The 115,343-nt window shown below is 65.9% G+C and carries 107 protein-coding genes and 2 pseudogenes (1 of these 109 only partly in view); 75 read left to right on the plus strand and 34 right to left on the minus strand.

Annotated features, from left to right (window positions below; genetic code table 11):
• Positions 1–226: 226 nt before the first annotated feature.
• On the plus strand, positions 227–775 hold the full coding sequence (locus E3T29_RS16555) for a DUF1003 domain-containing protein (RefSeq protein WP_370449190.1): 549 nt from the start codon (positions 227–229) through the stop codon (positions 773–775).
• 11 nt (positions 776–786) lie between these two features.
• Here the strand turns inward: E3T29_RS16555 and E3T29_RS16560 are convergent, their stop codons facing one another.
• Complete coding sequence (locus E3T29_RS16560; RefSeq protein WP_134346649.1) at positions 787–1,287, minus strand: GNAT family N-acetyltransferase; 501 nt, start codon at positions 1,285–1,287, stop codon at positions 787–789.
• Between the two features lie 26 nt (positions 1,288–1,313).
• Positions 1,314–2,258, minus strand: coding sequence for an ornithine cyclodeaminase family protein (locus E3T29_RS16565; RefSeq protein ID WP_198417782.1), 945 nt, complete (start codon positions 2,256–2,258; stop codon positions 1,314–1,316).
• Between the two features lie 100 nt (positions 2,259–2,358).
• Here E3T29_RS16565 and E3T29_RS16570 point away from each other — a divergent pair, with 100 nt between their 5' ends.
• The 3 genes from E3T29_RS16570 to pflA all read left to right on the plus strand — a co-directional run bounded on the left by E3T29_RS16570 (position 2,359) and on the right by pflA (position 7,382).
• The gene (locus E3T29_RS16570) at positions 2,359–4,080 is read left to right on the plus strand and encodes an AMP-binding protein (protein WP_134346650.1); all 1,722 of its coding nucleotides are present in this window, start codon (positions 2,359–2,361) and stop codon (positions 4,078–4,080) included.
• A gap of 70 nt (positions 4,081–4,150) precedes the next feature.
• Positions 4,151–6,418 (plus strand): formate C-acetyltransferase, encoded by a 2,268-nt coding sequence (gene pflB / locus E3T29_RS16575; RefSeq protein ID WP_134346651.1) that lies wholly within the window; start codon positions 4,151–4,153, stop codon positions 6,416–6,418.
• 151 nt (positions 6,419–6,569) lie between these two features.
• Positions 6,570–7,382: a pyruvate formate-lyase-activating protein gene (pflA, locus tag E3T29_RS16580; RefSeq protein WP_241987897.1), complete on the plus strand. Its 813-nt coding sequence runs from the start codon at positions 6,570–6,572 to the stop codon at positions 7,380–7,382.
• A gap of 9 nt (positions 7,383–7,391) precedes the next feature.
• On the opposite strand, the gene E3T29_RS16585 is transcribed toward pflA, so the two are convergent.
• The gene (locus E3T29_RS16585; RefSeq protein WP_134346652.1) at positions 7,392–8,243 is read right to left on the minus strand and encodes a TIGR00645 family protein; all 852 of its coding nucleotides are present in this window, start codon (positions 8,241–8,243) and stop codon (positions 7,392–7,394) included.
• Positions 8,244–8,286: 43 nt separating this feature from the next.
• Positions 8,287–9,036 carry a bacterial transcriptional activator domain-containing protein gene (locus E3T29_RS16590; RefSeq protein ID WP_134346653.1) on the minus strand — a complete coding sequence of 250 codons (750 nt, stop codon included), beginning with the start codon at positions 9,034–9,036 and terminating at the stop codon, positions 8,287–8,289.
• A gap of 250 nt (positions 9,037–9,286) precedes the next feature.
• Between E3T29_RS16590 and E3T29_RS16595 the strand changes: the two genes are divergently transcribed.
• Positions 9,287–10,138, plus strand: coding sequence for a caspase family protein (locus E3T29_RS16595; RefSeq protein WP_134346654.1), 852 nt, complete (start codon positions 9,287–9,289; stop codon positions 10,136–10,138).
• A gap of 3 nt (positions 10,139–10,141) precedes the next feature.
• Here the strand turns inward: E3T29_RS16595 and E3T29_RS16600 are convergent, their stop codons facing one another.
• Entirely contained in the window at positions 10,142–11,881 is a 1,740-nt protein-coding gene (locus tag E3T29_RS16600) for a hypothetical protein (protein WP_134346655.1), read from the minus strand.
• Between the two features lie 143 nt (positions 11,882–12,024).
• Between E3T29_RS16600 and E3T29_RS16605 the strand changes: the two genes are divergently transcribed.
• Both E3T29_RS16605 and E3T29_RS16610 read left to right on the plus strand, forming a co-directional pair.
• Positions 12,025–14,355, plus strand: coding sequence for a caspase family protein (locus tag E3T29_RS16605; protein WP_134346656.1), 2,331 nt, complete (start codon positions 12,025–12,027; stop codon positions 14,353–14,355).
• 245 nt (positions 14,356–14,600) lie between these two features.
• The gene (locus tag E3T29_RS16610) at positions 14,601–16,274 is read left to right on the plus strand and encodes a flotillin family protein (protein WP_166789841.1); all 1,674 of its coding nucleotides are present in this window, start codon (positions 14,601–14,603) and stop codon (positions 16,272–16,274) included.
• A gap of 55 nt (positions 16,275–16,329) precedes the next feature.
• Here the strand turns inward: E3T29_RS16610 and E3T29_RS16615 are convergent, their stop codons facing one another.
• From E3T29_RS16615 to E3T29_RS19805, 3 genes are all read right to left on the minus strand, one after another.
• Entirely contained in the window at positions 16,330–16,971 is a 642-nt protein-coding gene (locus tag E3T29_RS16615; RefSeq protein ID WP_134346658.1) for a PKD domain-containing protein, read from the minus strand.
• Between the two features lie 218 nt (positions 16,972–17,189).
• The gene (locus E3T29_RS16620) at positions 17,190–17,807 is read right to left on the minus strand and encodes a hypothetical protein (RefSeq protein WP_134346659.1); all 618 of its coding nucleotides are present in this window, start codon (positions 17,805–17,807) and stop codon (positions 17,190–17,192) included.
• 80 nt (positions 17,808–17,887) lie between these two features.
• Positions 17,888–18,541 carry a TetR/AcrR family transcriptional regulator gene (locus tag E3T29_RS19805; protein ID WP_166789842.1) on the minus strand — a complete coding sequence of 218 codons (654 nt, stop codon included), beginning with the start codon at positions 18,539–18,541 and terminating at the stop codon, positions 17,888–17,890.
• Between the two features lie 90 nt (positions 18,542–18,631).
• Between E3T29_RS19805 and E3T29_RS19810 the strand changes: the two genes are divergently transcribed.
• Complete coding sequence (locus E3T29_RS19810) at positions 18,632–19,486, plus strand: hypothetical protein (RefSeq protein ID WP_166792446.1); 855 nt, start codon at positions 18,632–18,634, stop codon at positions 19,484–19,486.
• Positions 19,487–19,498: 12 nt separating this feature from the next.
• Complete coding sequence (locus E3T29_RS16635; protein ID WP_241987898.1) at positions 19,499–21,592, plus strand: YhgE/Pip domain-containing protein; 2,094 nt, start codon at positions 19,499–19,501, stop codon at positions 21,590–21,592.
• On the opposite strand, the gene E3T29_RS16640 is transcribed toward E3T29_RS16635, so the two are convergent.
• Positions 21,589–22,056 carry a glutamate-cysteine ligase family protein gene (locus E3T29_RS16640; protein WP_241987870.1) on the minus strand — a complete coding sequence of 156 codons (468 nt, stop codon included), beginning with the start codon at positions 22,054–22,056 and terminating at the stop codon, positions 21,589–21,591. The two genes, E3T29_RS16635 and E3T29_RS16640, sit on opposite strands and share 4 nt — an antisense overlap.
• 184 nt (positions 22,057–22,240) lie before the next feature.
• On the opposite strand from E3T29_RS16640, the gene E3T29_RS16645 reads away from it, so the two are divergent.
• Positions 22,241–24,502 carry a transglycosylase domain-containing protein gene (locus tag E3T29_RS16645; protein WP_134346664.1) on the plus strand — a complete coding sequence of 754 codons (2,262 nt, stop codon included), beginning with the start codon at positions 22,241–22,243 and terminating at the stop codon, positions 24,500–24,502.
• 31 nt (positions 24,503–24,533) lie between these two features.
• Here E3T29_RS16645 and dnaE read toward each other — a convergent pair whose 3' ends face one another.
• Both dnaE and E3T29_RS16655 read right to left on the minus strand, forming a co-directional pair.
• Entirely contained in the window at positions 24,534–28,028 is a 3,495-nt protein-coding gene (dnaE, locus tag E3T29_RS16650) for a DNA polymerase III subunit alpha (protein WP_134346665.1), read from the minus strand.
• The gene (locus E3T29_RS16655; RefSeq protein WP_134346666.1) at positions 28,025–28,297 is read right to left on the minus strand and encodes a hypothetical protein; all 273 of its coding nucleotides are present in this window, start codon (positions 28,295–28,297) and stop codon (positions 28,025–28,027) included. Before E3T29_RS16655 ends, dnaE begins: the two co-directional genes overlap by 4 nt.
• A gap of 223 nt (positions 28,298–28,520) precedes the next feature.
• On the opposite strand from E3T29_RS16655, the gene E3T29_RS16660 reads away from it, so the two are divergent.
• The 7 genes from E3T29_RS16660 (at position 28,521) to fdhD (ending at position 38,173) form a co-directional block, all read left to right on the plus strand.
• Positions 28,521–29,660, plus strand: coding sequence for a sugar diacid recognition domain-containing protein (locus E3T29_RS16660; RefSeq protein ID WP_166789844.1), 1,140 nt, complete (start codon positions 28,521–28,523; stop codon positions 29,658–29,660).
• 75 nt (positions 29,661–29,735) lie between these two features.
• The gene (locus E3T29_RS16665; RefSeq protein WP_134346668.1) at positions 29,736–30,908 is read left to right on the plus strand and encodes a glycerate kinase; all 1,173 of its coding nucleotides are present in this window, start codon (positions 29,736–29,738) and stop codon (positions 30,906–30,908) included.
• 29 nt (positions 30,909–30,937) lie between these two features.
• Positions 30,938–32,296, plus strand: a complete 1,359-nt coding sequence (locus E3T29_RS16670) for a GntP family permease (RefSeq protein WP_134346669.1) — start codon at positions 30,938–30,940, stop codon at positions 32,294–32,296.
• 184 nt (positions 32,297–32,480) lie between these two features.
• Positions 32,481–34,502, plus strand: coding sequence for a PhoX family phosphatase (locus E3T29_RS16675; protein WP_241987899.1), 2,022 nt, complete (start codon positions 32,481–32,483; stop codon positions 34,500–34,502).
• Positions 34,503–34,683: 181 nt separating this feature from the next.
• Entirely contained in the window at positions 34,684–35,901 is a 1,218-nt protein-coding gene (gene fdhA, locus E3T29_RS16680; RefSeq protein WP_092339684.1) for a formaldehyde dehydrogenase, glutathione-independent, read from the plus strand.
• Between the two features lie 251 nt (positions 35,902–36,152).
• On the plus strand, positions 36,153–37,271 hold the full coding sequence (gene moaA, locus E3T29_RS16685; RefSeq protein ID WP_134346671.1) for a GTP 3',8-cyclase MoaA: 1,119 nt from the start codon (positions 36,153–36,155) through the stop codon (positions 37,269–37,271).
• A gap of 50 nt (positions 37,272–37,321) precedes the next feature.
• Entirely contained in the window at positions 37,322–38,173 is an 852-nt protein-coding gene (gene fdhD, locus E3T29_RS16690) for a formate dehydrogenase accessory sulfurtransferase FdhD (RefSeq protein WP_092450710.1), read from the plus strand.
• A 6-nt stretch (positions 38,174–38,179) separates the two neighbouring features.
• Here the strand turns inward: fdhD and E3T29_RS16695 are convergent, their stop codons facing one another.
• A complete protein-coding gene (locus tag E3T29_RS16695; RefSeq protein ID WP_134346672.1) occupies positions 38,180–40,480 on the minus strand; it encodes an FdhF/YdeP family oxidoreductase in 2,301 nt (766 codons plus the stop codon).
• 207 nt (positions 40,481–40,687) lie between these two features.
• Between E3T29_RS16695 and E3T29_RS16700 the strand changes: the two genes are divergently transcribed.
• From E3T29_RS16700 to E3T29_RS16710, 3 genes are all read left to right on the plus strand, one after another.
• Positions 40,688–42,082 carry an OFA family MFS transporter gene (locus tag E3T29_RS16700; protein ID WP_134346673.1) on the plus strand — a complete coding sequence of 465 codons (1,395 nt, stop codon included), beginning with the start codon at positions 40,688–40,690 and terminating at the stop codon, positions 42,080–42,082.
• Positions 42,083–42,514: 432 nt separating this feature from the next.
• A complete protein-coding gene (locus E3T29_RS16705) occupies positions 42,515–44,833 on the plus strand; it encodes a glycosyltransferase (protein WP_134346674.1) in 2,319 nt (772 codons plus the stop codon).
• A complete protein-coding gene (locus E3T29_RS16710) occupies positions 44,830–46,143 on the plus strand; it encodes a glycosyltransferase (RefSeq protein WP_134346675.1) in 1,314 nt (437 codons plus the stop codon). Before E3T29_RS16705 ends, E3T29_RS16710 begins: the two co-directional genes overlap by 4 nt.
• Positions 46,144–46,235: 92 nt before the next feature.
• Here E3T29_RS16710 and E3T29_RS16715 read toward each other — a convergent pair whose 3' ends face one another.
• A complete protein-coding gene (locus E3T29_RS16715) occupies positions 46,236–46,820 on the minus strand; it encodes an NTP transferase domain-containing protein (protein ID WP_134346676.1) in 585 nt (194 codons plus the stop codon).
• 221 nt (positions 46,821–47,041) lie between these two features.
• Here E3T29_RS16715 and E3T29_RS16720 point away from each other — a divergent pair, with 221 nt between their 5' ends.
• Positions 47,042–48,124 (plus strand): acetamidase/formamidase family protein, encoded by a 1,083-nt coding sequence (locus E3T29_RS16720; RefSeq protein WP_134346677.1) that lies wholly within the window; start codon positions 47,042–47,044, stop codon positions 48,122–48,124.
• 13 nt (positions 48,125–48,137) lie between these two features.
• Here the strand turns inward: E3T29_RS16720 and E3T29_RS16725 are convergent, their stop codons facing one another.
• Positions 48,138–48,410 (minus strand): hypothetical protein, encoded by a 273-nt coding sequence (locus E3T29_RS16725; RefSeq protein WP_134346678.1) that lies wholly within the window; start codon positions 48,408–48,410, stop codon positions 48,138–48,140.
• A gap of 159 nt (positions 48,411–48,569) precedes the next feature.
• Here E3T29_RS16725 and E3T29_RS16730 point away from each other — a divergent pair, with 159 nt between their 5' ends.
• The 5 genes and pseudogenes from E3T29_RS16730 to uraH all read left to right on the plus strand — a co-directional run.
• The gene (locus tag E3T29_RS16730) at positions 48,570–49,208 is read left to right on the plus strand and encodes an alanine--glyoxylate aminotransferase family protein (RefSeq protein WP_134346937.1); all 639 of its coding nucleotides are present in this window, start codon (positions 48,570–48,572) and stop codon (positions 49,206–49,208) included.
• Positions 49,205–50,479 (plus strand): allantoate amidohydrolase, encoded by a 1,275-nt coding sequence (locus E3T29_RS16735; RefSeq protein ID WP_134346679.1) that lies wholly within the window; start codon positions 49,205–49,207, stop codon positions 50,477–50,479. The genes E3T29_RS16730 and E3T29_RS16735 overlap by 4 nt, the downstream gene beginning before the upstream one ends.
• Positions 50,476–51,327: a MurR/RpiR family transcriptional regulator gene (locus E3T29_RS16740; RefSeq protein WP_241987871.1), complete on the plus strand. Its 852-nt coding sequence runs from the start codon at positions 50,476–50,478 to the stop codon at positions 51,325–51,327. Before E3T29_RS16735 ends, E3T29_RS16740 begins: the two co-directional genes overlap by 4 nt.
• A gap of 14 nt (positions 51,328–51,341) precedes the next feature.
• Positions 51,342–51,680, plus strand: a pseudogene (locus E3T29_RS20775) (2-oxo-4-hydroxy-4-carboxy-5-ureidoimidazoline decarboxylase); the annotation flags it as partial.
• A gap of 62 nt (positions 51,681–51,742) precedes the next feature.
• Positions 51,743–52,075: pseudogene (gene uraH / locus E3T29_RS16750) on the plus strand (hydroxyisourate hydrolase); the annotation flags it as partial.
• Between the two features lie 64 nt (positions 52,076–52,139).
• Here uraH and E3T29_RS16755 read toward each other — a convergent pair.
• The 4 genes from E3T29_RS16755 to E3T29_RS16770 all read right to left on the minus strand — a co-directional run bounded on the left by E3T29_RS16755 (position 52,140) and on the right by E3T29_RS16770 (position 57,846).
• Positions 52,140–53,552 (minus strand): amidohydrolase family protein, encoded by a 1,413-nt coding sequence (locus tag E3T29_RS16755; protein ID WP_134346682.1) that lies wholly within the window; start codon positions 53,550–53,552, stop codon positions 52,140–52,142.
• 176 nt (positions 53,553–53,728) lie between these two features.
• The gene (locus E3T29_RS16760; protein WP_370449198.1) at positions 53,729–54,094 is read right to left on the minus strand and encodes a hypothetical protein; all 366 of its coding nucleotides are present in this window, start codon (positions 54,092–54,094) and stop codon (positions 53,729–53,731) included.
• A gap of 75 nt (positions 54,095–54,169) precedes the next feature.
• Complete coding sequence (locus E3T29_RS16765; RefSeq protein ID WP_241987872.1) at positions 54,170–57,019, minus strand: molybdopterin-dependent oxidoreductase; 2,850 nt, start codon at positions 57,017–57,019, stop codon at positions 54,170–54,172.
• A complete protein-coding gene (locus tag E3T29_RS16770) occupies positions 57,016–57,846 on the minus strand; it encodes an FAD binding domain-containing protein (RefSeq protein ID WP_166789846.1) in 831 nt (276 codons plus the stop codon). Before E3T29_RS16770 ends, E3T29_RS16765 begins: the two co-directional genes overlap by 4 nt.
• A gap of 237 nt (positions 57,847–58,083) precedes the next feature.
• Between E3T29_RS16770 and E3T29_RS16775 the strand changes: the two genes are divergently transcribed.
• Entirely contained in the window at positions 58,084–59,577 is a 1,494-nt protein-coding gene (locus E3T29_RS16775; RefSeq protein ID WP_241987873.1) for an NAD(P)/FAD-dependent oxidoreductase, read from the plus strand.
• Here E3T29_RS16775 and E3T29_RS16780 read toward each other — a convergent pair.
• Positions 59,559–60,104 carry a DUF2017 family protein gene (locus E3T29_RS16780; protein WP_134346685.1) on the minus strand — a complete coding sequence of 182 codons (546 nt, stop codon included), beginning with the start codon at positions 60,102–60,104 and terminating at the stop codon, positions 59,559–59,561. The genes E3T29_RS16775 and E3T29_RS16780 overlap by 19 nt on opposite strands.
• Positions 60,101–60,385, minus strand: coding sequence for an ATP-dependent Clp protease adapter ClpS (clpS, locus tag E3T29_RS16785; RefSeq protein ID WP_241987874.1), 285 nt, complete (start codon positions 60,383–60,385; stop codon positions 60,101–60,103). The genes E3T29_RS16780 and clpS overlap by 4 nt, the downstream gene beginning before the upstream one ends.
• 95 nt (positions 60,386–60,480) lie before the next feature.
• On the opposite strand from clpS, the gene E3T29_RS16790 reads away from it, so the two are divergent.
• Together E3T29_RS16790 and sufU are read left to right on the plus strand one after the other, a co-directional pair.
• A complete protein-coding gene (locus E3T29_RS16790) occupies positions 60,481–61,821 on the plus strand; it encodes an aminotransferase class V-fold PLP-dependent enzyme (RefSeq protein WP_134346686.1) in 1,341 nt (446 codons plus the stop codon).
• A complete protein-coding gene (gene sufU / locus E3T29_RS16795) occupies positions 61,818–62,312 on the plus strand; it encodes a Fe-S cluster assembly sulfur transfer protein SufU (protein ID WP_134346687.1) in 495 nt (164 codons plus the stop codon). The genes E3T29_RS16790 and sufU overlap by 4 nt, the downstream gene beginning before the upstream one ends.
• A gap of 62 nt (positions 62,313–62,374) precedes the next feature.
• Here sufU and E3T29_RS16800 read toward each other — a convergent pair whose 3' ends face one another.
• Genes E3T29_RS16800 through E3T29_RS16815 form a run of 4 tightly spaced genes read right to left on the minus strand, consistent with a single transcriptional unit; the run spans position 62,375 to position 65,686 of the window.
• Entirely contained in the window at positions 62,375–62,773 is a 399-nt protein-coding gene (locus tag E3T29_RS16800; RefSeq protein ID WP_104090682.1) for a flagellar assembly protein FliW, read from the minus strand.
• The gene (gene flgL / locus E3T29_RS16805; protein WP_134346688.1) at positions 62,770–63,711 is read right to left on the minus strand and encodes a flagellar hook-associated protein FlgL; all 942 of its coding nucleotides are present in this window, start codon (positions 63,709–63,711) and stop codon (positions 62,770–62,772) included. Before flgL ends, E3T29_RS16800 begins: the two co-directional genes overlap by 4 nt.
• A gap of 3 nt (positions 63,712–63,714) precedes the next feature.
• Entirely contained in the window at positions 63,715–65,166 is a 1,452-nt protein-coding gene (gene flgK, locus E3T29_RS16810; RefSeq protein ID WP_134346689.1) for a flagellar hook-associated protein FlgK, read from the minus strand.
• A gap of 34 nt (positions 65,167–65,200) precedes the next feature.
• Positions 65,201–65,686: a flagellar protein FlgN gene (locus E3T29_RS16815; protein WP_104090687.1), complete on the minus strand. Its 486-nt coding sequence runs from the start codon at positions 65,684–65,686 to the stop codon at positions 65,201–65,203.
• 309 nt (positions 65,687–65,995) lie between these two features.
• Between E3T29_RS16815 and E3T29_RS16820 the strand changes: the two genes are divergently transcribed.
• The 35 genes from E3T29_RS16820 to csrA all read left to right on the plus strand — a co-directional run bounded on the left by E3T29_RS16820 (position 65,996) and on the right by csrA (position 95,067).
• Positions 65,996–66,829 (plus strand): sigma-70 family RNA polymerase sigma factor, encoded by an 834-nt coding sequence (locus E3T29_RS16820; protein ID WP_092339705.1) that lies wholly within the window; start codon positions 65,996–65,998, stop codon positions 66,827–66,829.
• Between the two features lie 74 nt (positions 66,830–66,903).
• Entirely contained in the window at positions 66,904–67,239 is a 336-nt protein-coding gene (locus E3T29_RS16825) for a flagellin (protein WP_166792448.1), read from the plus strand.
• A 181-nt stretch (positions 67,240–67,420) separates the two neighbouring features.
• Entirely contained in the window at positions 67,421–68,545 is a 1,125-nt protein-coding gene (locus tag E3T29_RS16830; protein ID WP_134346691.1) for a flagellin, read from the plus strand.
• A 204-nt stretch (positions 68,546–68,749) separates the two neighbouring features.
• Positions 68,750–70,018: a flagellin gene (locus tag E3T29_RS16835; RefSeq protein ID WP_134346692.1), complete on the plus strand. Its 1,269-nt coding sequence runs from the start codon at positions 68,750–68,752 to the stop codon at positions 70,016–70,018.
• A 190-nt stretch (positions 70,019–70,208) separates the two neighbouring features.
• Positions 70,209–71,327 (plus strand): flagellin, encoded by a 1,119-nt coding sequence (locus E3T29_RS16840; protein WP_134346693.1) that lies wholly within the window; start codon positions 70,209–70,211, stop codon positions 71,325–71,327.
• Between the two features lie 125 nt (positions 71,328–71,452).
• Positions 71,453–72,832: a flagellar filament capping protein FliD gene (gene fliD / locus E3T29_RS16845; RefSeq protein WP_134346694.1), complete on the plus strand. Its 1,380-nt coding sequence runs from the start codon at positions 71,453–71,455 to the stop codon at positions 72,830–72,832.
• 5 nt (positions 72,833–72,837) lie between these two features.
• The gene (gene fliS / locus E3T29_RS16850) at positions 72,838–73,266 is read left to right on the plus strand and encodes a flagellar export chaperone FliS (RefSeq protein ID WP_134346695.1); all 429 of its coding nucleotides are present in this window, start codon (positions 72,838–72,840) and stop codon (positions 73,264–73,266) included.
• On the plus strand, positions 73,259–73,579 hold the full coding sequence (locus tag E3T29_RS16855; protein ID WP_134346696.1) for a hypothetical protein: 321 nt from the start codon (positions 73,259–73,261) through the stop codon (positions 73,577–73,579). Before fliS ends, E3T29_RS16855 begins: the two co-directional genes overlap by 8 nt.
• Positions 73,580–73,758: 179 nt before the next feature.
• Positions 73,759–74,100, plus strand: coding sequence for a flagellar basal body protein (locus E3T29_RS16860; RefSeq protein ID WP_092110173.1), 342 nt, complete (start codon positions 73,759–73,761; stop codon positions 74,098–74,100).
• The gene (locus E3T29_RS16865) at positions 74,097–74,486 is read left to right on the plus strand and encodes a flagellar basal body rod protein FlgC (protein WP_092339712.1); all 390 of its coding nucleotides are present in this window, start codon (positions 74,097–74,099) and stop codon (positions 74,484–74,486) included. The genes E3T29_RS16860 and E3T29_RS16865 overlap by 4 nt, the downstream gene beginning before the upstream one ends.
• Positions 74,486–74,791, plus strand: coding sequence for a flagellar hook-basal body complex protein FliE (gene fliE / locus E3T29_RS16870; protein WP_092339713.1), 306 nt, complete (start codon positions 74,486–74,488; stop codon positions 74,789–74,791). Before E3T29_RS16865 ends, fliE begins: the two co-directional genes overlap by 1 nt.
• Positions 74,791–76,407 carry a flagellar basal-body MS-ring/collar protein FliF gene (gene fliF, locus E3T29_RS16875; RefSeq protein WP_134346697.1) on the plus strand — a complete coding sequence of 539 codons (1,617 nt, stop codon included), beginning with the start codon at positions 74,791–74,793 and terminating at the stop codon, positions 76,405–76,407. Before fliE ends, fliF begins: the two co-directional genes overlap by 1 nt.
• On the plus strand, positions 76,404–77,420 hold the full coding sequence (gene fliG, locus E3T29_RS16880) for a flagellar motor switch protein FliG (RefSeq protein ID WP_092339715.1): 1,017 nt from the start codon (positions 76,404–76,406) through the stop codon (positions 77,418–77,420). The genes fliF and fliG overlap by 4 nt, the downstream gene beginning before the upstream one ends.
• Positions 77,410–78,027, plus strand: a complete 618-nt coding sequence (locus E3T29_RS16885; protein ID WP_134346698.1) for a FliH/SctL family protein — start codon at positions 77,410–77,412, stop codon at positions 78,025–78,027. The genes fliG and E3T29_RS16885 overlap by 11 nt, the downstream gene beginning before the upstream one ends.
• Positions 78,024–79,361, plus strand: coding sequence for a FliI/YscN family ATPase (locus E3T29_RS16890; RefSeq protein ID WP_134346699.1), 1,338 nt, complete (start codon positions 78,024–78,026; stop codon positions 79,359–79,361). Before E3T29_RS16885 ends, E3T29_RS16890 begins: the two co-directional genes overlap by 4 nt.
• Positions 79,358–79,807 carry a flagellar export protein FliJ gene (locus E3T29_RS16895; protein WP_134346700.1) on the plus strand — a complete coding sequence of 150 codons (450 nt, stop codon included), beginning with the start codon at positions 79,358–79,360 and terminating at the stop codon, positions 79,805–79,807. Before E3T29_RS16890 ends, E3T29_RS16895 begins: the two co-directional genes overlap by 4 nt.
• The gene (locus E3T29_RS16900) at positions 79,804–80,472 is read left to right on the plus strand and encodes a C40 family peptidase (protein ID WP_134346701.1); all 669 of its coding nucleotides are present in this window, start codon (positions 79,804–79,806) and stop codon (positions 80,470–80,472) included. Before E3T29_RS16895 ends, E3T29_RS16900 begins: the two co-directional genes overlap by 4 nt.
• Complete coding sequence (locus E3T29_RS16905; RefSeq protein ID WP_134346702.1) at positions 80,469–81,893, plus strand: flagellar hook-length control protein FliK; 1,425 nt, start codon at positions 80,469–80,471, stop codon at positions 81,891–81,893. The genes E3T29_RS16900 and E3T29_RS16905 overlap by 4 nt, the downstream gene beginning before the upstream one ends.
• Positions 81,894–81,903: 10 nt before the next feature.
• Positions 81,904–82,386, plus strand: coding sequence for a flagellar hook capping FlgD N-terminal domain-containing protein (locus E3T29_RS16910; protein ID WP_370449191.1), 483 nt, complete (start codon positions 81,904–81,906; stop codon positions 82,384–82,386).
• A gap of 63 nt (positions 82,387–82,449) precedes the next feature.
• Positions 82,450–83,652, plus strand: coding sequence for a flagellar hook protein FlgE (locus tag E3T29_RS16915; RefSeq protein WP_134346703.1), 1,203 nt, complete (start codon positions 82,450–82,452; stop codon positions 83,650–83,652).
• A 115-nt stretch (positions 83,653–83,767) separates the two neighbouring features.
• A complete protein-coding gene (locus E3T29_RS16920; protein ID WP_134346704.1) occupies positions 83,768–84,064 on the plus strand; it encodes a hypothetical protein in 297 nt (98 codons plus the stop codon).
• A 2-nt stretch (positions 84,065–84,066) separates the two neighbouring features.
• Positions 84,067–84,378 carry a hypothetical protein gene (locus tag E3T29_RS16925; RefSeq protein ID WP_134346705.1) on the plus strand — a complete coding sequence of 104 codons (312 nt, stop codon included), beginning with the start codon at positions 84,067–84,069 and terminating at the stop codon, positions 84,376–84,378.
• A 134-nt stretch (positions 84,379–84,512) separates the two neighbouring features.
• Positions 84,513–84,746: a flagellar FlbD family protein gene (locus tag E3T29_RS16930; protein WP_092339723.1), complete on the plus strand. Its 234-nt coding sequence runs from the start codon at positions 84,513–84,515 to the stop codon at positions 84,744–84,746.
• Positions 84,746–85,612 (plus strand): motility protein A, encoded by an 867-nt coding sequence (locus E3T29_RS16935; protein WP_134346706.1) that lies wholly within the window; start codon positions 84,746–84,748, stop codon positions 85,610–85,612. Before E3T29_RS16930 ends, E3T29_RS16935 begins: the two co-directional genes overlap by 1 nt.
• Positions 85,609–86,466, plus strand: coding sequence for a flagellar motor protein MotB (locus E3T29_RS16940; protein WP_174776439.1), 858 nt, complete (start codon positions 85,609–85,611; stop codon positions 86,464–86,466). The genes E3T29_RS16935 and E3T29_RS16940 overlap by 4 nt, the downstream gene beginning before the upstream one ends.
• A 72-nt stretch (positions 86,467–86,538) precedes the next feature.
• Positions 86,539–87,450 (plus strand): flagellar motor switch protein FliM, encoded by a 912-nt coding sequence (locus E3T29_RS16945; protein WP_174775005.1) that lies wholly within the window; start codon positions 86,539–86,541, stop codon positions 87,448–87,450.
• Positions 87,447–88,154 (plus strand): flagellar motor switch protein FliN, encoded by a 708-nt coding sequence (fliN, locus tag E3T29_RS16950; RefSeq protein ID WP_134346707.1) that lies wholly within the window; start codon positions 87,447–87,449, stop codon positions 88,152–88,154. Before E3T29_RS16945 ends, fliN begins: the two co-directional genes overlap by 4 nt.
• Positions 88,155–88,610 (plus strand): flagellar biosynthetic protein FliO, encoded by a 456-nt coding sequence (fliO, locus tag E3T29_RS16955; RefSeq protein ID WP_092339726.1) that lies wholly within the window; start codon positions 88,155–88,157, stop codon positions 88,608–88,610.
• Positions 88,607–89,485 (plus strand): flagellar type III secretion system pore protein FliP, encoded by an 879-nt coding sequence (gene fliP, locus E3T29_RS16960; protein ID WP_369827362.1) that lies wholly within the window; start codon positions 88,607–88,609, stop codon positions 89,483–89,485. Before fliO ends, fliP begins: the two co-directional genes overlap by 4 nt.
• On the plus strand, positions 89,482–89,757 hold the full coding sequence (gene fliQ, locus E3T29_RS16965; protein WP_092339727.1) for a flagellar biosynthesis protein FliQ: 276 nt from the start codon (positions 89,482–89,484) through the stop codon (positions 89,755–89,757). Before fliP ends, fliQ begins: the two co-directional genes overlap by 4 nt.
• A 1-nt stretch (position 89,758) precedes the next feature.
• A complete protein-coding gene (locus E3T29_RS16970; protein ID WP_092339728.1) occupies positions 89,759–90,517 on the plus strand; it encodes a flagellar biosynthetic protein FliR in 759 nt (252 codons plus the stop codon).
• Complete coding sequence (locus E3T29_RS16975) at positions 90,517–91,659, plus strand: flagellar biosynthesis protein FlhB (RefSeq protein ID WP_134346708.1); 1,143 nt, start codon at positions 90,517–90,519, stop codon at positions 91,657–91,659. Before E3T29_RS16970 ends, E3T29_RS16975 begins: the two co-directional genes overlap by 1 nt.
• Complete coding sequence (locus E3T29_RS16980) at positions 91,656–93,707, plus strand: flagellar biosynthesis protein FlhA (protein ID WP_092339730.1); 2,052 nt, start codon at positions 91,656–91,658, stop codon at positions 93,705–93,707. Before E3T29_RS16975 ends, E3T29_RS16980 begins: the two co-directional genes overlap by 4 nt.
• Positions 93,682–94,680, plus strand: a complete 999-nt coding sequence (locus E3T29_RS16985) for a hypothetical protein (RefSeq protein ID WP_134346709.1) — start codon at positions 93,682–93,684, stop codon at positions 94,678–94,680. Before E3T29_RS16980 ends, E3T29_RS16985 begins: the two co-directional genes overlap by 26 nt.
• A 9-nt stretch (positions 94,681–94,689) precedes the next feature.
• Positions 94,690–95,067 (plus strand): carbon storage regulator CsrA, encoded by a 378-nt coding sequence (gene csrA, locus E3T29_RS20780; protein WP_134346710.1) that lies wholly within the window; start codon positions 94,690–94,692, stop codon positions 95,065–95,067.
• A 50-nt stretch (positions 95,068–95,117) separates the two neighbouring features.
• On the opposite strand, the gene E3T29_RS16995 is transcribed toward csrA, so the two are convergent.
• Genes E3T29_RS16995 through idi form a run of 8 tightly spaced genes read right to left on the minus strand, consistent with a single transcriptional unit; the run spans position 95,118 to position 101,199 of the window.
• Positions 95,118–95,495 carry an RNA-binding S4 domain-containing protein gene (locus E3T29_RS16995; RefSeq protein WP_134346711.1) on the minus strand — a complete coding sequence of 126 codons (378 nt, stop codon included), beginning with the start codon at positions 95,493–95,495 and terminating at the stop codon, positions 95,118–95,120.
• A gap of 33 nt (positions 95,496–95,528) precedes the next feature.
• Positions 95,529–96,428 carry a prenyltransferase gene (locus E3T29_RS17000; protein ID WP_134346712.1) on the minus strand — a complete coding sequence of 300 codons (900 nt, stop codon included), beginning with the start codon at positions 96,426–96,428 and terminating at the stop codon, positions 95,529–95,531.
• On the minus strand, positions 96,421–96,741 hold the full coding sequence (locus tag E3T29_RS17005; RefSeq protein WP_134346713.1) for a lycopene cyclase domain-containing protein: 321 nt from the start codon (positions 96,739–96,741) through the stop codon (positions 96,421–96,423). The genes E3T29_RS17000 and E3T29_RS17005 overlap by 8 nt, the downstream gene beginning before the upstream one ends.
• Positions 96,738–97,061, minus strand: coding sequence for a lycopene cyclase domain-containing protein (locus E3T29_RS17010; protein ID WP_092339736.1), 324 nt, complete (start codon positions 97,059–97,061; stop codon positions 96,738–96,740). The genes E3T29_RS17005 and E3T29_RS17010 overlap by 4 nt, the downstream gene beginning before the upstream one ends.
• Positions 97,058–98,716: a phytoene desaturase family protein gene (gene crtI / locus E3T29_RS17015; RefSeq protein ID WP_134346714.1), complete on the minus strand. Its 1,659-nt coding sequence runs from the start codon at positions 98,714–98,716 to the stop codon at positions 97,058–97,060. Before crtI ends, E3T29_RS17010 begins: the two co-directional genes overlap by 4 nt.
• Positions 98,713–99,621, minus strand: coding sequence for a squalene/phytoene synthase family protein (locus E3T29_RS17020; protein ID WP_134346715.1), 909 nt, complete (start codon positions 99,619–99,621; stop codon positions 98,713–98,715). The genes crtI and E3T29_RS17020 overlap by 4 nt, the downstream gene beginning before the upstream one ends.
• Complete coding sequence (locus E3T29_RS17025) at positions 99,621–100,667, minus strand: polyprenyl synthetase family protein (protein WP_166789847.1); 1,047 nt, start codon at positions 100,665–100,667, stop codon at positions 99,621–99,623. The genes E3T29_RS17020 and E3T29_RS17025 overlap by 1 nt, the downstream gene beginning before the upstream one ends.
• The gene (gene idi / locus E3T29_RS17030; protein ID WP_134346717.1) at positions 100,660–101,199 is read right to left on the minus strand and encodes an isopentenyl-diphosphate Delta-isomerase; all 540 of its coding nucleotides are present in this window, start codon (positions 101,197–101,199) and stop codon (positions 100,660–100,662) included. Before idi ends, E3T29_RS17025 begins: the two co-directional genes overlap by 8 nt.
• 82 nt (positions 101,200–101,281) lie before the next feature.
• Between idi and E3T29_RS17035 the strand changes: the two genes are divergently transcribed.
• From E3T29_RS17035 to E3T29_RS17065, 7 genes are all read left to right on the plus strand, one after another.
• Positions 101,282–101,851 carry a MarR family winged helix-turn-helix transcriptional regulator gene (locus E3T29_RS17035; RefSeq protein WP_134346718.1) on the plus strand — a complete coding sequence of 190 codons (570 nt, stop codon included), beginning with the start codon at positions 101,282–101,284 and terminating at the stop codon, positions 101,849–101,851.
• Between the two features lie 9 nt (positions 101,852–101,860).
• Positions 101,861–102,409, plus strand: a complete 549-nt coding sequence (locus tag E3T29_RS17040) for an adenine phosphoribosyltransferase (RefSeq protein ID WP_092339742.1) — start codon at positions 101,861–101,863, stop codon at positions 102,407–102,409.
• A 56-nt stretch (positions 102,410–102,465) separates the two neighbouring features.
• Positions 102,466–102,981, plus strand: a complete 516-nt coding sequence (locus E3T29_RS17045; RefSeq protein ID WP_092339743.1) for an NUDIX domain-containing protein — start codon at positions 102,466–102,468, stop codon at positions 102,979–102,981.
• A gap of 30 nt (positions 102,982–103,011) precedes the next feature.
• Entirely contained in the window at positions 103,012–103,629 is a 618-nt protein-coding gene (locus tag E3T29_RS17050) for a CDP-alcohol phosphatidyltransferase family protein (RefSeq protein WP_233197507.1), read from the plus strand.
• A gap of 190 nt (positions 103,630–103,819) precedes the next feature.
• Entirely contained in the window at positions 103,820–104,254 is a 435-nt protein-coding gene (locus E3T29_RS17055) for an FHA domain-containing protein (protein WP_092339870.1), read from the plus strand.
• A gap of 29 nt (positions 104,255–104,283) precedes the next feature.
• Positions 104,284–104,982: a MerR family transcriptional regulator gene (locus E3T29_RS17060; RefSeq protein WP_369827364.1), complete on the plus strand. Its 699-nt coding sequence runs from the start codon at positions 104,284–104,286 to the stop codon at positions 104,980–104,982.
• Between the two features lie 288 nt (positions 104,983–105,270).
• The gene (locus E3T29_RS17065) at positions 105,271–105,822 is read left to right on the plus strand and encodes a MerR family transcriptional regulator (protein ID WP_092339744.1); all 552 of its coding nucleotides are present in this window, start codon (positions 105,271–105,273) and stop codon (positions 105,820–105,822) included.
• Between the two features lie 186 nt (positions 105,823–106,008).
• Here E3T29_RS17065 and E3T29_RS17070 read toward each other — a convergent pair whose 3' ends face one another.
• Positions 106,009–106,821 carry a ParA family protein gene (locus E3T29_RS17070; protein ID WP_134346942.1) on the minus strand — a complete coding sequence of 271 codons (813 nt, stop codon included), beginning with the start codon at positions 106,819–106,821 and terminating at the stop codon, positions 106,009–106,011.
• A gap of 78 nt (positions 106,822–106,899) precedes the next feature.
• Here E3T29_RS17070 and E3T29_RS17075 point away from each other — a divergent pair, with 78 nt between their 5' ends.
• Genes E3T29_RS17075 through E3T29_RS17085 form a run of 3 tightly spaced genes read left to right on the plus strand, consistent with a single transcriptional unit; the run spans position 106,900 to position 112,221 of the window.
• Complete coding sequence (locus tag E3T29_RS17075; protein WP_134346719.1) at positions 106,900–110,304, plus strand: pyruvate carboxylase; 3,405 nt, start codon at positions 106,900–106,902, stop codon at positions 110,302–110,304.
• Between the two features lie 36 nt (positions 110,305–110,340).
• Entirely contained in the window at positions 110,341–111,675 is a 1,335-nt protein-coding gene (locus E3T29_RS17080; protein WP_241987875.1) for a MinD/ParA family protein, read from the plus strand.
• 54 nt (positions 111,676–111,729) lie between these two features.
• Positions 111,730–112,221: a peptide deformylase gene (locus tag E3T29_RS17085; RefSeq protein ID WP_092339748.1), complete on the plus strand. Its 492-nt coding sequence runs from the start codon at positions 111,730–111,732 to the stop codon at positions 112,219–112,221.
• Between the two features lie 197 nt (positions 112,222–112,418).
• Here the strand turns inward: E3T29_RS17085 and E3T29_RS17090 are convergent, their stop codons facing one another.
• On the minus strand, positions 112,419–114,251 hold the full coding sequence (locus E3T29_RS17090) for a long-chain fatty acid--CoA ligase (protein ID WP_134346720.1): 1,833 nt from the start codon (positions 114,249–114,251) through the stop codon (positions 112,419–112,421).
• Positions 114,252–114,425: 174 nt separating this feature from the next.
• On the opposite strand from E3T29_RS17090, the gene E3T29_RS17095 reads away from it, so the two are divergent.
• Positions 114,426–115,343: the 5' portion of an ROK family glucokinase gene (locus tag E3T29_RS17095; RefSeq protein WP_134346721.1), read on the plus strand. Its footprint extends 27 nt past the window's final position; 918 of the gene's 945 nt are visible here — the first part of the coding sequence; its start codon is at positions 114,426–114,428; the stop codon falls past the right edge of the window.

A 115,343-nucleotide genomic window follows, 5' to 3' on the forward strand; every position in this document is an offset into this window, starting at 1 on the left:
GATAGCATTTTTCCGCTCCCCCTTGAACTTCTAGACAAAGTATGTATACAGAGCAGTTCGTCTGTCCCCGTTTCGACGGACTCTATCGCAGAAGACTCAAGGCGAGCCCGAATGGTGTTCTCAACGAGGAGGATTTGTGTATACAGAGATTTGTTGCGGGCTGTGCATTCGCTGCCGTGTCAGCCCCCACGAGAGCGCTTGAAGCCCGCAGACATACACTGTGCCCATGAATACTGTGTCAACAAATGCCGCGCCCGGCACCCCCGGGCCAGCCGCGGCCGAGCCGAGTCCTGCCTCGGCGCCGCCCCTTGCACCGAAGACCGCGAGTGCCCGCCGCGGACTCACCATCACCTGGCACCAGCAGCACAAGAAATCCCTGACCACGGGGGAGCGGGCCGCCGACACCATGCGCAACTCCATGGGCAGCTGGCGGTTCGTCGGCGGCTTCGTGCTGTTCATGATCCTCTGGGCCGTGGCGAATTCGTTCGCGTCCGGCTGGGATCCGTACCCGTTCATTCTGCTCAATCTGTTCCTGAGCATGCTCGCCGGTCTGCAGGGCGCGATTCTGCTCATCTCGGCCAAGCGGCAGGATGCGATCGCCGCGGCGCTGGCCCAGCACGACTTCGATACGAACATCGCGGCCAAGACCGACATCGAAGCGCTGCTGGAGATCAACAATCGTCAGCTCGCCATGATCGGCGATCTGCAGGCTATTCTCGAACGCCTCGACCTGCCGACCCGATCGGACGGGCCGACGCCCGCGACGAACGACTAGCCGTCTTCAGCCTAAACGGATGCCGCCAGCAGGCTCACGACAACGGTGTCGCCCTTTGTCGACAGCTGGCCGACCTCCACAAAGCCGAGCCGGTCGTGGAAGGCGAGGGAGCCCGGGTTCCGCGGCTCCAGGTTGACCTCGCAGAGCACTTCGGCGAGCTCCAAACGGCGGGCAGCGCGGAAGATGGCGTCGTAAAGCACCTGGCCGAGGCCCTGCCCGCGATACCCGTCGGCCACGACGATGCGGTCGACGTAGAGAAAATCACTGGACCGGGCCGAGAACCACCGGTAGTTCTCGCTCTGGTACTCCGTTCCGGCGACGAACAGAATGGCGAAGCCGAGCACCGTGCCGACATTATCGTCGTCGACAACGGCGACCGCGAGGTGGCTGTGCAGCGCCAGCGAAGCCAGCGCCTCGGCATCCAGCTCGTTGACCGCGGGAACGGCCTCATTGTTGAGCGCGAGCAGGCGCGGCAGATCGGCGGGCACGAAGGAACGAATGGAGAAGGTCACCCCTAACGATAAGCCGTGTCTCCACTTCACAGCTCGCCGGCCCGATGCACCGCCGTCGCGATGACCAGGTCTTCCCAAGACATTCCCGTGCTCTTGAAGATGCGTGGCCGACCCAGATCTACGCCGATCGCACCGATCACCAGTTCACGCAACGGCACGAGGTCTCCCGGCCGGACCACACCCTCGGCCAGGGCCATGATCACGTCACCGGCCTCGCGCAGCGCCGTCGCCGGGTCTTCGACCACAACCTGGGCGCGGGAGAGGAGCGCGGAGTCGAGCTCGCGGGCATCCGCTTCGTGCGAACCGACCGCGACCACGCAGCAGTCGTCGGGCACCAGCGACCCATCGAACAGGGGAGTGCGGGCGGTCGTGGCGCACACGATGAGCTGCGCCGTCGCGACGTCGGCCGCGATGCCGACCCGGGCCGGCAGCCCGGTCGCGCTCACCCGAGCTGCGAACAGCTCGGCACGGGCCTGGTCGCGGGCCACGATAGTGACTCGATTGATCGAGCGGATGGCCCACATCGCCTCGATGTGGCCCCAGGCCTGCGGCCCCGATCCGAACACGACCAGGTGTTCCACGGTAGCCGGAGCCAGGTAATCGCCGGCGGCGGCCGACACGGCCGGGGTGCGCAGGGTCGTGATCGCGGCGCCATCGAGCAGGCAGACCGGGGTCAGCGTCGCGGCATCGAGCAGCAGGTAGACGCCCTGGATGCGCTCGACGCCGAGCGCCGGGTTACCCGGAGCGACCGAGGCCACCTTGATACCGACGAAATCCGGCGCCTCGGTGGGCATGAGCAGCAGCTGGCCGCTTGCGACCGGCAGCACCTGCCGGGCGAAATCCTGTGCCGGGTCGAGCCCGCCGAGGAGCGCGTTCTGCACCGCCCGAACAGCGGCGCGGTAGTCGACCCGCGCGAATATCTCGTTGGCCGTTATCATGGCGGGCAGAACGGGCGCGTTTTCAGATGTCATCCCTCGCAGACTATCGGCCCGGTGCGGTCCGACCTCGAGCACTGTCAGAATGGACTGTCGCCGTTTCACTCTGGCGACTCGTTCGAGGAGACAACGGCGTATGACTCACCAGGTGAGCACGAACACCAACACGAGCACCGGCAACTACCGCGCGGCCCGCGACCAGCTTCTGGCCCTGCGCGACGATCACGCCCGCGCCGCGCAGGAATTTGAATGGCCCGACGTGGGAGACCACTTCAACTGGGCCACCGACTGGTTCGATGTGCTCGCCCGTGGCAACGACAAGATAGCGCTGTGGATCGTCGAAGAAGACGGTAGCGAGAAGAAGTTCACCTTCGACGAGATGGCTCACCGGTCAGACCAGGTTGCCACGTGGCTCAGCCATCAGGGCGTGCGGCGCGGCGACCACGTCATGCTCATGCTAGGCAACCAGCGCGAAATCTGGGAGGCCATGCTCGCCATCATGAAGGTCGGCGCCGTCATCATGCCCACTAGCGCCGTGCTCGCCTCGCACGACCTGAGCGACCGGGTGCAGCGCGGCGGCGTCACCCACGTCATCGCCAACTCGTCCGACGCGGCCAAATTCGACGACGTCCCCGGCGACTACGGGCGCATTGGCGTCGGTGCCCCGAAACCCGGCTGGGCCGATTTCGCCGATGCCTACAGTGTCACGCCCGAGCCCATCGAGACGGTCGTGGCATCCGCTGACCCCTCGCTGATCTACTTCACCTCCGGCACGACCAGCAAACCCAAGATGGTGCTGCACTCGCAGACCTCCTACCCGGTGGGCCACCTGTCCACCATGTACTGGCTGGGCCTCCGCCCCGGCGACGTGCACCTCGCCATCAGCTCGCCCGGCTGGGGCAAACACGCCTGGAGCTGCTTCTTCGCCCCATGGATCGCCGAGGCTACCGTGTTTGTCTACAACTACTCCAAGTTCGATCCCAACGCCCTCATTGCGCAGCTGCATCGCGCCAGGGTCAGCACCTTTTGTGCGCCGCCCACGGTCTGGCGCATGCTCATCCAAACGGATGTTGGCGCCCGCCCCGCCGCCCTCCGGGAACTGCTCTCGGCCGGTGAACCATTGAACCCCGAGGTCATCCGGCAGATCGACAACGGCTGGAAACTGACGATCCGCGACGGATTCGGCCAGACCGAGACCACCGCCATCGTCGGAAACGGGCCCGGATCCGTGCTGAAAGCCGGGTCGATGGGGCTGCCCCTGCCCGGCGTCTCGATCAAACTGCTCGACCCCATCACCGAGCTGCCCGCCGACGAGGGCGAGATCTGCCTCGATCTCTCGCAGAGCCCGGTCAACCTCATGAGCGCCTACCACGGCGAACCCGACCTCACCGCGCACGCCATTCGCGGCGGCTTCTTTCACACCGGCGATGTCGCCAACGTGGATGCCGACGGCTACCTCACCTTCATCGGCCGCACCGACGACGTGTTCAAATCGAGCGACTACAAGGTGTCACCGTTCGAGGTGGAGAGCGTGCTGCTCGAACACCCCGCAGTTGCCGAAGCCGCCGTCGTTCCCGCGCCCGACTCCACCCGGTTGAACATTCCCAAGGCCTACATCCACCTCGCCCCGGGCTGGGAACCGAACGCCGAGACCGCCGAAGCCGTACTTCGACACGCCCGCACCGGCCTGCCCGCCTACATGCGGGTGCGCCGGGTGGAATTCTTCGAGCTGCCCAAGACCATCTCCGGCAAGATTCGCCGGGTCGAGCTCCGCGAGCGCGAAGACGATGCGGCCGCCGCCGGCACCCGGCTGCCCGACGAGTGGCGCGACGACCAGTTTCCGGGGCTGAAACGGTAAGCATCCGCTGACGGAAAAGTCGGGACTTACGGCCCGAGACAGCCGCCGGCCCCGTCGCTAGCGTGGAGGTATGACCCTCCTTGACAGCCCGCGTTCCGCCGCTCCCAGCATCGACGATGGCTGGGCCGGTTTCACCGCCGGACCCTGGCAGCACGGAATCGACGTGCGCGATTTCATTCAGCGCAACTACACGCCGTTCACCGAAGACGCGAGCTTTCTGACCGGGGCGACCGAGCGCACCCTGGGCCTGTGGGCTCGCCTGTCGACGATGTTTCCCCGGGAGCGGGCGCTCGGCGCCTACGACGTCGACCCGACGACCCCGGCATCGATCACCGCGCACGCCCCCGGCTACATCGACCGACCGAACGAGATCATTGTCGGATTACAAACGGATGCCCCGCTCAAGCGCGCCATCATGCCGTTTGGCGGCTGGCGCATGGTCGCGACGAGCCTCGAGACCTACGGCTACCCGGTCTCGCCCGAGCTGGAAACGATCTTCACCAAGTACCGCAAGACCCACAACGACGGCGTGTTCGACGTGTATCCGCCGGCAGTCAAGCGGGCCAGACACAGTCACCTCATCACGGGGCTGCCGGATGCCTACGGTCGCGGCCGCATCATCGGCGACTACCGCCGCGTCGCGCTCTACGGCGTGACCGCGCTGATCGCGGCGAAGAAGATGGAACGCGCGACGCTGGACGAGCAGCCGAGCACGGAAGAGATCATCCGCTCGAGGGAGGAGAACGCCGAGCAGGTGCGGGCCCTGAAAGAACTCGTTCAGATGGCCGCCAGTTACGGGTCCGACATTGCCCGGCCGGCACGAACGGCGACCGAAGCGGTGCAGCGGCTGTACTTCGCCTACCTCGGCGCGGTCAAGGAGCAGAACGGTGCCGCCATGTCGTTCGGCCGCAACAGCGCCTTCCTCGACGCCTACCTCGAGCGTGACCTTCAGGCCGGAGTGTTGACCGAGAGCCAGGCGCAGGAACTCATTGACGACCTCGTGATCAAGCTGCGTATCGTGCGATTTCTGCGCACCCCGGAATACGACCAGCTGTTCTCCGGCGACCCCACCTGGGTCACCGAGTCGCTCGGTGGCATCGGCCTCGACGGGCGCACCCTCGTGGTGAAGACTGCGTTCCGGTTTCTGCAGACCCTGTACAACCTGGGACCAGCGCCGGAGCCGAACCTCACGGTGCTGTGGAGCGACGCTCTGCCCGAGGGATTCAAGCGCTTCTGCGCGCAGGTCTCCATCGACACCTCGGCCATTCAGTACGAGTCGGACGACATCATTCGTGAGGCCTGGGGCGACGACGCCGCCATCGCCTGCTGTGTCTCGCCGATGGGGGTCGGCAAGCAAATGCAATTCTTCGGCGCCAGGGTCAACGTCGTCAAGGCGCTGCTCTACGCCATCAACGGCGGTCGCGACGAACTGACCGGCGAGCAGATCGCGCCGGTCACCGCCCCGCTGGCCGGGGACGTGCTCGACTATGACACCGTCTGGGCCGCTTACCTCGCGAGCCTCGAATGGCTCGCCGAGACCTACGTCGACGCGCTCAACTGCATCCACTACATGCACGACAAGTACGCCTATGAACGGCTCGAGATGGCCCTGCACGACGGCACCATTCTGCGCACGATGGCCTGCGGCATCGCCGGCCTCAGCGTCGCCGCCGACTCCCTCGCCGCGATCAAGTACGCCACCGTGCGTCCGGTGCGCGACGACACCGGCCTCGTCGTGGACTACACGATCGACGGCGAGTACCCCTCGTTCGGCAACGATGACGACCGGGTCGACGAGATCGCGGTCGCCATCGTCGAGACTTTTATGGCCATGATTCGCAAGCACCCCACCTACCGGAACGCCGTACATACCCAGTCGGTGCTCACCATCACCTCGAACGTGGTCTACGGCAAGAAGACCGGAAACACGCCCGACGGACGCCGCGGCGGAGCGCCCTTCGCTCCCGGAGCCAACCCGATGAACGGCCGCGACACACACGGCATGCTCGCCTCGGCCCTGAGCGTGGCAAAACTGCCCTATTCCGAAGCGCAAGACGGCATCTCCTTGACCAACACGGTCGTGCCGACCGGTCTCGGCCACACGCCCGAGGAGCAGATCACCAACCTCGTCGGCCTGATCGACGCCTACACGCTCGCGAGCGGGTATCACCTCAACATCAATGTGCTCAACCGCGAAACCCTTGAAGACGCCATGCTGCATCCCGAAAACTACCCGCAGCTGACCATCAGGGTGTCGGGCTACGCCGTGAACTTCGTGCGCCTCACCCGCGAGCAGCAGCTCGACGTGATCAGCCGCACCTTCCACACGAGCGTCTGACGTCGTGGGTGCCGCGGTCAATGTCGGTCCACACCGCCTGGGTGTGCCGGTGAAGAGAACCTCAGACGGGCCGTCGCGAGCGGATGCCGTGGGCCGGGCCGTGCGCGCAGCATCCGTGGCCCGCGCCTCCACCACTGCTGACCTGCACCAGTTGGACCTCGCCCGCACCGCCACCCGCGCTACGGGCGCTCCGGCGACCAAGAAGCACCACGAGAATCTGGCCGCGATCCGCGACGGTCGGGTGGCGAGCGTGCACTCCTGGGAACTCGTCACTGCCGTCGACGGGCCGGGCACCCGGCTGACCTATTTTCTCTCCGGCTGCCTGCTGCGCTGCCAGTACTGCCACAACCCGGACACCTGGAAGAAGCACGACGGCCTGATCACGCCGATTGAGGATGTGCTCGCCCGCATCCGTCGCTACCTCGGTGTGTTCACGGCGACCGGCGGCGGTCTGACACTGTCCGGCGGGGAGCCGCTCATGCAACCGGCATTCGTCGCACGGGTGTTCGCCGAGTGCCATGAGCTCGGCGTGCACACGACCCTCGACACCTCGGGGTATCTCGGCACGAGCGCGTCGGACGAGTTGCTCGATCACACCGACCTCGTACTGCTCGACGTGAAGTCCGGCCTGCCCGACACCTACCGCGAGGTGACCGGGCGAGAGCTGGCACCGACCATCGCGTTCGGCGACCGGCTGAGCGCGCGCGGAACCAACGTCTGGGTTCGGTTCGTGCTCGTTCCCGGGCTGACCGACGCGATCGACAACGTGGACGCCGTCGCCGAGATCGTGGCCCGCTGGCCCAACGTCTCCAGGGTCGAGGTGCTGCCCTTTCACCAGATGGGAGAGGACAAGTGGAACCGCCTGGCCATCCCGTATCCGCTGCACGGCGTGCAACCGCCGGACGCTGCCCTGCAGGAGCGGGTGCGCGGCCAGTTTCGCGCCCACGGCCTCATGACTTTCTGAATCAACCTCCTAATAGCGGGCGAGCAACTCCGTCTTTTTGGCGAGGAATTCGGCATCCGTTACAACGCCGGCGTCGCGGAGCTGACCCAGCTGGGTCAGGTGCACGGCGATGCCAGTGGAAGCAGCGGGCGCGAGTTCGCGCCGGATGGGTGCGGCAGTCAGAGCCGCGATCGGCCCGGGGGCGACGGCGGGCCCGTGCACCGGTGACGGCGCAAGCGCCGGAGCAGCATGCCCGGCCTGCGACATTCGGTCGATCCAAGCCAGGGCGATGGCGGAGAGAATGAACACCATGTGGATGATGACCTGCCAGAGCACGCCGTCCCAGGTGTAGACGTTGCCGGTGATGGTCTCGGTGGGGTTCGAATCCACTGGCGTGCCGCGCGCGGCCAGGTCGCCGACCTCGATGAACGTCTTGAGCAGATGAATCGACGAGATCCCCACGATGGCCATAGCGAGTTTCACCTTGAGCACGTTCGCGTTGACGTGCGACAGCCATTCCGGCTGGTCGGGGTGACCCTCTAAGCGGATGCGCGAGACGAACGTTTCGTAGCCGCCGATGATGACCATGATCAGCAGGTTCGCGATCATCACGACGTCGATCAGGCCGAGCACGGAGAGCATGATCGCGGCTTCTTCAACGTGGATGCCGCCGTCGTTACTCGGAACGGTCAGTGACGTCCAGACGTCACCGCCGAGGTTGATGAGCTCAACCATGAACACGATCACGTAAATGATCTGCGCGATGATCAGGCCGATATAGAGGGGCGCCTGCAGCCAGCGGCTGAAGAAGATCATGAGCCCGACGCTGCGTACCCAGCGGGACTGGGGGCGGAAGGGGCGGGGGAGGGCTGTTTCAGTCACCGGTCGATCATAAGTTGGCCCCGAGTGAGAACCTCCTGTGAGCTCAGCTGGTTTTCATCGCCCGCACCAGCAGGCGGGAGTCGGCGATCGCGGGTTCCAGCCCGAGCAGCTCGGCGAAATGGGCCGACGGTTCGACCCCGAGTTCCCGCCCCAGGTGGGCCCGAAAACTGCGGTACACCCGCACCGCCGAGGCGTAGTTGTCTTCGGCGAGGTGGCAGCGTACGAGCAGGTGCTGGGCGCTTTCCCGCAGCGGGTCGACAAGCGCCGCTGCCCGTGCTGCTCCCAGGGCGCGGTTGAAACTGCCGGCGACCAAGTAACAGCGGGCCAGGGCTTCCAGCGCATCGACCCGCTGGTTCAGCAGGTGATCCTGCTGGTCGATCACCCATTCCTCGTACCAGCCCGGCAGCAGGTTGGCTTCCTGCAGCAAATCGATCGATTCGGGCGTCACCGATCGTGCGCCGTTCAGGGTGACCTCGGTGATCAATTCCCGTATCTCGCGCAGGTCAACGCGCACCGCGGCGTCGAGTTGCGGAGGATCAGTCGCGCTCAAAAGTCGGGGCAGTTCATGCGAGATGCGAAAGACGCTCGCCCGCAGGTTTCCGGCCGACTGACGCTCGGGGCTGTCGGGCCAGAGCAAGGCGGCCAGCACGGGTCGCGGTTGGGGGTGAAGCAGGGCGAGGGCGGCGAGCAGCCGCTTCTGACGTGCACCGACCTCGACCGGAATGCCGTTGTAACGCAACTGCCAGTAGCCCAGCACGCGAAGATCCCAGCCGGGTGTCGCTGAAAATCCCATGAGTGCTCGATCCGCGAAAGAATACACAGCGGACCCGCAACGAGACAGCGGGTGCTGCTACCGCCCAGAATGGCCAGCACCGGCTCGGTTGTCAATGCCGATACCCCCAAAACGGATGCTTTCGCACCCGCGACCGCGGCGCCCGAGTAACTCGCCGGTAACGCCCCTGCGGCTACCCTCGGCTCGCGCGGAGTGTGCAGCCGGCACCCGCGGCATCCGCTTGTGTCGGCTCTGTCAGATTTGGATCATCATGACTCAATTCGCTCTCTGCGTGGGAATCAACAAGTTCGAGAATCTGCCGATGGCGAGCTGGCTGAACGGCTGCGTGAACGACGCCAACGATGTCAGGGAGCTACTCGTCTCGGGTTTCGGATTCGCCGACGCGAGTATCACCGTGCTGACCGACCAGGCAGCGACCAAGGACGCTGTGTTCGGCGCGATGACCGAGGCGCTGGACCGGGCGAACGCGCCGGGGGAGCACCTCGATCACATCGTTTTCACCATGTCGAGCCACGGCACGCAGCTGCCCGACACGAGCGGCGACGAAGCCGACCAGGTCGACGAAGCTTTCGCCACCTACGACCTGCGGCAGAACGGTGCCGCGTGGGACCCAGGCTCGCTCATCGTCGACGATGAACTGCACGACCTGTTCGCCCGGCTGCCGAAGGGGGTGCTGCTCGATGTGATCCTCGACACCTGTCACAGCGGCAGCGGGCTGCGCGCCATGGACCTCGTGCCCACGGTCGACGACCGGCGCCCGCGCTTCGTGCCGCCGCCGACACCGCTCGGTCGGGACGGTGCCGAAGCCGAGGGCGCCGACACCCGCACCCTGCGGGACCTGGTTCGCACCTCCAGGGCCGCGGCCAAACCGGTGTTGTTCGCCGCCTGCCGCGCCGACCAGACCGCCGCCGACGCCAACTTCGACGGCCGGTACAACGGCGCGTTCACGCACTTTCTGCTGGACGCGCTGCAGTCCGGTTCGAGCCGTGGTGAGGTGATCAAGCAGGTCAACGCGAAGCTGCGGGCGCGCAAGTTCGCGCAGCGTGCGCAGCTGGAGGCATCCGCTTTGGGAAAGTCGACGGCGTGGGGCACGGCGTTCTGAACCTCAGGGATGAAAGGTCGGCCGACGGTCGGCCGAGACCTCGGGGGGCGGCGCGGCGATTTTTCGCGGGCTGGGCTGCGGCGGTACAGGCGGGGCGGCGGCCGGCCGGGTGACGGGAGCGGCGGCATTCGCTGGGCGAGTGGCGAGCTGCGCGGCGGCGAGCTTGGCGCGCTGGCGGTCGGGATCGAGAATCGGTTTGAGGGCGGCGAAGCTGAGGCGCCCGCCCTCGTCGAACCGCAGTTGCCCACCGCCGCGAATGAACACCGGTGCCCGGGTGGCGAGCCCCAGGCTGCGGGCTTCAGCGACGCTCAGCCGAAACTCCTGGGTGAAGGTGGCGCCGATCTCCGACACGACGAAACCGTCGGGGCCGACGCGCAGGGTGGGGCGCACCCGTTCGACCGCGATCGGCCGGGTCGGATCGATTCTCGCCGCCGCGAGCAGGGTGGGGTTCTCCCAGAGAAACCGCACGATCTCCTCCGGATCGGAAGCCAGCGCGGCCAGCCGAACCGGGTACCGCAGATCCGTGAACTGTGCGACGCCCGAGAGGTCTGTGGCCCGGGGCAGTACGATTCCCGCCTCGGCGAAGGCCGTCAGGACGGTGCCGCGATAGTCGAGGTCGTCGTCGGGCACGACCGCCAGGTCGGCGGCGAGAATGCCGCGCAGCAGGTCTTCCCAGGTCACATCGACCGGTGCCATGTAGCCGAGGCTGCGAATGAGCATGCTCAAGACCTGGCGCCCGACGGATGCCCCGGCGCGCGCCACCTGATACAGGCTCGAGCGGCCGCCGGGCAGGTCGAGACGCTGCAGCCAGAGCCGGGCCACCACGCGCAGCAGCACCTGCACGATTGCGCCGCCTCGCAGGTGCGGGTCGGGCACGGTGCGCCAGTCGGCCACGATGTCATCGGCCAGCGACGGCCTGGCCGTGCCGCGTCTAAACAATCCGTCGCCGAGGCGAAACAGGTCATTGCGCAGGGTGACTTCGTCGAGCGTAGCGAGGTCGAGGTTCTCGGCCTGGGTCAGCAGCTGCTCGACCAGGGTTTGGGTGGAGAACACCGAGAGCAGCGCCACGAGGTCGGCGATGGCTTCGTGCAGGGCGAGCTGGTCGAGTTCGGCGTGGCTGTCGGCCCATTTGGGTCGGTAGCCGTCGACGATCGCGTGGGTCACTTCGTGCGCCACGAGATCACGAAACAGGGCGAGCGGCACCGCTTTGCTGGTGCGGCCGTCGCGCTTGTGCCCGAACCGAATTAGGCCGTCGTCGCGATAATAACCGGACTCCCGGTAGGAGACCCGATCGTAGGCGCTGATGGTCAGTCGCCCGCCATTGACCCAGCCCATGCGTCGCCCGAGGGTCGATTCGAACAGCGCCAGAGTGGATGCCGCCACTGCGTACACCTGCTGCGCCAAGAATCGGCTGTCCTGCAGCAGCTCGGGGAGCGTGTCGGGAGGTTTCTCGTCGACGATCATCCACGGCGGAGTGGGGGAGCCGAGCTCGAGACTGAACGGCTTCTCGCCCGGGCGCCGCACGATCACATCGAAGCGGGCGCTGCGCGGCCCCGGCCCGATGCGCTCGACCGGCACTCGCAGGGTCGTCGTGAGCAGCGTGTCCTGCCCGGCCGCCCTGGACTTCGTGAATGGCCCTTCGGCCAGCACAGTCAGGCTCACCTGCAGGCCGCTGTGGGCCGGGTTGCTCGACACGAGGTCTCCGGTCGTCTCCGCACCAGTCGCCTCCGCACCAGTCGTCATCGCGACCCCCGCAGCATCCGTTTGTGTCTGCAATATGCAACCGAACGTCGGGTCTGTCAAGGTGTGCGCCGCAGTAACACCGCAGTAACGCGCACGGGCCATAATCGCAGCGCCCGCCCGTCACCCGTGAGAGGACCTGCGCCATGCCCGAACCGACGACCCCCACGAAGACGGCACCGGCCACCAAACGGCAGCCGCCGTTGCCGCAGAGCGAACTCGACAAACTACGGCCGCACGTCGTCAACCTCAGCGGCGGCACATTTTCGTCGACCGGGGCGTTCACAACGACCAAGAAAGACGTCGACGCCATCTTCGCCACCCACCTGCCGGCCTTTGTAGCCGAGCATGGCGGCGTCGTTCCCGTGGTGTTCTACGCGCACGGCGGGCTCGTCGATGAGCAATCCGGGCTGCGCATCGCGGCCACCCAAGTGGACTGGTGGAAATCGAACGGCGTTTACCCCATTCACTTCGTCTGGGAGACCAGCCTCGCCGGGGCCATCACGAGCGCGGTCGGAGACTGGGCGCAGGGTCGCCGCGGCTGGCTCGACGATGCAAAGGACCGGGTACTCGAACTGGCGGCCCGATTCGGGCAGGGCCAGGCGATCTGGGGGCAGATGAAGCGTTCGGCCGAGGCGGCCTCGGCCGGTGACGGCGGCGCCCGCTACGTGGCCGAAGCGCTTGGCGCCTACTGCGCAGCGCATCCCGACACGATCACCGTGCACGCCGTCGGGCACAGCGCCGGGTCGATCTTTCACTCCTTCTTTCTGCCGACGGCGTTGAAAGCCGGGGTGCCGGCCATCGAAACGCTCAGCCTGCTCGCGCCGGCCGTGCGCACCGACGTCTTCGAGAAGCAGATCGTGCCCCTGGTCGGCCACGGCGTGGAATCCCTCGCCATGTTCACCATGACCGAGAAACTCGAACGCGACGACACCTGCCTCGGCGCCTACGGAAAATCCCTGCTCTACCTCGTGCGGGCGTCGTTCGAACCCGAGGAGTTTTCGCCCATCCTCGGACTCGAGGAATGCCTGCGCGCCGACCCCGTGCTGGCTGGGCTGTTCGGGCTGTCCGGCGCGAGCGGGTCGCCCGGGGTCGGTGGAGCGGCCGATATTATCTGGTCGAAGACGCCAAGCGGCCCGCTCACCAGCCGCAGCACCTCGACCAGTCACGGCGGTTTCGACAACGACATTCCCACCATGGACAGCGTCGCCCGCCGGGTCACCGGCAGCTCGCGCATCCAGTCGTTCCCAGCCACTCGGGATCTCGGCGACGAACTTTGGCCTATGCCAGGCCCGGCAGCGCCCCGACCGGTCGGCACTCACCAGGCGCTCTGTGTGGGCATCAACGCCTATCCGGGCGGCGATGCCCTCTACGGCTGCGTAGCCGATGCCGAGGCCTGGGCTGCGCAATTCAGCATCGCCGGGTTCGCGGTGCGCACCCTGCTCGACGCGGAGGCGACCCGGCAGAACATTCTGCTCGGGCTGCTCGACCTGGTCGCCAGCAGTGTCGCCGGCGATGTGCTGGTCTTTCAGTACGCCGGCCATGGCACCTACGTCGACGACCTCGACGGCGACGAATCCGAGGCCGGCAACGAGGAGACGAAGTACGACGAAGCGCTCTGCCCGATCGACTTTCGCGACGGCAACCTGATCATCGATGACGACCTGGGCGAGATCTTTGACCAGCTGCCCGACGGCGTCAGCCTCACGGCCTTCTTCGATTCCTGCCACTCCGGCGACGGTCAACGACGGTTGCAGCTGCAGCCGGCCGATGTGGCCGACCTGAGTGCGGCATCCGCTCCCCACGGTCGAAGGGCGCGGTTCATCATTCCCGATGAGCAGACGAGCAGGAACTACCGTTTGAAGCGCGGCACGCCCGCTCGGGCCGGCAAGCGCGCGTTGGCTCGGGAGGTGTTGTTCAGCGGGTGCAAGCCCACCGAGGTCGCCTATGAGACCGGCGGGCACGGGGACTTCACCGTTGCGGCCAGCCTGCTCGTGGTTCCGAGCGCGAATCGCCTGACCAACAGCGAATTCCTGGTCAAGGTGCGGGAGGCATTCTCCAGCCAGCCGAGACAGAACCCGGACTTCAACGGTCCGCGGGCGGCGAAGTCGCGGGTGTTTTTGGGGGCTCTGGTTGGCGGTGCTGGTTCGGTATCTGCTGCCGGTGCTAACAGTGCTGGTTCGGCCGCGGGCGGGGTCGCCGCCGGTGCGGGCTCGGGTTCGGGCTTTGGGTCCGGCTCCGCAACGATTCCGGGCGCTATTTCGGCTCTGCTTGACGCGGCCGCCGGCGTGGGAGCCGGGGTGGGAGCCGGGGTCGGCGCGGGCGGGATTGGCGCGGGCGGGATCGACCCGTTCGCGGCATCCGCTGGCCCGGCAGGAATGGCGGGCAGCGCCGGCTCGCGCGAAACGGATGCCGCCGCTCGCGCCCTCGCGGCTGCCGCGTTCCTGCGCGCTGCTGCGGACTTCATCGACGGGTAGGCCTGGGGGATTCGGGGACGTCGCCGGGGGTCGTGGCGCAGCTCCCGCGGCGCCGTGAACTGGGCGCGCGCGGGCGCCGTGAAACGGCGATTGGCAGGCCGAAATGGGCACAACGGCAGACTCGGATTGTCGACATCTTTCGCATCCGGTGCCGTGGCCTGCGAGACTGGATGCACAGCTCGGCGCCGAGGTCGCTCGACCGGATCGCCGAAACGATGTATGCGCTTGCGCCTCGGAAGGACTCCATGCTCGATTTTCTGTTCAGCCCGATCCCCGGGATCATTTTCACGATCATTGTGGTTCTGCTCATCGGCCTGATCTACGCCAAGACCATCTACAAGAATGCCGGGCCCGACGAAGCCCTCATTATCACCGGCAAGAAGAGCCGCAAGACCATCGTCGATGGTGCCACGCTCGAGGAATCCGGCCAGCGCGTCGTGCACGGACAGGGTGTGTTCATCACCCCGTTCTTCCAGAAGGCGTTCAAGATCAGCCTGCGCAGCCGGGCGATTGAGATCACTGCCGTGGCGCAGGATCGCAACGGCATCACGCTCTCGGTTGAAGCCGTCGCCATCGTCAAGGTCGGCGACGACCCGGCAGCGATCCGCGCCGCCGCCCAGCGGTTCCTCGGGCAGGACAAGAACATCGACGGCTTCGCGCAGGAGGTACTGAGCGGTTCGCTGCGATCCTCGATCGGCGCGACCGACGTGATGACCGTCATTCAGAAGCGCGACGAGCTCGGCACGTCCGTGCTTGCCACCGCGCGTGAGTCGCTCGCCAACCAGGGCCTCGACGTTGACTCCTTCGAGATCAAGGGTATTACCGACGAGAACGACTACATTCGCGACATCGGTCGTGCAGAGCAGGCCAAGGTTCGCCGCCAGGCCGAGGTTGCCGAGCACGTCGCCAACCGAGAGTCACAGGAAGCCCTGATCACCGCCGAGCAGGCCATCGCAGAAGCGCAGAACACGCTCGCCCTGCGCAAGGCCGCCCTGCAGCTCGACACCGATAAGGCCTCCGCTGAGGCCGCCGCATCCAAGCCTCTCGCCGAGGCCAAGGCACAGCAGGCCATCGTGCAGGAGCAGGAGCTCACCGCTCAGCGCCGCGCCAGCCTGCGCAAGGCCGAGCTGGAGTCCGAGGTCAACGCCATTGCCGACGCTGACGCCTACCGAATTCGGGTGACCGCGATCGCGGCCGCCGAGGCATCCGTCGCCAAGGCCACCGCCGATCGCGACAGCCGTGTCGCGAACGCCGACGCCACCCGCGCGGAGGGCCAGGCCGAGGCCGACGCCATCCTCGCCAGGGGTACCGCAGAGGCAACGGCCACCCGGCTCTCCGCCGAGGCCGTCGCCCAGCAGTCCGAGGCGCTCATCCAGCTGCGTCTGGTCGAAATGCTCCCGCAGATCGCACACGAGCTCGCCGCTCCGATGGGGAACATCGACCAGCTCACCGTCATTTCAACGGATGGTGCCAGCCAGCTCTCCAAGAACGTCGCGTCGGGCTTCAGCGAGGTCGACGCCGTGCTCGGCTCCACCATGGGAATCGGCATCAAGGACCTCCTCGGTGGGCTGCTCGGCGGAACGGCCGGAGCCGCCCTGCGGAACGCTGCGCCCGCGCACAGTGGCGCATCCGCTTCGCCTGCTGCTGCTACGTCAGTGCGTTCCCCAGGGGCCGGCGCCGCGTCGCCCTCGGGGGCAACCTCGCCTTCAGTGGCAGCGCCTTCAGCAGCGTCGTCACCGTCGGTTGGAGCCTCGGCGGCGACCGTTGCCGCAGCTGCACGGTCGGCAGCGGAAGCATCCGTTTCTGATTCGATCAACAGCGTCGACTTCGACGCAGTCGCCGACGAAGCCGCGGCAGCAATCGCCCGCGCTGCGGCAGCCCGGCTTCCGAAAAAGGCCGGGGACCGCCTGCTGCCGTAGGCAACGTGGCCCCGGCCGATAACCGTGATCGCGGGAAGTGCGTTTTGTAGGGGCGTCAGCAGCCGGGGCCGTGGGGGTTGGCGTTGCAGTCTTCAGCCACGAGCACGGTGGATTCCTTCGCCGCGACGACGGTGAACGGAGCTGACGGCACGGAGACGATTCCCTCGACGGGGCGCCAGCCCTGGTCGCCGAAGCTGTAGTCGGCTCGGTAGCTAACGGTGAGAGTGACCGTGTAGGTGCCTTTGGCGGTGTATTTGTGGCTGGTGGGCGTGGTGGAGAATTCGGCCAGGCCAAGGTCTTCCCAGCTGGCTCCGCCGGTGGGGCTCGATGCGGCGCTGCCGTCGCCGTAATTCCAGCGGTACCCGATCGGTGTGAACATGACCTGCGCTGGTTCGCCGAGTAGTAGTCCTTCGCCGATTTGAGCGGATGCTCCGGCCCAGAAATTCGCGGCCAGCCCGACGATGGCCCAGCCATTGGGTTCCATACCGGTGGGGGCGGCGTAGGCGGGGAAGTTTTGCAGATCGGTGACCGTGACGATGGTGGCGGCGGAGCACATGGCGCAGGGCGTTGTCGGGGCGGCGATAGTGGGTTGCCACTCGGGGTGCCGCGAGAGTAGTGGCAAGTCGCCCGTGCCGCACAGCGACCACTCCTGCTCCGAGGTCAGTTTGCCCTGTGGGTGGGCGCAAATCTCGGCCACGGTTGGGCCGGTACCAGCCCGACCGCTGGCGGACCCACCCGTTCCGCCGCCAGAACTTCCACCGTACCCGGCCGATAAGTCCACGCCTGGACCGACTACAACCGCCCTCGCAGGTGGTGTATCTCTTGGACAGTTTTCGTCAAACAGCCTCACGACGCTGCAGGCATAGGCGCTCGAAATTCCGATTGAACTCATCACAAGCGACATGAGAATAATCGCTATCCACAGAAATTTTGGCCGGTCCACGTGTCTTCCCTATCGACTAAGAGTTTCGATGCATCAGTCTCACTAGAAATAAATGCAACCTGGGTCGGAGTACGTTCATTGCGGCTCGATGTCGTCACGTCGGCTCCGGCATCATCAAATAAGCGCATGCCTGATATGTCGGAGCACAGATAGACGCCGACCTCGGCTATTCGCGGTCTTGGTTCGGAGTAACTGATGAGCGAGGCCGTGTCAAAAGTTATCGTTCCCCGACCGGATTGGCCCGAGTGCGAGAAGCTGTCCATGGAGTCCAATACCTCGGGAAGATACCGTTGACTGACGAGATTGCCGAAAGTGGCGGAATCAACATCCCCGTGGGTGACTACAAGGAAGCGGTTTGAGGCGGCGAGGTACGCGGCGAAGGCAGCCGTGGCAGCAGCGAGCGCCTCTTCATTCGAGGCGAAGACCGGGGGAGTCTCGGTGGGCTCGGGACTAGCCACGGCGACCGGCGTTGCCGGGACGGGCGGGACGGGAGCGGCCATGCATCCGCTTAGGAAAACAACGGAGACAGACAGCAGGAGAGCGCTGAGCACGGCAGTGTGCAGCGGGCGGCGGCGCGACGGGATTCGCATGGGGCCACAGTAGACCGGATTGCTACAATCCCGTTTAAGTTCTCCACAGGCTGGTGGCGGGGCTCAAATTGCGCTAAAAACTATCGCAGAGTCCCCACCAGAAGCGCCTCGATCATGCGCGACTGCACCTCGTTCGTGAAGTAGTCCGGGTCGAGAATGCGCTCGAGCGCCAGGATATTGGTGGCCGACATAACGAGGGGAGCGAGCACGTCCACCCGGTGGGCAGCCGGGTCGATGCCGAATTGGTCGGCGCGTTCCAGGATCACCGCGCCGAGGGCGAGGCGCACGCTCTGCCGACTCTGGCGATAGAGATCCGCGGCCTGGGGGTTGCGGGCCGCATGAACGGCCAGTTCCATGAGCAGCAGGTGCCAGGGGCCGTCTTCGACCAGGGTCTCGGCCAGACGGCGGGCGATGCGGGCGAGCGCCGCGTCGTCGAGCCGTATCTCGTCGCCGAGAATGGTTGCGAGCCGACCGCTGAGCAGGGTGGCCAGGCGCTCATTCAGGATCGATCCGAAGAGGGCTTGTTTGGAGCCGAAATTGGAGTACACGGCGCCCTTGGTGTAGCCGGCCCGCGTCGCCACGTCGTCGAGTTTGGTTCCGAGGTAGCCGGATTCGAAGAATTGCTCGGTCGCCGCCCGCAGAATATCCGCACGTACGTCGGTGCGCAGGGGTCGCCTCCGGGGAGTGGGCGTGGGCGTCTCGTCCATGAGTGCCTTTCGGATTGCTGTTGACAAGCGGATACTTTGGGTATTGGATACTCTCGGTATTGAAAATACTACGGCGGCATTGCGCCCCGCACAACCCAACGTTGGATGGAACTCTGCATGACCCTCGACTCCGCTTCGACCCCCGCCATCGACTCGACTGAAATCGCCCTCGCCATCCGAGCGAGCAACTTCACGATTCGAAACGGTCGCCAGACCGTGATCGGCGCCACTAACCTCGCTATTCCGGTCGGTGCACTCTTCGTCGTGTCGGGCCGGTTCGCCTCGGGCAAGACAGCGCTGCTGCTCGCTCTGGCCGGCCGCCTGCGTGGGTTCGCCGGAACGGCGACCGTGTTCGGACATCCGCTGCGCCAGAGCGGCGGGCAGGTGCGGCACCTGTCGGCCCTCGCCGAGACGCCGATCGTAAACCGCCTCGACGACGATCTCACGGTTGAGCGCCAGATCGCGGCTGCCCTCGTGCTCCGTCAACCGTGGTGGAAACCGCTGGTCAGCCAGAAAACGGTGGCACTCTGCTTGGTTCGGGTGAACGCGCTGCTGCGTCAGGTCGATGCGCGGGCCGGCGAAATCCTTGAGCAACGTCATGCCGGCCTGCCGCGACTGACCGGCACCGACCGCATCGTCGACCTGCAACCGCTCGATCGTGCGGTGCTCGGCGTCGTCCTGGCCCTGATCGGCCGGCCACGCCTGCTGATCGTCGATGACGTCGACACCCTGCGCGACACGGATGACCGCACCCGCGCCTGGGCCGCACTGCTCGTTCTGCGCATGGCGGGCTGGCACGATCTCACGATCGCGGCGAGCGGGCAGGACCCCAAGGAGCTCGTCGAGATCCTCGAACGCGTCGGCGCCGACGTCCACCCCGCGCCAGCCCGCCCGGTGTACCTGCTCGACCTGGATTCCGCCGACCGCACCCTCACAGCCCGCACCCTGACCGCGTCCACCCGGAAGGCCTGAACCGTGGCCAAGATGTTTTCACTGCCCAGCATCGAGCTGTCCCGGTTTCGGTCTTCCCGCTTGGCCATCGTGGCGCTGCTCATGATCGCCGCCGTTCCCGCCATCTATGGCGGCGTCTACCTCTCGGCCAACTGGAACACGAGCGGCAACATCGGCGAACTACACGCCGTCATCGTCAACAACGACGTGGCCGCGAACGTCACCGGCACGGACGGCCGCGAGCAGACCATTGACGCCGGCGCCGGCCTGGTCGACTCCCTCGTGGGCAGCGACAGTGCTGGCTTCACCTGGAGCAGTGCCACCAGCGAAGCGGATGCCCGCAGCTCGCTCGCCGATAACCAGAATTTCGCCGTGCTCGTCGTTCCCGCCGATTTCTCGAGCACCCTGGCCTCGACCGCTGCAAACCCCGGCGCGGTGAACCCCGCCGCCACGACGACCGGCACCGCAGCATCCGTTTTCGCCCCCGAGCAGGCACGCCTGCGCGTGTACACCGACGACGCTTCGAACTTCATCGTGGGGCAGGTCACGAAATCGGTCACCGCCGCGATACGCACCGAGCTGTCGACGTCCATCTCGGCGACCTACCTGGACAACGTCTACCTGGGGTTCACGAGCGTGCACGACAGCCTCGCTCAGGCCGCCAACGGCGCACTCACCCTCAGCGACGGCGCCACGAGCGCGAGCGACGGGTCGGCGCAACTCGTGATCGGCCTCGGCACCCTCTCCGACGGCGCCGCCACGCTCGCGAGCGGGGTGTCCCAAGTGGATGCCGGCACCCACACCCTCGCCACCGGCGCGAGCACCCTGGCCACCGGGTCGTCGAGTGTGGCGAACGGTGCGGCGGAGGTCGCGAGCGGTTCGGCAGCTCTCGCGACGGGCGCGGCCACCCTCGACGCGAGCGTGAGCACACTGCCGACCGCCACGGCCCGGCTGGCGGCGGGTACCCAAACCGTTTCCACGACTCTCGGCACGATCGCCGCGCTCACGGCTGCGCACCCTGACTGGACCCTGACCCAGCTGAACGCGGCCCTCGCCACCGGCGGCGGATCGATCGCGGATCTCGCGGCGGGCGCCGCGACCGTCGCAGCCGGGGCCAACATCCTGAACCAGAGCGCGACACCACTCGTCGCCGGCATCGGCACGCTCGCCGACGGCGCCGCGACCCTCGCCACGGGAGCGTCGAGCGTCTCGGCCGGAGCCCAATCCGTCTCAACCGGCGCGGCATCGCTCTCCGCGGGTGCTGCCTCGCTCGCCACCGGTGCCGACAGCGCTGCGGCCGGCGCCAGCACGCTGGCCACCGGCGCGACGACCGCCAGCACCGGCGCGAGCACACTCGCCGACGGCCTCGGCCAGCTCGCGACCGGTGCCGACAGTCTGAGCACCTCGCTGCAGTCGGGCGTGACGCAGGTGCCGAGCTACACGTCCGCGCAGGCCAGCGAACTCGCCGCGGTGACTTCCGAACCAGTTGCCGCGGAGCATGTGCGCGAGAATGCCGTCGGATTCTATGGCGAGGGCATCGCGGCGTACTTCATTCCGCTCGCGCTCTGGGTCGGCGGAATCGGCATGTACTTTCTGTTCCGTCCGCTGTCGCCGCAGGCCGTCGCATCCACTGCCCGGCCGGTGCGGGTGGCGCTGACCGGCCTCGCCCCTGGGCTGCTGTTTGGATTGCTGCAGGCCGGACTTCTGCTCGCCGTGCTGCACTTTCTGGTGGGGCTGGAAGCCGCCAATTTCGCGGCCCTCGCCGCCTTCACGGTGATTGTCGCGCTCGTGTTCACGGCCATTCACCACAGCCTGATCGCCCTGCTCGGCGGGCGCGGTCGGCTGGTGGCCTTGTTACTGCTGATTCTGCAGTTGGCCTCGGCCGGAGGCACCTACCCTGTTCAGACGTCGCCCGGCTTCTTCCAGTGGATCAGCCCGGCCTTGCCGATGACCTACGCGGTCGACGGCGTGCGGCGACTCATCGCCGAGGGCTTCACGAGCGCGATTCTGGTTGACCTTCTCGCCCTGATCACTTTCGGAATCGGAGCGTTCGCCGTTTCGGTCTTCGCCAGTCGTTCGATGAAGATCTGGTCGATCGCCAAGCTGCACCCGTCGCTGAAGATCTAGTCGTGCGCGGTCAGCGCCTGCGTGAGCAGGGCGGCCAGCGCCGGCTGCCCGCCGCTTCTCATGGCGGCCCGCTGGCGTTCGGCTCCGGTCCCGAGTCGCCGCGCCCGCGCCAGCAGCCCCACAATTCGCTCGCGATTGCCCACCTCGTCAATCGCATCGCCGGCATAGCGCAGCAGCTCGTCCGTCACGATCAGCGCACTCTCCAGGGTTCCGATCGTGGACCACCGGCGCATGTGCACGCTCCGCCAGCTGGAGAAGCCGGTATCGGCTCCGTGCCAGAACGGCGAATTCACGGCCAGCGCGAGCAGCGTCGGCAGCCACACGCGCACCCGGTTGAGCGCCTGCACCCCGGCATCACGGCTGGGAATGCCCACGTGCACGTGCACCTCGTCGCCGACGTTCGCCGGCTGCAGGGTTGCCGGCTTCAGAAAGATGAATTCCTCTTCAATGCCGAACGTTCGCATTCCTTTACCTCCCGAACCTTCACCGGATACTACTGACAAACCGGTATCAAGCCGATACATTCTCAAATCGGCCAGCCGGTCACATTCGAGCCCACAGGTGACTAACATGACAATTAATTGGCAACCGATGTGCAGGCGTTGGCGCTCGCACTGATCGACTCAGTTGGGGGTAAACGTGGTGCAAGTGACCGAGGTTCCAGCCGGCGCGGCCCAATCGTGGCGGCGTTCTCTGCACGGCGTTCTCGGCGGGATGCTCGGATTCGTCGCGATGAGCGCGGTGGCCGGCATTCTGGTCACCGTGTCGGTAACCCCTGTCGTTGCGCTCTCGGGTATGGCTGCCAGCAATACCATTTCGGTGTTCGAGAATCTGCCCGGCTACATCAACATCGAGCCCCTCTCGCAGAAGAGCGACATTTTTGCGACCCGCAGTGACGGAACCTTCGAACTGCTCGCCTCGTTCTACGATCAGAATCGCATCGAGGTGGGGTGGGATGCGATCAGCCAGTTTGCGAAGGATGCCGCGGTGTCGGGAGAAGATCCACGGTTCTACGAGCACGGCGGGGTCGATTTGCAGGGCACCCTGCGGGCCACGGCAACGACGGTGGCCGGGGGAGACACCCAGGGCGGGTCATCCATTACCCAGCAGTACGTGAAGAACGTGCTGGTGCAGAAGTGCGAGGTGATCACCGACAAGCGCGCACACGATGCCTGCTACACCGCGGCGACCGAGACCACGCCCGACCGCAAGCTCAAAGAGATGCGGCTCGCCATCGGGGTCGAGAAGAAGTACAGCAAGCACGACATCCTGCAGCAGTATTTCAACATCACCGGCTTCGGTGGCACCGTCTATGGCATCGAAGCCGCCGCCAACTATTACTTCAACAGCACCGCGGCCAACCTCACCCTGCCGCAGGCGGCCAGCCTGGTGGCGATCGTGAACAACCCGGTCAAGTTCCAGCTCGACAAGCCGGCCAGCGAGACCAATGGGGCCGCCAACGGTTACGCCGCGAACAAGCAGCGCCGCGACTACATTCTGCGTGAGATGCTGCGCCACAAAAAGATCGCCAAGGCCGACTACGAAGCGGCCCTGGCGGCACCGGTCGAACCCGTGATCACCGAACCCAGCACCGGCTGCCAGACCGCCGCAGCCAACGCGTTCTTCTGCGACTATGTGACCAAGATTCTGCAGACCGATCCCACCTTCGGCGCCGACGCTGCCACCCGCATGCTCAACTTTCGCCGAGGCGGCTATGACGTCTACACGACCCTCGACCTCGACGTGCAGGGCGCGGCCGTGACCACCATGAATCAGCAGGTTCCCAAGGTCTACGCCGGCGGGGACGTGGGTGCGGTGATCACGAGCGTGCAGGTCGGCACCGGCCGGGTGCTGGCCATGACCCAGAACAAGGACTACAGCCAGGACCCCACGGTGCAGGCGACCGGTGCCAACTACACCGGAATCAACTACGCCACGGACTTCGCCGAGGGCGGTTCGAGCGGTTTCCAGCCGGGGTCGACCTATAAGGTCTTCACCCTGGCCGAATGGCTCAAAGAAGGGCACTCGCTCAACGAACGCGTGGACTCCCGGCGCAAGTCCAACTGGGGCACCTTTCAAGACAGCTGCCTCGGGCCCCAGAATTACGACAAGGAGAAGCCACCCTTCAACCCGCGCAACGACGCCAACGAATCCGGTGCCAACTACAGTGCGCTGCAAGCCACCGTTGGCTCAATCAACACCGGCTTCATCGGCATGGCGAAGCGGCTCGACCTCTGCGGTATCCGCAAAACTGCGGAGGCGTTCGGTGTGCACCGGGCCGACGGTAACCCGCTGTCGCAGTCCGCAGCAACCGTGATCGGAACCAATGAGGTTGCGCCGCTGACCATGGCCGTCGCCTTCGCCGGCATCGCCAATAAGGGCGTTACCTGTTCGCCGATCGCCATCGACCGTATCGTCGACCGCGGCGGCGTGGAGGTCGCGGTGCCGCCGTCGGTCTGCACGCAATCGGTGGATTCGACGGTCGCCGCCGGCATGGCCTACGCCATGCACCGGGTGATGACGAGCGGCACCGGACAACAATCCAACTCGAATACGAAACCGAATGTACCGATGATCGGCAAGACCGGAACAACGGATGGCGCCAAAGACACCTGGATGAGCGGCGCAAGCACCAAGGTGGCCACGGTAGTCGCCGTGGTGAGTGTGACGGGATCACTCAGTCAGCGGCGGCAGTTCTTTGGGCGTGACCAGATCGCGACGGCGCGGCACCGCATGTGGCCGGTCGTGATGTCGGTCGTCAACGCCAAGTACGGCGGTGATGCCTTCGACGAACTCGCCCCCAAGTACATTCCACCGCCCGTGGTCGTGGCGCCACCGGTCGTGGCGCCGGTGGCTCCGCCGGCCGCACCCGCCCCGCCGGAGACGGCTCCGGCGCCGCCGGGCCAGTAGCGCCCGGCCAGCGGTGCCGGCCGCTTGTTGGCTAGGCACTCTGCGCCGCAGTGAGCTGATGCAGGGTACCGCCGCCCGAAGACTGCTGCGCCGGGGTGCGCAGCAACGGATGCGCCGCAAGTTCGGCGGCGTAGGCGGCAGCACTGGCCGCTTCCTCTGCGGCGGCGCGTTCAACGGCGTGGCGTTCCTTCACCTGGCGGGCCACATCGAACAGGTTCCACAGATTCTCCCCGGTCACCGACACTCCCTTGGCGCCGGAGCGCCGTGTTCGACCGCGCACGAGCATGTAATTGGTCTGGAACACCTGCCCGCCCACCCGTTCCTGTGCGTCGTGAAAGAACACGACGTTCGCGACCGGGCCGGTGCCGTCGTCGAGGCTGATGAACACCACGCGGCGGCCGCCGCGCATCGGCGGCGTGTTCGTAGCCCGCCGCACCCCGGCGAGCAGAACCTCGGTGCCGCCGGGCAGGTTGCCGAGCTCGCTCGCCGGGGTCACCCCCAACTCCTTGAACAGCGAGTGAAAGCGTTTCATCTGGTGTGATCCGACGGCCAGGTTCAGATCGAGCAGCTCCAGGTCGGTCTGGGTTCGACCGCGCAGCTCGAGCGAGGTGATGGCACCCGCACGGTCGCCGGAGTAGCGCGGCACCGGCAGCTCCACCTCGAACGCGAGCTGGTCGGCACGAATGACCACGGCCGTGCCGCGCAACGACTGAATGTGCGCGAGTAGCTCGTGCCGCCGGGCCCGGTCGTAGCCGATGAACGTGTCGAGGGCGCCGACCCGGGCCAGCGCTTCGAACGTGCGCCTGCGGGGGTGCACCCGGTCACGAAAGTCCTGCAGCGACCCAAACGGCTGGTGCTGGGCAATGCGCGCCCGCTCGGCTTCGGTGCTGCCGACCAACTCAGGCAGCGCCAAACGGATGCCCTGGCTCCCGTCGGCGAGATCTTCCACGCGGTAATCCAGGGCGCTCGACTGTACGTCGAGCGGGAGCACCGGCACCCCGAGTACCCGGGCTTCGGCCACGATGAGGTCTTTCGGCCACATGCCGGGGTCGTGGGTGAGCAGCCCGGCCAGGAAGGCGGCCGGATGGTGGGTTTTCAGCCAGGCCGACTGGTAGGTGGGCAGGGCGAAGGCGGCGCCGTGCGCCTTGGCGAAGCCGAAGCTACCGAACCCCGCAAGCACCGTCCAGATCTGGTCGATCACCTTCACGCTGAAGCCGCGGGCGAGCGCTTTCTCGCGCAGATACTCCTCAATCTGGGGGAGTTGCTCCGGCTTTCCCAGGTGGCGGCGAAAGACATCCGCTTTGCCGAGGCCGCAGCCGGTGAGTTCGTCGAACAACCGCATGACCTGTTCGTGAAAGATCACGACGCCCTTGGTTTCGCGCAAAATAGGCTCGAACCGGGGGTGAATGTAATCGGGCGCGACCTCGCCGTGCCTGGCCTGCAAATATTTGAGCGGCATGTTGTTTTTCATCGGGCCGGGTCGAAACAGCGAGATCTCCACGGTGAGGTCGTTGAACACCTCGGGTTGCAGCTTGCCGACCAGCTCCATCTGGCCGGGGGATTCGATTTGAAAGATGCCGAGGGTGCGGGTGGAACGAATCAGCTCGAACGTTTTCGCATCGTCGAGCGGCACCCGGTCGAGGTCGATGCTCTCGCCGGTGAGCCGGTGGTGCTCTTCAACAGCGTGCGCCATGGCCGACTGCATGCGCACGCCGAGAATGTCGAGCTTGATCAGGCCCATCGGGTCCATGTCGTGCTTGTCGTACTGCGACATGGGCAGGCCCATGCCGCTCGCCTGCACCGGGGTGCGGTCGAGCAGGCTCGCGTCGGAGAGGATCACGCCGCAGGGGTGCACCGAGATATGCCGGGGGAGCCGGTCGAGTTTCGCGGTGAGGTCCACCAGCAGATCGAGTTGCTGCGATTCGCGCACCTCGGTGGCGAGGGCCTCGAGTTCGGGTTTCTCCTCGAGGGCGCGGCGAAAGTCGCGGGCGTTGAACCGCCACATCTGCTTGGCGATCACGTTGATCTGGGCGTCGGGCAGGCCGAGCGCGAGGCCGGCGTCACGCACGGCGCCGCGGCCCCGGTAGGCGTTGGTCATCGACATGAGCGAGACCCGGTCGCTGCCGAAAGCGCGAAAGACCTCGCGGTAGATATCGTGCCGCCTCGCTGACTCGACGTCGATGTCGATATCGGGCAGGGTCTGGCGCTCGGGGGAGAGAAAACGCTCCCAGAGCAGGCCGTTCGCGATCGGCTCGACCGAGGAGGTGTGCAGCGCATAGTTGAGCACCGACCCGACCCCCGAACCGCGGGCCTGAATGCGGATGCCCATTCCGCGAATAATGTCGGCCACTCGCGACACGGTGAGAAAGTAGCTGGCAAAGCCTAAGTGTTCGACCGTTTTCATCTCGTGGGCGAGCTGATGGTGGGCCGCTTCGACCGCGCGTGAGCCGCTCGCCGAGTACAGCTCGGCGATGCCGCTTCGGGCGCGGCGCCACAGCTCGGTGACCGGGTCGCCGGTGACGCCGATGATGCGCGCCTCCGGCATGCGCGGGCGGCCGAGGCCGATGTCGCTCACGGGGTCGAGGCTGCAACGGTCGCCGAGCTGCTCGGTGTCGCCCAGCAGTCGTTCGAGTGCCCCGTTGTCGTGCAGGCCGGCGTCGACGACCATGCGGGCCACCTGGCGCATCGCGCCGGCCGGTTTGAGCCAGGCCTGACCATTGGTTTGGGGGGTTTCGAGCTCGGCGAGCGGCAGCAGAAAGCGGGCGGCATCGGCAAGGTCGGCGGTGACCGCCTCGTCGGGGGTGCCGTAGCGCACGGCATTGCTGAGAACCGCCGGCAGTCCGGCGTTCTCGGCCAGGGCGAGCATGCGCGTGGCCGGAGTGACACTGCCGACGGTGCCGCTTTCGGCGAGGTGGCAGACGATTTCGAGCACGACGGTGCCTGCGGGCAGGGCGCGCTGCCAGTGGGCCAGCCGCGCCGCGGCATCTGAATTGTCGCGGCGGCCGATGGCCAGGCCTACGTCGGAATCGGGGCCGAGCAGCACGGTGAGGGAGGCTAGGCCGGCCAGGTCGGCCAGGCGGGCGCGCGAAATGCTCGGGCCGGCAGCTGCGCCGTGGGCGGTGCTGTGCTGGGCTGGGCTGTTCTGGGGTGCGCCGTGGCCGGCGGCGCCGTGCTGAAGTGCGTCTCGATCGGTGCTGTGGGCGGCACTGACCGCGCGGCAAAGTGCGGCGTAGCCTCTACCCGCCGTCTGGCCGTGGGCGAGTACGACCACTCGACCGAGCGGGCGATACTGGTCGTCGTGCACGGCGAGTTCGGCGCCGAGCCCGGGGCGGATACCGGCGGCCACGCAGGCGCGCACGTGTTTGACTGCGCCGTAGAGTCCGTCACGGTCGGTGACAGCCAGAAAATTCGCGCCCTGCGCGGCCGCCTGCTCGGCCAGGGCTTCGGGAAGCGTCACCCCGTAGTGGGTCGAGTAGGCGCTCGCGACGTGCAGGTGACTGAAAGTCGTCCCCGGTGCGGTGCTCATCCCCAGTCCAATGCTAAAGTCCAGGACCCGTCGGTGCCGCGGCGCAGGTCGTAGCGGTGCTGCTCTTCGCCGCCACGGCAGGCATCGAGCCGCCACAGTTCGGTGTCGATGCGGGTGGGGGTTCCCTCGTTTTCCCACCACCGGGTGCGTTTGAATACGGCCTGCGGCTGACCGATGACGGTGTGTTCGAACCGATTCCAGATGAACGCGCGCGGGTCGCCGTCGGGGGACAGCTCAACGTCGACCGGTGCGTCAATAATGTGGGGCAAGGTGGGCTCCCTAGGCTCGTGACGGGTGGCTCGGGGTGGGCGATAATGGTAAAAACCTGATGAGCGATGGTTAAAAAACTCCAACAATGAGTTCGAGCAAAATCTCGTCGAAATCAACTGCTATCGAATATGTTTTCTAAGTAAAAGTGTATGTCACTCCACTGACATGCGCCATGGGCGGATGCTCGTGAGACCGCCGGAGCCTGCGATCTACGATGGTCAAATGACCGACGCAATACCGAACGGCACCGCACCGACCGGCAGTGCACCCGGCACCGCACAGATCACCCGTGAGCTCGCCCAGCGCCTGGTGGAGCAGGTCGCGCCGAGCCTCGTGCACAACGTCAACATCATGGATGCGGGCGGGATGATCATCGGCTCACTGGATGCTGCCCGCATCGGCACCCTGCATGACGGGGCCCGGGATGCCGCTGTTCGCGGGGAAGCGGTGCACATCGCTCCCGGCGACGAGCATCAGGGAACCCGGCCGGGAGTGAATATTCCGTTGATCGTCGACGGACAGGTCGTGGCCGTCGTCGGGGTTACCGGAATCCCCGCCGAGGTGCTGCCGGTCGCGCAGGTGCTCGTGCTGACCGTTCAGATGCTGCTCAGCCAGGAGCGGCAGCGCGATAACGCGTCGTGGCGAGAATCCGCGATTCGGGACATCCTCGGGACCCTTGCGCGGGGTAATCTCACCGAGAGTCGCCTGATGGCGGGCTTGCGGGGCATCGACGCGCCACTGCAGCCACCGTGGAACCTCATTGGAATCGTGGCCGAGAACCAGTCGGTGGCGCTGCTTCGTGGGTTGCGCGAGTTCACGGGAGTGGTGGCCGCCGACATCAACGGTGCCGTCTGGGTGCTCAGCGGATCGTCGTCTGCGCTGGGCCACGAGCTGCTTCGACAGCGTCTGCAGCGCTCCGGCGAGCCGCCCCTGCGTTTTCTGATCGGACGCGTCGGAGCCACCATGCACCAACTCGCGAGCGACGCTGAACGGCTGGGCGCGCTGCTGGCCCGGCCCGGGCTGCTCGAGCTGGTAGACGTCGGGTCCGAGACTCGCCTCGACGCCCTGGGGCTGGAGCTGGCGATCGCCGGCCTGCCCACCGCTATGATGGAGGATCTCGCTGAATCGGTGCTCGCGCCGCTCAGCGCGGCCCTGAACGAGACGGCGCGGGTGTTCCTGCAGGCCGAACTGTCGATCGCCGGTGCGGCGCGGGAACTCGGCGTGCACCGCAATACCCTCGTGCAGCGACTCGACCGCATCGAGCTGCTGACCGGCCTCAACCTCCGACAGTTTCACGCCGCCGTGCGGATGCGGGTCGCACTGGCGGCCGATGCCGCTCGTTATGTGCATGATGCACAGTAAATGGCTCATGATTTGCCGAGAAATGTGGTGTGATTCCACCTGAATATGTGTCTGGTTGTGTTCTAGCCTGAATCAATGCACGATCGCACGGCGCTGAAGCCGCTCACCATAGTCATCGCGCCGGACTCGTTCAAAGGAAGCCTCAGCGCGGCCGAAGCCGCCGCCGCCATGGCCGAGGGTGCCCGCGACGCCGGCCTCGCGCTCGGCAGGCCCGACCCGCAGCTGATCCTCTGCCCAATGGCCGACGGCGGCGAGGGAACGCTCGATGCCATCGCCGCAGTCTGGGGCGTCCTGCCCCGCACCATGCTCACCGTCGACGCGCTCGGGCGCAGCCGCTGGGCTCGCTACGCCACCTCGTCCGACGGCCGCACGGGCCTCATCGAAGCGGCCGAATCCAACGGTCTGCCCCTGACAGCGGATGCCCAGCCCCAGCCCCAGCGCGCTGACAGCTTCGGCGTCGGGCTGCTCGCCCGCGAACTGCTCGATGAGCAGGTCGACGAGATTCTGCTCTGCGTCGGCGGCTCCGCCAGCACCGACGGCGGAACCGGTCTGCTCGCCGGGCTCGGCGCGCGCTTTCTCGACGCCGCCGGCAAACCGGTCGCGCCCGGCGGCGCCGGCCTGGCCGAGATTGCGTCCATCGATCTGACCGGCCTGCACCCGCGCTCCCGCGAGGTCAGCTGGCGCGTCGCGGTCGATGTGAACAACCCGCTCTGCGGCACGAACGGCGCAGCCGCTGTGTTCGGCCCGCAAAAGGGCGCGCAGCCCAACGATGTCGTGGAGCTCGACGCGGGCCTGGCCCACCTCGCCGCCATCGTGCTCGCTGAAACCGGCGAGAACATGAAGGGCCGGCCAGGCGCCGGAGCGGCCGGCGGTATGCCGGCCACCCTCGTGCCGCTGCTCCACGCCGAGCTGGTACCCGGTTCCACCCTGGTAGCGGATGCCGTGGGCCTGGCCGACAAGATGGCCCGCGCCGACCTCGTACTCACCGGTGAAGGCAGCTTCGATTCCCAATCGCTCGGCGGCAAGGTGGCCGTGGCAGTCGCACGCCTGGCGCCGACCGGATGCCCGGTCGTTGTCATCGCCGGGCGGGTGGCGCTGTCGCCAGCCGACACCGCGGCATCCGGTGTCAGCGCCGCATTCTCGATCGCCGGCGGACCGGCGACCCTCGACGACCTGCAGGAGCACGCGGCCCAACGCCTACGCGAGACCACGGCGCAGGTCGTTTCCTTCTTTCTCCAGACCCACTAGTTCCACCCTGAAATAGAAAGGCCGTCTCAATGCTGAGCATCGCCATCCTGGTGGCTCTCGTCGCCGCCATCGTCTTCGCCACCGCGAAGCTGAAAATCAATCCCTTCCTGGCGCTGCTCGCTGCGGCGCTGGTCGGTGGTTTCGCGTTCGGTCTGCCGGTTGACACGATCGCCCCGACCATGACGACGGCCTTTGGGGCCACGCTCGGCAATATCGGCCTGATCATCCTGTTCGGCACCATCATCGGCGTGATCCTGGAGCGCACCGGCGCCGCGATCGCCATGGCCGAAGCGTTGATTCGCGTGTTAGGCACCCGGTTTCCGACGCTGACCATGAGCGTCATCGGCTTCATCGTGTCGATCCCGGTGTTCTGCGACTCCGGCTTCGTCATTCTGAACTCCCTCAAGAAGTCGCTCGCCGCCCGGGCCAAGGTATCGCTCGTAGCCATGACCATCGCCCTGATGACCGGCCTGTACGCCACCCACGTTTTCGTACCGCCGACTCCCGGCCCACTCGCCGCCGCCGGCAACCTGAACATCATCGACCAGCTGGCCCTCATCATCGGCTTCGGCCTGATCGCCGCCGTGGTCTCGGCACTGGCCGGACTGCTCTGGGCGAACCGGTTCCTGAAGAAAAACATCGAGCTCATGCCCGAGCCGAGCGGCGAGGAGAGCGAGCAGGACTACGAGAAGATTCGCGCCGCCTACGGCAAGCTGCCCAACGCCTTTCTGGCCTTCCTGCCGATTCTCGCCCCGATCCTGCTGATCTGCCTCGCATCGATCGCCAAACTGCCGGCCGCGCCCTTCGGCGACTCCGGCCTGTATATCGCCATCGTCTTCGTCGGCACCCCGGTCATCGCCCTGGCCGTCGGCCTGATCGCCTCGCTGTTCCTGCTGCGCGGTAAGGGCAAGCTCGACGCGTTCGGCGATCGGGTGACCGAGGGCATCCGCATCTCGGCGCCCATCCTGCTGATCACCGCCTCGGGCGCCGCCTTCGGAGCCGTGCTTGCGGCCTCCGACCTCACCGACTTTCTCGGCAGCACCCTCTCGACGCTCGGGCTCGGACTGGCCGTACCGTTCCTCATCTCGGCCGCGCTCAAGACCGCGCAGGGTTCATCCACGGTCGCCATGGTGACCACGTCGGTGCTGCTCCTGCCGCTGCTGCCGGCCCTCGGCCTCGACTCCGACCTCGGCAAAGTGCTCTCGGTGCTCGCGATCGGCGCCGGAGCCATGGTCGTCTCGCACGCCAACGACAGCTTCTTCTGGGTGGTGTCGCAGCTCAGCCGTATCCCGGTCGCGACGGCCTACCGCACGCTCACCCCGGCGACCGCCATCCAGGGCGTCGCCGGTTTCGCCGCCGTCTGGGTGATCGGTCTCATCGTTCTGTAACACTGATCGGCACCGAACGTTCATATTCGGTTCACCGTGGAGTCACCGGGTGGCGGGAGGGTGGTTCTGCCCCCAGTTCGGGGTTCACCAAACCATCAGGAGTGCCCGCATGTTGAATCGTGAAGCCAAAGATCTCCGTCAGAGCGTCACCGATCGTGACCGGCCGCTGATCCCTCTGCTACCGATGGATGGCCATACGCTCGGTAAGCGCAGTGCGGTCACCTGTCACCTCAAGTGTGCAGACGCCTGCTTTCACCCGGTGCCCAATGAGAGCACGAATGACTACTTTCGCGACATCGTCGGAGCGGCCCTGAGCCGCCGTTCCCTGCTCGTGGGCGTTGGCGTCGGCGCTGCGGCGATCGTACTGGGGGCTGGCCAGACGACTCCCGCGTTGGCGGCACCGGGCGGTCCGGCCGGCGGCGGCCTCGCGTTCACGCCGATCGCGCCGGTTCCGGCGGCCGTCGATGCCTTCTCGGTACCGGCGGGGTATTCCTGGAACCCGATCATCCGCTGGGGCGACCCGCTGTTCGCCGCCACCGACGTGTTCGACCCTGATCACCAGACCGCCGCGTCGCAGGCCTTGCAGTTCGGCTACAACAACGACTACCTCGCCATTCTCGAGACCAAGGGCCGTTCCGGCACCCTCGTCACCAACCACGAGTACACCAACGAAGGCATCATGTTCGCCCCGGCCACGACACCGGCCGAAGCGGATGAGCAGCGTCGCGTCGCGATGATGGCCCACGGCATGTCCGTGGTCGCCCTCGAACGAAAGCGTGCCGGTCAGCCCTGGACCTACCGGGTCGGTGACCGCCTCAACCGTCGCATTACCGCGAGCACCCCGTTCACCGTCACCGGTCCGTCCGCCGGCAGCGACCTGCTGAAGACCAGGGCAGACCCGGCCGGCCGCACCGTGCTCGGCACCCTCGGCAACTGCGCTGGCGGCACCACACCCTGGGGCACGGTGCTCTCCGGCGAGGAGAACTTCAACGGGTACTTCCGCACGCCGGGCACCAGCGCAGCGGATGCCCGCTACGGTCTCGCCAACCGCCCCACCGGCCGGCTGTGGGAGCAGGTCGACAACCGGTTCGACGCCACCATCGCCGGCAACGAGAACGAGCCGAACCGGTTCGGCTGGATAGTGGAGATCGACCCGGAGGCGCCGAACGAGCCGCCGGTCAAGCACACGGCCCTCGGCCGGTTCAAGCACGAGGGCGCCAACGTCATCGTCGGAAAGACCGGCCACGTCGCCGCCTACATGGGCGACGATGAACGCTTCGACTACCTCTACAAGTTCGTCTCCTTCGATCGGTTCGATAAGAAGAAGGGCCCGAAAGCCCGCACCCACAACAAGACCCTGCTCACCCGTGGCTCCCTCTATGTGGCCCGCTTCACCGGCAACTCGCCGGCCGGCGAGATCACCGGCACCGGTCAGCTGCCCGCCGACGAAAAGTTCGACGGCACCGGCCAGTGGGTCGCGCTCGTCATCGACGGCGTTTGCCAGGTGCCCGGCTTCAGCACCGACGACGCCCTCGTGAACACCCGGCTGGTAGCGGATGCCGTCGGCGCCACCAAAATGGACCGCTGCGAAGACGTCGAGCCGAGCCCGGTGACCGGCAAGATCTACGTCGCCTGCACCAACAACACCGACCGTGGCCTGCCGGGCAAGGAGGGCGCCACCGAGCCCAACCCCCGCGCGATCAACCGGGATGGCCACATCGTGGAGATCACCGAAACCGGCTCCGACGCCACCGCGGTGACCTTCGACTGGAACCTGCTGCTCGTCTGCGGCGATCCGAAGACGAACACGAGCACCTACTTCGCCGGTTTCCCGAGCGAGAAGGTCTCGCCCATCTCCTGCCCGGACAACGTCGCCTTCGACGCCGAGGGCAACCTGTGGATCTCCACCGACGGTGCCCCGAGCACGATCGGATTCTGCGACGGCCTGTTCAAGGTGCCGCTCACCGGCCCCGAGCGCGGGCGGGTGCAGCAGTTCCTTTCGGTGCCGCGGCAGGCGGAGACGTGCGGGCCGGTCATCCGCTCTGAGCAATCGATGGTGTACGTGGCCGTGCAGCATCCGGGGGAGAACGGCAGCTGGGCCGCCCAGTCCAGTCGATTCCCGGACTACGTTGCGCTGGGTGCTGCGGCGCCGGCCGGTGCGTGGGCGGGGCCCCGGCCATCCGTTGTGCAGGTCTGGAAGTCCTGAGTCGTTCCCCGATCTGGTCGTCCCGTAGGCCAGAACGGGGGGCACGAACTGGGAGTTGGCTGATTGTAATTTCTGAAAACCGTGGTGAAGTAAAAGGGCTGCAGTCACAATCGGCAGCGCTCACCCAATGTGGAGAAGGTCGTCTGACTTGCTCCGCGAAGAAAAACGAGGAAGGTAGTTCATGACGGGGAACAGAGCAGTTGCCTACAAGAGCGCGGGAGTCGTCGAGGTCATCGACATCGATTACCCCACGTTTGAACTCAAAGACGGACCGGGCGTCAACCCGGCCAACGTCGGCCGCAAGGTGCCGCACGGTGTGATTCTCAAGACCGTGACCACCAATATCTGCGGCTCGGACCAGCACATGGTGCGTGGGCGTACCACCGCACCGAGCAATCTGGTGCTGGGGCACGAAATCACTGGCGAAGTGGTCGAAGCCGGCCCCGACGTGGAATTCATCAAGGTCGGCGACATCGTGTCGGTACCGTTCAACATCAGTTGCGGTCGCTGCCGCAACTGTAAGGAACGTAAGACCGGCATCTGCCTCAACGTCAACCCGGACCGTCCGGGTAGTGCCTACGGCTACGTCGACATGGGCGGTTGGGTGGGAGGCCAGGCCGAGTACGTGCTGGTTCCCTATGCCGACTGGAACCTGCTGAAGTTTCCCGACCGGGACCAGGCGCTCGAGAAGATCATGGATCTCACCATGCTGTCCGACATCTTCCCGACCGGCTTCCACGGGGCCTATACGGCCGGTGCCGGCGTCGGAACCACCGTGTACGTGGCCGGAGCCGGCCCGGTGGGCCTTGCGGCCGCCGTCTCGGCGCAGCTGCTCGGTGCGGCCGTCGTCATTGTCGGTGACATGAACGCGGATCGTCTCGCGCAGGCCCGCAGCTTCGGCTGCGAGACCATCGACCTCACCAAGGGTGAGCCGGGGGAGCAGATCGAGCAGATCCTCGGCGTGCCAGAGGTCGACGCCGGTGTTGACGCCGTGGGCTTCGAGGCGCGCGGCCACGGCAAGGACGCCGATCACGAGGCTCCGGCCACCGTGCTCAACTCGCTCATGACGGTCACGGCAGCCGGCGGTGCCCTCGGCATTCCGGGCCTCTATGTCACGGGCGACCCGGGCGCCAAGGAGAAGGCCGCGCAGGTGGGCTCGCTGTCGATTCGGCTCGGCCTCGGCTGGGCCAAGTCGCTGTCCTTCACGACCGGCCAGTGCCCGGTGATGAAGTACAACCGCCAGTTGATGATGGCGATCCTGCACGACAAGGTGCAGATTGCCAAGGCCGTCAACGCCAAAGCCATCAGCCTCGAAGACGCCCCGCGTGGCTACGCCGAATTCGACGCCGGCGCGGCGACGAAGTACGTGCTGAACCCCAACGGTTACGTCAAGGGCTAACAGCAGATAGGTGAACGGCCCGCTCGGGAATTCTCCCGGGCGGGCCATTCCTGTATCGGCGTCATCAGCATCCGCGCGCCGTGTGGCTTATTCAGGAAATCCGACCCGAATCTGCGCGAATAACGTCGGATCCGCTCAGAAATTGAAATAAATTCCTGAATTAGCCACGGATTCAAGCCGCGAGCCGCGGCATCCGCTTATTACTGGTGTTCTGGGTATCTCCGGGCGGAGCGCGGGGTTAGGGTGGAAACATGACCGGCGCCGACCTTGCAGAACCAGCTCCGCGCTTCTATCGAGAGCGCTCGGACATTCCGGTGCACCTTGAAACGCCCACCGGCACCGTGACCGACCGGCTGAACCGGCCGTTGCACGACCTGCGCCTCAGCGTCACCGACCGCTGCAACTTTCGCTGCGTCTACTGCATGCCGAAGGAAATCTTCGGCCGGGACTTCGCGTTCATGGAACACGACGAACTGCTCAGCTTCGAGGAACTCACCCGGCTCGCGCGCGTGGCCGTCGCCCATGGCGTTGAGAAGATTCGGCTGACCGGCGGTGAACCACTGCTGCGTAGGGGGCTTGAAGACCTCATTGCCCTGCTGGCCGAGCTGCGCACCCCCGACGGCCGTGAGATCGACATTGCCCTGACCACGAACGGGTCGGCGCTGGCCCTGAAGGCGCAGGCGCTCAAGGATGCCGGCCTGAAGCGCGTAACGGTGTCGCTCGACTCGCTCGACGACACCACGTTTCGCACCATGAACGACGTGAAGTTTCCGGTCGCCAAGGTGCTGCACGGCATCGATGTGGCCCAAGCGGTCGGCCTCGGCCCGATCAAGGTCAACATGGTCGTGCAGCGCGGCAAGAACGACCAGGACATCGTGGCCATGGCCCGTCATTTCAAGGACACCCCGTACATTCTGCGGTTCATCGAGTTCATGGACGTGGGCACCAGCAACGGCTGGGAGATGGGCGCCGTCGTTCCGTCGAAAGATGTCATCGCGCGCATCCACGCCGAGCTGCCGCTTGAAGAGATCGCCCCGAACTACAGCGGCGAGACCTCCCGCCGCTGGCGCTACCAGGACGGCGGCGGGGAGATCGGCGTCATCTCGAGCGTCACCCAGAACTTCTGCCAGACCTGCTCGCGCGCCCGCGTGTCGACCGATGGCAAGCTGTTCACCTGCCTGTTCGCCACCGAGGGCCACGACCTGCGGGCGCTCATGCGCGGCGGATGCTCCGACGCGGAACTCTCCACCGTTATGGCGCACCTGTGGCGGGAGCGCACCGACCGCTATTCGCAGCTGCGGAGCGCGAAGACCAGTGAGCTGCGGGCGTCTGGTGCCAAGAAAATCGAAATGTCCTACATCGGCGGCTAATCGGCAAGGCTGGAGTGCGGTAACGGCACCAGCGTTTTGGAGACTTTAGAATGAACAGAATTACCGCGCGACGCAAAATTACCCGAATTACCGTCGGTGCCCAGCCTCTGGCTGGCGAGGACCTGCTTGCCGTCGAAGAACCGCTGGAAATTCGAGTGAACGGCCGCCGCCTTGCCGTCACGATGCGTACCCCGGGTAACGACATCGACCTTGCGGCGGGGTTTTTGGTCTCGGAGGGCGTCATCACGCAGGGCGACGATTTTAATTCGGCCCGCTACTGCGCTGGGGCGATCGACGGGGTCAACACCTATAACGTGCTGGACGTCACCCTCGGTGCCGGCGTCGCGCCACCGGAACGGAGCTTGGAGCGCTCCCTCATCACCAACAGCTCCTGTGGCCTGTGCGGCAAGGAGAGCATCGATGCCGTGCGCACCAAATCAGTCTTTGAGATAGCGGATGACGCGGTGCGAGTGACTGCCGAATTGCTCACGACTTTTCCCGACAAGCTGCGCGCGGGGCAGAACGTGTTCGAGAAGACTGGCGGCATTCACGCGGCCGGCCTGTTCGATGCCGCTTCCGGCGAAATGCTCGTGCTGCGCGAAGACGTCGGCCGGCACAACGCCGTCGACAAGGTCATCGGCTGGGCGGTCAAGGAGAACAGGCTGCCGCTGACCGGCACGGTGCTCATGGTATCGAGCAGGGCGAGTTTCGAACTCACCCAGAAGGCCCTGATGGCGGGCATTCCCGTGCTCGCGGCGGTCTCGGCGCCCTCGTCACTCGCCGCGGAGTTCGCCGTCGAGGTTGGCATGACCCTGGTCGGCTTTCTCCGCGGCAACTCCATGGTCGTCTATGCCGGCGGCGACCGGATCATCGACGCACACAGTGACGAGCAGGCCGCCTGACTCAGGCTAGGCAGCAGCGCCGGCCGGAACGAAGCGCACGGTCATGGCCTTGTAACCGGGGGTGTTCGATTCGCGGGCCACGAGCTCGCGGTGCATGAGTGCGTTCGCCTCCGGAAAGTACGCAGCCGCGCAGCCGCGCGGTGTCGGATAGACCACGAGGCGGAACGTGTCGGCTCGGCGCTCGACGCCCTGGTACGTGCTGATCACGTCGACCATATCGCGGTCGGCGAAGCCCAGCTCGGTGACATCGTCTTCGTGGATGAGGATGACGCGACGACCGTTCTTGATACCGCGGTAGCGGTCGTCAAGACCGTAGAACGTTGTGTTGTACTGGTCATGGCTGCGGATGGTCTGCAGAATCAAGTGACCCTCTGGCGCCGACAGGTACTCGATCGGGCTCACCGTGAACCGGGCCAGACCAATATCGGTGGCAAAGCTGCGCGTATCGCGCGGCGGGTTGGGCAGCACGAACCCATTCTTGGTCTTGAGCCGAACGTTGAAGTCGACGAAGCCGGGTACGACGCGGGAGATGTGGTCACGAACGACGTCGTAGTCTTCCGCCATCGCCTTCCAATCTACCGGGTGGTCTTCTCCGAGCGTGGCGTTGGCCATGCGGGCAATGATCACCGGTTCGGCGAGGAGGTGCTCAGACACCGGCTCGAGGCGTCCCTGCGTGGTGCGAACGACCGACATCGAGTCTTCCACTGAGAGCACCTGGCGGCCCGACGGATGCTTGTCATCGGTATCCGTTCGGCCGAGCGTCGGCAGGATGAGCGAGGTCAAACCGTGCATAACGTGCGAGCGATTGGGTTTGGTCGACACATGCACGGTGAGACCGACGCGCTGCATGGCTTTCTCCAGCAGGTCGGTATCGGAGCAAGCCAGGGCGAAGTTGCCGCCCATGGAGACGAATACGTCGACGCGGTCGTGCACGAAGGCATCCACCGTGTCGACGGAGTCGAGGCCATGCTCCCGCGGGGATACGATGCCGAACTCGGCGTCGAGGGCGGCGAGCATGGGCTCCTTCGGCTTTTCCCACACGCCCATGGTGCGGTCGCCCTGCACGTTGGAGTGGCCGCGCACCGGGCAGGCGCCTGCGCCGGGCTTGCCGAAGTTGCCCTGCAGGAGCAATAGGTTGATGATCTCCTTGAGGGTGTTCACCGAGTGCGGCTGCTGGGTCAGTCCGAGCGCCCAGCAGATGATGGTGGCCTTGCTCGCGATGAGCAGTTGCGCCACCGTCTCGATCGCGGCACGGTCCAGGCCGGTGGCCTTTTTCGTTTCGGCCCAGTCGATCACCGATCGGGCGGCCCGATAGGCCTCGATTCCGTCGGTGTTCGCGGCGACGAACTCGTGGTCGATGACCGACCCCGGTACGCGGGCCTCCTCCTCGAGCAACAGATGACCGAGCGCCTGGAACAGGGCCAGGTCACCGCCGACCTTGATCTGCAGAAACTCATCAGCCAGGTTGGTGCCCTTGCCGACGACGCCCTTCGGAGTCTGCGGGTCCATGAAGTTGAACAGTCCCGCTTCGGGCAGAGGGTTGACGGCCACAATCTTGCCGCCGTTGTCCTTGCATTCGGCCAAGGCCGACAGCATGCGCGGGTGGTTGGTGCCCGGGTTCTGGCCGACCACCATAATGAGTTCGGCCTGGTGGATGTCTTCGAGCGAGACCGTACCCTTGCCGATGCCGATCGTGGGGTTCAGTGCTGAGCCGGAGGACTCGTGGCACATATTGGAGCAGTCGGGCAGGTTATTGGTGCCGATCGACCTGGCGAACAGCTGGTACATGAACGCCGACTCGTTGGCGGTGCGGCCAGACGTGTAGAAGACGGTGCGGTCGGGCACCGTGGCGCGAATCTGCTCACCGATGAGTTCGAAAGCATCATCCCAAGAGATCTGCGAGTAGTGCGTGTCGCCCGGGCGAATGACGACGGGGTGCGTAATGCGGCCCTGGTTTCCGAGCCAATACTCGGTCTTGGTGGCGAGCTCGGCGATGGAATGCTCTGCCCAGAACGCGGGCGTCACCGTGCGTAGCGTGCTCTCTTCAGCGACGGCCTTCGCGCCGTTTTCGCAGAATTCTGCGGTCTTGCGATGTCCCTGGGATTCCGGCCACGCGCATCCGGGGCAGTCGGTGCCGTCGCGCTGGTTGAGGCGCAGCAGCGACCGTGCGGTGCGAACGATACCAGCCTGGGCAATACCCCGATCGAGCGCCACCGCAACGGCTTGGATGCCCGCTGCGTGGGTCTTGGGCGCGGTGACGACAAGATTATTTTCGTTGATGTCGTCGATAGGTGCTGAACGTGTCATATATCTATCCTGCCTTGCCGCCAAGGGGAATTCCCCCGAATTACCAAATGGGCGAGATTTTGGAACGAAATGTGCTCGATGAATCCTCTAGGATTGCCTCCGCAGACTATTAAGTCAATCCGTTTGCGGAGTACGTCCACGGCCATCGTGGACAGCCGAAACGCACAGCAGAGTCGCTATCGCCATACCGGCAGCAAGGATATCTCCATGAGCTGGCTCGACCGAGACCGCACCATCGCTCCACCCGGATTCAACCGCTGGCTGATTCCGCCGGCCGCACTCGCCGTGCACCTCTGCATTGGCCAGGCCTACGCCACGAGTGTTTACAAGACCGCGCTTGTGGCGCACTTCGACGCCAGCCTGGTTCAGATCGGGGTGATCTTCTCGATCGCCATCGTGATGCTCGGCCTTTCGGCGGCCATCATGGGCACCTGGGTCGACACGAACGGGCCGCGCAAGGCGATGTTCGTCGCTGCACTGTTCTGGTCGGGCGGATTCCTCATCGGTTCGCTCGGAATCTTTACGAACCAGCTGTGGCTGGTCTACGTCGGCTACGGCTTCATCGGCGGTATCGGCCTCGGCATCGGCTACATCTCCCCGGTTTCCACACTCATCAAGTGGTTTCCGGACCGCCCGGGCCTCGCAACCGGCATGGCCATCATGGGCTTTGGCGGCGGCGCCCTCATCGCCAGCCCAGTGTCGACGGCGGTCCTCAGCTTCTATGACCCCAACTCCGGGGCAGCGAACTGGGTGGCAAGCGGCGACTCCGTGGGCAAGCTTTTTCTCACCCTCGCCGTGATCTATCTCGCGTACATGATGTTCGGGGCTTTCACGATCAAGGTTCCGGCTGCTGATTGGGTGCCGGCCGGTTTCGATCCGTCGAAGGTGCGGGTCAAGGCCCTCGTCACGAGCAACCACGTTTCAGCCAGGAACGCCATTCGCACGCGTCAGTTCTGGCTGCTCTGGGTCGTCCTGTTCTGCAACGTCACGGCCGGTATCGGTATTCTCGAGCAGGCCGCACCGATGATTCAGGACTTCTTCCGGCAGAGCGACGGCAACTCGCTGGTCTCGGCGGCCGTTGCCGGAGGCTTTGTGGGCTTGTTGTCGCTCGCTAACATGGGCGGACGATTCGCCTGGTCGGCCACGTCGGACAAGACCGGACGCAAGAACATCTACATGGTGTACCTCGGCGTTGGCACGGTGTTGTACGTGCTGCTGGCGCTCTTCGGATCGAGTACGACGGCGCTCTACGTTGTACTGGCCTTCGTTATCATTTCTTTTTACGGTGGCGGTTTCGCTACAGCTCCGGCCTACCTGCGGGATTTGTTCGGAACCTTTCAGGTGGGGGCCATCCATGGTCGCCTGCTGACGGCCTGGTCGGCGGCCGGCATTGCCGGTCCGCTCATTGTCAACTCGTTCCTCGATGCTCAGGGCGCTCCGGGTGAGTTGACGGCCGCGGCCTATCAGCCGGCCCTGCTCACCATGGTTGGGCTGCTCGTTGTTGGTTTTGTGGCGAACCTTTTCGTGCGACCGGTTCACACCGACTTTCACGAACCCGAAAAGCCGCTCGTCGGTGCAACAGCTAGGAAGGCGCACGCATGAAGGTTCTAAAAGTCATCGTGGCTTGGGCGCTGGTAGGGATCCCGCTGGCCTTTGGCATTTCTCAGACACTCGCGAAGGTGACGGCCCTGTTCGGCTAAACCCGGGTCGGGCAACGCGCGTCACCAGCATAGAGTCACGCTCCATTCATTGGGGCGTGACTCTATTCGTATTCCGGCAACGGATCGAGAATTTCGCTGCAAATCCGGCGCTTTCAGGCGATGTGAGAAGTCTCCCAGCTTTGAGGCCCTAATTCATGCCATGATGGCGAGTGGGGAATTAGCTAACTCAGCTAGCTAAATCTGGTCCGGCCACATCAGTGCTCGGATTCCTGAGTTTCTCGGCGTGGACTGGCCGAGGGAAGCCCCGTTCACTCGCGGCGTGCCCGAATCGCCGCGATCGATCCGCGGAGAAGTCCGCGGGGAGGAGAAGCTCGTGGCCACCCACACTGCCCTAGACGAGCAGCGCTCTGCCGCCACCATTCTCGACGGCATCCGTCGGGCTGACGATCTCACGGTGGCGGCTGCACGCGACGGCGGTGTTCGCGCCGTGCGGCTGCTGGCTCAGGCGGCGACCGACCCCGCCGATCAGCTCACCGCCATTGCAGCGGTGCACGCCCTCGCCCAGGTCTTCGACGACTCGGCCGACGAGGTTCTCGTGGCCCTGTTGCACCACGACTCGGCGTTCCTGCGCGAGCACGCTGCCTGGGCGCTCGGCACCCGGCTGCCCCGCTACGACGCCATTGCTGGGCTGGTCACACTCGTGCGGCAGGGCGGTTTCACCGGCATGCTCGCCCAGCGCACCCTCGAGCAGTGGGGCTCCTCCGCTGCAGATCAGGTAGGCCTGTTCCTCGAGGGCATCCTGCTCGGCACGAGCGAAGCGGATGCCCGCGCCCGCTTGGTCGAGACCATCGGCCTTATCCCCGGGCGCGTACCGGAGCGCCTGCTGCGCCGCGTCGTCGTCGATCGCACCGAGAAACTGCACGCTCGCGTCGCCGCCATCGCGGCACTCGGCGACCGGGCCCCGACACCGACCGTCATGTCGTTGCTCTCCACGCTATCCCAAGCTGATGCCCTCACGCCCGGTGCCGAGGCTCCCGACGAGGCCCACGATGACAAAGCCCACGACGACAACGCCCCGGACGACAGCCTCGAACTCGCCGCGGTCGCCCGCCTGGCCCTGTTCGACCTCACGGCCACGGCGGCCCCGCGCGGATCGTGGCAGCACGGCAGCCAGAGCGCCACGATCGCCCAGTTGTTCTTGCACGCCGACATCGACGGTGAGCTTTCTCAGGTAGGCGTCGGCGACAATGGCGGCATCGCCACACTGCTGGTGCGCCTCGGCGACGCCCTCGTCGCCGGTCCGGCCGGGGGGCCGGACTCTGCGGCAGCCGGGGTCGACCGGGTCATCACCATCTCCCGCGGCACCCACGAGTACGCGCTCGACGCTCTCTCCGACGTCGGATCGACCCAGCCCGGGCACTCGTTTGCGGCCGTTCCGTTCGTCGGTAGTCCGGTGCCGTCGATCGACGCGTGGCCGCGCCGGGTAGCCGCGCAGCGCGGCATCCGTCGTATTCTGCGCTCGGCCGGCACGGTCGACGCCATTCACCTGCGCATGGCCGACGTCGGCAGCCTCGCCGCGGCCACGGTCGCCCGCGACCTCGACATTCCGGTGGTGTTCACCGTGGCACCCGACCCGCACGGCGTGATCGACTCTCTCGAATCGAGCGGCGCGCTCACCCGGGCCAATTTCGGCGCCGTCGACGCGGTCGAACACTTCTGGTTTCGCGCCCGCCTGGTGCAGCGCCTCGCCGCGGATGCCGCCCACACAGTGCTGTTTCCGCGCCCGCAACTGCAGCAGGACATCGAACGACTGATCGGCATCGACATCGATGCGCACCCCGAACGTCACTCCGTCATTCCCGAAGGAATCGACCTGGCAGTGATCGACCGTTCGCGAACGGATGCCCTCGGCTCGCTCGGCCTCACCGGCGGCAGCCTGCTGGTCTCCCGCGCCGCCCACGCGCGGGCCGCCGTCGAACCGGCCGCCGTGGCCTTCGACCAGCTCGACGCCCTGCTCGGTACGCTCCCGTCCGAGCGGCGCGGACTGCCGCTGCTGATCAGCGTCGGCCGACTGCACCGGGTCAAGGGTATGGCCGCCCTGGTCGAGGCGTGGAGCAACGATCCGAAACTGCAGGCTCGCTGCAACCTGCTGATTGTGGGTGGCGACCTGGAGCATCCGTCGCGGGATGAAGGCATCGAGCTGCAACGCATGCAGGCAGCAGTGGCGGGCGCCGAAGCATCAACTCGAGGCCTGCTGCTGGCTGGACACCGCGCCAACGACACCGTCGCGCGCTGGCTTGCCGCCGCCCGTTATGGACGCCCCGGCCTCGCGGCTCCGTTCGGCGTCTATGTCTGCGCGAGCATGAAAGAGGAGTTCGGCATTGCACTGCTCGAGGCGATGGCCACCGGGCTCACAGTGGTTGCCCCCAACGGCGGCGGACCGGCGACCTACGTTGAGCACGGCGTGACCGGGTTGCTCGTCGACACCGGTGACTGCGACGCCTTGGCCCACTCCATCACTGACGCGCTGACCCTGGCGGCGGGAGCGCATGGTGGCGCCAACGCGGCACGGGCTCGCAGCATGGTCGCGAACAGGTTTACCATCGAGGCCATGGCGTCGACCCTGACGGAAGTCTACAGTGACGTTGCTCTGGCCAGCGAGCCGATCGCCTGGGAACTGAGCGTGTCGTGACCCTTCTGATCATCAGCCCGGACTACGCCTCGCACCTGTACCCGCTCGCCACGCTCGGTACCGCCTGGGCGCAGGCCGGCGAACGCGTCGTGGTGGCGACCGGTCCGGCGACGGCCGACATCGTGACCGCGTTCGGGTTCGAACGGGAGAATCTGCAGCTGGGCCGCGGCTCCAACCCCGGCACGATCCGGGCCGAACAGCAGCCCGTCGGTGAAGACGATGCCCTGCGCGGCTTCTTCGACGCCACCCGCCGCGGCATGGTTGATACCCTGCGTTTTCAAGCCAAGGCGCGCAGCAGCGACCTGCTCTACAATCCGGTAGAGATCGCCCGCGAGGTGCAGCGCATCGTCGCCAAGGTGCGGCCAGACCAGATCATCGTCGACCACCTCGCCTTCAGTGCCCGGCTCGGCCTGCTCAGCGCCGGAGTGCCGCACGCCGACGTCGTGCTCGGGCATCCGTCGGCCTTGCCCGTTGAAACCGAGGTCTATGGCTACCCGCCTTCTTGGCCTGCCGTGTTCGCGCCCGATGCGACTGAACTCACCCTGCTCGAATTGCAGTGTGAGGCCGTGCGGGATTCGTTCACCCTCCAGTGGAATGACGCCCTGCATAAGCTTGACCCTCAGGCGACGCCGAGCCGCGACGCCTTCCAGGAGTGCGGCGATGTGCTGCTTCTCAATTACCCGGCCGAACTGCACGCCCCCGAGCGCACCAAGGCGCTGCCGCCGCACGTCTTTCTCGGCTCCGCCGTGCGCACCGAAGCCGTCGATCCCGAGGTCGAGGCGTGGCTGGCCGCAGATTCGCTGCCCGTGGTCTACGTCAGTTTTGGAAGTTTTCTCTCGGTACGTGGTGATGTGCTCACGCGCGTTGCCGCCGCCCTGAGAGGCCTGCCGGTGCGGGTCGCTCTCGCTGTCGGGGCGACTGATCCCACAGTGCTCGGGCCCATCCCCGACTCCTGGCTGGTGCGCGGGTTCCTGCCGCAGGTGCGCCTGCTGCAGGATGCCGCCCTCGCCGTGACGCACGGCGGCAATAATTCGGTTACCGAGGCGATGCGCGAGGGGGTGCCGCTCGTCGTGCTCCCGTTCTCAACCGACCAGTTCGCCGGGGCGGCCGCCCTCGACGACGTCGGCTTCGGCACGTCTCTGCCACCCAACACCGCGACCGTTCTCGACCTGCGGGAGGCCTGTGAGCGGATGCTGCGCCTCACCGGCTCCGCGCGCGCCCGCCTCGACTTACTCGCGGTGTCATTGACCCTGCAGTCCGGAGCCTCGCGCGCCTACGCGGCAGTCACCCGGGTGCCCGCCCGAGGTTAGCCCCTTCTCTCCGGGACCGGGCACGGACACTGGGCCCAGGATAGATCATGGTCCCGGTTTCCTAAGCTGGGCCCGGCCCTCTACACAACCGGTCAGTTCGGCTGGTCGACATCAACTCCGGTGCCTAGATCGCCGCACTCGACGGCCTCGGCCGCGTGCGAGCGCAGATAGGGACCGGCGCCGGAGTCACCGGTCGCACCAGCCATGAGGGGCTCCCAGTGTGCGCGGCCGATCACGACCGGGTGACCGGGTTGCCCGGCGAACCGGGCCTGGCGCAGGGTGGTCTCGGTGCTGGTGCCGATCATCCGCTCGATCGTCGCCTGATTCAGGTCGGGCACATCCACCGGAACCACGGCGACGCTGGTCAGACCGGGCTGCTCGAGAGCGCAGAGCAGCCCGGCACGCAGCGAGGCAGAGAGCCCGTCGGCCCAATCGGTGGCCTGCACGACTAGAACGGATGCCGCAGGCGTAAGCAGCGCCGCGGCCTCGGCCCCGCGCGCCCCCAGTACCACGATCACGGGGGAGCAGCCGGACGCTGTCAGGACATCGATGGCGTGCCGAAGCCAGGAGTGCCCGGCGGCGTCGTGCACGAGCGCCTTCGGCTGACCGTAGCGTGAACCGGCCCCGGCGGCGAGCACCAGCCCCGCGGCGTGGCTGGCGGGCTGCGGCGTCTGCATGCCTGCCATCGTACGGGCCAATCCTGCGACGGTCACGATCCCCCCCACCACGGGGGTGACTGGGCGTTTCGCTGGCCGCGGCGTTATACGCTCGCAGGAAGAGCCCGATATTTTCCGCCCTGCCGCGTGAAATTCACTCCGATCCGGCCTGGCCCTCGGCGGATCAACAACGATGCGTCGCTCGGCGCATTGTTTGGTACCTGCTTGTCTGGAAGGCCACGATGAACGCTTTGATCCTTCAGCCGCAGCGCGGCTGCATCCGCTCGGGGCAATATCTTCCGGCCACTATCAATACTGTGCTCTGGGGGCGTCTGCCGTGCGCGCGGGACGTGGGCGTGATCACTGTCGACTCGAGCGAGGAACTGACCATCGACACGATCAGCCACGAGGGGGTGCTCGAAGATCAGGGCCGCGACCCGGCCGCGTTCTTCGGCCGAAACGGTGTGCCGCGCGAATTCGTACTCGACGACGCCGTCGCGCTGGCCGCCTCGGACATCGACCGCGACCCGGGCAGCGACGGCCCGCACGTTGTCACCGGCCCCATCCACGTGCGCGGGGCGATGCCCGGCGACCTGCTCAAAATGACCGTCCTCGAGGCGACACCGCGTGTGCCCTACGGAATCATCTCCAACCGGCACGGTCGCGGCGTCCTGCCGGGCGAGTATCCGCTCGGTACCGAAAATGTGAGCGTGTTCGCGGCCGTCGAGGAGTACGAGGGCCGTCAAGTGGGCACACTGCCGCTCCAGCCCGGCGGCGACCGGGTGGTGCGGTTTCCCCTGAACCCGTTCCTCGGCATCATGGGCGTCGCCGTCGCGGGCGACGTTCGGGCGCATTCCATGCCGCCGGGCGCGCACGGCGGCAACCTTGATATCAACCTGCTCACCGTTGGATCGTCGTTGTACCTGCCGGTGCAGGTCCCGGGCGCGCTCGCCTACGTCGGCGACCCGCACTTGGCTCAGGGCGACGGCGAGGTCGCCCTCACGGCCATGGAGGCGTCGCTGCGCGTCAGGGTACGCTTCGACGTGATCAGCCAAGCGGATGCCCTCACACAGTTTGGCGCGCTCGTCGGCCCACTCGCCGAGACGAGCGATTTTCTCGTGCCGACCGGCCTGAACGTCGACCTCGACGAGGCCGTGCGCGAGTGCGTGCGGGCGGCAATCAACCTGCTCGCCGCCCGCTACGGCATGGATCGCACCCTCGCCTACGCCTATCTCAGCGCCGCAACCGACTTCAACCTCTCGCAGGTGGTCAACCGTGTCACCGGCGTGCACGCCCGCATTCGAGTGGCCGACTTTCGTGGTTGATTCGATGCGTTCGTCAGCAGTGCCGGCCTTTGACACCAGCATTTGGCGGGTCCTGGGCAACCCCCTCGTGGGCAGCGAATCCGGCAGCGAATCCGACAGTGAATCCGACAGTGAAACCGGCGCTCCGCTGCACGGTTTGACCGTCGCCGTCAAAGACGTCTACGACGTGGCCGGTTTCGCTGGCGGCGGCGCTGCTTTCGGTGGGCGGTGGCCCGCTCGGGCTGTGCCTGGTCGGGCCGAGGTTCAGCGACCTGACGCTCGTGGATGCTGCAGTGGAACTGGCCACCGCGCTCGGGTGAGCCACCGGGTTTGAACACTACGACATCCCCGTAACGCGCAGGAAACGTCTGCTGCCTAAACTGGGCACCTGAAACACCTGTTTCACCATGCCGAGGGAGTGAAACACATTTCCAGTCTTCCGATCAATCCGCCCGCGCGACTTCTCATGGGTCCCGGCCCGATCAACGCCGATCCCCGGGTGCTGCGCGCCATGGCGGCACAACTGGTGGGCCAGTACGACCCCGCCATGACCGGCTACATGACCGAGACGCAAGCGTTCTACCGCACCGTCTTCGGCACCACGAACGAGCACACGCTGCTCGTGGACGGTACCGCCCGGGCCGGCATCGAGGCCGCCCTGGTTTCGCTGATCGACGGTGCCCGCGAATGCGCCCGGCTGCTCGTGGACGAAGGGCTGCCGGAGGCCGTTGAGCGGCACCGTCGGCACGGCGCCGCGATGCTGGCCGGGGTACAGGCTCTCGGCCTCGATACGTTTGGTGACCTCGGGCACAAGATGAATAACGTCGTCGCGGTCGTGATCCCCGACGGGGTGAACGGCGACAGCGTGCGCGGGGCCCTGCTGAACGACTTCGGTATCGAGATCGGAACCTCGTTCGGCCCACTGCACGGCAAAGTTTGGCGCATCGGAACCATGGGCTACAACGCCCGCCAGTACACCGTGCTGACCACCCTCGCCGCGCTCGAGCAGGTGCTGCGCCGCGCCGGGGCATCCGTTGTGGGTGGCAGCGGTGTGGGCGCCGCCTACGATGTGTACGCCGATAACGCGCGACAGGATGCCCTGTGACGACCGCGGCCGACATCCTCGACCGGTGCGACGAGCTCGCCTGGCACAGCTCGTTGCCGAACGGCCTGATCGAGCGGGTCTACCTCTCGCCCGAACACGCCGCCGTGAACGCCCTCGCCGCCGAGTGGATGACCGCGGCCGGCCTGGCCACCTGGCAGGATGCCGCGGGAAACCAGTGCGGTCGGCTCGAAGGAGCCACCCCCGGGCTACCCGCACTGCTGCTCGGTTCGCACCTCGACACGGTTCCTGCGGCGGGGCGGTACGACGGAATCCTCGGGGTGCTGCTCGCCATCGCGGTGGCCGAACGCCTCGCGCAGTCGGGTCGCCCCCTACCGTTCGCCCTTGAGGTGGCCGCCTTCGGCGATGAAGAGGGCACCCGATTCGGCACCACCCTGCTCGGCAGCCGCGCCCTGGCCGGAACCTGGCAGAACGAGTGGTGGGGCCTGCTCGATGCGAACGGTGTGAGCCTCGACGCGGCCTATCGTGCGTTCGGCCTCGACCCGGCGTTGATCGGCGAGGCCGCGCGCACCCCGGTCGAACTGATCGGCTACCTCGAAGCGCACATTGAACAGGGCCCGGTGCTCGATGACGCCGGCCTCGCGCTCGGCGTCGTGTCGTCGATCGCCGGAGCCCGACGGTTCCAGGTCGTGATCGAGGGGGCTGCAAGACACTCTGGAACTCCGTGGGCGCTGCGTCGAGACGCCCTGGCCGGGGCGAGCGAGGTCATTCTTGCGATCGAACGCATCGCCCGCGAGGCGGACCTGATCGGCACGGTCGGTCATCTCGCCCTCTTTCCCGACGCGGTGAATGTCATTCCGAGGCGGGTCGAGTTCAGTCTCGACCTGCGCGGCGAGTTTGATCCGCAACGAGACCGGGCGTGGGCCCTGATCGAGCAGACGGCGGAGCAAATTTGCGAACGCCGAGGGCTGACGCTGACGAGCGTTCAAACTCACGGCGCACCGGCCGCGCACTGCAGCCCGCACCTGCGGGCGGCCGTGGCGACCGGCATCCGCTTGGCTGGTGGTGAGTCGTCGCCGACGCTGTTCTCTATGGCTGGCCACGACGCCATGGCGATCGCGGCGCTCACCGACATCGGCATGTTGTTCGTGCGCTGCCTCGGCGGCGTCAGTCACCACCCCGACGAATCGGTCACCGAGGCCGACGTGGCCGTCGCGCTCGATGCGTTCGAAGCAGCGGTGCTGGCCCTGGCCGACCAGTACGACGCCGACGAGATGGACTCCGAGTACGATGCACGTGCGGCTCTGAGGTGACCGACACGATGAACATCGGGCAGCGCATCGACGGTCGCTACGGCGAGCTGTCGCCGCAGGAGCAGCGGGTAGCCGATTTCATCCTCGATCACCTGAGCGACCTCGCGGTGTACAACGCGTCGGAGCTGGCCCGACTCAGCGGTGTTTCCAAGGCCACGGTGTCGCGACTGTTTCGCCGGCTGGGCTTTCAGGATTCCGCCGAGGTACGCGAGCACGCGCGCACCCTCCGCAGTCACGGCGCCCCGGTGGGTGGGCCGGGAGCCTCCGCCGGTACGCCGTCGCGCCTGGCCGCGCACCTTGAGGGTGAGCAGGAGAACCTGCGGCGACTGCTGCAAAACCTCGAAGACGGCCGACTGGATGCCGCGGCGCGGCTGATCGCGCACGCCGGCAACGTCGTCGTGATCGGGCTGCGCAACAGCTACCCGCTGGCCCTGCACCTGCGCCAGCAACTCGCCCAGGCCTGCCAGAGCGTACGGCTTGCGCCGCTGCCCGGGCAGTCGATCGGCGAGGATCTGGCCGGACTCGGCCCGCACGACGTGGTCGTTCTGCTCGGTTTTCGGCGCCGCACCGCGGGCTTCGGGCAGCTGGTCGCGGCGATCCAGCGGCGGGGGATCCCGCTCGTGCTGATCGCCGACCCGTCGGCCCGCAAGCATGCCGACGGCGCGGCGGTCTGGCTGGAATGCCCGATCGACAGCGCTTCGGCCTTCGACAGCTATGCCACGGCGATGAGCCTGATCAACCTGCTCGCGACCGGCGCGATGGGGGCGCACGTGCGCGAAACCCGCACCCGCATCGCCGCCATCACGCAGGTGTACGAAGACCTCGACGAACTCGAGGCGCCCTGGTGAGTAGATTGGGCACCATGTTGACTCTCTCGGTCTCTGCGCTGCGCGACCGCCGGCACACCTGCCTGGCCGTCGACCGCTGGGCCGAGGAGGTCGCGGCGGGCGCCCCCTACGTCGAGGCCGGTGCGCTGGTCGACGCCGCTCGGCGGGCCGCGACCCCGCTGTCTGGCGCGGAGGTGGATGAAGCCCTCGCGGGGCATCCGCACATCGGTCAGGCGCCGACCGGAGCCGGGGCTGCGCAGCAATTCTCCCGCCGGGAACAGGCCTCCGCCGACGCGGACGATACCGAGCTGGCTGCCCTGCTCGCGGCTGGCAATCGCGACTATGAGGCCCGTTTCGGCCGGGTGTTTCTGATTCGGGCGGCGCCGAGCGGGCGGCGCGCAGGCCGGGACCGGAGCTTGCGGATGTCGCGGCACGCAGCCACGTCACGACGCACGTGCTCGACTCCGTCACCGGCCGGCCCGCGGCGGGAGTTGCGGTCACGCTGGAGCAGCGCGTCGGCACCGCGTGGGTGTTGGTCGCGACCGGCGAAACGGATGCCGACGGGCGCCTCACCGCGCTCGGCCCGGCGGCGCTGCCGGCCGGCCGGTACCGCATCAGCTTCGATACCGGAGCCTGGTTCGCGCAGGCCGGGCGAGACACCTTCTACCCGGAGGTGACGATCACGTTCGACCTCGCCGACGTTGCGGAGCACTATCACGTACCCCTGCTGCTCGCCCCGTTCGCCTATTCAACCTATCGAGGCAGCTGACCGCGCCGAGCCGTGAGTTTCGAACGCCGAGGCGTGAGTCTTGGGCGGATGCACCACCCCGCGACTACTCCACGCTCACCCGGCGACCGCGCACATACACCCCGGTGATCGCGGGCTCCCGTAAAGCGAGCAGCAGCGCGAACAGGGTCTGCTCAGCGGCCAGCGCGGCGTCGTCGGCCCGCACGGCGTTTGCGAGCACGAGCGCGAGCGATTCCCAGCGATCGGGGTCGATGAGCAGAAAGTCCGCGTCCTTGCCGAGATCGAAGTTGCCGAACCGGTCCTCCATGTCGAGGGCTCGCGCGCCGGCAAGGGTTCCGGTGAACAGCAGCGCGGCCGGGTCGATCGCCACGCTGGCCTCGCCGGGTTCCGACAAATGTGCTTTGTAGCAGTCGTTGAGCACCCGCGCGACGAGCCATTCGTCGCCGCCGCCAACATCCGTTCCGATCGCTACGTTCACGCCGAAACCCGTTGTGCGACGCCACGGCATGGTGCCGGAGCCGAGGAACCCCTGCGAGGTCGGGCAGTGTGCGATCGACGTGCCGGTGTCGGCCAGGCGGGCGAGCTCCGAGTCCTGGCAGTGCACGGCGTGCGCCAGGATGCTGCGCCGCCCGAGCAGCGACGTGCCGCCGCGGGCTGAGCCCGGCAGGAAGCATCCGTCGTAGGTGTCGAGGTACGTTTTCGTGCCGTACACCGATCGCACGGCGGCGATCTCGCCGGTTCCGGGCCGGTCGTTCTCGTTGAGGTGGCTGTGAAAGTACACGCCGCGCCCGCGCACCGAGTCGTAGAGTTCGCCGAGCCCGGCCAGGGTTGTCGGCGTCACCGAGAGGCTGAATCGCGGCACGATCGCGACCTGCAGCAGCGCGGTCTGGGCCGTACCGGTGTCGACGGCGTGCCAGCGGTCGATCTCGGCGGCCGCGAGCTCAAGAGCCTGCTCCTCGCTAGTCAGGAGCGTGGCGGCCGAGTCGGTGCCCACGGTCTGGATGCCGCGCCCGCTCACCAGCCGCAGGCCGGCCGCCTGGGTTTCTTCAAACAGCGCGTCCTGCGCCGGCGCAAACGCCGACCCGAACACGAGGGCGCTGGTCGTGCCGACGGATGCCCGCCTTCTCGTGAAATTCCGCGCCACCTGTCGCGCAAACCCCGGGTCTTCCAGCCGGGACTCCGCCGGAAACACACACTCGTCGAGCCATTCCAGTAGCTGGCCGCCGCCGTAGGCATCCGTCGTGTAGGTCTGCGGAAAATGAATGTGGGTGTCGACGAACCCCGGCAGGATGAACCCGGTCCTGGTCACCGGCAGCGCGGCGAACGCCGTCGGCAGCTCGGCGAAGGGACCGACCCAGGCGATCGTGCCGCCCGCCGTCGTGACCAGGGCGCCGTCGGGCACCGAAACGAGGTGCGAACGGGCCTGATCCACGGTCGGCGCGTCGGCAATGTGAAAGATGTGGCCGCGGAAGACCGCGCTACCCGATGCTTCGTACATATCTACGGAGATTATCGCCTCGAACCTGGGAGATCGGCGATTTCGGCACCATTTCGTGAAACTCTCCGCAGATTTGCACGGTGCCCACCGGAACCGGGCCGGACGTCGCCGAGCCGCCCGGCAAAACCGAGCCCCACTCGTGCGGTCGGCCCGTCACGCCGCGCCACCCACAGCACCTAAACCAGCCCGGCATACGAATCCCAAGCGGGACCGGCGTCGGACGCATCATCGTGCGTGATGGTCGCCTGAATGAGTCCGTAGGGCCGGTCGGCGGCGTGGTGCACCTCGTCGTTGTTCGCCACGTTGAACGGCGACAGGTCGTATAGAAAGTGATGCTTGTTCGGCGCCGACAGCCGAATCTCGGCGATGAACGGATACGCCTCCAGTACGGCCTCGCCCATGCGGTACAGCGTCTGCTGCAGCGCGAGAGAGTGTACGAGCGCGAACTGGGGCATCAGAATCTGCTTGATGCCGGCATCAGGCCGCTTTTGCTCCTGAGACCGCCATCGCCCGACGCAGCCTGCCCACGCGACCTGCCACACCCGTTCGTCGAGCCTGTCGAGGCCACCATCGCCCAACGCGAGCCGGCCTACGCGACCCGGGCCCGCAGCATCCGCTCAACCGTGCAGCAACCGCCAGATGCGGTCTCGCGACATCGGCAACTCGGTGGGACGGATGCCGATCGCGTCACGCACCGCATTGGCCAGCGCCGGCGCGACCGGGTTGTAGGTCGATTCGCTCATGGACTTGGCGCCGTAAGGCCCGAGCACGTCGTGACTCTGCGCAAAGTAGACCTCGGTGACCGGCAGGTCGACCAGCTGGGGAACGTGGTAGTTGCGCAGCACCCGGGTCGTCACCGCGCCAGCGCCGTCGAGCAGCACCTCCTCGAACAGGGCGGTACCGAGCGCCTGCGCGACGCCGCCCTCGATCTGGCCGCGGCACTGCTCGGGATTCATGATGAAGCCGGCGTCGGCGGTCTGGATCGACTGCAGAATGCGCACTTCACCGGTGTCGGTGTTCACGGCCACGCGAAAGGCGTGCACGTTGAAGGCCAGGGAGCGCAGCGCTCCGTCTTCGCGCCGCGTGGCGGTCAGATCGATGTCGTTGGCGGTGGCCCAGGCGGCAAGCTGGTCGAGCGAGACGACCGTGCCCGCCGCGCGCAGCCCATCCCGTTCGAGCTGCCACGTCACGTCGGCCGACCCACTGCGCGACGCCGCGGCTGAACCGAGCGTCTCGGCCAGCGCGGTCGCCGCGGCGAGCACGGCTTTGCCGGCTACCACCACCCCGGCCGAGCCGAACGCGCCGGAATCGTAGCCGGCGGCATCCGTGTCGGAGTGCACCAAATCGATGCGGTCCACCGTTGTGTGCAGGGCCGTCGCGGCGATCTGGGCGTGCACGGTCGTGGTGCCGTTGCCGAATTCGGTCGTGCCGACCCGCACCAGATAGCGTCCGCCCGCGAGCAGCTGAACGGATGCCTGCGACCGGTGGCCGCGCGGCGGCGTCGTCGCGATCATCGACGACGCCATGCCGGTACCGACCCGCCACGGGGGCCCGGCCGGAACGACGGCCCCATTGCCGCGCTTCAGCGCCGCTTCGGCCAGGTCGAGGCACTGGTCGAGGCCGTAGCTTCCGAAGATCAGGTCGGGTCCTTCCTCGTGCGTGACCACGAGCGGGTCGCCGGGCCGCACCGAGTTCAGTCGGCGCAGTTCGAACGGGTCCACGTGGAGTTTGCGGGCCAGTTCGTCGAGCGCGCACTCGATCGCGAAGATGATCTGGCCGAGGCCGTAGCCGCGGAAGGCGCCCGACGGGGGGTTGTTTGTGTAGACGCTCTGGGCATCCACTTGTTTGTTGGGCACGTTGTACAGCGCGACGGACTCGCTCGTGCCGTGGAACATCACACCGGGCGCGTGGTTGCCGTAGGCGCCGGTGTCGGCGAGCACGCCGAGTTTTAGGGCGGTCAGGCGGCCGTTGGCCGTGGCTCCGAGGGTGACGTCCAGCGTCATGGGATGCCGCACCGGGGCGATGGTGAGCTCGTCGGTGCGGGTGAATTCGTACTGCACCGGCCGCCCGGTTTTCAGCACGGCGAGGGTGACGAGGTCTTCGGTGAGCAGCTCCTGCTTGCCCCCGAAGCCGCCGCCGACCCGGGCGGTGAAGACGCGCACGTCGGCCGGTTCGAGGTCGAACAGACGGCAGATCTCTTTCTGCACCAGGAACGGCACCTGCGAGCTCGTGCGCAAGTTCAGCCGGCCCTGCTCGAGCCAGCCGATTGTGGCGTGGGTTTCGAGATGGGTGTGCGAGATGCGCTGGGTTTGCCAGCTGCCGGAGACGATGGTGGTGGCCTCGGCGAGGCCGGCCTCGACGTTGCCGTATTCGCCGTGCAGTGCGGCGACCAGATTGCGCCGAGGGTCGGCCAGGCGCGACACGACCGGGTCCTTGTCGCCGTGCACGAGCGGCGCACCGGGAGCGCCGGCCAGCTGCGGGTCGAACACGGCATCGAGTAGCTCGTATTCAACCTCGAGCAGCCGGCAGGCGGCCTCGGCGATGGCGACCGAGTCGGCCACGACCGCCGCAACCCGCTGTCCGCGAAAGCGCAGCGTCGCATCGAAGACCAGGGTGTCGTCGGGGTCGTCGAATCGGCTTTCATGCCGGGCCGTGGAGAACAGCGTCGTGGGGGAGTCGGCGTGGGTGAGGACGCGGTGCACGCCGGGCAGTGCAGCCGCCCTGGTGGCATCTAGAGAGCGGATGCGTGCATGCGCGTGCGGACTCCCCAACACTGCGAGGTGCAGTAGCCCGGGAATAGCCACATCGAGGGTGTACGGCTCGAGCCCGCTGACCACGCGTTCTCCGGCGATCGCCCCGGAGGAGGTGCCGACCGGGCCGACGGCCTGGCCAGCTCGGCCGGTCGCACGCACCCGGCCGAGCGTTGATGCGTCCGACTGTTCGCGCCCGGGCACCACGTGGCAAGAGCCTTCCGGCGGGGTGTGCTGGCTGGTAATTGCGTCGGTGATCGAGCGGTAGCCTGTGCACCGGCAGAGGTTGCCCTTGAGCAGTCGGGGCAGGTCGTGCAGTCGCGGCAACTCGCCCGGTTCGGTGTCGGCATCGGCTTCGATGGCGGCGGCGGTCACGACCATGCCGGGCGTGCAGAAGCCGCATTGAAAGCCCGCGGAATCGACGAAACGCTGCTGCACGGGCGCGAGATTGCCGGGCTGGCCGAGGCCGGCCGCGGTCGTGATCTGCTTTCCGGCCGCCCGGTACGCCGGGTAGATGCAGGAGTGCACTGGTGTGCCGTCGACCTGCACCGTGCAGGCGCCGCAGTCGCCGGTGTCGCAGCCCTTCTTCACCTCGAAGTGTTCCTGCTCCCGTAACAGCGTGCGCAGGCACTGGCCGGCAGCGGGCGTCGCCTCGACCCGGGTGCCGTTGACCTCGAAGGTGACGGTGGCGACCATCGCGGCCTGTTCCAGCGTCATGACTGACTTGCGACGTCGGTCGAGGCGGCGAGTTCGGCGCGAATCTCTTCGCCGAGCAGCAGTCCCATCGCGCGTCGCCAGTCGGCGGGGCCGTGGGCATCCGTGAACCAGCAGTCGATCGCGGCAATATCGCCGGCGAGAACGTCGGCGGCGGGCAGTTCCGAATACCGCAGTTGCACGGGGCGCAGCGTCGCCGCCGTGACCGTGAGCACGAAGACACCGTCGGCGTCGACCCGCCCGGCCAACACCGCGCCCGAGCGTCCGAGCGGTGACAGGGCAATCTTGCGATACGCCGTCGTGGCCTGCAGCGAGGTCAGCGGCACTCGAATGGAACGCAACACATCATTGGCCTCAAGCGCATTGGTCATATTGCCGGTGACGAACTGTCGGGCTGGTACGACCTCGTCACTGCCGTCGCCGCGCCAGACCAGCAGCTCGGCATCGAGCGCGACGGCGAGGGTGATCATGGGCCCGGCTGGAAGCGAGGTGGCCAGGTTGCCGCCGACCGTCGCTACATTCCACACCTTGAATGAGCCGAACAGGGCCGTGCAGCACTGATAAAAAAGCGGATGCGCCGCCCACCCGGCCTGCATCGGCAGCCGGGAGAGCTCGGCCAGAGTGCATGTTGCCGCGATCTCGAGACCATCCTCGGTAATCGTGAGCGCCGGCCACCCCAGGGTCTGCAAATCGACGAGTGCCCTGAGGTGGGCGCGCGGGTCGGCAAACAGCTCGGATCCCCCGGCCAACGGTACGACGGTCGGCCCGAGCGCGATGAGGTCGCTGCGCGTTCGAGCCGGGATGATACGGGTCACGGTACTGAGGTCCATTGTTGTCTCCGTTGGATGCTGTGAATCCCACTCACTATGCGGTGGCGCATCCGTGCGTGCGGCGCTGGCACACGGTTTGAGTTCACGAGGGCGAAGCGAGCACGGTAGTCGGCGCCCCGCCTGGTCGGGACCAGACTACCTTTGGCGGCCCGGGATTAGCAGACACGAGAGCACCCGCAGGTTGATTCTCAGCCGACGCTGTCATTATTTGGTCGATTACGACGGTGGGAGACCGAGATGACCGCTGCCCCAACCTCCGAACACACGATGCCGTTCGAACAACGGGATGCCGATTCGAACCGGCCGGTTCCTGATCATTTCGATGTGGTCGTGATCGGTGCCGGCCCGGCTGGAACCGCTGCAGCCCTGCGCGCGGCGGAACTGGGCGCATCCGTCGCCGTCTGCGAATCTGACCGTCTCGGCGGCACGTGCGTGAACACCGGATGCGTACCCACCCGCGTACTGGCGAAAACGGCTCGGCTCATGCGGGAGATCCGCACCGCCAACGCGTACGGCATCTCCGTGTCCGAGCGCCCCCTGGACTGGCCCGCCACCGTCGTCCGCGTCCGGCAAACCGTTGACCGGGTGCGTTTGATGAAAAATGAGGCGACGCGATTCGCTGACGCCGGTGTGGAACTCATTCTTGAGGGGCGCGCCTGCTTTCTGGATGCCTCCACGCTCAGACTGGAATCTGGGCGTCGGGTGACCGCCGGTGCCGTACTGGTGTGCGTCGGCGGTCATTCCCGGCGGCTGCCGGTTCCAGGAGCTGAGCTCGCGACGGTACCGGAGCACGTGCTCGACCTTCCGAGTGTTCCCAGTCGCCTGGCCGTGATCGGCGGGGGAAACACCGGTGCCCAACTGGTCACTGTGTTTCGTTCCTTCGGCTCGGCTGTGACCCTGCTCGATGTGGCCGACCGCGTGCTCGCCACGTCTGACGAGTCCGTCTCGCACGCCGTCGCCCAGGCTTTCGTCGAGCAAGGTGTCATACTCCGCCTGGGCATCGACGGAATTGACGGACTTCAACGCGCCGCTGACGGCTCGATCACCCTGACCTGGCGGGAGAACGGGCTCGAGAGTGTGAGCAGCTTCGACGCTGTGATCATGGCCACTGGCTGGCCTGCGGATATCGGTGACCTCGGACTGGAAAATGCCGGTGTCGTCACGAGTCGTTCGTCCGTTTCCGTCGATGCGTATTTTCGAAGTTCGGTACCGCACATTTTCGCTGTTGGCGACGCCAACGGCCGAGATATGCTCGTGCAGGCCGCACAATTCGAAGGAGAGGCCGCGGCCGAGAACGCCGTGTTGGATGCCAATCGACGAACCCCGCACCACCTGCTTCCCGCGGGTGGGTTCACCGATCCGGACTACGCAGGTGTCGGTCTGACCGAGGCCGATGCCCGGCGGCGCGACGAGCTGTGCGTCGTAACGGTGGTGCCCTATTCGCTGCTGGATCGGGCGGTGATCGATGATCGCCAGCGGGGATTCCTCAAGCTCATCGCCGACCGCCGGCGGGAGCTCATTCTCGGCGCCCACGCGGTCGGTGAAAACGCCGTGGAGGTCATTCAGTCCGTGACGACGGCGATGGCTGCCGGGATCGACGTGGCCACGCTGGCAAACGTGCGATTCGCCTACCCCACGTACAGCGCCGTGATCGGACTCGCTGCACGAGCCCTGCTGGCCGAGCACGCCGATCGCTCGGCCGCGCGGGATGGTCAGACGTCGATCGTGTAGACGAGTTCTTCCTGCAGCATACCGAGCCATTCGTAGAGTTCGCGCAGAAACGGGGTGTTGTCACCAAGGAGGTGCACGACCCCGTCCGGGGTGATCTGCAGCCGGTCGGCGAGGGTCAGCCGCAGGTCGGTGAGGCTTCGCAGCCAGGCCTGCACGGCATCGGGATCGAGACTGATCGTGAGCGGCTGGAGGTCGTCGCTGTCGTCGTCGGGGGTGGAATCGGGAGTGTCGGTATCCGCTTCACTGGAACCCAGCGAATTCAGCACGACCTGGGCGTTCTGCGCCTTGCGATCGAGCAGGTCGGTCGCCGTGAACCGGCGAAACTCGGCGGCCGCGTCGTCGTCGTCGCGGTAGGCGTCGGGCAGCAGGCGCCCGAAGATTCCGTCGCTCGAGGCGAGAGAGGGATCGTCGGCACCCGAGTCGAGCATCTCGAGAAGCTGGGTGGTAGCGAGGCGCAGCAGGTCGGCTTCGATCGGTTCGAAGCGGCCGTTCAGGGTGCCATCCGGCTGAGTGGTGAATCGACTCACTCGTCGGCCTTCGCCAGCGTCGCCATCAGGCCGTAGCCGTGCATGGCTTCGACGTGACGTTCCATGGATTCGCGATTGCCAGTGGCCACGACGGCGCGGCCGTTATTGTGCACCTGCAGCATGAGCCGTTCGGCCTGCTTGGGCGAGACGCCGAAGTAGCTGCGAAAGACGTAGGCCACGTAGGACATGAGGTTCACCGGGTCGTCCCAGACCAGGGTCACCCACGGTCGGTCGAGTGACACGTCCTCGCGAAGCTCGGTCTGTTCGGTAGTCTGCGTCACCCCTTAAGCCTCACACGCTCCCGCCGGGTTTTCCACCGCCGCGTCATACTTGCCCGCGCGGCGTGCGGGTTCGGGGAGAGGGAATATCCTTGAGTATGACGTCTTTTGCACCATCGTCCGCTTTGTCCCCAGCCCACGGCGCTCAGCACCCTGAGCTGGCCCCGCTGACTAACATTGATGTTGAGCGCATTCGCAATGACTTTCCGGTGCTGCACCAAACGGTGAACGGGCATCCGCTCGTCTATCTGGACTCTGGCGCCACCTCGCAGAATCCGATCAGCGTGATGGAAGCCGAGCAGGAATACTACGAGCAGCGCAACGCGGCCGTGCACCGCGGCGCCCACACGCTCGCCGTCGAAGCGACCGAGGGGTTCGAAGCCGCCCGCGAAAAGGTTGCCGCGTTCGTCGGCGCCCAGACCGACGAGATCGTCTGGACCTCCAACGCCACCGAGGGCATCAACCTGCTGGCCTACAGCTTCTCCAACGCCTCACTCGGCCTCGGCGGCCCGGCCGCCCGCCGCTTCAGCCTCGGCGCCGGTGACGAGATCGTGGTCACCGAGATGGAACACCACGCCAACCTCATTCCCTGGCAGCAACTCGCCCTGCGCACCGGTGCCACCCTGCGCTTCATTCCCGTACTCGACGACGGCACACTCGACCTGCTGGCCGCAGCGGATGTTGTCGGCCCCCACACGAGACTGCTCGCCTTCACCCATGGCTCCAACGTCACCGGCACCATCAACCCGGTGGCCGAACTCGTGGCCCTGGCCCGCCGCGTCGGTGCGCTGGTCGTGCTGGATGCCTGCCAGACCGTGCCGCACCTTCCCGTGGACGTCACGGCGCTCGACGTGGACTTCGCCGTCTTCTCGGGCCACAAGATGCTCGGCCCCACGGGCATCGGCGCGCTCTACGGTAAAGCCGAACTGCTCGCCGACATGCCGCCGTTCCTCACCGGCGGGTCGATGATCACGACCGTCGACATGACTCAAGCTGAGTTTCTCGCTCCGCCGCAGCGCTTCGAGGCCGGCACCCAGCGCATCTCGCAGGCCATCGCGCTGGCCGCGGCCGTTGATTACCTGAGCGAAACCGGCATGGATCGAGTGCACGCCTGGGAGGCCCAGCTCGGCCAGCGCCTGGTTGCCGGCCTGGCTGAAATCCCCGGTGTACGGCTGCTCGGCCCCGGTCTCGGCGTGGAACGTCTGGGACTTGCCGCCGTCGACGTCGCCGGAGTGCACGCGCACGACGTCGGTCAGTTTCTCGACGATGCCGGCATCGCCGTGCGGGTCGGCCATCACTGTGCGCAGCCCCTGCATCGCCGACTCGGCGTGACTGCGTCTACCCGCGCGAGCACCTATCTCTACAACACGACCGATGAGGTCGACCTGTTTCTGGCCACCCTCGCTGAGGTCGCCCCCTTCTTCGGAGTCAAGCAATGAGTGACCTGCAGCAGCTGTATCAGACGATCATTCTCGAGCACGCCAAGGCCCGGCACGGGGCGGTCGAACTCACGCCACTCGCCGAGGCCGTGGCTCGCGGCGCGGCCGGTGGCCTGCGGGTAGCCGAATCGCACCAGATCAACACGACCTGTGGTGACGAGGTCACCCTGCGCGTCTCGCTCGGCGTCGGCGCTGAAACGGATGCTGCCGTGACCGACCTGGTCTGGACCGGCGAGGGCTGCTCGATCTCGCAGGCATCCGCTTCGATTCTGACCGACACCCTGCGCGGTCTCAGCGTAACCTCGGCGCGCGCGTTGCTCGACAACTTTCGGGAGATGCTGCGCTCCCGCGGAAAGATCGAGCCCGACGAAGAGATTCTCGGCGACGCCGCCGCCTTCGGGGGAGTCTCGCGTTACCCGGCCCGAGTCAAGTGCGCCATGCTGCCCTGGGTCGCCTTCGAGGCTGCTCTGGTCGACGCTGAGTCGCACTAGTTTGCCCGCGCCTGCGGCCCGTTCAGATCGACCGGGCCCGGGCCCGGAAAGTGGGCCAGGCCTCAGTTTTCGCCGGTGCCGAGCTCGGCGTGCAGGGGCCAGTCCTGGTCGTCCAGAATGAGCTGCGCGCAGGCGCCCGTACGGGCGTTGACCACGATAGGCGCCATCAGGTTCACCGTCGTGGTGCTCTCTCCGGGGTTGACGACCACGAGCACGAGAGCATCGTCGGGCGTCGTCAGCGACAACGCGATCGACTGCTCGCTCGAGATCGCCGGGGTGTAGTTGGGCAGAAAGATGGCCGCGTCGAGAACGAACAGGCGCGTGGTCGGGTGAGCGGATGCCTGCAGCGAGTAGAGTCCAGCGGCCCCCTCGATCTCGTTGAGCACGAAGTCGGTGAGCGGCGCCAGCCCGGGCGGGGGAGAGACGAAGCTGAGGGTGGGGCTGGTGAGGGTAATCGTCATGAGAGAAAGTCCATCAGGGTTGGTTGAAGTACACGGGCGGTAACAGCGAGTGCGGCCTGATAGGTCACTTCCTGCAGTTTCAAATCAATGATGACCTGGCCCAGGTCGGCGTCTTCGATGCCGGACCGTTGGGCATCCAGTGTGCCGGTCTTTTCGAGCAGGGTCGACTGGGCGCGTTCCATCTGCACCTGGCGGGCACCCATTTCACTGCGTTGACCGGTCATGATGGCCATCCGATCGTCGAGTGCCTCGAGGTGCGAGCCCACGTTGACCGCGGTGTCGGTCGAGCGCAGGTCGGAGACAATATTATCGAGCAATGCGAAAACCGATGACGAGCCGGTGCTTTCGTCATCCTCGCCGAAGATCGTCGCGCCTGCTGCGTCGACCCGCACGGTGCTCGTGGCACTGATGCGCCGTTCGACGCTGCTTGCGCCCGCCGTGTCGCCCGAGTATGCGTAGATCGTCGCTCCGGTGCTGTCGGTGCCCGCTGCGGCAAACGCCATAGCAGCGTCCGAGTTGCCGGCAAACACGCTGCGCCCGAGAAACTTCGTGTTGGCCTGCGAGAGGAGATCGGTTTTGAGCCCGTCGATCTCAATGGCAATGGCCTCTTTGGCCGTCGCTGACAGCGAGCCGGAGTTGGCACCCTGCACGGTGAGGTCCCGTACGCGGTTCATGATGTCCGACACCGACCCGAGCGAGGATTCGATGGTGGTCAGCCAGTCGTTGCCATTGTCGGCGTTGGCGCTGTACTGTTCAACCGCACGCATCTCGGCGCGCACCGCCATAGCCGCGGCGGCCGCGGTGGGGTCGTCGGAGGAACGGTTGATGGACTTGAGCGTGCTCGCCTGCTCCTGCAACCGCGCGAGGTGCGTCATGTTCTCCTGCAGGTTGCGCTGGGCAGCGCGCATCTGCGTCTGGGTGGTTACCCGATCGACCATGAGCTACCTCCCGACCAATCCGGTGCGGTTGATCAGCGTGTCGAGCATCTCGTCGACGGCCGTCATCATGCGGGCCGCGCCCTGATAGGCGTGCTGGAACATCAGCAGGTTCACGTTCTCCTCGTCGAGGTCCACCGAGGAGTTGGCGAGCTGCTGGTTGGCAGCGCCCGATGCCGTCGAGCTGGCCAGCGCCGCCGACTGCAGCTCGGTCTGCGTGAGCACGCCGGTCTTCGTGACGAAGTCCGACCAGGTGGTGCTCGGCGATGTGATCGCGCCGTCTACGTCGGTCGCGAATCCGGCGCCGAGCTGGGCGATGGCATCCGCTATGGTGCCGTCGTAGGCACCAGACGTAGCTGAAGCCCGTACGGCGATTTCAGCGGATGATTTCGGCACGATACTGAGGCCCTGTGCGGCCGGTGCACCGGAGGCGCGAGTGAAGAACTCCAGGTTGGTGTCGCCCGCCTGCGTGAAGCCGGTCGCGTAGATGGCGTTGACCTTCGTGGCGAATTCACTCGCGAAGGTGTTGTAGGAGGAGGCGGCCTCAGCCAGGACGCCTCCGGTGCCGCTGGCGTTGGCCCCGCCGAGCAGCGACAGCGCGCCGGCCATTTCGCCCCGTTCCATCGTTACGGCGGTGTCGGCGTTATCGGCCCACACCAGCCTCACGTCACCGCTGTCCTGCATCACGCGCGGAGAGTCGGCGGTGACCTGCACCTGATGCGCGGTGCCGCCGGAGACGAGAGCGTTGCCACCCACGAGCACGGTCACCGTGCCGTCGGCCTGCTCGGTGACGGTCGCGCCGGTGAGGGCGGCGATCGTGGTCGTGAGGGCGCTGCGCTGGTCGAGCAATTCGTTGGCCGTTCCGCCCGTGGCGCGGCTCTGGCGAATCTGCACGTTGAGCGCGGCGACCTGGGTGGCCGCGCCGTTGAGTTCCGAGACCATATTGTTCAGGTCGCTGCGCACGTTCGACCACTCGTCGGAGACGGCCTGGTAGCCCTCGGAGATCTGGGTGAGCAGTTCGCCAGCCGTGCCGAGCAGCAGCGCTGCGGGGGCTGCGGTGTCGGTTCCGTTCGACAGGGTTTGCCAGCCGGCCCAGAACTCATCGAGCTTGGCCGAGATGCCGTCTTCGCCGGGTTCGTTGAGCGAGTCCTCAACCGAAGCGAGCGCGTTTGCCCGCACCGCCGTATAGCCGGCGGTTGCGGCGGTTGCTCGCACGCGGGCATCCAGTTGGGCACTGGCCAGGCGAGCGATGCCGTCCATGGCAACGCCTTCACCGACGCGGGCGCCCTGGGTGAAGATGCCGGTAGGAGCCGTGGCGCCGAGAGCGGAGGTCGATATGCGCTGGCGGGTGTAGCCCTCCGTATTGGCATTGGCAATGTTCTGCCCGACCACGTCGAGGCCCTGGCGCGCGGCAACGAGGCCGGTGTACGCGGTGTTCAAGCTACCAAATGTGCTCACCGTGTTCTCCGTTCTTCTCGTTGGTCGTGCAAAGTTATAGGTTGCGGTCGAAAATGCGGGCGGCGGTCACCGGGGCGCCGGTCACTCCGCTGGCATCGTAGGTCTTGGGGTTGGCGCTGACCGTGGTCATCGTCTCCTGAGTGGATCGGGCCGCGGCACGAATGAAACGCTCGTTGGTGTCGCGGAGTTCTTTGATCTGGCTGGTGAGATCACCCATGGCTTTGAGGTGTGCGGCGAAGATTTCGCCCCACGGCCCCGCGGGGGCATTGGCGGCGAGTTCACGCAGGGTGGCGTCTTCGGCTGTTCCCCACTGGGTGGCCAGTGCGGCTACCTCGACGGAACGCCCGAGGCCGGCTTCACGCACGAGGTTCAAAACCTGTTCAACCTCGCGAGTGGCGTGTTGCAGCCAGCGCGACTTACCGCCCTGCAGCAGAAGCTGTTCCTCTTCGAGTTTGAAGACCAGCAACTCGAGAAGTTCACGTTCTCGCCACAGCAACGCAGACAATTCGTTGGCGCCCATGACTCCTCCAGCCCACAATTTCACTCGCGCTCAGGGCTACACGGGTGCGTGTGCTCTGGTTCATTCGTTGGCACTATCGGCCGAGAAAACATCGCGGTTAGGCAAAATAGCCTGATTTCTTGCCGAATTGCCCAACCGAGTCCTCTAAAGAGAGGACACGGCAATGTTCCAAATGGGTCCGCTGGCGCTACCCATTTACCCCTTACTACGAGTAGCTTTGAGTTCGCAGGCATTGGGGCCTCTCGCGGGAGGCGCGTCAGCCCTTCCGTGCACATCAAATTTTTGGCATGAGAAGCTCGGGGGACGCACGTGAATCGCACTGACCGCAATGCCCTCGTCGTCGAGAATCTCCCCCTGGTCGGCTACCTCGTTTCGGAGGTCTGGGCCAAGGCCCGCCACCTCTCCCGTGACGACCTCGCCTCGGCCGGCGCTGTTGCCCTCATTACGTCAGCGGATGCTTTCAACCCCACCCTCGGGGTTCCCTTCGGAGCCTTCGCCCGGCGCCGCATCATCGGTGCTTTCGCCGACGAGATGCGCTCAAGCGACTGGGCCACCCGCTCCGCTCGCCGCCGCATCAAAGAAACTCTCGCCGTACAGGACACCCTCGCGGCCGCCCTCGGGCGAACCCCGAACGTGAACGAGATCGCCGATGCTCTCGGTGTCGACCGCGACACCGCCGCGGCCGGCCTAGCCGACGCGGCCCGCACCCTCTCAGCCCTCGACGACACGACCGCCGAGTTTCTCGTCGCCGATACCGCAATGCCCGAAGAATCACTGCTCTCCACCGAACGTCTCGTCTACCTGCGGGCGGCCATCGCGGCCCTGCCGGAAAAGATGCGCGCCATCGTAGAGCAGATCTACTTCGACGACCGCCCGGTCAAAGACATCGCCGCGGAACTCGGCACTACGCACTCCGCTGTCTCCCAAATGCGCGCCGAGGCGATTCGCCTGCTTCGCGACGGACTCAGCACGCACTACGCCGACGAAATCGAAACCGCGGCTGCGTATCAGCCGGAGTCGCGCATTGCTCCGGCTCGCCGCAGCGCCTACCTCGCCCGACTCGCCGACCTCGCCACGGTGGGAATGACTCGCACCGCGCACGAACACCTGCAGCTCGACACGGTCGAACGCGCAGCATCCTGACTTTTCAGTAATCTCACCGCTAGCCCATGGATGGGCCGGCTTCATAACACCTCACGGAAGAAACCCTCATGGTCATGCAGATCAACACCAATACCTCAGCATCCGACGCCTACCGCAAACTGGCCGCCGCGCAGAGCGCACTCACCCAGCCCACCGTTGCGATTTCGAGCGGACTCGCGTCGACCGAGTCTGTCATTGCCGCTGACAGCGTGGACTTCGAAGGGAAGACCCGGGCGGTCTCGGCTGAGAACACCCTTGCGGCGGCGTCGCGCCTGAGCAACAATGCCATGGCCGAGCAGATGGTTGACCTCACGCGCGTGAGCATTCTGGCCCAACCGGTCACAGCGGTCTCCGCCCAGGCCAACCAGTCGAACTCCGACGTTCTGCAGCTGCTCCGCCCCGCCGCGTAACCGCTGCTTGCTCTTTCTTGAAGACGCTGTCCCTTCGTGGGGCAGCGTCTTCTTTGCGTATGGGGCCGCTAGCGGGCGATCTGGCCTCGGAATCTAACCCCCACGGCAAAACGGTCGATAGCAAGAGTTGCCAGACCATGGATGGGCTGGTGTAACACGACCCACTCACGGAGGATTCACCATGGGCATGCAAGTCAACACCAACGTCGCGGCCAACAACGCGTACCGCAACCTGGCCACCACGCAGAACGATCTTTCCAAGTCGCTCGAGAAGCTCTCGAGTGGTCTTCGCATCAACCGGGCAGCGGATGACGCGGCCGGCCTCGCTATCTCTGAAGGCTTGAAGTCGCAGGTTGGTGGCCTCACGGTTGCCGCTCGTAACGCTCAGGACGCGGTCAGTGTCATCCAGACCGCTGAAGGTTCGTTGAACGAGGTGCAGTCGATTCTGCAGCGTGTTCGCGACCTCGCCGTTCAGGCCGGTAACGACTCGAACAACACTGAGTCACGTGGCGCGATCAAGACCGAGGTCACGGCTTTGACGGCCGAGCTCACTCGAATCAGCGAGTCCACGAACTTCAACGGCACCCAGCTGCTCGACGGTTCGGAAGCCGAGCTCAGCTTCCAGGTCGGTGCCAACGGCGACGCCAGCAGCCAGATCAAGGTCAAGCTTGACGGCGCAAACGTGTCCGATGTAACCAAGGCTATTGGCTCGGGCAACGTCGGTACGTCTTTCGTTCTGGCGACTACCACGCCAGCAACGAGCGTTGCGTTCAAGATCGATGGTACGGCCGTCACAGTCACTGGAACTGTCGCTGTCGGTGGAGACGGAAAGACTGCTGCGGATGCCGTGGCTTCCTTGAATGCGAACACTAGCTTCAGCGAAAAGTTGGTGGCAAGTCTCGACGAAAACGGCAAGTTGAACGTGAAATCACTGACCGGCGGCGTGGTGACAGAGGCATCAAGCACGGCACTCGCGGAGCAGTCCGTTCAGAGCAAAATCGGTGGCCTGGACTTCTCCTCGGCCGAGGGCGCTGCCGCTGCGATCACCTCTCTCGACCGTCAGATCTCTGGCATCTCCACTGCTCGTGCTTCGCTTGGTGCGGATCAGAACCGGTTCGAGAGTGTCATCAAGAACCTGGCCGTCTCCAAGGAGAACCTCACCGCTGCCGGTTCGCGTATTCGCGACACCGACATGGCTGAAGAGATGGTCAAGTACACCCGTGCCAATATTCTGTCGCAGGCCGGTACCGCCATGCTCGCACAGGCCAACCAGAGCAACTCGGGCGTTCTGCAGCTGCTCCAGTAATACGCCTCACCACCGGATCAGAGTCTGATCCGGGCGCCGTAGCAGGGGCACCGCGAATTCAATCGCGCTGTCCCTGGCCACGGCACCCCCCGAACGCGCCTGTTCAGCCGGTTCTTCTGACGGCCTGAACGCTGCGGTCGATAGACATAAGTGCTGGCCCATGGATGGGCCGGCGTAAGTAGTCCCAGTCACGGAGGAACTCAAATGGGCATGCAAGTCAACACCAACGTTGCGGCGAATAACGCGTACCGCAACCTGGCAACCACTCAGAACGATCTGTCGAAGTCGCTCGAGAAGCTGTCGAGTGGTCTTCGCATCAACCGGGCAGCGGATGACGCGGCCGGCCTCGCAATCTCGGAGGGTCTGAAGTCGCAGGTCGGTGGCCTCACGGTCGCCGCTCGCAACGCTCAGGACGCGGTCAGTGTTATTCAGACCGCAGAAGGTTCGCTCAACGAGGTGCAGTCGATTCTGCAGCGTGTTCGTGACCTGGCCGTTCAGGCCGGTAACGACTCGAACAACACCGAGTCGCGCGGCGCGATCCAGACCGAGGTCACGGCCCTGACGGCCGAGCTCACTCGAATCAGTGAGTCCACGAACTTCAACGGCACCCAGCTGCTCGACGGTTCCGAAGCCGAGCTGAGCTTTCAGGTCGGCGCCAACGGTTCCGCGAGCAGCCAGATCAAGGTCAACCTCGCGGGTGCAGACGTCACCAAGGTGACGGATGAGCTCACCGACGGCTACAGAGTAACAACTGAAGGATCCAAACCTGGACCGGTTGCAAGTGGGAATATCCAGTTTGACAAGGCAACTGCCAACGGTATCTACGTCATCTCACAGGGTGGCACCGGTGCTAAGAGCTTTACTGTCGACTTTGGAGATACCTCCGCGGCAGATCTGACCGATGCGCAGGTATTCAGCAAGCTGGACACTGCGGCTAAGGCAGCGAATTTCGCTGATTCGAGTGTGCCGGTCGATTTTGTTGTCAGTACGAATGGCACCGGCACGTACAGTATCCAGTCCAAAAACACATCACTGAACGACGCATCGGCGAACGCCATTACAGTCACTGCGGGTGGTAGCGGGGCGACTGCAGGGGCGGGACTGGCAGCAACTACGTATTCAAATAGCAATACCGGGACGACCGATACCTCGACATTCGTCGATATTGCAGGCTTGGACTTCACGGACGCCGCCAAGGCAGCGAAATCGATCGACCTGCTCGATCGCCAGATCTCGAACATCTCCACGGCGCGCGCATCTTTGGGTGCGGACCAGAACCGGTTCGAGAGCGTCATCAAGAACCTGGCCGTCTCGAAGGAGAACCTCACCGCTGCCGGTTCGCGTATTCGCGACACCGACATGGCCGAAGAGATGGTCAAGTACACCCGTGCGAACATCCTCTCGCAGGCTGGCACCGCGATGCTCGCGCAGGCGAACCAGAGCAACTCGGGCGTTCTGCAGCTGCTCCAGTAACACGAGTGATCGCGTCAGAACCTGATGCGTGATCGGCGGCATCCGCTCGTAATTACTCCGAACGGATGCCGCCTCTCTTTAACCAGCGATCGCTGCGAGTTTCTAACCCGAGCGCGGTTGCTGTCGATAGGTATAAGTGCTGGCCCATGGATGGGCCGGAGAATTCAGTCCCAGTCACGGAGGATCCATCATGGGCATGCAAGTAAATACCAACGTCGCGGCCAACAACGCGTACCGCAATCTGGCCACCACTCAGAACGATCTGTCGAAGTCGCTCGAGAAGCTGTCGAGTGGTCTTCGCATCAACCGGGCAGCGGATGACGCGGCCGGCCTCGCTATCTCGGAGGGTCTGAAGTCGCAGGTTGGTGGCCTCACGGTTGCCGCTCGTAACGCGCAGGACGCTGTCAGCGTTATCCAGACCGCTGAAGGTTCGTTGAACGAGGTGCAGTCGATTCTGCAGCGTGTTCGTGACCTGGCCGTTCAGGCCGGTAACGACTCGAACAACGAAGAATCGCGTGGCGCGATCAAGACCGAGGTCGAGGCGCTCACCACTGAGCTCACTCGTATCAGTGAGTCCACGAACTTCAACGGTACCCAGCTGCTCGACGGCACCAAGCCGGAGTTGAGCTTCCAGGTCGGCGCGAACGGCGACGCCAGCAGCCAGATCAAGGTTAACCTCGCCGGCGCCAACGTCAACAAGGTCACCGACGCCATCGGAGCAGGCAACGTCGGCAAGTCGTACGCAACACCGGTAACGTCTGACACGGCAGTGACTTTTACTGCTGACGGCGTGACCACATCCACCACTGCAGCAACGACGGACTTTCTGGCCACCGGTGGAACGGCCAGTGATGCTGCGAAAGTTCTGAACGCAGATGCAGCATTCAGTGAGTTTTACACCGCAGGCGTGGATGAATTCAATCAGCTGAGTGTTCGGGCCAACAATGGTGACGCCATCACTGCGTCCAGTCTGACCGGTGCCAGCGGGGGCACGAGCACGATCGGTGGCCTGGACTTTTCCTCGGCCGCGGGGGCTGCTGCCGCGATCACGGCTCTCGACCGTCAGATCTCGGGCATCTCCACGGCTCGCGCGTCGCTTGGTGCGGATCAGAACCGGTTCGAGAGCGTTATCAAGAACCTGGCCGTGTCGAAGGAGAACCTCACCGCTGCCGGTTCGCGTATTCGCGACACCGACATGGCTGAAGAGATGGTCAAGTACACCCGTGCGAATATTCTGTCGCAGGCCGGTACCGCCATGCTCGCACAGGCCAACCAGAGCAACTCGGGCGTTCTGCAGCTGCTCCAGTAACACCAGCACCACAGGTTCAACCCAGATCGTTCGTTGATCTGACTGGGTGGCTGTTGCGGGCCAGATGAGACCCGCAACAGCCGCCACAGCACCACCCCAGGTTCGACAACCAGAAAGGGAAACCCGTGTCTCTCGCAGTCGACGGCCTGATCAGCGGCCTGGACACCACCTCGCTCATTAATTCTCTGATGACGCTTGAAGCCGGGCCGCAGACCCTGCTCAAAGCCAAAGTCACCGCCTCCAATACGTTCGTGACGGCGCTGCAGGGGCTGAACGCCTCCATCGCCAGTCTCGCGACTCTCGCCACCAAGAGCAGCGTCGCCAGCTCCCTCAACCTCTATTCGGCGACGAGCAGCAACTCGAGCATCACCACCACCGTCTCCAGCGGTGCCAGCACCGGTTCACTCGACGTCGTCGTGGGCGCCCTCGCCCAGGCAAAGTCCGGCGTGACCGCGGCCATGACGGCTTTCAGCGGCACCTCCTTCACCTTCGTCGGCAGCAACGGTACCCCCATCGACATTGCGGCCAACTCGGCCTCGCTCGACGACGTCGCGAGTGCCATCAACGCCTCGAGCGCCGGCATCACGGCCACCAAGGTGGCCTCGGGCACCAACGCCGCCGGCGACAAGCAATATCGCCTGCAGCTGGTCGCTGATGACACCGGCCTCACCGGAAACTTTGAGCTGTACCAGGGCACGAGCGATGACGTCACGGCCGGAACCGCCGCCAACGTGCTCGAGGCTACCGGCGCCGCCGTGATTACCGCCGCGCAAGACGCGCAGGTGACGCTGTGGGCCGGAACCGCTGCCGCGCAGAGCATTACCTCGTCAACGAACACTTTCGCCGACCTGCTGCCCGGCGTGGCCGTGACGGTGTCCAAGGTCTCCACCGATCCGGTCACCATCACCGTCGCCCGCGACAACGCGGCGGTCAGCGACATCGCAGAGAAGCTGGTCAGCTCGCTCAACACGGTGTTCGCGCTGATTTCAACCAAGTCGGCCGTGGTCAATAGCACCGACACGAGCGGCAACGCCGTGGTCTCGGCCGGGGTGTTCAGCGGCGACAGCACTGTGCGCGATGTGAAACAGCTGATCCTCGACGCCGCGTCGTACCCGGTTGACGGCCGCTCGCCGAGCGAGATCGGCATTAGCATCACCAAGAGCGGCACCATGGAATTCGACGCTGATAAGTTCGCCGCCGCCATGAAAGACGACCCGGACCACGTCGAGAAGGTGCTGGCCGAGATCTCCTCCCGTGTCGCCGCCGCGGCCACGAGCGCTTCCGACAAGTACGACGGCATGATCACCGGCATGATCACCGGCCAGGAGAGTCTGGTCAAGAGCCTCGGCACGCAGATCGACAACTGGGATCTGCGCCTGACATCGCGCCGATCGACCCTGGAACGCACCTACGCCTCGCTCGAGGTGCAGCTCAGCAACATGAACGCCCAATCCGCCTGGCTCACCGCCCAGGTTGACGGTCTCAACAGCGCGAACGGAAAATGATGACTATGACAATGGGAACCAACGCCCAGCGTTCGCGTTACAACCGCGACGCGGTTCTCTCGGCAACCCCGGTTCGCCTGCTCACCATGCTCTACGACCGCCTGCTGCTGGACCTGAACCGGGCCGAAGCGGCCCAGCAGCGCCTGGACTGGCAGATCGCGTCAGACAACCTGATTCACGCCCAGGCCATCGTGTCGGAGCTGAGTACCTCGCTCAACGTCGACGCCTGGGACGGCGGCGAGGGGCTGTTCTCGCTCTATACCTATGTCTCGACCGCCATGGTGAGTGCGAACACGCACCGCGACTCGGCCCGCACCCGCGAGTGCATCTCGCTGCTCGAACCGCTGCGGCTCACCTGGCACGAAGCCGCGGCGCTGCTGCCGGCGGCGCCAGCACCGATCGCGCGCTTGAGCGGTGAGCTCGGCATTGGCTAGTCTGGCCGCCTGGGAGGCCGCGCTCGACGACCTCGAGAATCGGCTGGATGCTGCGGCCCGGTCGATGGCCGTCTCGACAGGTTCGAACAGCGATGGTGTCGCGGCCGTAGGGGAGTGGACGGTGCCGACGAGGCTCGGAAATATTCCGCCGGAACTGGCCACACGAGTGCAGGACCTGCTGCACAATCAGCAGAAGCTCATCGGGGAACTCGAACAGGCTCGCACCCTCACCTTGAAGCACCTCACGGCGGTACGGTCGGTGCCTCCGGAGCGCGACGCGCGGGCATCCGTTTATCTGGATGTGGCCGGCTGACCCCCGTTCGAGGGTAGTAAAACACCGGCGACACGCCGTAGCGCAACAAACTTGGGGAATGTTCTTACGAACTCCTTACCCATCTGTCGTGGCGACCGATAGCAAGGAGTGAGCACGGATTGCTCACCACCGGGCCACGGATTGGCCGTCTTGTCATTCTGTCGACGAAGCGGGTAATCATGCTTGATTCCGTGACCTCCCTGGCCCTCACGAGCGCCCTGGACGGCCTTGCGCTGCGCCAGCGCACCATCGCGAATAACATCGCCAATATCAACACCCCCGATTACCACGCCAAGGTCGTCTCGTTCGAGAACGCACTGGCCAAATCGGTCGCTGACGGCAACGGTGTTTCGGCCGCGACGACGGAGCGTTCGCTCGACCCGACGCTGCTCAACGGCAACAACGTGAACCTCGACACCGAGACCCTCGCCAACATCGACGCGCTGTTGCGTTACCAGTTTGCCGCCAAGGCCGTCGAAGGCCCGGTCTCGTCGATTCGCGCCGCGATGAAGACCGCCTGATGGTCGACGCCATCGGAATCGCAGGCAGCGGCATGACGCTGCACCGCAAGTGGCTCGACGCCATCGCCGACAACCTCGCCAACGCCAACACCGTGACCGCCACAACGGATGCTGCCTTTCAGGAACGCTATATCCTCGCGCAGGAGGGCCCCGGCAACGTGGGCGCCAGCACCACGGCCGCCTTCGGCGGTGCCGAGGGCACCCTGGTGTACGAGCCGGAGCATCCGCTCGCCGATGCCGATGGTTACGTGCGTTACCCCGATATCGACATGGCCGAGCAGATGGGCCACCTCATCATGGCCCAGCGCGGCTATCAGGCCAACGCCGCCGTCGTCGACCGGGCCAAGACCGCCTATGAAGCCGCACTACAGATCGGACGTGGCTGATGCCACTTGGCGCCATCAACGCAACCACCGCCCTCTCGGGTGTCATGGGCAGCTCAGCCACGACCGCCACGCAGCGCACCGACGGCTCGGGTTTCGGCACCGCCCTCTCGGGTGCCGTCGACAACCTGCAGCAGCTTCAGGGCACCTCGAATACTCTTGCCATTCAGGCCGTCACCGGTGACCTGGGTGACATTCACACCGCCACCATCGCCGCCACCCGCGCCCAGGTGACCATGGAACTCGTCGCCGCCGTGCGTAACAAAGGCGTCGACGCGTTCAACGAGATCATGAGGATGCAAGCCTGATGCCCCGGCAAGTCACCAGCGTCTTCAAGCGCTTCGGAAACGCGATTCGCGAGTTCACCATTGCCCAGCGCACCGTCGCCATCATCGGCGTCGCCGTGCTCGTGCTCGGCATCGCCGCACTCAGCATGTGGGTCACCAAGCCGGCTTTCACGCCCCTCTTCTCCGGCCTCAGCGGCGAAGACGCCAACAGCATCGTCGAGCAGTTGCGCAGCGACGGCGTCGAATACGAGCTTGCCGACGGCGGCGCCACGATTCTGGTGCCCGAAGCGAGTGTCTACGACGAACGCATCAAGTCGGCCTCGGCCGGCCTGCCCACCTCGAGCACCGGCGGTTACTCCCTGCTCGACACCATGGGCGTGACCTCGAGCGAGTTTCAGCAGTCGGTCACCTACAAGCGAGCGCTCGAGGGCGAACTGGCCAAGACCATCGGTGCCCTCGACGGTGTCAAGATGGCCTCGGTGCAGCTCGCCATCCCCAAAGACAGCGTGTTCGTGTCGGAGAAAAACGACCCAACGGCATCCGTTTTCGTTGAAACCCAGAACGGCGTCACCCTCTCCAACGACCAGGTTCAGGCCATCGTGCACCTGACCAGCGCCTCGATCGACGGCATGACCGCCGCCGATGTGGCCGTCGTCGATTCGACTGGCACCGTGCTCTCTGCCGTCGGCGTTGGTGCCACCGGGGGAGCCGACCAGCAGGCCTCGGACTATGAGACCCGCGTGCGCAGTTCCGTGCAGGCCATGCTCGACAAGGTTGTCGGTGCAGGCAACGCCACCGTCGTCGTTGCCGCCGACATGAGCTACGAATCAGCCAATCGGGTCGAAGAGTCTTTCACCAGCCCAACCCAGGCGCCCGCGCTGAACGAGTCCGTCGACACCGAGACCTACTCGGGAGCCGGCGGCAGCGCCGCCGGCGTGCTCGGATCCGACACGGCCCCCGTGGCCGATGGCGCCACCGACGGCACCTTCTCAAGCGAGTCGACGACCCGCAACAACGCCGTCAACAAGGTCACCGAGAACCGCACCATTCCGGCCGGAGCGATCACCCGGCAGACGGTCTCCGTGGCCGTCGATGCCGCCGCCGCCGCCAAGCTCAATGTGGCCGACATCACCTCGCTCGTCACCTCGGCCGCGGGAATCGACGCCGTGCGCGGCGACGCCGTGACCGTCGAAGTCATGGCCTTCGACACCACGGGTGCCGCTGCAGCAGCTGCAGCGCTCAAGGCAGCAGCGGATGCCGCGGCCGCCGCACAGTTCGCCGAGATTCTGCGGGTGTCGGTGATCACCGCGGGCATCGTCATCACCCTCGTGGTCAGCCTCATTCTCTACGCACGCCGGTCACGTCGCCAGAGCCGGGAATCGGTGGAGATCGGCGATCTCACGGCAATGCAGAACGCCCTCGGAGAGGCCACTGTTCCGCTCTCGGTGACGTCATCCGCCGGCTCCTTGTTCCTCGACAATCCGACCGACACCCCCACCAAGATCATCCCGACTGTCAAGTTCGTGCCGACCGACACCGACGTGCGCCGCGCCGAGATCGATTCCCTGGCGCAGTCCGACCCGCGCAGCACGGCCGAGTTCCTGCGTGGCCTGATGGATGACCGGCAGCGCGCATGAACGAGCCAGGCACAGCACTGACCGGCACCCAAAAAGTTGCCGTCGTACTCATGAACATGGATCGCCAGCGCGCAACGGAGGTGATGAAGCAGTTCAGCGACATCGAAGCCGAAGTCATCGCCGGCGAAATCGTGCAGCTGCGCAACGTGGACCCGGCCGTCGCCGAGTCCACGCTCAACGAATTTCACGAAATCACCCTGAAGGGTCGTCGGCTGTCCCGCGGCGGGCACGAGTTCGCCGTCGGTCTGCTTGAGGCTTCCTTCGGTGCCGAACGCGCGGCCGGTGTCATGAACCGCGTCGCCACCTCCATGGCCGGCAAGGCTTTTGAATTTCTGGATCCCTCCGAGCCCGGCGATGTGCTCAACCTGCTTGACGGCGAGATGCCCCAGACCATTGCACTGGTGTTGGCGCACCTGCGACGCGACCAGGCATCCGCTATTTTGGCCAGCATGGAACCGGGCCTCCGCACCGACGTCGCCCAGTGCATCGCCACTATGTCGAGTGCGACGCCCGAAGCCATTCGGGTCGTGACGGACACGCTCAAACTTCGCACCGGTAAAATTGTCGCGCGCGAGAGCATCGAAGTGGTCGGCGGAATTCAGCCGCTCGTCGACATCATCAACCGAGCGGATGCCGCCACCGAGCGTGCACTTCTGGAAGGCCTCGAGGAACGTGACCCGGCCCTGGCCGAGGAGATCCGTTCTCGCATGCTCACCTTTGCCGACATCGTCAAGCTGGAGAGCCGGGACGTGCAGCAGGTACTGCGCGGCATCGACACGACCGTGCTGGCCATGGCCATGAAGGGCACGTCCGATGCCGTCACCGAGGTCATCCGCGCCAACCTCTCCGAGCGCAACCGCGACGTACTCGACGACGAAACCAAAAGCCTCGGACCGGTGCGGATGCGTCAGGTCGAAGACGCCCGTGCCGAAATCGTGCGCGCTATTCGCGACATGGAAGCACAGGGCAGCATCACCGTGCAACGCGGTGCCGAGGACGAATATGTCAACTGACACCGGGTTTGGCCGCATGGCCTTTCCGAGACTGCGCGACGAGGAGCAGGATCGCGTCGACGAGCAGTCGCGCGCCGAGGGTCACGCCGCCGGGTACACCGAGGGGCTACGGCTGGCGGCCGCAGACGTCGCCAGGCGCGCCGACGAGATCAACGCCCAGCACGCCGAGAACGAACGCTACGGTGAAGCGCAGGTCGACAGCGCGGTGCGTTTGCTCGCTGCCGCCGCCCGCGCCCTCAATGAACGAAGCATTCCGCTCATTCAGCAGGCGGAAGCCACGCTCGTCAACACGTCCCTGCAACTGGCCGAAGCCATTCTCGGCTGTGAACTCAGCCATACCGAACCGTCGGCCCGCCGCGCTCTGGAGCGTGCCCTGCACCAGCCAGACCAGCTCGACCGCAGCGAGGTGCACAGCATTCGCATGCACCCGGATGACCTCGTGGTGCTGGGCGCGCAAACGCGCGCGCTGGAGAGCATCCGTTTTGTTGGGGATTCCCGACTCAAGCGCGGTGACGCCATCACCGAGTTCAGCGACGGCTTTCTCGACGCGCGTATCAGCACGGCCTTTGCCCGCGCAAAGGCCGCTCTCGCCGAGGTCGAAGCATGATCACCACCTGGCGCCCACGCGCCACGCAGCTCGTGCAGGCAATCGAAGCCGGGCGCCCGGAGCGGGTCGGTGTCGTGTCGTCCATTGTCGGTCTGGGCGTGGAGGTGCGAGGCCTGCGCTCGGCGATTGGTGACATCGTCACGCTCGGCGCCCGACCGGGCCAGGCGGGTATCGACGCTGAAGTCGTCGCCACCACCCAGACCGGAATCCGATGCATGCCGCTTGGCCGCATCACCGGTTTGCAGGCCGGTGCCCGCGTGCGATCGGCCGGCTCGCCGCTGCTCGTGCCCACCGGCCGTGGCCTGTTCGGGCGCGTCATTGACGGCCTGGGCCGCCCCATTGACGGCAAGGGCCCGCTCGATTCAGACGGTTTCGTCTCCCTGGAACATGACAGCCCCTCGGCCATGCACCGGGCGCGCATCACGACCCCGCTGCACTTGGGCGTGCGCGTTCTCGACACTCTCACGACGGTTGGCCGCGGTCAGCGTCTGGGCCTGTTTGCCGGCTCCGGCGTTGGAAAGTCGTCCCTGCTGTCGATGATCGCCCGCGGAACGGATGCCCAGGTCTCGGTCATCGCACTGGTGGGGGAGCGCGGGCGTGAGGTTCGCGAGTTTCTCGAGGACGACCTGGGCCCAGAAGGCCTGGCCCGCTCCATCGTCGTCGTGTCGACCTCCGACGAACCCGCGATGATGCGGCTGCGCGCCGCATTCACCGCCACCCGCATCGCCGAATCGTTTCGCGACCAGGGCGCCGACGTCATGCTCATGATGGACTCGCTCACCCGCGTGGCCATGGCGCAGCGCGAAATCGGGCTTTCGGTCGGGGAACCGCCAGCCACTCGCGGCTACCCGCCGTCGACGTTCTCGGTGCTGGCCCGGCTGCTGGAACGTGCCGGTACCGGTGAGACAGGCTCGATCACCGGAATGTACACGGTGCTCGTCGACGGCGACGACCACAATGAACCCATCGCCGACGCGGCGCGCTCTATCCTCGACGGCCACGTCGTTCTCGACCGCAAGCTCGCTATCACCGGCCATTTTCCCTCGGTCGACGTGCTGGCTTCCATTTCGCGCGTGGCGTCGCGGGTCAACAGCCCCGAACGCAACCAGATCGCGACGACGCTGCGCAAGGTCATGGCGGCTCGTCAGGGCGCGCAGGATCTGCTCGACGTCGGCGCCTACCGGCCCGGCACGAACCCGCTGGTCGATGCGGCCGTTGAGAACGGCGCGGCCATCAACGCTTTTCTGCAACAGCGGATGGACGACCAGACTCCCAGCGAGCAGGCCTGGTCCCAGCTCACCCGGCTGACCCGCGCGTTCGGGGCTGTCGCATGAGCCGCCTCTTTCCGCTGGCCGGGCTGCTGCGTCTGCGTAAGTTGCAGCAGGACCAGGCCGCCCTCGACCTCGCCGAGGCGAATGCCCGCGTGGCCGCGCTCCAGGCCCGCCGGGGTCGTGCCCGCTCGGCCCTGGGCGCTCTCGGGAACACTCCGCAGACCATCGCCGCGCTCAACGCCATGGCCGCGGCCAGGTCGTCGTCGCGCAGCATGCTCGCTGAGCTCGACGCCATGGGGCGTAACCACCAGGAGACCCTCGATTCCGCCCAGTCCAACTACAACGCCGCCCGGGCCGAGTCGGTCGCGCTCGAGAAACTGCATGACCGGCACGCGGCCGCAGTGCTGGCCGAAGACCTGCACGCCGAGCAGACCGTGCTCGACGAGATTGCCGGAGCTCGCTGGCACCGCAGCCGCTCGGCAAGCCTGAACGAGGGGGAGACACTATGACGATGATCGCGGCCATGGGCAGAGTCAGCCAGATTCAGGCGACCCTGCAGCAGCTCTCCAGCGTGTCGACCGAACGGGTCACGACCACGGCCGCAGCGACGACCGCAGCGACGACGGCAGCGGCATCCGCTTCGGCTGATAGTTTCGCGGCTACCCTCGCTGCGGCGCTCGGAACGAGTGCGACCAGTGCGACCGGATCGGCCAACGGCGCGACCGGCACCGACGTCGTGGCGTCCGCTGAGAAATATCTCGGCGTGCCCTACGTGTTCGGCGGAGAAGATTCCAGCGGAATGGACTGCTCCGGACTCGTTCAAACCGTATATGCCGATATCGGAATAGAACTGCCACGCCTCGTTTCTGGTCAGATGAAGATGGGCACCGAGGTCGCCTCCCTCGCCGAAGCCCAGCCGGGCGACCTCATCGTCACCGGCGGTGGCGACCACATTCTCATCTACGCCGGCGACAACAAGGTCATCCACGCCCCGTATCCGGGCCGCACCGTGTGCCTGCGCGAGGCCTACATGACGGATGCCGATATCACCACTATCCGCCGCATCATCCCCACCACCACCCAGTCCGCCGGCACCGGCTCCACCGACATGCTCAGCGCCGCCTTCGCCGCTTTCGCCCAGCAGAATTCAACCGTCACGGGAAGTGCACTATGACCCTCACCCTCGGCCAATTTCGGCCGGCTACCGCGCCGGCCCCGCGCGACACCAGTCAGGGCTCGGCTTCGTCGGGCGCTGAAGCGTTCGGCTCTATTCTGCAAGGCACCCTCACCGATCGCAGCGCCGCCTCGTCGACATCGGGCCCTAAGGCGGCGACGTCGTCAACGGAGCAGAAGACGGACCCCGCGCAGGATTCCGCGGCCGAGGCCACTGCGGCCGGTTCCCCGGCGGATGCAACCGCCCCGGTGGCGTTTTCCCCAGCTCTGACCTGGGCTGCCGCTGCCGCAGCCGCGTTCCCGGCGGCGGACAGTACCGTTGCGGACAGTACCGCGGGCAGCACTGCTGCTCCCGGCCCGTCGGTTGACGCCGTGGGGAGCACCAATGTCGACCTGACCGCGTCGGTTGCCGCGCCGGCGACGGCGGGCGGTTCGGGTGTAGCTTCCGCCCACGTCGCTGGAGCAGTCACGGCTGTGCCGAACTCCGCAGCGAACGCCGCCGCTGCGGTGCCCGCTGCTGATACCGCCGCCGTCCCGCTTGCGGCGGCGGTCGTCGCAGTGGCCGCCGCCGCCGTTCCGGTCGCTGCCGTGCGGGCCGCCCAGGGTCGCACCGCCGACGCCGGTGCAACCGCTTCCAGTGCCGCACCGACAACGTCCCCCGAAGCGGATGCCGCGACGCTGCCGCCCCAGGCCCCTTCGACAACCGCAGATTCAGCGACGCCCGCGAGCGCACTCAGTCCGGCCGCCACGCCGCCCGTGCCCGGCACGGCACAGAACCCCGCCGCGCCGACCGGTGGGGCACAAAGCCTCGCCGGTGCGGCTCAAAGCGTCGCCGCGGCCACCGACGGGTCGGCGCGCTCCGCGCTGCCCGACGCCGTGCGGGTGCACGCCACGAGCACGGAGGCCGTCGCGCCGACGGCATCCGCTCTGCCCAGCGTTGCACCGACCGCGCTGGCGACCAGCACAGCCACGCCGGTTGCAGCGCCCGCGCCGGCTGCCGCCGTGCCGCTCACCGCGCAGATCATGAAGCCGCTGTTCTCGCTGACCAATGCTGCGCCGGGTGAGCACGTGCTCACCATCAGCGTTACGCCCGACAACCTCGGGCCGGTCACCGTGCGGGCGCACGTGACGGGGGAGGGCATTCGGGTGGAGCTGTTCGCTCCCACCGATCTGGCCCGTGATGCGCTGCGCGTGATTTTGCCTGACCTGCGCCGGGACCTCGCCGGTTCCGGGCTGAGCGCCCAGCTCGACCTGTCGAGCGACAGCGAGGCCGGCGATCCCGGCGCCACCCGCCAGCCCCGCTCGGAGGCCGACGGGCGCAATCCCAACGCTCGGAGTCCCGCCGAGCGAGCACCGGACACTCCGCTGGAGAACCGCGCGTCCCGATTCGGGTCCACCCACACTATCGACGTACTGGCTTAGGAGAACAACCGTGACAATCGATGCCCTGGCAGGCAATGCCGCCGCTCCGACCGGAATGTACACGTCCACGACCACGACGCGTACGCCCAACCAGTCCATGGACTCGGAGGTGTTCATGTCGCTGCTGGTGACCCAGTTGCAAAACCAGGATCCCAGCTCGCCGATGGATACCAACGAGATGATCGCCCAGACCACCCAGCTCGCCATGATGGAGAAGCTCACCGAAATGGCCACCGCGAGCCAGGAGGGTTTCTCCCTGCAGATGCGCACCTCGGCGGCCGCGCTGGTGGGGGAGACGGTCACCTATACCAATGCCGATGGCGACGAAATCACCGGGCTCGCGTCGTCCGTCTCGTTCGCTGGCCCGGTGCCCATGGTCACCGTCAACGGGGAACCGGTGGCCCTCGACGTCATCTCCGGTGTGACCAGCGCCGTCGTTGCCGACGACACCGAAGGCGCGGAAGCCACCGCGGAGGCGACGACCGCGGCCTGATCCGCGGCTTGTCCTCGACCCATCAACTTCACCGCATAACTTTTTTCCGAAAGGCAGCACCTCATGCTTCGTTCTCTCTACTCCGGCATCTCCGGCCTTCGTTCACACCAGACCATGCTCGACGTGACCGGCAACAACATCGCCAACGTCAACACGACGGCGTTCAAGGCGTCCGCGGCCCAGTTTCAGGACACCCTGTCACAGCTGACCCAGGCCGCCGGCGGCGCGACGCCGACCGCCGGTGGTACCAACCCGGCCCAGGTCGGCCTCGGCGTGCAGGTCGCCGGAATCTCAACCAACTTCGCCCAGGGATCGTCGCAGTCCACCGGCAAGACCACCGACCTCATGATCTCCGGCGATGGCTTCTTCGTCACCTCGCTCGGCGGTGAAACCCTCTACACCCGCGCTGGGTCCTTCAACTTCGACTCGGCCGGCCGACTGGTCTCACCCGACGGCGCGATCGTGCAGGGCTGGGGCGCCGTCAACGGTGTCGTCAACGCCAGCGGGGCGACCAGCAACATTACCCTGCCGGTCGGCGCAATCGTGCCGGCTAAGGCCTCTACCGCCGCGACGTTCACCGGCAACCTGCCGTCGGATTCCGCCGAAGGTACCGTCCTCACCCGCACCGTCGATGTCTTCGACGACCTCGGCAACTCCCGCACGGTGTCGCTGGCCTTCACGCGTACCGCAACGCCGGATGGCTGGACCGTTGGGCAATCCAAGCTGGCGGACGGCACGACGCCTACCCCCGTGCAGCTCACCGCCGAGACCGACGCCGACGGCCCCACGGGTAACTTCACCGCCTCCGGCGCCCTGAAAGTTGACGGCATCGATATGGACCTGGCCCAACTCAAGGGCTTCTCCGGACTCGCCACGGTTGCCGGCAAGACCGACGACGGCAACGAGGCTGGCACGCTGAACAGCTACACGCTCGGCGCCGACGGCACCCTGGTCGGCCTGTTCAGCAATGGCCAGCAGCAGGCCATCGGTCGCATCGCCCTCGCTAACTTCGTCAACCCGGGCGGCCTGGAGAAGGCCGGCTCCTCGGCCTACCGCGCCACGTTCAACTCGGGTGCGGCCGAACTCGGCACCCCCGGCGCGGCCGGCATGGGCTCCCTCACCAGCGGTGCCCTCGAAATGTCCAACGTCGACCTGTCGCAGGAATTCACCAACCTGATCGTCGCCCAGCGTGGGTTCCAGGCCAACGCCCGCATCATCACGACCTCGGACGAGGTCCTGCAGGAGCTGACCAACCTCAAGCGCTAGCTCAGTAGACACGTTTGTGGGGTGCGGAACCGTCCGCACCCCACAATTGTGTCGAGTGAACGCCGCCCTGTGCATAACCATCAGACCTCGGGGCAGAATGCGGCATCCTCATGGCATGACCACGCGCCGAATGCTCCCGCCCCACCTCCTTGCCGGCCCATTCGCCGTGTCCCAGGGCGCTGCGCACGGCTTGTCACCCGGTCGCCTGCGGGCCAGCGACCTCGCCCGCCCGTTCTGGGGAGTGCGCGCACCCGCATCAGCTCACGCCAGCACGCGAGACCTATGCAACGCCTTCGCACAGCGGATGCCCGTGGGCGCGTTCTTCAGTCACCACACGGCCGCGCACCTGTTCGGAGCGCCGCTGCCGCCCCAGCTCGCAGCGAGTCGTCGCCCGAATCCGAGCTGCGTGTGATCGTGGTGACGAACGGGCTCCCTCAACCCCTCGTCAACGAAAACATCTTTGCCGCATCGGGTCGGTTCCTGTGTCGTGCCGACCTGTACTTCAAACAATTCGGCGAGCTCCTCGAATATGAGGGAGATCAGCATCGCACCGACCAACGACAGTGGCGCCGCGACCTCACCCGTACAGCCGACGTCGAGTCGGAAGGGCTGCACGTCACCCGCGTCAACGCCGACGATCTGCGTCAGGAGTCCCAACTCGTGGCTCGAATCGCGCGCAATCTGAGCCGTCGCGGTTGGTGCGGTTCGCCCCGCCGCGCTCAGTAGACGATTTTCGTGGGTGGGCAGGGCCGTGCACCCGTCAAAATTGTCCACTGAGCGGATGCCTTACGCCGGTCCACAAACAGCCGACAGTACTGATTGACACCTCGCTTGCGGTGTTCTGACCCAGGGATGAACACATGATCGTACTAACGCGGCTGAACGACAGTCACTTTGCGATTAACCCCGACCTGATCGAACGCATCCATGCGAACCCGGACACCACCCTGGTCATGGTGGACGGTGCCAACTTCATCGTCACCGAGTCCATGGAAGAAGTGATCGAGAAGATCGCGAGCTACCGGGCGCACGTGATCGCGCTCGCGTATGACCCGACCGCCGGGGACCTGCCACGAGGCCCCAGGAAGCTCTAGTGGATCCCGCAACTCTGATCGGTCTGGTGCTCGCCTTTGGCGCGCTCCTGGCCATGATCACCCTCGAGCATTCGTCGGTCATGTCAATCCTGCTGCCGGCTCCCATGATCCTCGTCTTCGGCGCCACCATCGCGGTCGGGCTCGCTGGCGGCACAATAAAGGATTTCACTTCTGCCTTCAAGGCGCTGCCGGGTGCGTTCCGCGGGAAGACCACGCCGCCGCAGTCCGTCATCGACCAGGTCGTCGGCCTGGCCGAAACCGCTCGAAGTTCCGGCTTGCTCGCCCTCGACCAGGAAGCCGACACCGTCAAGGATCCGTTTCTGCGGGGGGCCCTGCAGAACATCGCCGACGGCACCGACGGTGACGAACTGCGCATGTTGCTCGAAGACGAGATCGCAACCAAGGCACGCTCCAACCGCAACGCGGCCAAATTCTTTACCGGCCTCGGCGGCTACGCCCCGACTGTCGGCATCATTGGCACGGTCGTTTCTCTGACCCACGTCCTCGAAAACCTCGACACGCCCGCTACCCTCGGCCCGATGATCGCGGCCGCGTTCGTCGCGACACTGTGGGGCCTGCTGTCCGCCAACTTCATCTGGCTGCCGATCGGCTCCAGGCTGCGCCGTCTTGCCGACCTCGACGTCGACCGCATGACCCTGGTCATGGAAGGCGCCCTGGCCGTGCAGGCCGGAAGCCAGCCGCGGCTGCTCGGTGAACGACTGCGGGCCATGGTTCCGGCCGAGCTGTTGCCCAAGGTCGGCGCCAAGGATAAAGATGGCGCAGCGGATGCCGATGCGCCCGCAGGAAAGATCAAAGCCAAGGGTAAGGGAAAGGGTAAAGACAAAGACCTTCCCGAAGCAGCATGAGTGTGCGCGCCACGCGGCGCAAAATGGTCGAAGAAGAGGACGTCCACCCCGACGAACGGTGGATGGCCTCCTACATGGACATGGTCACGGTGCTGATGTGCATGTTCATCGTTCTGTTTGCCATGTCGACCGTCGACCAGGACAAATACGAGCAACTGGCCAACTCCCTCGCCACCGGCTTCGGGGCCGTCGATGCTGGCAAGGTGGATACCGCCGAGGGAGTCGTCGTTCCGGCCGACCTCATCGACAACCAGGGCGAATCACCCACGGAAGTCACCCACTCGTCCGAGGCAATCGACCCGGCAGAGGCCACGGCCGTGGCCACCGCGAACGCCGAAGCGGCCGAGAAGGAGGTGGCGAAGCTCGATCAGCTGGAGGCTGCTGTGACCGCCAATCTGACCGCAGCCGGTGTGGCCCAACTGGTCGAGTTTCACATCACCGACCGTGGCCTGACACTGGGCCTGGTTGGCAGCGAAACGTTCTTCGCACCGGACAGCGCCCAGCTCACCGCGGCGGCGACTGCGGTGCTCGATGCTGCCGCTCCGGCGATGGTGGCCAGCGGGCAGAAGATATCGGTCGAGGGGCACGCCGACAAACACGGCCAGTCCGCGACGTTTGCCACGGACTGGGAACTGTCCGCGAGCCGGGCGACGCAGGTATTGCGTCGTCTGGTGGAGCAGGGTGGGATTGGCGGAGAGATGATATCCGCTGTCGCCTTCGGCTCGGCTCAGCCGGCGAACACCGGATCAACCCTCGACGACATGGCCCAGAACCGCCGGGTCGATGTCGTGCTGCTGTCGGACCAGCCGGACAGCGTGCGGGCGCTCATCCCCGGTGTGGCCGGGAAGGATTGACCCGGAACAGACGCGCTGCATCCGCGGGCTGAGACTCCTTACCATTCGACTGACCCCGCCGATAGTCCCAACGTGACAGTCCAGGATCAGGTCGACAGCAGTGCGCCCGCGAAAGCGGCGAAGAGCGTTGAGCTGTACGACTTTCGGCGTCCCACCACCCTGGCTCGGGAACACGCTCGTGTTCTGGAACTGGCCTTTGAAACGTTCGCCCGGCAGTGGGGCACCCAGCTGACCGCACGTGTGCGCGTGCTCTGCATGGTCACCTGCGAGCAGGTACTCATGGCCACCTACGACGAGTACGCTGGCTCTCTGCCGCCGAAAACGGCCATGGTGCTGTGCACGGTCGCCGGTCTCGAGGCCCGAGCCGTCATCCAGTTTCCGACCACGTCGGCACTCACCTGGGTGAACCACATGCTTGGCGGCAACAGCAGCATCCCCGTGATCGCCGAACGCAATTTCACCCAGATCGAGCTCGCCCTGATTCGCAAGCTCATCGCCGAAAGCCTCGAAGACCTGCGTTATTCCTTCGGACCGTTGCTCGTCGACGAGATGGGGGTCGAGGCGATCCAGTACAACTCGCAGTTTGCCCAGGCGGCCGCAACCGGCGATCTGATGGTGGTCGCGACCTTTGCCATTCGGGTGGAGAAGGTGACGGCGACGGCGACGGTGGCCATTCCTGCTGCGGCCCTGATGCCGCAACTCGGCGAAGCGAACCCCACCAGCACCACGTCGAATGCCGCCGAATTTTTGCAGGCCCAGATCGCGGCCGTACCGGTCGACGTGTCGCTCCGGCTGGAGACGGCCCACGTACTGCCCAGTCGCATTCTGACGCTGGCCGTCGGCGATGTTCTGCACGTTCCGCATCCCCAGCATCGTCCGCTCAATTTGACCGTCGACGGCCAGTCGCTCGCCCGCGCGGCCGTGGGAGCAAACGGTTCACGGCTGGCCTGCATCGTCATTGATACCGAGGAGACAGCTCAATGATTTCTACCCGATCCATTCCCGAAGTCGCCGTTGACGCTCTCATCCGCGTGTTGCCGACGTCGGTGCCGCTGCTGGCGGTGCCACATACAGGCAGTGCCGAGCTGAGCTCGCGCGCTGGTTCCGCCGTGGTCGCCTCGTTTGTGGGCACGACCTCCGCTGACCTGGCCGTGGTATTGAGCGACTCGGCCTCCCTCGACGCCGCCGCCGGGGCGAACTCCCAGCTCGTCTCCAGTCAGGATGTTCTGCGTCCGGCCCTGGAGAGCGCCTCCGGCGTGCTCGGAATCGGCGTGCTCGGCGAATCGAGGGTAGAAGACGCCTCGGCGCTGTTCGCCGCCGACGACACCGACGTCTTCGAGCTGAGTGCCGGCGGCGTCGTGACCGGCTGGTTCGCCATTCGAGTGCGCCAGAACGGCGTTGTCGGCGGGCCCGTTACGGCCTCTAGCCGCGTCGCCATGGGAAACCTTGGGCGTATCAGCAACGTCGAAATGTCCCTGACCGTTGAGATCGGGCGCACCCGCATGTCCGTGCGCGACGTGTTGTCGCTGAAGCCCGGCGCGGTCATCGAACTGGACCGTTCCGCCGGTGCACCGGCCGATATTCTGCTGAACGGCCGCCTGATCGCGCACGGTGAAATCGTCGTCGTCGACCAGGACTACGCCGTGCGTATCACCCAGATTCTCGATGTCGCGGATGGCCTGTCGTAAGTGGACACCCTTATAGTCGCGGTGCGCGTCGTCCTGTCCTTGGGCGTGGTTCTCGCACTGCTCTGGTACTTGCAGCGACGACTGTCGCGCGGGGCACGCGCGCACGGTATCGCTAACCCGGTGACCGTCGTGGGCCGGCAACCCATCGGGCAGAAGGCATCCGTTGTCGTCGTGGAGGTCGACGGAACCCGTCTCGTTCTCGGCGTGACCGAGCAGGCCGTGACTGTGCTGCACGAAAAATCCGTCGCTGCCGTCTCCACGTCGACCCTCGAGACCGCTGTTGCAGCGCTCGGCAGCCCCGACGCGAGCGACGCCTTTGCCCGTTCCCTGGCCACGGCCGAAGCGGATGACGCCGCCCCGGCCCCGACGCCGACCCGCCCCGCCCCGCTGGCCGGGTCGATCCTGTCACCATCAACCTGGCGCCAGACCGCCGCGCTGCTTCGGCAGGGACGGTGAACTCCGCGGTCGACCGGCAGGTACACCGTCAGGCTTCTGCCCGGCTCGGCCTGCTGATTCTCTGTGGTCTCGTCATCACCGCAGCCCTCGTCTGGCTGAGCGTGAGCGTCGTGCACGCCCTGCCGGTCGACCCGGCCATGCCGGACAGCCCCATCGACCCGACTCTGCCGACCGACCCCACCGACCCGTCCGACACCGGCGGCGGCGGGCTGAGCGTGGACATCAACGGACCCGACGGTGCACCTTCGTCAGCGATCGTGACCCTGCTGGGTATCACCCTGCTGTCCGTCGCGCCGGCTCTGCTGCTCATGATGACGAGCTTCACCAAGATCTTCGTCGTGCTGGCCATGACCCGGAACGCCCTCGCGCTGCCGTCGATTCCGCCGAACCAGGTGCTCGCCGGCCTCGCCCTGTTTCTGTCGCTCTTCATCATGGCTCCCGTGCTGACCGACATCAACAACGTGGCACTTCAGCCCTACCTCGACGGTTCGCTGAACTTCACCGATGCCCTGAACCTCGGTTCGGAGCCGTTGCGGCAGTTCATGCTGGCCAATACCCGCGGCGAAGACCTCGCCCTGATGACCCGGGCCGCCGACCAGCCCAACCCCGACAATCCCGACGACGTGACCCTGCTCACCCTCATTCCGGCGTTCATGATCTCTGAACTGCGCGCCGCCTTCATCATCGGGTTCGTCATCTTCATCCCGTTCCTGGTCATCGACATTGTGGTTTCCGCGGCGCTGATGTCGATGGGCATGATGATGCTGCCGCCCGTCATGATCTCGCTGCCGTTCAAGATTCTGCTGTTCGTACTCGTCGACGGCTGGGGGCTCATCATCACGAGCCTCATCGGCAGTTATCAGCTGGCCACATGAATACCAATGCGGTGCTCGATATCGGCCTGCAGGCGCTGATTCTGGCCGCGAAACTGTCGGCTCCCGTGCTGATCACCGCGCTCGTGGTGGGTTTTGCCATCTCGCTGATGCAGTCGATCACTCAAATTCAGGAAGTGACCCTGTCGTTCGTGCCGAAAGCGGTCGCCGTCGCCCTGGCCCTGCTGATCTGCGGCCACTGGATGATCGCCGAATCGGTCGCCTTCACCAACTCGATGTTCGAGAAGATTCCCGCGCTGCTCGGCGGAGGTTGACGTGGAGTTCAACCTCAATTTCGCCTGGATCGAAGCGGTCATGCTGGCCGGTGTGCGCATGGTGGCTTTTCTGGTCATCGCACCGCCGTTCTCCTACCGTGCTTTTCCGGCCCGCATCAAAGCCATGCTCGCCATCGGACTGGCCCTGGCCGTCTCACCGCGGGTCACCGCCGAGTACGTCTCCCAGGACACCGCCGGGTTCGTCGGGGCCCTGATCCTGGAAATCCTGGTCGGCGCCACCCTGGGCTTCCTGGTCTTTCTCGTTTTCGCCGCCGTGCAGTCCGCCGGTGGCCTCATCGACATGTTCAGCGGATTCCAGATGGCGCAGGGCTTCGACCCGCAGTCGATGGTCAACGGCGCCCAATTCACCCGACTGTTCCAGATGACCGCCCTCGCGCTCATGTTCGCCTCCGGCGCCTACCAACTCGTGCTCGGCGGTCTGTTTCGCAGCTACACCGCCATTCCGCTCGGCTCCGGCATCGACCTGGCCGCGCCAGCCCAGGCCATGATCGCCGCTACCACCCAGATGTTCCTCGCCGCCGTGCAGATCGCCGGCCCGCTGCTCGTCGTGCTGTTTCTAGCGGATGCCGGCCTCGGCCTGCTCACTCGGGTCGCCCCCGCGCTCAACGCGTTCGCCCTCGGCTTTCCGCTGAAGATCCTCATCACGCTGAGCCTCGCCGCGACGGTGTTCGTGGCCCTGCCGCGCATCGTCTCTTCCCTCACCGGGCAGGCCCTCGATGCGCTCATGGGGGTGAGGTAGTGTCCGACACCGATTCCGGCGAAAAGACCGAACAAGCCACCCAAAAACGTATGAAGAGGGTGCGCGAAAAGGGCGAACTCTCCAAATCGCAGGATGTCACCGCCTGGCTCGGCGTTGGCGCGGCCGGTCTCATGCTGCCAGCCACCATCGCGGCCGGCGGCGATGCGGGCACGGACCAGATGTATCTGATCGGCACGCTCGCCCGCAATCCAGATCCCAGCGTGGCCGTTGAAGCCCTCGGCAACGGGCTGGCCTCGCTGACCGATATTCTCACGCCGTTTTTCGTCGTGGTGCTCGTCGTCGTGCTGGGCGGAGCAATGCTGCAGGGCGGCATCCACTTCAAGAAATTCGCCGGAAAGTTCGAGCAGTTCAATCTCGTCACGGGCATGAAACGCGTGTTCGGCACCCAGGCACTCTGGGAAGGCGTCAAGGTTCTCGCCAAGACGGCCGCCGTGGGCTTCGTACTGTACTCGGTGATTCAGGGCCTGATGCCGGTGCTGCTGACCGCCGGAGGGCTGCCGGTTTCTGAATTGCTCATCGCGGCCGGCGGCGGCACGGCCGCGCTGCTGCAGGCCGCCGTCGCGGCCGGCCTCGTGCTCGCTGCCGCCGACATCTTCGTCATCATGAAACGCAACCGCAAGAAAACCATGATGACGAAGAAAGAGGTCAAGGACGAGAACAAGGCCTCGGAGGGCGACCCGCTGATCAAATCGCAGCGCCGCTCCCGGCAGTTGATGATGAGCCGCAACCGCATGATCGCCTCGGTGACCGATGCCAATGTCGTGCTGGTAAACCCCACCCACGTGGCCGTCGCCCTCAAATATGAGCCGGGCAAATCGGCGCCGCGCGTGGTCGCCAAGGGAGTCGGGCACCTGGCAGCCCGCATTCGCGCGCAAGCCGACACCGATCATGTTCCCATCGTGCAGGACGTGCCGCTCGCGCGGGCGCTGCACGCTGCGTGCGAGATCGGCGACGAGATACCCACGGAACTGTACAACGCTGTCGCCAGGGTGCTCGCCTTCGTCATGGCACTGAAGAAGCGGGGGAGCACGGCGGGAACCCACACCATGAGCGCACTGGCCGCTGCACCGTTTGCTCCATCATCCTCATCAACACCGCAGACTGCCGGAGGCCGTTCGTGAATCGCAATCTCATCAAGCTCGCCGTTCCGGTCGGCGTGGTCGGCATCATTCTGCTGCTGGTCGTACCGATTCCGGCCGGTCTGCTCGACATCCTGATCATCCTGAACATCATGCTGGGCCTGGTCACCCTGCTCACCACCATGTTCGTGAAGAAGCCGCTGGACTTCTCGGTATTTCCGTCGCTGCTGCTGGTGGCGACCCTGTTTCGTCTCGGTCTCAACGTGGCATCCACTCGTCTGGTTTTGGGCGAAGGCTATGCCGGCCAGGTGATCGAGGCGTTCGGGCACGTCGCCGTCGGCGGCTCGATCATCATCGGCGCCGTCATCTTTCTGATTCTTGTCGTCATCCAGTTCGTTGTCGTCACCAAGGGTGCTGAGCGTGTGGCCGAGGTCGGGGCTCGATTCACCCTCGACGCCATGCCGGGCAAGCAGATGGCGATCGACGCCGACCTCAACGCCGGCCTGATCACGGATGCGCAGGCCAAGGATCGTCGAGCTGAAGTCTCGGCCGAGGCCGACTTCTACGGCGCCATGGACGGTGCGTCGAAGTTCGTCAAGGGTGACGCGATCGCCGGCCTGATCATCATCATCATCAACATCATCGGCGGCATCGCGATCGGCATGCTGCAGCGTGGTTTGGAGATCGGCGAGGCGGTCAACACCTACGCCCTGCTGACCATCGGTGACGGCCTCGTCACCCAGATTCCGGCACTGCTCATGGCGGTCTCCACCGGCATGATCGTCACCCGCTCGAACGCGGAGACCGACATCGGTTCGACGGCATCCGCTCAGCTGACGCAGTCGCGGAACGCCTTGACCATCGCCGGTGCCGCAGCAGTGCTCATGGCGCTGATCCCTGGTATGCCGGTGCTGCCGTTCCTCATCGTGGGGATGGCGCTCATGCTGATCGCCCAACGAATCAAGGCCGGCGAAGTCAGCAAACAGGCGAGCATCGAGGCCAGCACGGCGTCGGAGAAGAGCGCTCCCAAGACCGACACGACCGAAGACCTGATCGAGCAGATGCGCGTGCACGCGCTTGAGATCATGCTTTCGCCTGACCTGGTCGATCTCGTCTCCGGCGCCTCCGACGACCTGCTCGCTCGGGTACGGGGCCTCCGGCGTAAAATCGCTATGGATCTTGGCGTGGTCGTGCCCCCGGTGCGCACCAGGGACAGCGTCGATCTGCCGTCGTCGACCTATGTGATTCGCATCGCCGGCGTCGAATATGGGCGCGGCCTGGCACCGGCCGGCAAAGTACTCGCCCTCGGCGACGCCCTGGACACCCTGCCGGGGCAGGTCACGATCGAGCCGGTGTTCGGCCTGGCCGGCAAGTGGGTGCCGAGCGAAATGCGGCACAGCGCCGAGATGACCGGAGCCACCGTGATCGACCGGGTCTCGGTGGTGGTCACCCACCTGTCTTCGATCATCACCACGAACGCGGCCCGACTACTCACCCGGGAAGACGTGCGAGTGCTCACGGATGGCGTCAAACAGGTCAATCCCTCGGCCGTCGACGATCTCATTCCCGGTCTGCTCTCCCTCGCCGAGGTACAGCGGGTGTTGCAGGGCCTGCTGGTCGAGCAGATTCCGATCAACGACCTGCCGCGCATCTACGAGGCGCTCTCGCTGCGCGCGAAGGCCTCGAACGATGCGGAGGGTCTGGTTGAGGCCGCGCGGCAGGCGCTCGGCCCGGCGCTGACCGCACAGTATCTCGATGGCACGCTGCTGCGCGTGATCATGATCGACCCCACTCTCGAACAGTCCATGCTCGAGGGGTTGCGCCCCTCCGATCAGGGCACGCAGATTCTGATGGATCCGGCGCGCCTGGAGACGGTGCTCGCCTCGGTGCGCAGCTCGGTGGCCAAGGTGGAGGCGAGCGGGCAGACTGCTGTGCTGGTGTGCGCTCCGGCGCTGCGGCCAGCCATCCGCCGCCTCATCTCCACGCAGACCGGCGGTCTGCCGGTATTGTCGTATCAGGAAGTAACATCGGCGAATGTGACCATTGAGACAGTGGGTGTGGTCCGTGGAGCCGAAACGATTTCTGCTTGAGGGTCCGACCCTGCGGGAGCTGCAGGAACGCGTCGTCGCCGAGCACGGTGCCAACGCCACCATCATCGCCGCCGAACGGGTCACAGTCGGCGGGATCCGCGGATTCTTCGCGCGCCAGCACTACGAGATCACCGTCGAGGTGCTGGAGCCGTCAGAGCGTAAGAAGTCGGCGCATGCCGGCCTTGATATCTCGGCCCGGCTGGGTATAGCGGCGCTGCTCGACGACGCCGACGAGGCTGAATTCCAACTGCACCCGGCCCAGCCGTCGCCGCAGCTCTCGACGACCTCTGACGGTTTCGCCAAGCTCATGGACGAACTCACCTTCGCGACCGGCCGCGATGTGGTGCCGGATGCCGCACCCGAGCCGGTCGCGGACGCGGTTCCCGCCCGGGGCTCGGCACCAGCACCGAGCCCCGCCCGCCCGGCGTTGGCCCGACCCCCGGTACCGGCCCCGCTCACTCGGCCCGGAGACCTGGTTCTGATCGTCGGGCTCGAGGAAGACCCACTCACGATCGCTCGTCTTATGCTGCGCGTGGCCGGTGCGGGCGAGCTGCGCATCGCCGGCACCCTGCTGGAGGAGCGCATCGAGCGGGTCGACGACCGGCGCGGTGCCATGCTGGCCAGAGCCCACGGCGTGGATATCGGCCACAGCACCTTCATCGCCTACGGCCTCGAACCCGCGTCTGACGCTCTCGCTCGAGCGGCAACCCTCACCGCAATCGGTGCCGACCAGGTTTGGGTGGTCGTCGACGCGAGTCGAAAGCCCGAGGACACCATCCGCTGGGTCAATATGGTCGTCACCGCTATTCAGGTGCACGCCGTGGCCGCGCTCGGTCGCCAATTCACGACCTCGCCGGCCACCGTCGACGACCTCGGACTGCCGGTGGAGTGGATGGACGGGCGGGTCGCGGCGGCGCCGACCGGCCGCCGGGCTGCACCGCCGCATTCTCGACCCACCGAGCGCGAACGGTAGGCTGGAACGATGCTCGTTCTGACACGCAAACCGGGGGAAAAGATCCTCATCGGTGACGATATCGTCATCACCGTGCTTGACGCCCGCGGCGACAGTGTGCGCATCGGCATCGACGCACCGCGGGGCGTGAAGATTCAACGCGACGAGGTCGTGCGCGCGGTCAGCGAGGCAAACCTCGCGGCGAGCCACATCGACACCGCCGCCGAAGATCGCATCAAACGATCCCTCGGCGTTCTCGCCGCGCTGCAGTCGGCCCAGTCGGCCCAGTCGCGCCAGGCGCAGCCAGCACCCGCAGTAACACCGGAAGCGCTGATACCGGCCCCAGCACCGAAATCAGCCGAGCCTCGGCCCAAGCCGGCTCTGCCGCACCCGCCGACACACGCCTGAGCGGTCAGCGCAAGCGCAGCATCCGCTTTGACGTGCGTTTGTCGTAGTGCTCACTCGTTGATATGGCCCCGCAGCTCGTCGATCTCTCGGCGCTCGCGCTTGGTCGGGCGCCCGGCGCCGCGGTCGCGCATCGGCACGAGTGCGACCTCTTCGCGGGGCGGTGGCGGGGGAGTCTTGTCGACGTAGCACTCGGCGGCGATCACGGCGCCGACCCGTTTGACCACGAGACGCGACACGATCAGCACCCGGTCGAAACCGTCGCTGCGCACACGAACCTCATCACCGATGTGCAGGGCCTGCGCGGCTTTGGCTTTGTCGCCGTTCACCCGCACGTGCCCGGCGCGGCAGGCGGTTGTGGCCATTGATCGGGTCTTGAACAAGCGCACGCCCCAGCTCCAGCTGTCGACGCGGGCAGAGGTAAGCTCCATCCCTTCACTCTAGCCAACGGGCCGAGTCGAAAATCAGCCGCCCTGCCGCACCCAGAGGATCAGCAGCATGGTCACGACAAAACCGGTGAAGAAATTGAGCCAGAGAAATCGTTTCCAGCCGCGGTTGGCGCTCTCGGACAGCTCGTCACTGACCGACCAGAACGGCAGCGCCGCCAGAATGTAGGGAACGGCCAGCACCGCGGCGAGCGGCCCTGGCCAGGGGATGGCGAGCATCAGCAGACCGGCCAGACCCCAGAAGGTGATCGCGAGGCGCACCGTCGGCCAGGCGCCGAGCGCTGTCGCGATGGACGCGATTCCGGCCTGGCGGTCGGGCTCGACGTCCTGTACGGCACCGAAGGCGTGGCTGGCCATGCCCCACAGAAAGAAGGCGGCGAGCAGGGCCAGCAGCCCGAGGTTCACGGTGGCACCGGCCACGACGAGGCCATAGATGGCGGGGCTGACAAAGTGGGTGCTCGAGGTGATCGAGTCCAGAATGGGCCGTTCCTTGAATCGCAACCCGCGCACCGAGTACGCCACCACAGCGAACAGGCTGACGGCAAGCACGACCCAGGAGAGCGGATGTCCAGCCCCCGCCAACCACACCATCGCACCGCCGACAAGCACACAGCTGAGGACGCCCGCGGCAATCACCGTTCGGTGCAGTGCGGGGTGCAGCAGCGCCCCCTCGGCGCCGCCCTTCCGGGGGTTTCGCAAATCGGACTCGTAATCAAAAACATCGTTGATGCCGTACATCAGCAGGTTGTACGGAATCAGAAAGAACAGCGTGCCCACGATCAGCGTCGCGTCCACACGCCCGGTGGTCACAACGTAGGCGGCGGCAAACGGAAAAGCCGTGTTGATCCAGCTGAGCGGCCGCGACGACTGCACAACCTGCCGGGTCTTCCACCCTGAAGTGCCGAGCTGCTCAGTCATCCGTTTGTCCTAACCTGGTGCCGCCCACCAATGTCCACAGCGCCGGAAGCAGAATCGCCGCGGCGAGCGGGTAGGCAAAATCTTCGATCGGGGCGAGAAGAACGAACAGGCCCGAAATATGCTCCGGGTCATAGCTGAACAATCCAGCCCCAATCATCAGGTTATCGAACAGGGCCGTGAGCAGCAGTGTCAGCAGCAGCGCGGAGGCAACGCGCACGACGAAGCGAGCCGAAATCAACCGGCGCAGGGCGGCCACTGCGGCTACGAGCGCGGCGACGGCGAGAAAGACCGCGTTCAGGAGCAGGTAGGTCACTTGGTAGCCCGCCGGCCCTGAACCAGCCGGGCCCCCTGCACCAGGTTCATGGTGAGGTAGCAGAGAAAAGTGAGAAAGAAGAATTCCTCGAGCGGCAGTTCCGGCGCCAGCTGCACGCCGGTCATCAGCGATGTTTCCCCGCGGTAGAAGATACCCAGGCCGATGCCGGCGAGGTCCCAGCCGAGAAAGAACAGCACACCGATACCGAGCACCAGGGCTGCCCGGCCGGGCGAACGCCAGAAAAACAGCCGAAAACGCCAGTCCAGCACCACCATGCCTCCAAGCGAGACCAGCAGCGTCAGCAGGTACAGAACGCTCACGAGGGCGGCGCAGACTCCGCTGGGGTGTCGGAATATCCTCCGAATCCTCCGAATCCTCCGAATCCTCCGAATCCGCCAGGCACGGCCGGCCGGCCTGGCCGGGCCGGCAGCGGTTCGGGCAGCGGTCCGGTGCTGGTGTCGTGGCGCATCCGCTTGAGTAGAATTTCAGCGCTGATCAGGCACATCGGCAGTCCGATGCCGGGAATCGTGGTGCCGCCAGCGTAATACAGGCCGGAAATCTTCTTCGACATATTCGATCCGCGCATGAAGGCGCTCTGTCGTAGCGTGTGGGCCGGCCCGAGAGCGCCGCCCTTCCAGCTATTCAGGTCGTCGGCGAAGTCGGCCGGGCCGACGGTGCGTCGCACCGTGATGCGGGCGGCGAGGTCGGGGATTCCGGCCCACTGGGCGATCTGCGCGATGGCGGCATCCGCTATCAGCTCGATCGTGACTGAACCGGCACCGTTGATGCCGCCGGCACCGAGGGCCACATCGGCCGGAACGGGCACGAGCACGAACAGGTTGCTGTCGCCGGTCGGTGCGACCGAGGGGTCGGTCGCGCTCGGCATGCAGACGTACAGCGACGCGGGCGACGGCACCGATGTCGTCTTACCGAAGATCTGGCCGAAGTTCTTGCCCCAGTCCGTCGTGAAAAACAGTGAGTGGTGTTGCAGCTGGGGGAGCTCACCGCTCACGCCGAGCATGACCAACACGGCTCCCGGGCCCGACCGGCGTTTCTGCCACCAGCGTTCCGGGTAGGTCTGCAGTGCGGTCGGCACCAATTCGGTTTCGGTGTGGTGCAGGTCGGCGGCCGAGACGACGCTTTCGGAGTCGAGGCTCACCGACTGCCCAGCGGAATCCCGGTAGCTGACCCCGGCGACGGTTTTGTCACCGTTCACCCGAATAGCGGTGACCGTAGCTTCGGTGATCACTCGAACGCCTTCGGATCGGGCTATCGCTGCGATGCTGTCGATCAGCGTGCTGAATCCGCCCTGCGGGTAAAGCACTCCGTCGGCGAGGTCGAGATGACTCATCAGGTGATACATCGACGGCGTGAGGTTGGGCGCCGAACCCAGGAAGACCGCGGGGTACCCGAGAATCTGACGCAGCCGTGCGTCAGTCACGAAGCCCGCGACGAATTTGTCGAGCGGTTGCAGCAGCAGACGCGCCAGTCGACCGAGACGGCGCAGTACGTCGGGCACCAGGAACGGGCGGAACGATTCGTAGCTCGAATACAGAAATCGCTTCACGGCCATGTCATAGGTTTCGGTCGCCGAGTCGAGATACCGATCGAGCGCCCGTCCGGCCCCCGGCTGCACCGATTCAAACAAGCGGATGTTTGCGGCCCGGTCGGCGCGAATATCCACCGGAACAGGGTCACCCTCAAAGAGCACCCGGTAGCCGGGGTCGAGTTTCACGAGGTCGAGCTGCTCGGCCGAGCTGGAGCCGAACAGACGGTAGAAGTGCTCGAACACCTCCGGCATCAGGTACCACGATGGGCCCGTGTCGAAGCGAAATCCTTCGGTCTCCCAGAGGCCGGCCCGGCCGCCGAGTTCGGCGCGGGATTCCAGGAGGGTGACGTCGTGGCCTTCCCTGGCAAGCAGGGCGGCGCTGGCCAGACCGGCGATCCCGCCGCCGATCACGATGGTGCGTGTCATCGCTTCCACGCGCCGCGGCCGATGGTGGAGTTCAGGGCGATCATTAGTTTCTCTCCATCCGGCACCCGCACGCGGGAGCGCAATAACTGGTTGGCCGGGGTCGACCGCAGCCGTCGGGACAGCCGGGTGAACAGGCCCTGTGCGGCGGCGACGGCGCGCCGGCAGCCAGCAGGCAGCAGCGGCAGAACGGCACTGGCAATTGCGAGGTCGGCATCGATGTCGTCGAGGATCACGTTCTTCTGCGCGTCGGTGAGGTGCAGCGGGTCGATCCCCGGAAAATAATTGCGGCCGAGGACCTCGCGATCACAGGACAAGTCGCGCAGAAAATTGATCTTCTGAAAAGCCGCGCCGAGGTGGCGTGCACCGTCTTCGAGCACACTGAGTTCGGAGTCGTTGCGCGGGGACCAGTGCACGAAAGTGCGCAGGCACATGAGCCCGATCACCTCGGCTGAACCGTAAATGTACTCGGCTACGCCCTCAGCGCTGAACGGGGTCGGGTCAAGGTCACGGCGCATCGACGCGAAGAAGGGGGCGATCAGGCTGGAGTCGATTCCGCACTGCCTGGCCGTAGCGGCAAAGGCGTGCACGACCAGATTGGTGCTGTAACCACGCACGATGGCACGTTCGGTTTCTAGTTCGAGTTCGTCCAGCAGCTGCCGCTGTTCCTCTATCCCGACGCCGGCCTCGGTGGCGGCTCCGTCGACGATCTCGTCGGCGATGCGCACGAGGGCATAGATCGTTCGTACCGGGGTGCGCACCCGGGAGTCGAGCAGCCGGGCGGCAAGGCCGAACGACGTGGAATAGTGTCCGATCACCGTCGCGGAACTGGCCCGCGCGGTCTCCGCGTATTTGAGCAGATTCGTGTCGGAGGCCGTTCGAGACGATACTGCTCGCAGCGGCGTCATCAGCGGGCCCGATTCACGGCGGCCTCGGCCAACTCGATCAGGGTTGCCCGCAGCTCGGCGGGAATGATCGCCGGGTCGAGCGTGTCGACTGCCAGTCGAGAATGGTCGTAGGCCAGCCCCTCAGCGGCCGCTTTCGCACCGCAGGCGCGCAGGTGCTCCCGCGCCCGTTCCGCTTCCTCCTCGCTGAGGTCGATCTTGCCGAGATACGGCGCAATCAGCGACCAGCTCTCGGTGCCGCCGGCGTGGGCGATCAGCGCGGTCTGCTTGCCCTCGCGCAGGTCGGCGGTGACGCTCTTGCCGGTCTTGACCGGGTCGCCGAACACCCCGAGCAGATCGTCGGTGAGCTGAAAGGCCACCCCGACGAGACGTCCGTACCGCCCGAGCAGGCGAATCGCCTCGGCCGAGGCTCCGGCCAGCACCGCCCCGGCTTGGAGCGGCGCTTCGAAGGAGTAGACGGCGGTTTTGTTCTCCAGGGTGGTGATGACCTCCTCCACGCTGAGCGGATGCTGCGCCGAACTGTTGGTCACGTCGGCCAATTCCCCGGCGGCCGAGACGAACACCGCCCGGTCGAGCAGGTCGAGCAGCCGCAGCCTGGTGTGCACGTCGACCGGCAGCTTGGCCAGCGCCCGATGCGCCTCACTGAGCGCCAGGTCGCCGGCGAGAATAGCGGCCGCCGCCGCCCAGACCCCGGCCTGGTCGGCAACGGCTCCGTGCGCGAGCGCCCGGTCGTTGAAACGCCCGGCAATGTTGGCGACCCCGCGACGCGCCAGGTCGCGGTCGATGACATCGTCGTGAATCAGAAATGCCGTGTGCAGCAGCTCAAAGCTCACGGCGACCGGTGCTACCAGGGACTGATCACGACCACCGAAACCGGCATAGGCGGCGAGCACGAGCGCGGGGCGCACGCGCTTGCCGCCACTGCTGGCCTGCTCCAGGGAATCCCACAACGCCACATAGTGCTCGCCGTAGTCGCTCGCGCGCAGTCGTGCGGCCGCGAAAAACCGGGTCAGTTCGGTTTCGACGCCCGTCGCGACCGTGTCAAGCACGAAAAGTGTCCAGCTGCTGCACCTGCAGAGCCATCCACGGGCTGAACGCCCACGGGGCATCCGTCACTGCCCGGTACAGGTCTGCGGGGCGGGTCCAGGCGTATTCGGCGACCTCGTCGGGGTTCGGCGTGGGTTCGGCGACGGTCGTGGCCAGATAGACGGGGCAGATCTCGTTCTCGACGATGCCATTACTGTCGGTGGCACGGTACCGAAACTGGGGGAGTGCGAGATCGATGTGGTCGAGCTCGAGCCCGAGTTCAAATCCGGCCCGGCGGGTGACGGCCTGCGTCAGCGGTTCGGTGGGAAGCGGATGCCCACAAAACGAGTTGGTCCAGACACCCGGCCAGGCCTTCTTGGTCAGCGCCCGTCGAGTGACGAGCACTTCGCCGAGCGGATTGAGGACATAACACGAGAACGCCAGGTGCAGGACGGTGTCCGATCCGTGGATGCTGTGCTTCGGCGCGGTACCAATGTGGCGGCCCTCGTCATCGAGGAGGATTACGTGCTCATCAAGGGTATTGGCGGTGTGCACGTGTGCTCCCCTTCTTTTTGTAACCTTAACATGATCGGAAATAACTAACCAAGTTAGCGACTGCCCACGTTACCATGGGGATATGTCCCACGATGAGAGTAACCCCCCAGCGCCCGGGACGTACTGGTACGACCCCAAGAACGCCGGAGTTTCTTCGGCCATGGAGGTTTTGCGTGCCGTGCGCCGGTTTCGCGTGGCCGACGCCGCGATGCGTCAGCGCGCCCAGGCTGAGATGCAGATCAATGAAACAGACCTGATGGCCATCCGTCACCTCATCGCCTGCGAACGCCAAAACCGCGTCGCCAGCCCCAAGGATCTCAGCGAATTCCTGAACATCTCGTCGGCCGCCACCGCGAAGCTCCTCTCCAGGCTCACGGCGTCTGGCCACATTCGCCGGGAGGTGAACCCGGATGACGGTCGGGCCCAGCGTCTGTTCGCTACCTCGTCCTCGCACGAGCAGATGCGGCAGGCGCTGTCGGGAACGCACCAGCAGCTCATGCAGGTCGCCGTGGGGCTCTCCGCCGACCACCAGGCGGCCGTTGTGCATTTTCTCGACGCGATGAGCGCCATCGCCATGATGCCGCACCCGGACACAGTGGCCCGGGAAGCGGCGGCCGCTGCAGCGCCGGGCGGGGAGCCGGCATCCGCTTAAGATGGATCAGTGACTCAACTCTCTGCCACTGCGCCGAAATCTGCCGCCTCCTACGTTGAGGCCCTGCTGGCCTCGTACCCCGATTTTCCCAAGCCTGACATCCTGTTCCGCGACCTCAACCCGGTATTCGCCGACGCGGTCGCTTTTCGCGCAATCATCGACGACCTGGCCGACCAGCACCGAGGCCGATTCGATGCCGTAGCCGGTATCGAGGCTCGCGGTTTTCTGCTGGCGGCCGCAGTTGGGTACGCGGCGAACGTGGCTGTCCTGGCCGTGCGTAAGGGCGGCAAGCTGCCAGGCACCGTGCTGACCGAAGAATACGAGTTGGAATACGGCTCGGCCCGACTCGAACTCGAAATCGGCCAGCTGCCGGCCGGCAGCCGAGTTCTCATCCTTGACGACGTCCTCGCCACGGGTGGCACGATCGCGGCCACGAGCCGTCTCATCGATCGGGCCGGCTACACCCTCACCGGCGTCGGTGTCGTGCTCGAGCTGACCGACCTGCACGGTCGTGAGCGTCTGGGCACCACGGCGGTACACGCGATCATGTCGATCTAGGTCAGCTGAGCCAAATTTCGTACGAACCTCAGGGCTGCGTGGGGCATGCTTGGAGCATGACTGAGAGTTCGGGTGTCGATGCGAGCGTCGCGCGCGGGGCGGCCGTTCCGCCGGTCGGCCCGGGCCGGGACAGCGGCGACGCCTGGGTTCACGCTCCCGATGGTCGCAAATTCTGGGGCCGATTCGGTGCGGCCGGACTCCTCGTTCATCATCCGCGCCTCGGAGTGTTGCTGCAGCATCGCGCCGTCTGGAGTCATTTCGGCGATACGTGGGGGCTTCCGGGTGGAGCTCGCCACGAGAACGAAAGTGCGATCGACGCCGCCCTGCGCGAAGCAAGGGAAGAGGCCGGCGTGCCAGCGCACCTGGTGCAGGTCAAATTCACGTCCCTATTCGACCTCGGATTCTGGTCGTACACGACCGTCGTCGTGGAGGCGACCGAGGAGTTCGAACCGGTGATCAGCGACCAGGAGAGCATTGCCCTGCGCTGGGTTCCGGCTGGTTCCGTTGATCTACTCGCCCTTCATCCCGGTTTCGCTGCCAGCTGGCCCACGCTGCGGGGGCGGCTGGATTGAAATCTGGCCCCACTCGATAGACTCTTTCTCGTGACGACGGCAGTGAACGGGGTGGTGAGCGATCGGGTGCTCACCCTGCCCAACGTGCTGAGCCTGCTGCGGCTGGTACTGGTGCCGGTTTTTCTCGTACTCCTCGCCCAGGGAGAGGATGCCTGGGCTTTGGTCGTGCTCAGCATCTCCAGTTTCACCGACTGGCTCGACGGGTTTCTCGCGCGGCGCTGGAACCAGATCACCCGCCTCGGCCAACTGCTGGACCCGGCCGCCGATCGCCTCTATATCTTTGCGGCTCTGATCGGACTCGCCTGGCGCGATCTGGTCCCGTGGTGGATTGTGCTGGTCATCGTGGGGCGTGACGTCTTTCTGCTGGCCTTGGGCGTCATCCTCGCAAACTATGGGTTTGGCCCGCTGCCGGTGCACCACCTCGGCAAGGTGGCGACCTTCTGCCTGTTCTACGCCCTGCCGATGATCATGCTCGGACAGGCCTTTCCTGCACTGGAATGGTGGTCGCAGCCGATGGGCTGGGCGTTCGGTCTCTGGGGCGCTTTTCTGTACTGGTGGGCCGGCATTATTTATGCCATTGAAACGATGCGAGTGATTCGGCTGCCAAGGGTCGCCCCGGGTGTATCTTCCGATACGCTGGAACGATAGGAGGTGCATGATGGTCGATCTAGCCGGAAAGAATAATTCCGAGGAGCAGAACGAGGCCGTGCCCACAGATCAGCCCGAAAACCCGACGACAGGCGAAGCAATGCCCAGCAAGGCGCAGTCCACCCCAGCATCCTCTACTCCTGGCTCCACCGGTGTCGAGACGCCCGGCGCATCGACCACGGTGCACGACATGCTCAGCACCGACACGACGATGAATTTCAGCCAGGAGTTCGCCGCCCAGATCGCGTCGATCAACTCGAACGTCACGGCCGAGGAGCAGGAATCCATCGCCGCTCTGCCCTCCGGGTCGGCGCTCATGGTCGTTCGTCGCGGACCCAATGCCGGTGCCCGTTTTCTGCTGGACGCCGATCTCACGAGCGTCGGTCGCCACCCGAACGCCGACATCTTTCTCGACGACGTCACGGTCTCGCGTCGGCACGCCGAGTTCCTGCGTAACGGCACAACCTTCACGGTGAAAGACCTCGGCTCGCTCAACGGCACGTACTTCGATGGTGAGCGCATCGAAACCGCTGCTCTGACCGACGGCGCCGAGGTGCAGGTCGGCAAGTTTCGTCTCACCTTCTACGCGTCGCGCCTCGACCTCGCCCGCGCGGCGAGCGAGTAGTGGCGGCAAACTCCGCCCAGGCTCGTTCCGTGTCTGTGTCGGAAGCTCAAGGGCAAGCTCCGGGATCAGCGCCGCTGCTGAGTATCGGCCAGGTCCTGGCACGCCTCACCCCGGAATTCACCGAACTGACTCCGTCGAAGCTGCGCTTTCTCGAGGAACAGGGCCTCGTCGCCCCGGCCCGCACGGAATCCGGTTACCGCAAGTTCTGCACCAGCGACGTCGATCGCCTGCGACTGATCCTGTCGATGCAGCGCTATCAGTACCTTCCCTTGAAGGTCATCCGCTCCTATCTGGATGATCTGGATGCCGGGCTGTCGCCGGTCTTGCCTGGCGGAACCACCCCCGGAGCGTCGATGCTCGGCACGTCGCGTCGTCTCACCCGCGACGAACTGCTGCGCGAAGCCGGGGCATCCGCCACGCTCCTGCACGATGCTGTCTCCGCGTCGATCATTCTGCCCGCCGAACACTACGGCGACAGCGTGCTGCACGTGCTGCGGGCCCTCGTCGAGCTGCAACGCAGTGGAATCGAACCGCGGCACCTCCGAGGCTTTCGCGGTGCGGCGGAACGCGAACTCGGCCTCATCGAAAGTGCGCTCGTGCCGCTCGCCCGGCGTAAAGACGCCTCCAGCCGGGCGAAGGCAGCTGAAATGGCGGTCGAAATCGCCGGGCAACTCGAGGTCATTCGAGGCAGCCTGATTCGCTCCGCACTGGGCCGACTGACCAACTAGGTCGTAGACTGATTCAGGTTCAAGAGACACCGTCGTCGATTTGATCCGGTCGCTTCCTGGCGGGGCCGCCTGCACTCGACCGACACGCCAAATCGGTCACGCGAATGTCATGCTGCGAGGCACCTCACCTCGGTACCGTAGGTAGAGCGATCCACAGCAGGACATCGTCATAACATCAGTATTCCGTTCACGTCCGCACCACAGATAATTCCGCAACACAGTGGCTTTACGCTCGCTTCATCGCAGCTGCAGGTCACGGCACCGCGTAACCCCCGAGAGGCAACCCATATGAGTGAGCTCAAGCCTGACGCTGACGCTTCGCGTTACTCGTTAGGACTGCTGTTCACCGATGGCATGCCCGAGCTTGATGAAAACTCCGGCTACCGCGGCGCTGTCGCCGCGCGTGCGGCCGGCATCAGCTACCGTCAGCTCGACTACTGGGCCCGCACCGGCCTGGTCGAACCCACGGTGCGTGGCGCGGCCGGTTCTGGTTCCCAGCGCCTCTACGGCTTTCGCGACATCCTCGTGCTCAAGCTTGTCAAACGTCTGCTCGACACCGGCATCTCTCTGCAACAGATTCGCACCGCGGTCAACCAGCTGCGCGAGTCGGGAATCAGCGACCTCGCCCAGACCACGCTCATGAGCGACGGCGCGAGCGTCTACCTGTGCACCTCCAACGATGAGGTCATCGACCTGGTCAGCCGCGGCCAGGGCGTCTTCGGGATCGCCGTGGGCAAAGTTCTCCGCGAGGTCGAGACTAGCCTGGTCGAACTCGACATGCATCCGGTCGACCCCGCCGACGAGCTCGCCGCCCGTCGTTCCACCCGCAAAATCTCCTAGCGTCCGCTTTTCGGTCCGAGGTGCCCGCCATTCGCGTGTGCGGGACTTGCGCCGCTGCGCGCGAGGCGAAACTGGGGCGTATTGGCGTAAGTCCCGCGCTCCGCGGTGCGCTGGGATTCTGGCCAGGCTGCATCTGCGCAGAAGCCCAAGCTCGATTTAGCGACCTCGCAGAAGCCTAGGTTCGAACTAGACCGCAGGGGCCTCGGCGTACTCGCCGATGCGCGCCGTGCGCAGCACCCGGTCGAGCAACTGGTCGAAGTAGCCCGCCATCTCGAGCGCACTGTCGCCCGGCCAGATGTGCAGCGGCTTCGCGGCGCCCTGCGCCTGCTGCAGCGACGTACGCTCCGGCAGTTGCGGGCTGAGCACGAGCGGCCCAAACATGTCGCGCAACTCCTTGATGCGAAACTGGTGCTCGAGCGACGCCATGCGGGCCCGGTTCACAATGATGCCGAGCGGCTGCAGGCGCGGGCTGAGGCCTCGACGAATTTCTTCGATCGCGCGCAGCGCACGGTCTGCTGCAGCAACCGAGAACAGGCCGGGCTCTGTAACGACCGCGACGCGGTCGCTCGCGGCCCACGCGGTGCGGGTGAGGGCGTTGAGCGACGGTGCACAGTCGATGAGCACGAGCTCATAGTCTTTCTCGATCGTCGAGAGCGCTTCCTCGAGTTTCCAGATATCGCGGATGCTCGGGTGCGGCCCGTCAAAGTTGATCGCCGACGGGCTGCCGATCATGACGTCGATCGTGCCGGAACGGTTGCGGGTCCAGCCGCTCGGGGCAATAGCCGCGCGCACCGTCTTTTCCTTGGGTGAGCCGAGAACATCGGCAACGTTGAGGTGACCGGCTACCTGGATATCCATACCGGTTGACACGTCAGACTGCGGATCGAGATCCACAACGAGTGTGCGCACGCCGCGGGCGAAGGCAGCAGAAGCCAGACCAAGGGTCACAGTGGTCTTGCCGACACCACCCTTGAGGGAACTTACGCTGAGTACGTGCATGAGTAGCAAGGTTACCTTCACTAGGGTTAGAGAACCTAACCGTTAGCTGTGCGCCCCGTACGCCCTCGAAAGGCTTGCATGTTTGAGAAAATCCTTGTTGCCAACCGCGGAGAGATCGCGATCCGTGCCATGCGTGCGGCTTACGAGCTCGGAGCCAAGACTGTGGCGGTGTTTCCATTCGAGGATCGTAACTCGTTGCACCGTCTGAAAGCCGACGAGGCGTACCAGATTGGTGAGACCGGGCATCCGGTTCGTGCGTATCTCGACGTGAGTGAAATCATCCGGGTGGCCAAGGAATGTGGCGCTGACGCCATCTACCCCGGCTACGGTTTTCTGTCGGAGAACCCCGAGCTCGCCGATGCGTGCGCCCAGGCCGGCATCACCTTCATCGGCCCCGGCGCCGACGTGCTCGAAATGGCCGGCAATAAGGTCACCGCGAAAGAGCACGCCATTGCGGCCGGCGTTCCGGTGTTGAAATCGACGCAGCCATCGACCGACGTCGAACTGCTCATTAGCCAGGCCGATGAAATTGGCTTCCCCATCTTTGCCAAGGCCGTCGCCGGCGGTGGCGGGCGCGGCATGCGCCGCGTCGCCAAGAAGAGCGAGCTGCGCGGCGCCCTCGAAGAAGCCATGCGCGAGGCGAACAGCGCCTTCGGCGACGCCACGATGTTCCTCGAGGCCGCAGTGCTGCGCCCCCGTCACATCGAAGTGCAGATTCTGGCGGATGCCGCCGGTGAGACGGTGCATCTGTTCGAGCGCGACTGCTCGGTGCAGCGTCGCCACCAGAAGGTCATCGAGATCGCTCCGGCGCCGAACCTGAGCGATGAGATCCGGGTGCAGCTCTACGCCGACGCCATCAAGTTCGCCCGCTCGATCGGGTATGTCAACGCCGGCACCGTGGAGTTCCTGCTCGACACCGTCGGCGAACGCGCCGGCCAGCACGTGTTCATCGAAATGAACCCGCGCATCCAGGTGGAGCACACCGTGACCGAAGAGGTCACCGATGTCGACCTCGTACAGGCGCAGATCCGCATCGCGGCGGGGGAGACCCTGGCCGAGATCGGCCTCACGCAGGGCGAGATCCGCCTGCGCGGCGCGGCACTGCAGTGCCGCATCACCACCGAGGACCCCGCGGCCGGGTTCCGCCCGGACACCGGCAAGATCACCACCTACCGGTCACCCGGCGGCGCCGGCATCCGCTTGGATGGTGGCACGGTCAACACGGGCGCGCAGATCAGCCCGCACTTCGACTCGATGCTCGCCAAGCTCACCTGCCGCGGCCGTGACTATGCAGCCGCCGTGGTGCGGTCCAAGCGTGCGCTGGCCGAATTCCGTATCCGCGGCGTCTCCACCAACATCTCTTTTCTGCAGGCAGTGCTCGACGACCCCGACTTCGCCGCCGGCGACCTGAGCACCTCGTTCATCGACGAACGCCCCGAGCTGCTGCGCGGCCGCGAATCCAAGGACCGCGGCACCAAGATTCTCAATTGGCTTGCCGAGGTCACGGTCAACCAGCCCAACGGCGTGCCGCCGACCACGGTGCACCCGCGCGACAAGCTGCCGCAGCTCGACATCACGACCCCGGCCCCCGACGGCTCCCGCCAGAAGCTGCAGCTGCTCGGCCCGACCAAATTCGCCGCCGATCTTCGGGCCCAAACCGCTCTGGCCGTCACCGACACGACGTTCCGGGATGCCCACCAGTCGCTGCTGGCGACCCGGGTGCGTACCAAAGATCTCGTGGCCGTGGCACCGTATGTGGCCCGGCTGACCCCGCAGCTGCTCTCGGTCGAGGGCTGGGGCGGCGCTACCTACGACGTGGCGCTGCGTTTTCTCGGCGAAGACCCGTGGGAACGCCTCGCCGCCCTGCGGGAAGCCCTGCCGAACATCAACCTGCAGATGCTGCTGCGCGGCCGCAACACGGTGGGCTACACCCCGTACCCGACCGAGGTGACCGACGCGTTCGTGCGAGAGGCCACGGACACCGGCGTGGACATCTTTCGCATCTTCGACGCCCTCAACGATGTGTCACAGATGCGCCCGGCTATCGACGCGGTGCTGAACACCGGTACCGCCCTGGCCGAGGTTGCCGTCTGCTACACCGGCGACCTGCTCGACCCGGCCGAGAACCTCTACACCCTCGACTATTACCTGCGCCTGGCCGACCAGATCGTCGAAAGCGGCGCCCACGTCATCGGCATCAAGGATATGGCCGGGCTGCTCCGCCCGAGCGCCGCCGAGAAGCTCGTTAGCGCGTTCCGCGAACGCTTTGACCTTCCGGTGCACGTGCACACCCACGACACTCCGGGCGGCCAGCTGGCCACCCTGCTGGCGGCCGCCCGTGCGGGCGCCGACGCCGTGGACGTGGCCTCGGCTCCGATGGCCGGCACGACCAGCCAGCCGTCGGCATCCTCACTGGTGGCGGCCCTCGCTCACACCGAACGGGACACCGGCATTTCGCTCAAGGCCACGACCGACCTCGAACCGTACTGGGAGGCCGTGCGCACCCTGTACACGCCGTTCGAATCGGGCCTCTCCGCCCCGACCGGCCGGGTCTACTCGCACGAGATCCCGGGCGGGCAGCTCTCCAACCTGCGCACCCAGGCCGTCGCGCTCGGCTTGGCCGACCACTTCGAACTAATTGAAGACATGTACACCGCCGCGAACACTATCCTCGGCCGCGTGCCCAAGGTGACCCCGTCTTCGAAGGTGGTCGGCGACCTCGCCCTCTACCTCGCCGCGGTGAAGGCCGACCCGGCCGACTTCGAGGCGAACCCTGACAAGTACGATGTGCCCGACTCCGTCATCGGATTCATGGCTGGCGAGCTCGGCGAACTGCCCGGCGGCTGGCCGGAGCCGTTCCGCACCAAGGTGCTCGCGGGCCGCGACGTACGCGTTGGTGTCACCGAGATCACCGCGGGGGAGCGCACCGCCCTCGGCGCATCGAGTGCCGAACGTCGCGCGATGCTCAACCAGCTGTTGTTCCCGGCGCCGACCCGCCAGTTCGAACAGGTCAAGGAAAGCTACGGTGACCTGTCCGTCATCGATACCGTCGATTATCTCTATGGCCTGCAGCAGGGTCAGGAACACGCCGTCGAAATCGCTAAGGGCGTGCGACTCTACGTGGGCCTGGAAGCCATCGGTGAAGCCGACGACAAGGGTATGCGCACCGTCATGACCATCCTCAACGGCCAGCTGCGCCCGGTGTTCGTGCGCGACACGAGCATCACGGTGCAGACCAAGATCGCCGAAAAAGCGGATGCCAACCAGCCCGGTCAGATCGCCGCACCCTTCTCCGGCGTGGTCACCCTGCAGGTCGAGGAAGGCGCTCACGTTGAAGCCGGCCAAAGCGTCGCGTCGATCGAAGCCATGAAAATGGAAGCGGCGATCACCACCTCGATCGCCGGAACCATCGAACGTGTCGCCATCCCGCTCACCCAGCAGGTCGATGCGGGCGATCTGCTCGTGGTTGTGCGTCCGCGCTAAGATTAGGGCCGTTATCGACCAGTTGAGGATGTACCCGTGCCAGACAAACGTACTGACGACCAGAGCGCGCCCGCGCGCCCAGTGTCTGCCGCCAAGCGAACCCGTGACGAGCGCGACGACTATCACAGCGAGTTGCCGCCGCACACGATCGACAACCTCGCTGCGTCCCTGCCCGAGAGCCTGAGCGTTCCGATCGAGGTGCCGGTCGGGCCCCGCCGCTCGGTGCCTGCCGTGGGCCGGTCGGCCGGGGGCATCGGCCTCGACACGACCCGGATCGTGTCCACCCCGGCCACCCACACCGTTGAAATCTCGACGCCGGCGCCGGCCCGTTCAGCCGGAGCCAGCTCGGCCATCGAATCGCTCTCCCGAGCGGATGCCGCCTCCACAGTTCGGCGCGACCGCATCCGTACCGAAAACAGCACGGCCCCCGAGTCGGCCGCCATGCTCACCTCTGATCGCCTGCTCGCGGTCAACCGTAAGACCCGCAAGGCGCCGCAGGGCTCCTGGCCCGAATTCGTCTACGCCCTCACTCTGCACCTGGTCAACCTGGGCGACTCCGCCAAGGTGCAGGCCCACAAGGAGATGGACGAGCGCATCCGCCGCCAGTTTGAGGGCGGCACGCGGTTCGTTCCGATTCTCACCCGCAAGGGCGGCGTCGGCAAGACCACGGTCACGACCCTGCTCGGAATGGCCCTGGCGGATGCCCGCGACGACCGCATCATCGCCATCGACGCCAACCCTGACCGCGGCACACTCTCCGAACGCGTGAGCAAGCAGACCAGGTCGACCGTGCGCGACGTCGTCTCCAAGGCCGCATCGATCGGCAACTTCACCGACTTCTCCGCTCTGGTCTCCCGCGACGAAACGCGCCTCGACATTCTCGCCTCCGACACCGACCCGCTGCTCTCCGAGGCGTTCGACGAGAACGACTACAACGTCGTCGCCGACCTCGCGGCCCGCTACTACTCGATCGCACTCACCGACTGCGGTACCGGCATCGTGCACTCGGTCATGCGGGCCACCCTGCAGCGCGCCGACTCCATCGTGATCGTCTCCGGCGGCAGCGTCGACGAGGCCCGTCTAGCCTCCGAAACTCTCACCTGGCTCGAAGCCAACGGCTACGGCGACCTCGTGCGCAACGCGATCGTCGCCCTCAACACCGCCACCCAGGGCACCAACCTGGTTCGCCTCGAAGAAATCGAGTCGCACTTTCGCTCCCGCGTACGCGAGATCGTGCGCATCCCCTACGACCCTCAACTTGCCGCCGGCAGCGTCGTCTCCTACAAAGATCTCAAGCCGATCACCCGGCTGGCAGCACGAACGCTTGCCGAACTGGTCGTCGAGGGGCTCCCCACCGACCGCAACCTGTAGCGAGCCGCGCGCTCGTTCGTCTTTCACACCACCCGCCTACCGAGGAGTCTCCCCGTGCCCGAACGCCAGATCCGTCTCTTCGGAGATCCGGTGCTGAAGACCGTCTCCGACCCCATCGACGGGATCGACGACCGGGTGCGCGGCTTGGTGCAGGACCTGGTCGACAGCGTGCGACTGCCCGGGCGGGCCGGCGTCGCGGCCTCGCAGATCGGCGTGAACCTGCGAGCGTTCAGCTACAACGTCGACGGTGTCATCGGCTACATCCTCAACCCTACGGTCGTTGAACTCTCCGGAGAGCCCGACCTCGTCGACGAGGGCTGTCTCTCCGTTCCGGGACTCTGGTACCCCACCAAGCGCTACCCGTTCGCCCGGGTCACCGGCATCGACCTCGACAATAATCTCATCGAGCTCTCCGGCACCGGCATCATGGCCCAGGCTTTACAACACGAAACCGATCACCTCGACGGCTACCTCTACATCGACCGCCTCGACAAGGACAACCGCAAGGCCGCGATGAAGGAAATCCGAGAGTCCACCTGGTTCTAAACTTCCCAACTGTCGAGAGCGCGAACTCTCTGCGCTGCCATCACGGGCGAAGCCTCGTGAGTTCCCTAACGTGAGGGGACGGGGGAAGTGTTTCGCGGAGTTGCGATGTTTGAGCGGGGAGCGGAATGCTTTTCCCGGCCCCGACCCACAAAAAAATGCCCGACCCACAATAAGAGTGAGCCGGGCCCGCCCTCAAACTACTCGCGTAGCGAAATCCCCTCAGTAACCGGCGCCCCAGAGTACATCGCCTCAATCTCACCGGCGAAGTCCCGCAGAATGATATTGCGCTTGATACTCATCTTCGGCGTCAGATGCCCGCTGTCCTCGGTGAGCTCAATCGCCAGCAGCGTGAATTTACGAATCGACTCCGCCCGCGACACACCCTCATTGGCATGGTCGACCGCGCGCTGAATCTCCGCGAGCACAGTCTTATTGACGGATGCCTGCGCGAGCGACATTCCGGCATCCTCTTGATTGTTGTTCAACCACACCGGCAGCATGTCGGGGTCCAGCGTGATGAGCGCGCCGATGAACGGCTTCTGGTCGCCGACGACGACGACCTGGCCGATCAGCGGATTCGCGCGAATGGGGTCTTCGAGCGCCGCCGGGGCCACGTTCTTGCCGCCCGCCGTCACGATGATTTCCTTCTTGCGCCCGGTGATAGTGAGAAAACCGTCGGCGTCGAAGTCACCGATATCGCCGGTCTTCAACCAGCCGTCATCGAAGGCGTCAGCCGTGGCCTGCGGGTTCTTCCAGTACTCCTTGAAGACGTTGACGCCCTTGACCTCGATCTCGCCGTCGTCCATGACGCGCACCGAGACACCCGGCAGGGGCGGCCCGACCGTGCCGATTTTGGCCCGGGTGGCCAGCCCAACGGTGGCCGGGGCCGTCGTCTCGGTCAGACCGTAGCCCTCGAGAATGACGATACCCAGGCTCTTGAAGAAGTGACCGAGGTGAGCACCGAGCGGCGCCGAACCGGAGACCGCCCAGACGACCTTGCCGCCCATCGCGGCCCGCAACTTGCTGTAGACCAGCTTGTCGAACAGCGCGAACTTGATCTTCATGCCGAGCGGAATCGCCGCTCCGGACTGCACCAGCTTGGAATGCTCGACGGCCACGTGGGCCGCAGCATCGAAGATCTTGCCCTTGCCGCCAGCAACAGCCTTCTGCTGGGCCGAGTTGTAGACCTTTTCGAACACCCGCGGCACTGCGAGTAGAAAGGTCGGCTGAAAGCTGCCGAGCGCGGCCAGGAGCGTTTTGGTGTCAGCTTGGTGCCCGACGCGCACGCCGGCGTGCACGCACAAGACCGAGATGAATCGGGCAAAGACGTGGGCAGTCGTGATGAACAGCAGGGTCGAGGCACCTTCGGGGTGAACCAAGACTTCCTTCAGGGCTACCGCAGCGTTGCGGCTGGTCTCGAGGAAGTTCGCGTGGGTGAGCACGCAGCCCTTGGGCTTGCCGGTTGAACCGGAGGTGTAGATGAGGGTGGCCATGTCGTCGCCGACGGCGAGGTTGCGGCGGCGTTCGATCTCAGCGTCCGTCACCTCGACGCCCCCGGCCACGAGCTTGTCGAGGTCGCCCAGGTCGATCTGCCAGACCGAACCAATGGCGGCCAGCTCCGGGTGCACCTCGTCGAAGCGCGCGAAATGGTCTGCGGTTTCGACGATGACCGACATGGCACCGGAGTCGCTGAGGTTCCACTGTACCTGGCTGGGCGAGCTGGTCTCATAGACCGGTACCAGAATTGCTCCGGCGAACCAGACGGCGAAGTCGATCAGGGTCCACTCGTAGCGGGTCCTGCAGATGAGCCCGATCTTGTCGCCGGGCTCGATGCCTGCGGCGACGAAACCCTTGGCCAGCGCCACCACCTGGGCGTGGAACTCCCGAGTGGTCACGGGAAGCCACTGGCCGCCCCGCGGCAGCGAAAACAGAACGAGATCGGGAGTCGCATTGAGGCGGTCCATGAGCAGGTCGGTAATGTTGGCGCCAGGATCGGCGGGAACGACGGCGGGCATATCAAACTGTTTCACGGCAACTCCTTTGGTACCGGCTGAACGTGCCAACTGCCCGAACGCCGAAGAATTCTGCGTTGAGCGGGTGTTTCGTCCAGCGGCAAACTGGTTTACTACACTCTAGAGGGTGTCACTGGCAGCCGCCCCGTGCCGCGAGCCCACTTCCCGATCGCCCCGAACGAAAGGTGCCCCGTGCACGCCATAGGTATCGATATCGGGGGCACCAAAATTGCCGGGGCGCTGGTCGACGAGGCGGGCACCATCATCCGCTCTGACCGGCAGCCGACCACGCCCGGCAACCCGGGTGAGATCGAAGACACCGTCGTCGCAATGATTCTGGCTCTGTCCGAGGGCGAAGATGTCGTCGCTGCGGGGGTGGCCGCGGCCGGGTTCATCGACGCCGCTCAGTCGACCGTCTACTACGCGCCGAACATCAGCTGGCGCAACGAGCCGTTCCGCGACAAGCTCGAGGCTCGGCTCGACCTGCCCATCATCATCGAAAACGATGCCAATGCGGCCGGCTGGGCTGAGTTTCGCTTCGGCGCGGGCCGGCCGTACACCGACATGGTCACCCTGACCGTCGGCACCGGCGTCGGCGGGGCGATCGTGACGAATAATGCCCTGTTCCGCGGCGGCTTCGGTGCCGGCGCCGAACTCGGCCACCTCCGGGTGGTTCCCGACGGGCTGCCCTGCGGCTGTGGCGCGCACGGCTGCCTGGAACAATATGGCTCCGGTCGGGCGCTGCTGCGTATCGCCAACGAATTCGCGGATGCCGGCGGCATCGGTCTCGGCCTGGCCGGCGCCAGGGAGCGGCGCGGCAAACTCACCGGCAAAGAGGTGGGGCGTCTGATCCAGGACGGTGACGGCGGCGCCCTCGCTGCCCTGCGCCAGCTCGGCGGTGCCCTCGGACAGGCCTGCGCGAGCCTCGGCGCCGTGCTCGACCCGCAGGTGTTCGTGTTCGGCGGGGGAGTGGCGGCCGCCGGCGACCTGCTGCTCGAACCGATTCGCGCGGCCTACCTCGACTACCTGCCGGCGCGCGGCTACCACCCCGAAGCGGAGTTCGCCATCGCCCAGCTGGTGAATGACGCCGGCGTGGTCGGCGCGGCCGAT

The sequence above is a fragment of the Cryobacterium sp. TMT1-66-1 genome, from assembly GCF_004403435.1.
GTDB lineage: Bacteria > Actinomycetota > Actinomycetes > Actinomycetales > Microbacteriaceae > Cryobacterium > Cryobacterium flavum.

Bases quoted from the DNA above. Each gene is read 5' to 3' on its own strand.
- E3T29_RS16915 (WP_134346703.1), top strand. From the start codon at position 82,450: ATGCTTCGTTCTCTCTACTCCGGCATCTCCGGCCTTCGTTCACACCAG.
- sufU (WP_134346687.1), top strand. From the start codon at position 61,818: ATGAGTGACCTGCAGCAGCTGTATCAGACGATCATTCTCGAGCACGCC.
- E3T29_RS16930 (WP_092339723.1), top strand. From the start codon at position 84,513: ATGATCGTACTAACGCGGCTGAACGACAGTCACTTTGCGATTAACCCC.
- E3T29_RS16905 (WP_134346702.1), top strand. From the start codon at position 80,469: ATGACCCTCACCCTCGGCCAATTTCGGCCGGCTACCGCGCCGGCCCCG.
- E3T29_RS16790 (WP_134346686.1), top strand. From the start codon at position 60,481: ATGACGTCTTTTGCACCATCGTCCGCTTTGTCCCCAGCCCACGGCGCT.
- E3T29_RS17055 (WP_092339870.1), top strand. From the start codon at position 103,820: ATGCTCAGCACCGACACGACGATGAATTTCAGCCAGGAGTTCGCCGCC.
- E3T29_RS17000 (WP_134346712.1), bottom strand. From the start codon at position 96,428: ATGACTGAGCAGCTCGGCACTTCAGGGTGGAAGACCCGGCAGGTTGTG.
- E3T29_RS16730 (WP_134346937.1), top strand. From the start codon at position 48,570: ATGGGTCCCGGCCCGATCAACGCCGATCCCCGGGTGCTGCGCGCCATG.
- fliQ (WP_092339727.1), top strand. From the start codon at position 89,482: ATGAATACCAATGCGGTGCTCGATATCGGCCTGCAGGCGCTGATTCTG.
- E3T29_RS16665 (WP_134346668.1), top strand. From the start codon at position 29,736: ATGCACGATCGCACGGCGCTGAAGCCGCTCACCATAGTCATCGCGCCG.
- E3T29_RS16895 (WP_134346700.1), top strand. From the start codon at position 79,358: ATGAGCCGCCTCTTTCCGCTGGCCGGGCTGCTGCGTCTGCGTAAGTTG.
- E3T29_RS16920 (WP_134346704.1), top strand. From the start codon at position 83,768: ATGACCACGCGCCGAATGCTCCCGCCCCACCTCCTTGCCGGCCCATTC.
- E3T29_RS19810 (WP_166792446.1), top strand. From the start codon at position 18,632: ATGACCCTCGACTCCGCTTCGACCCCCGCCATCGACTCGACTGAAATC.
- E3T29_RS17035 (WP_134346718.1), top strand. From the start codon at position 101,282: ATGTCCCACGATGAGAGTAACCCCCCAGCGCCCGGGACGTACTGGTAC.
- E3T29_RS16605 (WP_134346656.1), top strand. From the start codon at position 12,025: ATGCCCGAACCGACGACCCCCACGAAGACGGCACCGGCCACCAAACGG.
- csrA (WP_134346710.1), top strand. From the start codon at position 94,690: ATGCTCGTTCTGACACGCAAACCGGGGGAAAAGATCCTCATCGGTGAC.
- E3T29_RS16765 (WP_241987872.1), bottom strand. From the start codon at position 57,019: ATGACGCTGGAACAGGCCGCGATGGTCGCCACCGTCACCTTCGAGGTC.
- flgL (WP_134346688.1), bottom strand. From the start codon at position 63,711: ATGGTCGATCGGGTAACCACCCAGACGCAGATGCGCGCTGCCCAGCGC.
- E3T29_RS16700 (WP_134346673.1), top strand. From the start codon at position 40,688: ATGAGCTGGCTCGACCGAGACCGCACCATCGCTCCACCCGGATTCAAC.
- E3T29_RS17045 (WP_092339743.1), top strand. From the start codon at position 102,466: ATGACTGAGAGTTCGGGTGTCGATGCGAGCGTCGCGCGCGGGGCGGCC.
- E3T29_RS17020 (WP_134346715.1), bottom strand. From the start codon at position 99,621: ATGACGCCGCTGCGAGCAGTATCGTCTCGAACGGCCTCCGACACGAAT.
- E3T29_RS16610 (WP_166789841.1), top strand. From the start codon at position 14,601: ATGCTCGATTTTCTGTTCAGCCCGATCCCCGGGATCATTTTCACGATC.
- E3T29_RS16715 (WP_134346676.1), bottom strand. From the start codon at position 46,820: ATGCAGACGCCGCAGCCCGCCAGCCACGCCGCGGGGCTGGTGCTCGCC.
- E3T29_RS16600 (WP_134346655.1), bottom strand. From the start codon at position 11,881: ATGACGACTGGTGCGGAGGCGACTGGTGCGGAGACGACCGGAGACCTC.
- E3T29_RS16695 (WP_134346672.1), bottom strand. From the start codon at position 40,480: ATGACACGTTCAGCACCTATCGACGACATCAACGAAAATAATCTTGTC.
- E3T29_RS16755 (WP_134346682.1), bottom strand. From the start codon at position 53,552: ATGTACGAAGCATCGGGTAGCGCGGTCTTCCGCGGCCACATCTTTCAC.
- E3T29_RS16825 (WP_166792448.1), top strand. From the start codon at position 66,904: ATGCAGATCAACACCAATACCTCAGCATCCGACGCCTACCGCAAACTG.
- E3T29_RS16595 (WP_134346654.1), top strand. From the start codon at position 9,287: ATGACTCAATTCGCTCTCTGCGTGGGAATCAACAAGTTCGAGAATCTG.
- fdhD (WP_092450710.1), top strand. From the start codon at position 37,322: ATGAACAGAATTACCGCGCGACGCAAAATTACCCGAATTACCGTCGGT.
- E3T29_RS16675 (WP_241987899.1), top strand. From the start codon at position 32,481: ATGGATGGCCATACGCTCGGTAAGCGCAGTGCGGTCACCTGTCACCTC.
- E3T29_RS16835 (WP_134346692.1), top strand. From the start codon at position 68,750: ATGGGCATGCAAGTCAACACCAACGTTGCGGCGAATAACGCGTACCGC.
- E3T29_RS16830 (WP_134346691.1), top strand. From the start codon at position 67,421: ATGGGCATGCAAGTCAACACCAACGTCGCGGCCAACAACGCGTACCGC.
- E3T29_RS17070 (WP_134346942.1), bottom strand. From the start codon at position 106,821: ATGCACGTACTCAGCGTAAGTTCCCTCAAGGGTGGTGTCGGCAAGACC.
- E3T29_RS16720 (WP_134346677.1), top strand. From the start codon at position 47,042: ATGAACGCTTTGATCCTTCAGCCGCAGCGCGGCTGCATCCGCTCGGGG.
- E3T29_RS17065 (WP_092339744.1), top strand. From the start codon at position 105,271: ATGAGTGAGCTCAAGCCTGACGCTGACGCTTCGCGTTACTCGTTAGGA.
- E3T29_RS16565 (WP_198417782.1), bottom strand. From the start codon at position 2,258: ATGACATCTGAAAACGCGCCCGTTCTGCCCGCCATGATAACGGCCAAC.
- fliF (WP_134346697.1), top strand. From the start codon at position 74,791: ATGCCCCGGCAAGTCACCAGCGTCTTCAAGCGCTTCGGAAACGCGATT.
- fdhA (WP_092339684.1), top strand. From the start codon at position 34,684: ATGACGGGGAACAGAGCAGTTGCCTACAAGAGCGCGGGAGTCGTCGAG.
- E3T29_RS16885 (WP_134346698.1), top strand. From the start codon at position 77,410: ATGTCAACTGACACCGGGTTTGGCCGCATGGCCTTTCCGAGACTGCGC.
- E3T29_RS16660 (WP_166789844.1), top strand. From the start codon at position 28,521: ATGACCGACGCAATACCGAACGGCACCGCACCGACCGGCAGTGCACCC.
- E3T29_RS16800 (WP_104090682.1), bottom strand. From the start codon at position 62,773: ATGACGATTACCCTCACCAGCCCCACCCTCAGCTTCGTCTCTCCCCCG.
- E3T29_RS16900 (WP_134346701.1), top strand. From the start codon at position 79,804: ATGACGATGATCGCGGCCATGGGCAGAGTCAGCCAGATTCAGGCGACC.
- fliG (WP_092339715.1), top strand. From the start codon at position 76,404: ATGAACGAGCCAGGCACAGCACTGACCGGCACCCAAAAAGTTGCCGTC.
- E3T29_RS16570 (WP_134346650.1), top strand. From the start codon at position 2,359: ATGACTCACCAGGTGAGCACGAACACCAACACGAGCACCGGCAACTAC.
- E3T29_RS16840 (WP_134346693.1), top strand. From the start codon at position 70,209: ATGGGCATGCAAGTAAATACCAACGTCGCGGCCAACAACGCGTACCGC.
- fliS (WP_134346695.1), top strand. From the start codon at position 72,838: ATGACAATGGGAACCAACGCCCAGCGTTCGCGTTACAACCGCGACGCG.
- E3T29_RS16590 (WP_134346653.1), bottom strand. From the start codon at position 9,036: ATGGGATTTTCAGCGACACCCGGCTGGGATCTTCGCGTGCTGGGCTAC.
- E3T29_RS16995 (WP_134346711.1), bottom strand. From the start codon at position 95,495: ATGGAGCTTACCTCTGCCCGCGTCGACAGCTGGAGCTGGGGCGTGCGC.
- pflB (WP_134346651.1), top strand. From the start codon at position 4,151: ATGACCCTCCTTGACAGCCCGCGTTCCGCCGCTCCCAGCATCGACGAT.
- E3T29_RS16670 (WP_134346669.1), top strand. From the start codon at position 30,938: ATGCTGAGCATCGCCATCCTGGTGGCTCTCGTCGCCGCCATCGTCTTC.
- E3T29_RS17075 (WP_134346719.1), top strand. From the start codon at position 106,900: ATGTTTGAGAAAATCCTTGTTGCCAACCGCGGAGAGATCGCGATCCGT.
- E3T29_RS16815 (WP_104090687.1), bottom strand. From the start codon at position 65,686: ATGGGCGCCAACGAATTGTCTGCGTTGCTGTGGCGAGAACGTGAACTT.
- E3T29_RS16940 (WP_174776439.1), top strand. From the start codon at position 85,609: ATGAGTGTGCGCGCCACGCGGCGCAAAATGGTCGAAGAAGAGGACGTC.
- E3T29_RS16555 (WP_370449190.1), top strand. From the start codon at position 227: ATGAATACTGTGTCAACAAATGCCGCGCCCGGCACCCCCGGGCCAGCC.
- dnaE (WP_134346665.1), bottom strand. From the start codon at position 28,028: ATGAGCACCGCACCGGGGACGACTTTCAGTCACCTGCACGTCGCGAGC.
- E3T29_RS16890 (WP_134346699.1), top strand. From the start codon at position 78,024: ATGATCACCACCTGGCGCCCACGCGCCACGCAGCTCGTGCAGGCAATC.
- E3T29_RS16770 (WP_166789846.1), bottom strand. From the start codon at position 57,846: ATGGACCTCAGTACCGTGACCCGTATCATCCCGGCTCGAACGCGCAGC.
- E3T29_RS16635 (WP_241987898.1), top strand. From the start codon at position 19,499: ATGTTTTCACTGCCCAGCATCGAGCTGTCCCGGTTTCGGTCTTCCCGC.
- E3T29_RS16620 (WP_134346659.1), bottom strand. From the start codon at position 17,807: ATGCGAATCCCGTCGCGCCGCCGCCCGCTGCACACTGCCGTGCTCAGC.
- moaA (WP_134346671.1), top strand. From the start codon at position 36,153: ATGACCGGCGCCGACCTTGCAGAACCAGCTCCGCGCTTCTATCGAGAG.
- fliE (WP_092339713.1), top strand. From the start codon at position 74,486: ATGCCACTTGGCGCCATCAACGCAACCACCGCCCTCTCGGGTGTCATG.
- fliN (WP_134346707.1), top strand. From the start codon at position 87,447: ATGATTTCTACCCGATCCATTCCCGAAGTCGCCGTTGACGCTCTCATC.
- crtI (WP_134346714.1), bottom strand. From the start codon at position 98,716: ATGACACGCACCATCGTGATCGGCGGCGGGATCGCCGGTCTGGCCAGC.
- E3T29_RS16860 (WP_092110173.1), top strand. From the start codon at position 73,759: ATGCTTGATTCCGTGACCTCCCTGGCCCTCACGAGCGCCCTGGACGGC.
- E3T29_RS16775 (WP_241987873.1), top strand. From the start codon at position 58,084: ATGACCGCTGCCCCAACCTCCGAACACACGATGCCGTTCGAACAACGG.
- E3T29_RS16640 (WP_241987870.1), bottom strand. From the start codon at position 22,056: ATGCGAACGTTCGGCATTGAAGAGGAATTCATCTTTCTGAAGCCGGCA.